Genomic DNA, 112,988 nt, shown 5'->3' with positions numbered 1-112,988 from the left:
CCCGCCGCGTCGTCCTCCCGGCTGCGGTACGCCTCCGCCGACAGCGGGATCGCGGGCTCGTCCTCGGGTTCCGGCCCGCCCGCACAGCCCGACAGGACGCCGCAGCAGGTGGCCGCGACGCAGGCGAGTGCGACGAACGCTCGGGAGGACGTCAGAATCGGCCGCCCCCGCTGATCCGGCCCGAACTGCTGGGCCCGCCGAACGAACGGGGACCGCTGCTGCCGCGGCCGCCGCCGGAGCCGCGGCTACCCCAGTTGCCGCCGCCGCTGAATCCGCCGCGCAGGATGCTGTCGATCAGGATGCCGCCGAGGATGGCGCCGGTGGCATTCCCGCCGCCACCACCGGGTCCGGGCCGCTGGCGGGACTCCCAGCGGCTCACGTCGTTCTGCGCCAGGCGCAGCGCGTCGGCGGCCAGGCCCGCGGCGGCCTGGGCGTGCTGAAGCGCGCGAGAGGCGTCGGTGGTGCGCAACTGCTGCGCCCCCGCCAGGTGCCGCTGCGCCTCCGTCAGCCGGGTCCGTGCCTCCGCTCCCACCGCGCCGCGGCGGGTGCCGATGAAGTCCGACGCCGCCGTGACCTGCGACTGCGCCGCCACGAGGTCCTGCTCGAGACGCTGCTGCGCACGCTCGGCCTGCTGCCGCGACTCCTGCGCCTCGGCGAGCACGGCGTCGAGTTCCGCGTCGGCCTTCACGATCTGGGTGAAGCTGCCGAGCGGGTCGGTGTCCGCGGCCGTCCGGGCCGAAGCCAGCGCGGCCTCGGCTGCAGTGCGCGCCGCCGCGAGCCGGTCGCCACCCTGCTCGGTGAACTGGGCCGCGGCCGCGATTCCCGCCTCCACGTCGGTGATCGCGGCAGGCAGCGTGGCGATGGCGTGCCGGATGTCCTCCGCGGCGTGATCGACGGCGTCGAGCAGGATCCGGGCCTGTTCGAGGGCCCCCTCGGCGCTGCGGATGGCCGGCACCGCCGGTCCCTGCTTCCCGGGTGGCAGGGCGACGGCGTCCCGGCCCTCGGCCACGGTCTTCTCGGCGTACGCGAGCCGTTCCTCGGCCATCGTCACGTTGTGGGCGACGGAAGCGAGTGCGGCGGCCGGGAATTCGGTCTGCAGGGTCGCGAGGGTCTGGGTGGATTCGGGGATGCGCACGGTCAGCGCCACCATGTCGCGGGTGAGTGCGTCGAGCCGGTCGGGGGCGTTGATCAGCAGGTCCCGCAAACCGTCGAACTCCTGGACCTTCTCGTTGAGTTCGCGGTCGGCGCGCCCGCACGAGGTGATGATGTCGATGAGCATCTCCCGCCTCTGCTGCGGGGTCTCGGGGATCGCGTCGTCGAGTCGCTGCCGCACGGTGAACGCCGCCGCGAGGGTGGACTGCGCCGTGTCGAACGCCGCCGTGAACGCGGCGGTGGCCTGCTCGCCGAATTCGCCGCGGGCCAGTTCGAGTTCCTCCTGGCTCGTGCGCAGCGCGTCGTCCGTCTCGACCAACACCTCCTTGGCGCGCTCGTCGAGGGTGTCCAGCGGCAGCGCCGTCAGCGCGGCCGGGTCCTCGGGGCTGATGCTGCGCGCCGCCTCGACGCCCGCCCGGGACCGATCGTGCTTCCTCTTCCGCGAATACAGGACGATCCCGCCCGCGCCCACGACGACCACGCCGCCGCCGATCAGCAGCGTGCGCACCGACATTCCTCCGCCCGGACTCATCGCGTCACCGAGCCCACCCGCCGCGGCGATCGCGCCGCCGGCCCAGTCCTCCTCGCGCAGGGCGGGTTCCACCGCGTCCACCCGGATCGACTCGGCTTCGTCGCTGGTGATCTCGGACAGACCGTCCGGTGCGATGAGGGCGTACTCACGATCGACCGTCGCGACCGCGAGCAGCGCGTCGCGATCGCCGAGCGAGGACGCCTGCGCCGTCTGATCCGCCCACGGGCCGGCGCCGAGACCGTTGAAGTCGGCAACGTAGACCACCCACAACCGCACCTTGTGCTCGTCGTAGAGCTGATCGATCGCGGCCTGGACGTCGCTCTGCTGGTCCGCGTCCAGCACCCCGACGGTGTCCGTGATCTGGCCGGGCAGACGGAACGGTGCATCGGCCGACGCGAGAGCGGGGGAGAACAGGATCGCCACGAGCGTCAGGAGCGCGGAGACGGCGCCGAGGGCGGCGAACCGCCGGGCGCCGGGGAAGGGGATTCGGGGGTGGGACGACGGCGTCTGCTCGAGGCGCGGTGCGAGTGGCATGGCAGCAAATCTATCGGGTGTGGCGAGTCGTCATGGGGACAGTTCGGCGACAGCTGGCAGAATCAGGGAGTGAATTCTGCACCGAGCCGTGAACGCCACGACCTCCCGCGCCGTCCTGCGCGCCTGGGGTTCGCAGGCACGCTGGCCCGGTGGACCCGCCGGATCGTCGCCGGCGTCGTTCTCCTCGCGGCGGCCCTGGTGCTCGGAACCGCGGTCCGGGTGTGGCAGGTCGCTCGGATCGACGACACGTCGACGGCCGACGCGATCGTGGTGCTCGGCGCCGCCCAGTACTCGGGAACCCCGTCGTCGGTGTTCGAGGCCAGGCTCGAGCAGGCGTACAAGCTGTACGAGCGCGGGGTGGCCCCGGAGGTCATCACGGTCGGCGGCAAGCAGGAGGGCGACGAGTACACCGAGGCCGCGTCCGGGAAGAACTATCTGATCTCGCGCGGTGTCCCGGCCGACAGCATCACCGCCGTCGAGGAGGGGTCCGACACCCTGCTCAGCATCGAGGCGGTGAGCGAGGCGATGGGTGCGCAGGGCATCGATTCGGCCGTCCTCGTCAGCGACCCGTGGCATTCGCTGCGGACCCGGACGATGGCCCGCGACGCCGGACTCGAAGCCTGGACGGCGCCCACCCGGCAGGGACCCGCCGTGTTCACCCGGGAATCGCAGTTGCACGGAATCGCCCGGGAGACAGGGGCGTTGATCTGGTATCAGCTCACCCATTTCTCGGCCGACTTCCCCTACACGGCAGGACAGTAGGCGTTTCGATGACACCACACACGACACCCCGCGGCGAGGTGTACTCCGCGCACGACGTCGCCCGGCGGGTCCGCGAGGCACCGAAACGGGCGGGGATCCCGGGCAGCCAGATCGCGGCCGCCCAGCACCGGTCCGTCTTCTCCCGTGACCGCGCGCGCGTCCAGCACTCGGCGGCGCTGCGCAGGCTCGCCGACAAGACCCAGGTGGTGGGCCCCCGGGACGGGGACACCCCGCGGACGCGGTTGACGCACTCGATCGAGGTGGCGCAGATCGGCCGCGGGATCGCCGACGGTCTCGGCTGCGATCCCGATCTGGTCGACCTCGCCGGCCTCGCACACGACATCGGTCACCCGCCGTACGGTCACAACGGCGAGAAGGCCCTGGACGAGGTCGCGGAAAGCTGTGGCGGGTTCGAGGGCAACGCCCAGAACCTGCGCATCCTGACGAACCTCGAACCGAAGGTGCTCTACCCCGACGGACGCAGCGCAGGGCTCAACCTGACCCGGGCGTCGCTGGACGCGGCGATCAAATACCCGTGGACCCGGCCGCGCCCGGGCGCGAAGTTCGGCGCCTACGACGACGACGCCGAGGTGCTTGCGTGGATCCGCGAGGGCGCCCCGGACGGTCACCAGTGTCTCGAGGCGCAGGTCATGGATTGGGCCGACGACGTCGCCTACTCCGTGCACGACGTCGAGGACGGGGTGATCGACGGGCGCATCGACCTGCGTGCGCTGGCCGATCCGGTGGACCAGCGGGCGCTCGCCGAGTTCGGCGCCGCGGAGTTCGTGGGCCTCGACGTCGAGGAACTCGTCGAGGCCGCGAAGCGGCTCAGCCTGCTGCCGGTCGTCGTCGCGGTGGGCAGCTACGACGGCACGCTCACCAGTTCGGTCGCGCTGAAGAACCTCACCAGCGAACTGGTGGGCCGGTTCGCGACCGCCGCGATCATCGGGACCCGCGACGTCCACGGCGACAAGCCGGTCGCCCGGTACGACGCCGACCTGGTGGTCCCGCCGGTGGTCGCTTCGGAGGTGGCGCTGCTCAAGACGTTCGCACTGAACTTCGTGATGTCCGATGCCGGCCACCGGGCGCGGCAGGAACGACAGCGTGACCGCGTGCACCGCGTCGCCGAATGGCTGCTCGCGATCGCACCCGACGGTCTCGACCCGATCCTGGTTCCGGCCTGGAACGCCGCGGCCGACGACCCCGCACGGGTCCGGGTCGTCGTCGACCAGATCGCCTCCTACACCGAGAGCAGGCTCGAACGCGTCGACAAGTCCAGTCTCGGGGCCCAGGCGAGCTGGGGCTGACGAACGCCGAAGTCGGACCAATCCGCCCGCCGCGGTGCTACGAATAGGACTACAGACAGCTCGCACCCAATGGTCAGGGAGACCGGATGAAGTCTGCAGTGCGCAAGATCATCGGTTCGACGTCCGCAGCGCTGGCGGTGGCGGTCGGCGCCGCTGTGCTGGCCCCACCCGCGGCACAGGCCGCGCCGGCGTACCCGTTCGCGGACCCCGACCCGTTCTACGCTGCGCCCGCCGACGTCGGGGCGCGCACCGACGGTGACGTGCTGGCGAGCCGTCCGGTCGCCGCCACCGGTTACCCCACCGCCGACGCCTGGCAGGTCAAGTACAAGTCGACCAACTCCGCAGGCGCGCCCATCGCCGCGGTCACCACGGTGCTGGTGCCCCGCGGCACTCCCGCGAACCGGCCGCTGGTGTCGTATCAGCCGTTCGTCAACGCGCTCGGGCTCGAGTGCGCACCGTCGCATCAGCTGTTCACCGGCGGACTCCAGGAGGCCCCGGCCCTCAACGCCCTGCTCGCGCGGGGCTGGGCGGTCGCAGTGCCCGACCACCTCGGTCCCACCAGCGCGTACGGGGCGGCGAAACTCGGCGGCCGGCTCGTCCTGGACGGCGTCCGCGCCGCGCAGCGGCTCCCCGAGGCAGGTCTCGGCGGCAGTCCGGTCGGGCTCGCCGGCTACTCGGGTGGCGCCATGGCGACCAACTGGGCTGCGGCGCTCGCCCCCACCTACGCCCCGGAACTGAACATCGTGGGCGCCGCCGAGGGCGGCACCCCGGTCAACATCGGCGAACTCGCCGACCGCCTCGGAGGCACCCGCTCGCAGGCGTTCGGCCTCGGATTCGCGGCCGCCATCGGGCTCGAGCGCGAATACCCGACGCGTTCCCCGCTCGGGGACGGCCTCAACGACGAGGGACTCGCCCTGCGCGCGCAGATGAGCAACATGTGCACCGATTCGATCCTCGGCGCCGGGGCGGGCAAATCGCTGCCCGACCTGACCAACGGTCCCGGGATCCTCGCCGATCCGTCCGGCCGCGCGGTGATGGACGAGAACAGCGTCGAACTGTATCCGGGAGTTCCGCGGACCCCGATGTTCGTCTGGCACGGCAGCGCGGACCCCCTCGTCGCCATCGGACCGGTGCAGAACACCGTCGCCCGGTACTGCTCACAGGGTGCGCGGGTGCAGTTCGACGTGATCCCGGGCGCCGACCACGGCACCGCCACCATGCTCGGCGCCGGCCCCGCGTTCAGCTATCTCGGCGACCGATTCGCCGGGATTCCCGCCCCCTCGAACTGCTGATTCCGAGGCGGAATTCCGGGCTTCGGGAGAGCGCCTAGACTGTCGGGCGTGGCTGGCAGAATCCCTGATCGTGACGTTGCGGCCATTCGCGAGCGCACACGGATCGAGGACATCGTGGGGGAGTACGTCTCCCTCAAGCGCGCCGGCGGCGACTCCATGAAGGGGCTGTGCCCGTTCCACGACGAGAAGTCGCCGTCGTTCCACGTGCGCCCCAACCACGGGCACTTCCACTGCTTCGGGTGCGGGGAGGGCGGCGACGTCTACTCGTTCCTCCAGAAGATCGACCACATCAGTTTCGTGGAGGCCGTCGAGCAGTTGGCCGACCGGCTGAACTACTCCATCTCGTACGAGGGTGGCGGCACGTCGGTGCAGCGCGACCGCGGCACCCGCGCCCGGCTGGTCGCGGCGAACGCGGCGGCGCAGGAGTTCTACTCGGCGCGTCTTCGGGAGCCCGACGCGCAGGCGGCCCGCGACTACCTGACGGAACGGAACTTCGACGCCCAGGCCGCGCAGCAGTTCGGGTGCGGGTATGCGCCCGACGGCTGGGACATCCTGACGAAGCATCTGCTGGGCAAGGGTTTCGACGTCAAGGAACTCGAGGCCGCGGGCTTGTCGAAGGCGGGGCGTCGTGGTCACATCGACCGCTTCCACCGGCGGCTGCTCTGGCCGATCCGGAACCTGTCCGGCGACGTCATCGGTTTCGGCGCCCGCAAACTGTTCGACGACGACACCATGCCCGGCAAGTACGTCAACACGCCGGAAACCGTGCTGTACAAGAAGTCTCAGGTGCTGTTCGGGCTCGACCTCGCCAAGCGGGAGATCGCCAAGGGGCACCAGGCCGTGGTGGTCGAGGGATACACCGACGTCATGGCGATGCACCTGGCCGGGGTCAAGACCGCCGTCGCCGCCTGCGGCACCGCGTTCGGTGACGACCACCTCTCGATGCTGCGTCGACTGCTGATGGACGACAGCTATTTTCGCGGTGAGATCATCTACACGTTCGACGGGGACGCCGCAGGCCAGGCCGCGGCGATGAAGGCGTTCGAGGGTGACCAGAAGATGGCCGGGCAGACGTTCGTCGCCGTCGCACCCGACGGCATGGACCCGTGCGAACTGCGGCAGAAGTCCGGTGACGCCGCCGTCCGCGATCTGGTGGCGCGTCGCACCCCGATGTTCGAGTTCGTGGTCAAGTCGATCCTCACCGAGCACGACCTCGAGACCGCGGAGGGCCGGGTCGAGGCGCTGAAGCGCACGGTGCCGGTGGTCGCGCAGATCAAGGAAGCGACGCTGCGCGACAGTTACTCCGTCCAGTTGTCCGGCTGGGTGGGCTGGGACGACATTGCCGCGGTCCGGCAACGGGTGCGGGACGAGGCGCGCAAGGGGGCGTCCACCCGCGGGTCGATGTCCGCGCCGCCCAGGAAGAAGGCGGCCCGGGACGAGAACCAGGACACCCCGCCGTTGCCGGTCGGCCTGTCCCGCCCCCGACCGAACGACCCGACGCTGTGGGCGCAACGCGAGGCGCTCAAGGGTGCGTTGCAGTACCCGGCCATCGCGGGCACCGTGTTCGACTCGCTGCCGGTGGAGACGTTCACGCACCCGACGTACGTCGTGATCCGCGAATCGATGATCGCGGCGGGCGGCGCCAGCGCGGGCCTCGGCGGCGGCGAGTGGGTCGACGCGGTCAGCCGGGGAGTCGAGGACGTCACAGCGGCGTCCCTCGTGTCGGAACTCGCCGTCGAACCGCTGCCCGCCGAGGAGGACACCGTCCCGCGATACATCTCCGGCGTCATCGCACGCCTGCAGGAGGTGTGGGTGGGGGAGCAGGTCGCGGAATTGAAGTCCAAGCTGCAGCGCATCTCGCCGGCGACGGCGTCGGACGAGTTCCACTCGCTGCTCGGCGACCTCGTCGCCCTGGAGCAGTACCGCCGGAGCCTGCTCGATCAGGCGATCGGCGACACCAACCGGGACGGAATGGCCGGCTGAACCGGCCGTCGTCGGCTACTTCTTCTTGAGCTGGTCCTGCGGGACGAGGATGGTCGTGTCCTCGTCGAGCGGCTTCATCGGTTCGAGCTTCGGCTGGGTGTTCAGCGAGTCGGACAGCTTTTGTCGTGACATCTGCAACACCTTCTTCGTGGCCGGACTGGTGGCCACGGCCTTGGTCGCCCGGCTGATCTGTTCGTAGCGTGCACGTCCTGCTCGCGTACCCAGCACGTACCCAGCAGCGATACCGATCAACAACCGCATCATTCCCGCTTCCTCCCGACGCACAACGACCTTCCCCATCCTGCCTGATGCATCGACAGGCAGGCGATTTGGTACTGGGGTGGGGCTATGCGCTACAGTTTCTCTCGCATCGCCGGGAACGGCGAGGCACAGCAGAATAATCCCCTGTAGCTCAATTGGCAGAGCTTCCGACTGTTAATCGGACGGTTGCTGGTTCGAGTCCAGCCGGGGGAGCATCGAAAACCCCGTCCGGTTCATCCGGGCGGGGTTTTCTGCTGCGCGCGGCCAATTCGGATCGGTGCGCGTCCCGGGCGAGTACATTCCCGCTGTATCGGCAGCAAGCGACCGCGGGGTGTGCGATGAGCGAGGACGGCGGCGAAACCGAGCGGACGGGGTCGGTCCGGCGTTTCGGCACCCGCGATGCCCCGCGCTGGTTGCTGCCCTCGATCCTGTACGTCCTGCTGGCCGTCGCCGCCTACCAGTTGTCGGGGTGGCTGTTCGTCAACCTGCGCGGATTCCTGGGGCTGCTGTTCCTCGCGTGGCTGTTCAGCATCACCCTCGAACCGGTCGTCGACTGGCTCGAGCGCCGGGGGCTGCGGCGCGGCCTCGCCACCGGACTCGTGCTGCTGGCACTGTTCGTCTTCGCCATCGCATTCCTGGCGCTCTTCGGGACACTGCTCGCCCAGCAGCTCGCCCAGCTCCTCAAGGCCTTGCCGAGCGCCCTGTCCTCCGTCACCGATTGGTCCAATCGTGTGTTCGACACAGACTTCGCGACCGGAGAGGATCTGATCCGCCTCACCCCCGAGACCGTGCGGGACCTCGCCGAGCGATTCACGCCCGGAGTTCTCGGCGTGCTGTCCTCACTGCTCGGCGTCGTGTTCCAGATGCTGACGCTGCTGCTGTTCGTGTTCTACATGTCCGCGCAGGGACCGGCCCTTCGACGGACCATCTCGAGCTGGTTTCCGGCGCGGCAACAGCGGGTCATCTCGGTGGTCTGGGAGATCTCGGTCGAGAAGGCCGGCGGTTACGTCGTGTCGCGGCTCATCCTCGCCGCCATCAGCTCGGTCGCCACCGGCATCTTCCTCGTGGTGATCGGCGTGCCCTATTGGCTGCCGCTGGCACTGTGGACCGGCATCGTCTCGCAGTTCGTCCCCACGCTGGGCACCTACCTCGCGATCGCCCTCCCCGCGATCATCGCGGCGGCGTCCCAGCCCATGGACGGCGTGTGGGTGATCGTGTTCGGCACCGTTTACCAGCAGATCGAGAACTATGTGCTGCACCCGCGCATCACGTCCGCGACGGTGTCGATCCATCCCGCGGTCGCGTTCGGGTCGGTGATCGTGGGCGCGTCGCTGTTCGGTGCGGTCGGCGCGCTGGTGTCGGTCCCGGTGGTCGCGGCGATCCAGGCCCTCGTCGAAACGTACGGGCGACGATACGAACTCGTCGCCGACGAACCGGCGACGGTCATCTCAGTCGAACAACGCGAACACGCGGGCGACGAAGAACGCCGCGATTCCCAGGATGAGTAGCCCGATCAGGATGAAGGTGAGGACCGGCACCGTCCGGCCCGGCATCGGCTGCGGGTGCGACAACCCCGACGTCTGGCCGGCGTCCGGTGGTGTGTCGCCCGGCTGAACGCCCCCACCCGCGTCGAGGGCCGGTGCATCTTCCGGTTCCGGTCCTGGATGTTCGACGCTCATCGTCCACTCCCTTCCCGTGATCCTCGGCACTGACGGTGACACGCGCGTACCCCGGGAGGCGTATTCGCACACAGGACGACGAGCAGGCGCCGCGATCGGGACGTCGAATCGACCCGTCGACGACGAAAAGCGCTGTCGGGACCGGCTTCGTCCCGGCTGCGCGCCCGCAGCGGTCGCACGGTAACATCGGCAAGCCGCGACAGCGAGTGGTGCGGTGATGGGGCGGTAGCTCAGTCGGTTAGAGCCGTGGACTCATAATCCATTGGTCGCGGGTTCGAGCCCCGCCCGCCCCACCCACTTCCCCGGTCGGTCCGGTCTTCTCGAGTCGGCCCTGATGCGGGCAGTGTGAAGTCCATGGAGCTGGCGCGCGAGGAACGGGAAGAATTCGCCGAACTGCTCGCCGGGCTGTCTCCGCAGCAGTGGGAGTCGCCGAGCCTGTGCGAGCGGTGGCGGGTCCGGGACGTGGTCGCGCACGTGATCAGCTACGACGAACTCGACTTCCGCAGCCTGGCCGCACGGTTTGCGAAGGGCTGGTTCCTGCAGGACCGGGTCAACGAACTCGGGGTCGCCGACCTCACGGACCGCACCCCCGAGCAGCTGCTCGAGTTGATGCGCATTCACGCCGAGCCCAGCGGTCTGCCAGCCGGTTTCGGTGGGAGAATCGCCCTCGTCGACGGCATGATCCATCAACAGGACATCCGGCGGCCCCTTGCGATTCCCCGGACCATCCCGCCGCGGCGGCTGCGCGCGGCGCTCGAGTTCGCGCGGTTCGCTCCGCTGATCCGCGGCGCCTGGCGAGCCCGCGGGGTGAAGCTGGTGGCGACGGATCTCGACTGGTCCTACGGCCGGGGACCGCAGGTGAGTGGAAGCGGGGAAGCGCTGCTGATGGCGATGGCCGGCCGCCGCGACGCACTCGGCGACCTCACCGGTCCCGGCCGGTCGACATTCGCCGCCCACGTCGGCGCCTGACCGAGGGCACGCACGTGCCGCGTCGTTGTTCTCGGTGCCGGAGCGGGGCAGACTGAATGGCATCCGAGGAGGTCATCGTGGACCTGCAGATCGTGGCGATCGACAAGCCCGAAGACATGAACGTGATCGTGGGGCAGTCCCACTTCATCAAGACCGTCGAGGACGTGCACGAGGCGCTGGTGGGAGTGAGTCCGCACCTCCGGTTCGGTATCGCGTTCTGCGAGGCGTCGGGGCCCCGCCTCGTGCGCAACTCCGGCAACGACGACCGTCTCGTCGAACTGGCCACGCGCAACGCCCTCGCTGTCGGCGCGGGCCACTCGTTCTTCGTGTTTCTGGAGGACGGCTATCCGGTGAACGTCCTGAACACGTTGAAACAGGTGCCGGAGGTGTGCGGCATCTTCTGCGCCACCGCCAACCCCGTCGAAATCATCGTGGCCGAGACGGAACTCGGCCGGGGCATCGCCGGCGTGATCGACGGGCGCCCGCCCGCCGGTGTGGAGACGAGTGACGACGTCGCCGACCGCAAGGCGTTGCTGCGGACGATCGGCTACAAACTCTGAGCGAGTGGCATCGCCCGGCGCTCTACGATGACCGGCATGGCGATCACTCCCGACACGAAGAACTGGACCTGGGTCCTCGGCCGGGCCTGCCCGGACTGCGGGTTCGACTCGGCGGCAACCCGGTACGAGGACATTCCCGCTCTGGTCCGGGCGAACGCGGACGCCTGGTCGCCGGTCCTCGCCCGCCCCGACGTGACGGTCCGGCCGGACGAGCAGACGTGGTCGGCCCTCGAATACGCGGCGCACGTTCGCGACGTGTTCCGGATCTTCGACGTCCGCCTCCGGCTCATCCTCGACGAGACAGATCCCCTGTTCCCGAACTGGGACCAGGACGAGACCGCGATCACCGAGCGCTACAACGAGCAGGATCCGGCCGTCGTGGAAGCCGAACTGCGTGCGGCAGGCGCCGCGGTGGCGGACGACTTCGAGGCCGTCGCCCCAGACCTCCGGGCGCGGACCGGGCGGCGGAGCGACGGCGCCTCGTTCACGGTCGAGACCCTCGCCCGGTATTTTGTCCACGACCCGATTCACCATCTCCACGACGTGTCGGGGTAACAGTTTCGGATTCCCGGACCCGATTCGGTAGAACGTGTTCCAATTTGATTGGTTTGTGTCTATCGTCACATCAGCAGATGCGCAGACATGAACGAAGGGTTGGGAGTCACATGAAGACCAAGGGTGCGATCCTGTGGGGCCTGAACGAGCCGTGGTCGGTCGAGGAGATCGAGATCGGCGATCCGGTTGCGGGCGAGGTGCAGATTCGCATGGAAGCCGCCGGAATGTGCCACTCCGACCACCACATCGTCACCGGTTCGATGCCCATGGCGTCCTTCCCGGTGATGGGCGGCCACGAAGGGTCCGGCGTCATCACCAAGCTGGGGCCGGAGGTGAAGGGCCTCGAAGTCGGCGACCACGTGGTGCTCTCCTTCGTTCCCGCCTGTGGACGCTGTCCGGCGTGCTCGGCGGGGCATCAGAATCTCTGCGACCTCGGCATGGGGCTCCTGAGCGGGCTCGCGATCAGCGACGGCACGTTCCGCATCCACGCGCGCGGAGAGAACGTCATCCCCATGTGCCTGCTCGGGACGTTCTCGCCGTACATGGTCGTACACGAGACGTCGGTCGTGAAGATCGACAAGGACATTCCCTTCGACGTCGCCGCCCTCGTCGGCTGCGGCGTACCCACCGGCTGGGGTTCGGCGACGCGGATGGCGGAGGTGAAGCCGGGCGAATCCGTCGTCATCATGGGTGTCGGCGGTGTCGGCATGAGCGCGCTGCAGGGCGCGGTGGCGTCCGGGGCCCGTCAGATCTTCGCCATCGATCCGGTGCCGTGGAAGCGGGAACAGGCGCTGAAGTTCGGGGCCACCCACGCGTTCGAGAGCGCCGCCGCCGCGATCGAGCCGATCATCGCACTCACCAACGGGTTGATGGCGCAGAAGACGATCATCACGGTCGGGGAGATGCGCGGCGAATACGTCGAGGAAGCCCTGCTGCTCACCAGTAAGTTCGGCACGTGCGTCGTCACGGCGATGGGCGCGATGACCGACATGGACGTCAAGCTGAACCTGTTCCTCTTCTCGATGCTGCAGAAGGACCTGAAGGGCACCATCTTCGGCGGCGGCAACGCCCGGGTCGAGATCCCGAACCTGCTCGCCATGTACAAGTCGGGGCAGCTGAACCTCGACGACATGATCACCCGCACCTACAGCCTCGAAGGCGTCAACGACGGGTATCAGGACATGCTCGACGGCAAGAACATTCGCGGCGTCATCCGGTACACCGAAGCCGACTGGTGACGGTCTCGTAGTCTGACCGGGTGCAGAGTCTCGATCAGATCACCCGATGGCCCGTGGACAACGCTGCGGCGGTGGTCCTGTCGCGAGACGAAGGGGTGATCGGCGAGTACGGCGACCAGCAGCGCGTTTTCCCGCTGGCCTCGGTGACCAAACTGCTCTGCGCGTACGCAGTCCTGGTGGCCACCGAGGAGGGGGCCGTCGAACTCGACCAATCCGCAGGCCCGGAGGGTTCGACGGTGCGTCATCTCCTGGCGCACGCGTCGGGCCTCGCCTTCGACGCGAACCGGGTGCAGACGACGCCGGGGCGCAAGCGGATCTACTCGAGCGCCGGCTACGAGGTGCTCGCCGACTTCCTCACCGCGGAGACGTCGATCGAGTTCGCCGACTACGTGGCGGAATCCGTGTTCGCTCCGCTGGCGATGACCGCGTCCGCTCTGGTCGGGCCAGCCGGCCACGGAGCGCAGGCGTCGGCGGGAGACCTCGGCCGCTTCGCCGCCGAACTGTTCCGCCCGGCGCTCATTTCGCCTCAGACGTTCGCAGACGCCACTTCGGTGCAATTCCCCGGACTGGACGGAATTCTGCCCGGATACGGCTCACAGCGTCCCAACGACTGGGGTCTGGGATTCGAGATCCGGTCGGGCAAGAGCCCGCACTGGACCGGCACGGGCAACTCGCCGCAGACGTTCGGACACTTCGGGCAGTCCGGCACGTTCCTCTGGGTCGATCCGGTCGCGGGACTGGCGTGCGTCGCGTTGACGGACCGCGACTTCGGCGACTGGGCCAAGCCCGTGTGGACCGAGCTGAGCGACGGTATCCTCTCGGAACGCCGACGACGATGACACACCGATTGCTCGAATCACTGGCGCAACACACGCATCACAGGGCACACTGGTCAACCGAGCGTGCTGCACACACCGACTGAGGCCGTTGGGGAAGACGTCCCTCGTCGAAGCAGGAGGCTCGAGTGCGCGCATTGAATCAGTTCGCGGACGTGACGGCTGGTGTTGTCTATATCCACTCGTCGCCCGCCGCGTTGTGCCCCCATATCGAATGGGCGCTGACCGCAACCCTCGACTGCCGAGCGAACCTGAAATGGACCTCGCAGCCGGCCTCCAACGGCGTCCTGCGCGCGACCACCAATTGGGTCGGGCCCGTCGGCACCGCCTCGCGGTTGGTCAATGCGCTCCGCGCCTGGCCGATGCTGCGCTTCGAGGTCACCGAGGACGCCAGCGAGGGCGTGGACGGCGAACGGTTCAGTCACGTGCCCGGCATGGGTCTGTGGCACGGATCCACCAGCGCGAACGGCGATGTCGTCGTGGGGGAGATGCGTCTGCGGGCACTGATGGAGGCGGGCGGTGACATCGCCGCCGAACTGGACTACGCCCTCGGAACCGCCTGGGACGAGGCACTCGAGCCGTTCCGCAGCGGCGGCGAAGGCGCCGAGGTCACCTGGCTGCGCCGCGACGTCGGCTGACACCGCTCACGGACGCGAAAAGGCCCCCACCGTCGGACGGTGGGGGCCTTCTCTCGATCAGAGCTCAGATCACAGCGGGATGTTCTTGTGGTCGCCGCGGGTGGAGGGGACTGCCGCGAGGGCGGCGGTGACGACACTGCGCGTCTTGGCCGGGTCGATCTCCTCGTCCACCACACCGATCGCGACGGCACGATCGACGCCGCCGGCGATGCTCTCGTGCTCCACGGCGAGGCGCTCGTGCAGGGCCTCCCGCTCTTCTTCCGGCGCCGCGGCCAGGGCCCGCTTGTGCAGGATGCCCACGGCCGCCTTGGCGCCCATGACTGCGACCTCGGCGTCGGGCCACGCGTAGACGGCGGTGGCGCCGAGAGCACGGGAGTTCATGGCGATGTAGGCGCCGCCGTAGATCTTGCGGGTCACGACCGTCACCCGGGGCACGGTGGCTTCGGCGAACGCGTGGAGCAGCTTGGCTCCGCGGCGCACGACGCCTTCCCATTCCATGCTCACCCCGGGGAGGTATCCGGGAACGTCCACGACCACGACCAGCGGGATGCCGAACGCGTTGCACAGCCGGACGAAGCGAGCCGACTTCTCGGCGCTCTCCGAGTTCAGGCACCCACCCAGGCGGAGTGGGTTGTTGGCGATGACACCGACCGTGCGGCCGCCGAGGCGTCCGAGTCCGGTGACGATGCTGCGGGCGTAATTGCCCTGCAGTTCCTCGAAACTCGACTCGCCCTCGACGTTGTCGAGAAGTTCGTGAACGATCGGGCGGACGTCGTACGCGCGTTTCGCCGACTCGGGCATGAGCGCGCGGAGATCGGTGTCGCCGTGCGCGGCCGCGGCCTGATCGAACTCGCCCTGCTCGCAGAACATGGACACCAGGCGCCGTGCCCGGTGGAGCGCATCACCCTCGTCGTGGGCCGCGATATGCGCCACACCCGACTTCTTGGTGTGCGTGTCGGGGCCGCCGAGCGACACCATGTCGACCTGCTCGCCGGTGACGCTGCGGACCACGTCGGGTCCGGTGACGAACACGCGGGCCTCGGGCGCCATGATGACGACGTCGGTCAACGCGGGACCGTATGCCGCTCCACCGGCCGCGAAGCCGAGGACGACGGAAATCTGTGGGACGCGGCCGGACGCGCGGACCATGGCCTCGAAGACCAGTCCGACGGCGTGCAGAGCCTCGACGCCCTCGGCGAGACGCGCGCCACCCGAGTGCCAGAGCCCGACGATGGGGGCATCTTCCTCGAGGGCGGTATCGATCGCCGTCACGATGTGTTTGCAGCCCTCGACACCCATGGCGCCGCCCATGACGGTGGCATCGGAGCAGTAGGCGATGGTGCGGACGCCGTCGATGTTGCCGGACGCGGCCAGCACACCGGACTTGTCACGCGGGTGGAGCGGGACGACCGTCCCGGCGTCGAACAGCTTCTCCAGACGCGCAAGGGGATCGCGCGGATCGATCGACGCATCGGACTTCGTCGCGGGTGCCAGGATTGTCATCGCGTCCTCCTCTGTAGCGGGCCCCTCGAGGGCTGTCGATGGGTGGAGACCCCTTCAGCGAAGAGGTCTCCACCCGGCGATCTAGCAGGACCGGCTGTCAGGCCCGGCCGAAGGCGAGCGCGACGTTGTGCCCACCGAAACCAAACGAGTTGTTGATCGCGAAATCGATCTCGCCGTAACGGGCTTCGCCCTTGACGACATCCAGGTCGATCTCTGGATCCTGATTCTCGAGATTCAGCGTGGGCGGAATGACTCCGTCACGCAGACTCAGGACCGTGAGCACCGCCTCGAGCGCACCGACGGCGCCGATCGAGTGCCCCAACGCGGACTTCGGTGCGTACACCGCAGCATGGTTGCCGACGGCAGCCTTGATGGCGTTCGCCTCGGCGGTGTCACCGATCGGCGTAGCCGTGGCGTGCGCGTTGATGTGCTGGATGTCCTTCTTCGTCAATCCAGCAGTCTCGATCGCCCTCGTCATGGCCCGCGCAGCGCCCGAACCCGAGGGGTCGGGAGCGACGATGTGGAACCCGTCGGAGGTGATCCCCGCGCCCAGCAGGCGGGCGTGGATGGTGGCACCGCGAGCCTTGGCGTGCTCCTCGGTCTCGAGGACCATCATCGCTCCGGCCTCACCGAACACGAAGCCGTCGCGATCCTTGTCGAACGGCCGTGAAGCCGCCTTCGGATCGTCGTTGCGGGTGCTCAGCGCGCGCATCATCGCGAAACTCGCGATCGGCACGGCGTCGAGGTAACCCTCCACACCACCGGCGACGATGATGTCGGCGTCGCCCATCACCAGCATGCGGTACGCATGGGCGATGGCCTCGGAACCCGAGGAGCAGGCCGACACGGGAGTGATCACTCCGGCGCGCGCCCCCAACTCGAGTCCGACGGTGGCCGACGGACCATTGGGCATCACCATCTGGACGGCGAACGGCGACACCTTGCGGTAGCCACCGGCCTTCATCTTCTCGACGGCGTCGATCAGAGCTTCGCCGCCGCCGAGTCCGGTGCCGATCACGACGCCGAGGCGATCCTTGTCGACCTCCGGGCTGCCGGCGTTCTCCCAGACCTGACGGCCCAGGACGAGCGCCAGCCGCTCGACAAAGCTCATCCGGCGGATCTCGACCCGGGACAGCGACTCGTCGGGCGACACCTTCAGCTTGCCGCCGATCGTCACCGGAAGGTCGTTCTCCGTGACGAACGCTTCCTGGATGGTGTCGATGCCGCTCTCGCCGGCCAACAGGCCTTTCCACGTGGCATCCACGTCACCAGCGATCGACGTCGTAGCCGCGAGGCTGGTGACGACGATGTTGGGGAACTGTCTCCCGTTGGTCGAGGCGGAAGTCACGGCTGAGCTCACTCCTCGTCGTTCTTGGCAGCTTCGAGCTTGGCCTTCACGGCCTCCGCGTCGGCGCCACCTTCTGCTTCGAGCTTCTGGATGTAGTTCACGGCGTCACCGACGGTGCGCAGGCCGGCGAGATCCTCGTCGGGGATCTTCACGCCGTACTTGTCCTCGGTCTGGACGGCGATCTCAACCATGGAGAGGGAGTCGATGTCGAGGTCGTCGACGAAAGACTTTTCGATGGTCACCTCGGACGGCTCAATACCGGTGACCTCCTCGATGATCTCCGCGAGTCCGGCGATGATGTCTTCCTGGGTGGCGGCCACTGAGTGGCTCCCTTCTGATTCGGTGTAGATGTATCTGGAGTTGTGCAGGCACGTCCCCATCGGCCGCGCCTGCGGGCCCTGCACGCACCGAGGTGCGCGCAGCAAACTAGCCGAGTTCTGTCAGTTCGGCTAGCGCGGAGATATCCCCCGGGGTCTTGAGTGCCAGAGTCGGTGTGCCGCGCATTTCACGCTTGGCGATACCGACCAGGGTTCCGGCTGGTGGAAGTTCCGCGATCGTCGAGACCTGAGCGGTCCGCAGGCTTGCGGTACACAGGTCCCAACGCACAGGTCGGGTTACCTGCGCGGCCAGCTTAGTCAGTGCGTCGGCTCCGGATGCGACCGGTGCGCCGTCGGCGTTGGAGAGCAGAGTGCGGGTGGGTTCACCCGGTGTGATCTTGGACGCAGCCTCGGTGACGGCCTCCTGCGCGGGAGCCATGAACCGGGTGTGGAACGCGCCCGCGACGGGCAGCGCACGTACCCGAGCCTTCTCCGGCGGGTTGGCTGCGAGTTCTTCGAGCGCCGTCAGCAGACCTGCCGCGACGATCTGGCCCGCGGCGTTGCGGTTGGCCGGTTCGAGGCCCAGTTCGTCGAGGCGGGCGAGCACCTCGGTCTCGTCGCCGCCGAGGACCGCGGACATCCCGGTCGGTTCGAGTGCGCAGGCCTTGGCCATCTCCGCGCCGCGAACGGCGGCGAGGGCGACGGCGTCGTCGGCGGAGAGGACCCCGGCGACAGCGGCCGCGGCGAGTTCACCGACGGAGTGCCCGGCCGCGATGGTGTCTGCGGGAACCAGGCCACGCGCGTCGAGTTCCTCGAACGCGAGGATTGCGGCGGCCACGACGAGGGGCTGAGTCACCGACGTGTCGGTGATCTCCTCTGCAGTCGCGGTGGTACCGAGGCGGACGAGGTCGAGGCCGGCAGCCTTCGACCACAGTGCGACACGGTCATGAGAACCCGGCAGCTCCAACCAAGGGATGAGCATGCCGGGAGTCTGAGAGCCCTGACCCGGGGCGAGCAACGAAATCACTCTTCAAGAGAACACCGTCAACGGCGTACCGCGAGATGTCGTTGCGGATGAACCTTTGTCAGCGGATTTGTTGGGTTCCCACAAAATTGCACGTGGGGTCCTCGCATCGAATCTGGACAGACGTTCGTTACAGCCCTGCTTCTCCGAATGGGAAGGGTGTGACTGGTGTTAAACGTGATATGGGTTCGTTATGGGAATGTGTCAATCGACCCACGGTGGCGGCCACTCTGAGCACATACGCATCCCGCGGATTCGTCGGATCGCGCCCTGTGACTTCGGCGATTCTCTTGAGTCGATACCGCACAGTATTTGGATGAACAAACAGCTGGCGGGCGCAAGTCTCAACCGCACCTCCACAGTCGAGATAGGCGTCCAGAGTGTCGGTGAGAACACCTCCGGCGGCCGCCAGCGGAGCGACCAGATGGTCGTTGAGAGCGGTGACTGCGGCGTTGTCTCCGAGCAGTGCCCGCTCGGGTAGCAACTCGGCTGCGTGGACGGGCCGGGGAGCGCCCCGCCACCCGGCGACCGCCTGCATCGCCGCGAGAGCCTCGACGGCACTGAAGTGGGCCGCGCCGAGCGTCGGCGTGGTCGGCCCGATGATCACCGGCTCGTCCGAGAACTTGCCGAGCAGGTCGGTCATGAAACTCGAGTGCCCCGACCCCTCCTGCAGCTCGCCGCTGACGACCATCACGAGCCTCGAACCCTGCACGACGGCGAGCGCCGCGCGGCCGTGCCTCTGCGCGATGGTGTGGACGGTGCCGACGACGGAGACCCGTTCGTCCTCGGGCGGTGTGCCGACGATGACGGTGGCGGGAGCGGTGGCGTCCCAGTTCAGGGTCGCCGCCCGCGACAACATGTCGGAGCCGGTGTCGCCGCGGACCACGGCGTCGACCACGAGGGCCTCGAGCCGGGTGTCCCAGGCGCCGCGGGACTCCGCGGCACTCGCATACACGGAGGCGGCGGCGAAACCCAGTTCGCGGCCGTAGCGCAGCACGGCCTCGGTGAGGGCGATCAGCTGCTGGTCGTTGCGGGCGAGCGCCGGGAGCCACTGCTCGAAGAACTCCATCGCCACCCGCACCATGTCCACCGTCTGGCTGAGGGTGAGCCTGCGTGCGAGATCCTGCGGAATCACCTGGAACGCGTCCAGGCTGAACCGGATGTCACTGTCCGGGTTCTTCAGCCATTCGAGGAAGTTGACCACCGCGGTCTGGACCAGCAACTGCACATTGGAACGTTGAGCGGCGTCGAGGTCGTCGAAGAACGGCAGTTGATCCTGCATCGTCGTGACGGCCTCGGTCGAGAGGCGCCCGGAGAACTGTTTGACACGACGCAACAGCGCGTCGGGCAACGGATCCCGGGTTTGTCGTCTGCGGGAGACCAACGGACTCTGCTCGACCATAGTCAAGAACCTACGCGCACCGCCGCCCGTGTTGTCCGACGGACACACGGGCGGCGGTGGGTAAGGATGGCGGCGTTACGCGCTTCCGGTATCCGTGTAGGAGACGGCGGCGGCGCGGACGTCGTCGATGCGGTACTTCGTGGCGGCTTCGACGGCCTTGGAGCGGTCGAGGGTGCCTTCGCCGGCGAGGGCGGACAGGACGGCGACGACGATGGATTCGGCGTCGACGTTGAAGTACCGGCGGGCGGCGGGGCGGGTGTCGGAGAACCCGAACCCGTCGGTGCCGAGGGTGGTGTACGAGCCGGGCACCCACTGGCGGATCTGGTCGGCGACGGCGCGCATCCAATCCGACGCCGCCACGAACGGGCCGGCCGCATCCGACAGGGCCTGGGTGACGTAGGGCAGCGGGGCGTCGGTGCCCGGGTCCCGCAGGGCCTGCTGTTCGCGTTCGATGCCCTCCCGGCGCAGTTCACCCCAGGAGGTGACCGACCACACGTCGGCGGCCACACCCCACTCGTCGGCGAGCAGCTGCTGCGCCCGCAGACCCTCGGGCATGGTGACACCGGAGACCAGGATCTGAGCTTTCGGGCCCGATGCCTGGGACTTCTTGAACAGGTACATGCCCTTGAGGAGGCCGTCGACGTTCAGGTTCTCCGGTTCGGCGGGCTGGGAGTAGGGCTCGTTGTAGAGGGTGATGTAGTAGAAGATGTCCTCGCCACCGAACCCGTCCACACCGTCGGTGCCGCCGTACATCCGGCGCAGCCCGTCCTTGACGATGTGCGCGATCTCGTAGGAGAACGCCGGATCGTAGGCCACCGCCGCCGGGTTGGTCGAGGCCAGCAGCAGCGAGTGCCCGTCGGCGTGCTGGAGCCCTTCCCCGGTCAGGGTGGTGCGGCCGGCGGTGGCACCGAGCACGAAGCCGCGGGCCATCTGATCCGCGGCGGCCCACAGGCCGTCGCCGGTGCGCTGGAACCCGAACATCGAGTAGAAGATGTACAGCGGGATCATCGGCTCACCGTGGGTGGCATAGGAGGTGCCGACCGCGGTGAACGAGGCCGTCGAGCCGGCCTCGTTGATGCCCTCGTGCAGGATCTGCCCGATCTCGGACTCCTTGTACGCCAGCATCAGCTCCGCATCCACCGCGGTGTACAGCTGCCCGTTGCGGTTGTAGATCTTGAGCGAGGGGAACCAGGAGTCCATCCCGAAGGTGCGGGCCTCGTCCGGGATGATCGGCACGATCCGCTTCCCGATCTCCTTGTCCCGCAGCAGCTCCTTCATGATCCGCACCAACGCCATGGTGGTCGCGACCTGCTGCTTCCCGGACCCCTTGCGGACCACGTCGTAGGTGGAGTCCGCGGGCTGCGGCAACGGCGCCGCCCCGGTGCGCCGCTGCGGCAGGAACCCGCCCAGCGCCTTGCGGCGGTCCAGCATGTACTGGATCTCCGGGGCATCGGGGCCGGGGTGGTAGTACGGCGGCATCTTCGGGTCCTTCTCCAACTCGGCGTCGGAGATCGGGATCCGCTGCAGGTCCCGGAAATTCTTCAGATCGTCCAGGGTCAGCTTCTTCATCTGGTGGGTGGCGTTGCGGCCCTCGAAATGCTTGCCCAGGGTGTAGCCCTTGATGGTGTGCGCCAGGATCACCGTCGGCTGACCCTTGTGCGCCATCGCCGCCGCGTAGGCGGCGTAGATCTTGCGGTAGTCGTGGCCGCCGCGTTTGAGGTTCCAGATGTCCTGATCGGACAGGTTCGCCACCAGTTCCTTGGTCCGCGGGTCCCGGCCGAAGAAGTGCTCCCGCACATACCCGCCGTCGTTGGCCTTGTAGGTTTGGTAGTCGCCGTCGGGGGTGACGTTCATCAAATTGACCAGGGCGCCGTCGCGGTCCGCGTGCAGCAGGGCGTCCCACTCGCGGCCCCAGACCACCTTGATCACGTTCCAGCCGGCGCCGCGGAAGAACGACTCCAACTCCTGGATGATCTTGCCGTTGCCGCGGACCGGGCCGTCGAGGCGCTGCAGGTTGCAGTTCACCACGAACGTCAGATTGTCCAGGCCCTCGGTGGCCGCCACGTGCGCGAGACCGCGGGATTCGGGTTCGTCCATCTCGCCGTCACCCAAAAATGCCCACACGTGCTGGTCGGCGGTGTCCTTGATGCCGCGGTCGTGCAGGTAGTGGTTGAACCTCGCCTGGTAGATCGCGTTCATCGGGCCCAGACCCATCGACACCGTCGGGAATTCCCAGAAATCGGGTAGCAGGCGGGGGTGCGGGTACGACGGCAACCCGCCGCCCTGGTCGGTGTGCGAGTGTTCCTGCCGGAACCCGTCCATCCGCTCCGCCGGGATCCGCCCCTCCAAAAACGCGCGGGCGTAGATGCCGGGGGAGGCGTGGCCCTGGATGAAGATCTGATCGCCACCGCCCGGGTGGTCCTTGCCGCGGAAGAAGTGGTTGAACCCCACCTCGTACAGGGCGGCGGAGGAGGCGTAGGTGGAGATGTGGCCACCGACACCCACCCCGGGGCGCTGCGCACGGGTCACCATCACCGCCGCGTTCCACCGGATGAACGCCCGATACCGGCGCTCGACCTCCTCGTCGCCCGGGAACCACGGCTCGTTCTCCGTCGGGATGGTGTTCACATAATCGGTCGACGTCAACGCCGGCAGAGCGACGTGCTTCTCCCCGGCCCGCTCGAGCATCCGCAACATCAGATACCGGGCACGAGTCGGACCGGACCGGTCCAACAAACCATCGAACGATTCCAACCACTCCGTGGTCTCATCCGGATCGATATCCGGCAGATACGACGCAACACCCTCACGGATGACGCGCACGCGTCCCTCGGAACCCGGGGTTGCACTGGGGTTGGAAGGTTGGGCCGCTCCGGCGCCGGGTGTGGCGGAATCCGGTTGAGACGCGGGTCCCTGGATCAGGTCTGACAACGTTGCTCCTCATTGTGGTGGGACGCGCGGTGTGGCGTCCTCTCCATGCGATCGCGGCCTTGTTAGGCCCGATCCATCTCCTTTATGAATATGGCGCGACCCTCATCTTTCCCCATTGCGGCGCGGTCGGCACACCGTGCTCGGGTTACTCTTCGGTAGCGTTTGCGCAGATCCGGGGGCGAATGTTGAATTTATCGATGTCGTCGAAAACATGGGGGAGACGAATGCGCACGTCGTCGCGCCGTTGGGGGCTGCTGAGCGCTGCCGCCGCGGCGATCGTCGGCGTCGGTGTCATCGCCGGATGTGGCGGCGCGATCGAGGGGACCGCGCAGCAGAACGATTCCGAGGCCGCCGAGTACGCCGCCGAAGCGACGTCCTCGTCGGTGGCCGCGTCGTCCTCGCAGAAGGCCGCGGCCGAGCGGGAAGCGCTCGTGGAGCAGTGCACGATGTTCGTCACCCGGGCCGGCGACACGATCGACACCTACAACACGTTCATCGACGCCGCCAACGCCGAAGCCGCGGACACCGGCGCGAAGGCCAGCGCCGCGGCCGCGGCACTCCGGTCGGCCGCGGACGGCGCGAACGCCGCCACAACCGCACTTCCCCCCGACCTGACCGGACTCCTCACCGATTACGCCAACAACTATCGCGAACTCGCGGCGGCCGTCGACGGCGGGCAACGGGGAGACATTCTGAACACTCTCGCGAGCCGAGGAGACGAGCTCAGCGACTCGATTCGGGCAGCCTGCCCCACATCGTGACTCCCGCACCGTAGGCTCGGGCGATGACCACGCATCACTACATTCTCAGAAAAATTCGCGTGGTCGGCTTGCGCGAAAGCGTTCGAGCATGTTCGCTTTCACCTAATTGATCTTCATCCGGCAGGTGTTCGGGTACCCGAGCACCGTCAACAAAAGGAGGACCCCACCGTGGTCGCCGCGGCGGACGCCCAAAACTACGCTCAGAAACTCGGGATCACTGCCGACATGGCGGTACAGGAACTGGGCTGGGACGAGGACACCGACGACGACCTGCGTGCCGCGGTCGAGGACACCATCGGTGGAGAACTGCTGGACGAGGATTCCGACGAGGTCATCGACGTCGTGCTGCTGTGGTGGCGCGACGAAGACGGAGACCTCGTCGACGCCCTCATGGATGCCATCGGGCCCCTGGCCGACGAGGGATTCGTGTGGGTCCTCACCCCCAAAACCGGTCAGCCCGGTCACGTGGAGCCCAGCGAGATCGCCGAGTCCGCACCCACAGCCGGTCTCACCCAGACGTCGGCGGCAAACCTCGGAGACTGGTCGGGAAGCCGTCTGGTTCAGCCGAAGTCGCGTCCCGCGAACAAGCGCTGAACAGTCTCACCTTTCCCGTTCACTCACCGAAGGAATCACGTCATGCCGCTCGAGGTGGGCACCACCGCCCCCGATTTCACCCTCAAGGACCAGAACAACCAGGAGGTGACGCTTTCCGATTACCGCGGAAAGAAGAACGTCCTGCTCGTGTTCTACCCGCTCGCGTTCACCGGAACGTGCCAGGGTGAGCTCTGCAAGGTTCGCGACGAACTGCCGAAGTTCGAGAACGACGAGACGGCGATCCTCGCCCTCTCCGTCGGTGCGTCGCCGACCCACAAGATCTGGTCCGCCGAGCAGGGATACACGTTCCCGCTGCTCGCCGACTTCTGGCCGCACGGCGCGGTCGCGCAGCAGTACGGCGTCTTCAACGACAAGCTGGGCTTCGCGAACCGCGGCACCTTCGTCATCGACAAGGACGGCATCATCCGGTTCGCCGAGATGAACGGGCCCGGAGAGGCCCGTGACCAGGGAGCTTGGGAGAAAGCGCTCGCCACGCTAGAGTCCTGATGCGCATCCGGCGAGGTTCTCGCCGGATGTTCGGGCGTGTAGCTCAGTGGTAGAGCTCTGGTTTTACACACCAGCGGTCGGGGGTTCGAAACCCTCCGCGCCCACCGTCAGGCAAGGCCCCGATCTGCGTCGTGCGCGGGTCGGGGTTTTCTCGTTTCGCCGGTGTCACTCGCCGGTGAGTTCCGCGAGCTGCTCGGCGGCGGTGATGTTTCCGCTGTCGGCGAGGCGCCGGAGTTCGTCTGTGACGCCCCGCTCGCCGGCCGTGCGGGTGCACCGCGCCATTCGATAGCCCTCGAGCCGCTTGACCGCCCCGCCATCGGCGGGAAGCCGTACTGGCTGCGGAGCTTCGACTGGTTTCGCGGAGTTGACCTGTTCAGCGCCCGGGGCTTCGCCGGCAGTGGCATATTCCTGATATGCCCAGGTACAAGGTCACGCTGCGCAACGGCACGTCGAGCGACAGAACCTTCGAATCAGACTTCCAGGCCGTGAACGAGACGCACCGGCCCACCGAGCCCGGGGCGGGCATCGTCAAGATCGATTGCTACGAGGACGGCGGGGGAGTGGCCGGCGTCTGGGCTGCGCCGGCCACGAGCCGCCCCACCTGCTAGCCGGTCAGATGCCGTCTCGCGAGGCCGTCGATCCGCGGCGATCGAGTTCGGCCTCGAATTCAGCGATCCGGCTGGTGACGGTGCGCACCGTTCCGCAGCCGTAATCGTTCGCGATCGACTCGCCGAGCAGTGCTCGCTGCTCGCCGAGAAGCGCGAGCAGTTCGTCGTCGCCGAGCTCCGTCACGTCGCGGGACACCCTTCGATCGTCCCAGGCGCAGTCTGCGATTCCAATGCCTGACAGAAATTCTCACCGGACGCGCCGAACCCCGCCGGGCCACGTGGGTGTGTTGAGTCAGCACCGAAGATGTGAGCAGGGCGGGGCCGTGCGCCGCCCCTGAATGGGGGGAACGAGGCGGCAAATTCCATGGTAGGCGCACGAAAGGGCGCTTGGCGAGATCCTCAGGAGAGTTTCAGGAATCAGACATTCCGACCGGAACGTTTCCGTCGGGCCGAGGCGGCTCCTACCGGTTGCGGGTGCCCGGACCCACCGTGTCGTAGGCCTCCGCGAGGAGCGAGGTCAGGGTGTCGTCGAGTTGATCGTCGGAGGTGATCGTCAACCGGTGCGTGATCACCGTCTTGGTGGTGGGAAACGCCTCGCGCAACTGCGGGTGATGGACGCGCCGGCGCAGGTCGAGCGCGATCTCGAGTCGCGACGAGTAGATGAACGCGGCAGCGAAGACGCGGGCACGCGCCCACGCGATCTCGGTCCGGTGGACGCGCTCGTCCACCTCGCCGCACGCCAGAACGAGGTCACGGAACTGCAGCAGGCGCTCGGTGGCGTCCGGGTCCTTGCCTGCCAGGTACTCGTCGATCGCGGCACTCATGGGACGCTCCTTTACATCGCCTGCAACGTTAGTTGATACAAATAGCGGCGTGCATCGAACCTCCCGTCCCGCCGGCGCGCGCGCCGCAGGCCTGCTTCTCGGCTTCGCCGCAGACCGCGCGTTCGCCGATCCCGCCCGATGGCATCCCGTGGCCGGATTCGGCCGCACGGCAATGGCATTGGAGAAGGCGACATACCGCGACCGCCGGTCGGCCGGAATCGTGCACGTCGCCGTCCTCGTCGGTGGAGCGGCGGGTCTGGGGTCGCCGCGGCCCGGGTGGCGCGGCGCGGGGGATGGGCGGGCGAGACGGCCGCGACCGCCGTCGCGACGTGGGCGGTCCTCGGCGGAACGTCCCTGGGACGGACCGGCTCGAGCATGGCCGCGCACCTGGGGGCAGACGACCTCGCCTCCGCCCGCGCCCTGCTGCCGTCGCTGTGCGGTCGCGACCCCAGCGTGCTCGGCGTCGACGGGCTCACCCGGGCGACACTGGAGTCGGTGGCCGAGAACACGTCCGATTCCGCGGTCGGGGCGTTCCTGTGGGGCGCGGTGGCCGGGATCCCCGGACTGTTCGTCTACCGGGCGTCCAACACCCTGGACGCGATGGTCGGCTACCGCTCGCCGAAGCACCGCAACTTCGGCTGGGCCGCGGCGCGGTGGGACGACCTTCTCAACCTGCTGCCCGCCCGACTGACGGGCGCGCTGTCCGTCGTGGTCGCGCCGACGGTCGGTGGGTCGCCGAAGGAGGCATGGGAGGCGTGGCGGTGCGACGCGTCCCAGCACCCCAGCCCCAATGCCGGTGTCGCGGAGGCCAGCGCCGCGGGCGCTCTCGGGATCTCGCTGGGCGGGCGCACCGAATACGCGCACGGCGTCGAGATGCGACCTGTGCTCGGATCCGGGCCGTCACCCCGGCCCGTCGACCTCGACCGTGCGGTGCGGCTGTCGACCGCGGTGCAGGGTGGTGCGGCGCTGGTGTCAGCGACCCTTGCCGTAGCGATCGGCCAGTTTCGCTTCCGCCGCCGTCCTCGGCGCTGATTCCACCGGCTTGCTCCGCGCGAACGGCTTCTTCCGAGCCACGGGCGCGGGAGCAGGAGCGGCGTCGTCGGCAGCCTTCGCGGACTTCTCCTTGCGGCGTTCGCGCCACTCCGCGCGGATGAAGTAGGCCAGGCCGAGCGGGGCCATGATGCCGAACGCCAGCCACTGCAAGCCGTACGACAGGTACGGGCCCGCGTCGAGTTGCGGGAGCGGAATGGTGCCCAGACCACCCGCCTGATCGGGTTCGAGTTGCACGTACGCATTGACCAGATCCGTGCCGATGAAACCGCCGATCTGGCCTGCGTCGATGTAGTACACCTGCCGCAGCCCGTTCTCGTCGATCGGTTCTTTGCCCGCGATGGTGCCCTCGGACTTGCGGACCCGACCGTCGAGCGTGACCGGCCCGGCAGGCGGCGGATCCACCGGCGGCGCCTCGGTGCCCTGGATCGGGCGCACGTAGCCGCGGTTGACCAGGATCGTGCGACCGTCGGTCAGCTGCAGCGGGGTCAAGACCTCGTACGCGGGCTGCGACTCGATGGACCGCAACCGGACCAGCAGATCACTGTTCTGCACGTACGATCCGGTCGCGGTGACGCGGCGCCACTCGTCGTCCGGATTCGCCGCGGCGCCCGACAGCAGGGTCTCCAGGGGGACGGGCTCGGCGTCGACCGAGTCGGCGATCAGCTGGTTCCGGTGCTCCGTCGACGTGTTCTTGCCGAGCTGCCACGGCGCGAGCACGTAGAAACACATGAAGGCGAATCCGGCGACCACCAAGGCCAACACCAACCAGCCGGGTCGCAACAGAAATCTCAGCCTTCGCACGCCTCCACGGTAGCCGCTCGCAGGTCGGGACCCTGATCGTGGGTTACCGGCTGCGCACCCAGTCGAGCAGCCCGGGCACCGCGGCCTCGATCTGGAGGCGGACCCGCTCGAAGTCCTCGAGGTCCCCGTAGAACGGGTCGGGAACGGACGACGTGTCCGCGTCCGGGTCGAAACTGCGCAGCAGCCGGCGGCGCTCGTCGGGCACGCCCATGTGGGCAAGCTCACGGTCGTGGTTGGCCGCGAGAGCGACCACCAGATCGGCGCCGAGGTGGAACGGCCCGACCTCCGCGGCCGTGTGGCCGGTCGGGTAGCCGTTCAGCTTCAGGGTTTCGTTGGTGCGGATGTCGGCCTCGCGGCCGACGTGCCAGCCGTGGGTCCCGGCGCTGCTCACCATCACCCGATCGTCGAGGGCTTCCCGCCGGAGGTGCTCGGCGAAGATCTTCTCGGCCATGGGGGAGCGGCAGATGTTGCCGGTACACACGAACGTCACGTGCAGCGGGGTGTCAGGCCGCGTCATCGAGCAGCTTCCCGAGGTCGGCGACGGTCTGCGCTGTTGTGTGCGCGCGCTCGGCCTCGGTGGGGAACCCGTAACCCCACTCGACGAACACCGCGGGGATGCCCCAGTGCGCGGCCCCGAGGACGTCGTGGTCGCGGTCGCCGATCATCAGGACGTCGGCGGTGGAGCCCTTGGTGGCGGTGACTCCGAGGTTGTGCAGCGAGTGGGCGATCACGTCGGACTTGGCGCGGCGACTGCCGTCGTCGCTGGCTCCGCCGATGAACTCGAAGTAGTGCGCGAGTTCGAAGTGTTCGAGGATGCGGATCGCGAACCGCTCGGACTTCGATGTGGCGACGGCGAGCCTGCGGCCGCTGTCGCGGGCGGCAACGAGCACCTTCTCGATGCCGTCGAAGACGGCGTTCTCGGCCCATCCCACGCGGTCGTAGCGTTCGAAGTAGGCGGCGATCGCCTGCTGCACGAGGTCTTCGTCCAGTCCCATCGACCGGAACGTGTCGATCATCGGCGGGCCGATGACGGCGTCGATCATCTCGTCGGTCGGTTCCGGCTGACCGATCGTCGCGAGCGCATGGCGGAAGCCGGCGTGAATGCCGGGCGCGGAGTCGGTGAGTGTGCCGTCGAGGTCGAACAGCACGATCGGTGCCGACAGGGCAGTAGGGACGGCGGACGCGGAGGTGGAGAGAGATGTCACCGGACCATTGTCCCTTAGGCTCGACAATCGTGGACATTCGTGCCGGTAGCCGGGAGAGCCTGCGTCACCACGGAGACGTGGATGCGGGGCCCGGACTCCTCGATTTCGCAGTCAACGTGCAGGGCGACGGGCCACCGGACTGGCTGCGCCTCCGCCTCGCCGACGCGCTGGCGCACCTGGGCACGTACCCCACGGTCGCGGCCGATCTCGCGGCCCGGACCGCGGTGGCGTCCCGGCACGGCCGGGACCCCGAGGAGGTGCTGCTGCTCGCCGGGGGCGCCGAGGGGTTCTCGCTGCTCCCGCGGCTCGGGATCCGGGAGGCCGCGCTGATCCACCCGTCGTTCACCGAACCCGAGTGGGCGCTGCGGGAGGCGCAGGTGCCGGTCACGCAGGTGCTGCTCGACGACCCGTACGTCCTCGACTCGGCGACGGTCCCGGAATCCGCCGATCTCGTCGTGATCGGCAACCCGACCAACCCGACGTCGGTGCTGCACCCCGCCGAGGCGATCCTGCGGTTGCGCCGGCCGGGCCGGATCGTCGTCGTCGACGAGGCGTTCATCGACGCGGTCCCGGACGAACGCGAGTCGCTGGCCGGCCGCGCACTGCCCGACGTGCTGGTGCTCCGCAGCCTCACCAAGACGTGGGCGCTGGCCGGACTGCGCTGCGGGTACGCCCTCGGGGCCCCCGAGATCCTCGAACGACTGCAGGTGGGACGTGCGCACTGGCCGGTGGGCAGCCTGCAGGTGGAGGCGATCGCCGCGTGCAGCGAACCGCACGCCGTCGCCGCAGCCCGCGACCACGCCGTCGTGCTGGGTGAGTGGCGCGAAGACATGATCCGGCGGCTGACCGGGATCGGGGTCGCCGTGCACCGCCCTGCGGTCGCGCCGTTCCTGCTGCTCCGCCTGCCGGACGGCGAACTGATGCGCAAGCATCTGCGTGAACGGGGCATCGCCGTGCGGCGCTGCGACACGTTCCCCGGACTCGGACCCGACTTCCTCCGCGTCGCGGTGCGCCCCGCGGAGCAGACCGATGCGCTCGTCGACGCGATGAAGGAGATCCTGTGAACCCGGTGCGTCTCGCCGACGTGATCGCGACCCTGGACGCGGCCTACCCGCCCGCCCTCGCCGAGTCGTGGGACTCCGTCGGACTCGTGTGCGGCGACCCCGACGACACGGTGGCGACGGTGTCGGTCGCGGTCGATCCGACCGCCGCGGTGGTCGACGAGGCGATCGCGGCCGGCGCCGACCTGCTCCTCGTCCACCACCCGCTGCTGCTCCGCGGAGTCGACACCGTCGGCGCCCACACCCCGAAGGGTGCGCTCGTCCACAAGCTGATCAAGGCCGGCTGCGCCCTGTTCACCGCGCATACCAACGCCGATTCCGCAGACCCCGGCGTCTCCGACGCACTGGCGGCGGCGCTCGGGCTGACCGTCACCGGGCCGATCGAGCCGCAACCCACCGAGAACCTCGACAAATGGGTGGTCCTCGTCCCCTCAGGTGACGCCGACACCGTCCGCCGCGCGCTGTTCGACGCCGGCGCCGGACAGATCGGCAACTACCGCGACTGCAGTTGGTCCGTCACCGGGCAGGGCCAGTTCCTCCCGACCGACGGCGCGAATCCGGCACTCGGAGCCGTCGGCGCGCTAGAACGGGTCGAGGAGAGCCGGGTGGAGGTGATCGCGCCACGCGGCCTCCGGCCGAAGGTGCTCGCCGCCATGCGCGCCGCCCACCCGTACGAGGAGGTCGCGTTCGACGTGTTCGAGACGGCGACGTTCCCCGGCCCCCGCGGGCTCGGACGCGTCGGCGAGCTACCCGAACCGCTGTCGCTGCGGGACTTCACCGACCGGGTGGCGGACGCGCTGCCCGCCACCACGTGGGGTGTGCGGGCCGCGGGCGACCCCGAAGCCACGATCCGCACCGTCGCCGTGTGCGGTGGCTCGGGCGACTCGTTCCTCGACGACGTCGCACGCCTCGGCGTGGACGCGTACGTGACCGCGGACCTGCGGCACCACCCCGCCGACGAGCACCTGCGCGCCGGCGGTCCGGCCCTGATCGACGTCGCGCACTGGGCGAGCGAGCAACCGTGGTGCGACCAGGCCAAGGGCGTGCTCGACACCGCGTTCGCGCACACACCGCAGTGGCAGGTGCGGGTGTCCGCGGTGCGCACCGATCCGTGGTCGGTCAGCGCGCCGTCGTCGTAGCGCCGTCCGGCCGAAACCCGTGATGCGCCGGGGTACGGTTGACACCCAGCAATCTGCCGCAGAAGAACCCTTCACAGAAGACAGCAGGAGTTACCACGCGTGAACGTCGAACCACAGGTGCAGTCCAAGCTTCTCGACCTCGCCGGCGTCGATGCGGAGCTGTCGAGGATCGCCCACCGACGCACCGCGCTTCCGGAGCGTCAGGAAGTCGAGCGGCTCGAGGCGGAGCGCGTCACCCGTAAGGACGCGGCCGTGGCCGTGGAGATCATCCTCGACGACCTCGACCGCGACATCCGCAAGCTCGAAGGCGAGGTCGACGCCGTCCGCCAGCGTGAGGACCGCGACCGCACACTGCTCGAGAGCGGAACGGTCGGATCGAAGCAGCTCACCGAACTCGAACACGAACTCGGCAGCCTCGTCCGCCGTCAGGGACTGCTCGAGGACGAATTGCTCGAGGTGATGGAACGGCGTGAGGCGTCGCAGTCCGACCACGACCACGCCGGTGCGCAGCTGTCACAGATCGAGGAAGACCTCATCGACGCGTCCCGCCGCCGCGACGATGCCGTCGCCGACCTGGATGCCGCGGAGCAGCGTTGCACCCGGGACCGCGCGGCACTCGCCGACCAGTTCCCCGCCGACCTGATGACCGTCTACGAGAAGCAGCGCAGCCAGAACGGCGTCGGTGCGGCACTGCTGCAGGCCCGCCGCTGCGGTGCGTGCCGCATCGAACTCGACCGCGGCGAGATTTCCCGCATCACCGGCACCGCACCCGACGTCGTCGTGCGCTGCTCCGAATGCGGCGCGATCCTGGTGCGCACCAAGGAGTCGGGTCTGTGAGTGTCGGTCGCGTCGTCGTCGAGGCCGACGGTGGGTCGCGCGGCAATCCCGGACCCGCGGGCTACGGCACCGTGGTGTTTGCCGCCGCCGACGGCGCCGTCCTCGCCGAGCGCAAGGACAGCCTCGGCACCGTCACGAACAACGTCGCCGAATACCGGGGCCTGATCGCCGGGCTCGAGGCCGCCGCCGAACTCGGTGCGTCCGGGGTGGACGTGCGGATGGACTCCAAGCTGGTGGTCGAGCAGATGTCCGGGCGCTGGAAGGTCAAACACCCGGACATGATTCCGCTGCAGCGCCGGGCGTCGGAACTCGCCCGGCAGTTCGGTTCCGTGACGTACACCTGGATTCCGCGGGCCGAGAACGCGCACGCCGACCGCCTCGCCAACGAGGCCATGGACGGTGCCGCCGGTACCGTTGCCGAACCGGAACCGGCCGCCGCGGCGTCGGACAAGGCCACCCCGGCGGCGCCGGGCTGGATGGACACCACGGGCGCCCCGACCCGGATGCTGCTGCTCCGGCACGGGCAGACCGCGCTGTCCGTCGACCGGCGGTACTCGGGTCGCGGGAACCCGGCGCTCACCGAGATCGGGCAGGCCCAGGCGAACGGCGCGGCCTCCCGCTTCGCGGGCAACGACGGCATCGCGGCAGTGGTGTCGTCCCCGCTGGGGCGCGCGCAGCAGACCGCGGCGGCCGCGGCGAAGGTGCTCGGGCTCCCGGTCACCGTGCACGAGGGCCTCACCGAAACCGACTTCGGCGAGTGGGAGGGCCTCACGTTCAGGGAGGCCGCCGACCGCGACCCCGAACTGCACCGCAAGTGGTTGTCGGACACGTCGGTGCGACCGCCGGCGGGGGAGAGCTTCGACGAGGTCCGGGAGCGGATCGTGAAGGTCCGCGACGACCTCACCGCCTCCTACGGCGGCTCCACCATCCTCGTCGTCACGCACGTGACCCCGATCAAGACGCTGCTGCAACTGGCGCTCGACGCGGGACCGTCGCTGCTGTACCGGCTGCACCTGGATCTGGCGTCGCTGAGCATCGCCGAGTTCTACCCCGACGGCGGCTCGTCCGTCCGCCTGGTCAACGACACCTCCCACCTGTGAGTACTTCTTAACCGCCGGCGGTTAAGAAGTACTCACAGGCCCAGAGGGCAACGACCGCCGCGAACAGGGTCAGCGGCGTGGTCACCAGCGCGAGAATCGTGAAGGTCCGCAGATCCGCGGGCGATCCGGCTCGCGCGGCGACCCGCCGCCACAGCATGATCGCCAGCGACCCCACGTAGGTGAGGTTGGGGCCGAGATTCACCCCGAGCAGCATCGCCAGGACAAGGGCGGTCGGGGGGTGGGGCCCGAGCGCCGCCAGCAGGAGCAGGGTCGCGGGGAGGTTGTTCACCAGATTCGCGGCGACCGCTGCGACGACGGCCATCGTGAGCAGCGCCGCGAACGATGTGTCCGTCGGCAGCCGTGAGCCGATCCAGTCCCCGATCGGGCCGTTCGCGACGCCGGCGACGACGACGCCGAGGACCAGGACGAACGCGCAGAACCACACGTCGACCGCATACAGGATGCGGCCGAAATCGGTGCGGCCGTCGCGGAGTGCGACGACGCCCAGCACGATCGCCCCGGCCGCCGCCACCCACGCAGGCGCGATCCCCACGAAGCCGGATACCGCGAAACCGGCGAGTGTCGCCGCGATGATCGACAGTGCGACGGTCGGTGCGGGTGGATCGCGGGCCGGTTCCGGTTCGGCGTCGGTCTGAACCAGATGGCGCCGGAAGAACATCCGGAACAGGATCAGTTCGACGACGATCGCCACCGCCCAGGGCAGCGCCATGACAACGGTGAAATGCAGGAAAGTCAACCCGGTCGCCGAGAACGCGATGAGGTTGGTGAGATTGGAGACGGGGAGGAGCGTCGACGCAGTGTTCGACAGGTGAGCGCTGGCGTACGAATGCGGTCGCGGATCCATCCGCAACGAGCGGGCCGTCGCGATCACCGCCGGCGTCAACAGCACCACCGTCGCGTCGAGACTCAGCACCGCGGTCGTGAGTGCCGCGGCCCCGAACACGAGCGTCAGCAACCTCTTCGGGTCGCCCCGTGCCCCGCGCCGCAGCCTGGCCGCGATCCAGGTGAACACACCCATCGCGTCCGCGAGGTGCGCGAGGACGAGGATCGCCGCGAGAAACCCGACGGTCGGGGCCATCTCGGTCACTTCGTCCCTGGCCTGCGCCGGCGTCACCAGGCCGGTGGCCAGGACGACGACCGCGGCCGGTGCGGCCGCGACGATCTCGGGTAGCCGGCGAGGCCGGACGACCGCGAAGACGAGGACTGCGGCGACGAGCGCCACTGCCAGAACTGTCACCGACGGGTCACTTCAGGAGCTTGTGGAGGGTGCGCAGGTTCCGGGTAGTGGTGAAGGCCTTGAGTTTGGGAGTGCCGGTGCTCTTGCCGAATTTGCTCTTCAGCGTCATGCCGCGTTCGACCTCCCAGTACAGGACGCCGTTCCCGGCCTGCACGCGTTCGACCTCCGGGTCCAGGTCGTCCCGGATCCGCAGCAGCGTGTCCAGGACCTCGGGGTCGGGAGTCACCAGCACGTACGGATGCCACCCTTCCCGCTCGGGGTCGAACGGGTAGTCCTCGACGATCTTCCGGATCGTGTCGAGGTCGAGGACGAAAACCCAGGCTTCGTAGTGGAAGTCGGCGCTCAGGGCGGATTCGATCTCACTCTTCAGCGCGGGGACGTCGTCGCGGTCGGAATCGAAGAGCACGTTGCCCGAGGCGAGGACGGTCTTCACGTTCTCGAATCCCAGCTCGGCGAAGGTGCTGCGGAGGTCGGCCATCTTGATGTTGATGCCGCCCACGTTGATACCGCGCAGGAGGGCGGCGTATCGGGTCATGCTCAGACCATAGTGCGGCGGCATGACACGTTCGCACGAACTGTAGGCTGATCGGGCGGACGAGTTGGCCGGGCGACCGCGGCACGGGGAACCAGCACATCAGTGCGCAGGCCCCGAGTCGAGGAAAGTCCGGACTCCACAGAGCAGGGCGGTTGTTAACGGCAACCCGAGGTGACTCGCGGGACAGTGCCACAGAAAACAGACCGCCGACGCCACATCCTCCGGGGTGTGGTGTCGGTCAGGGTGAAACGGTGCGGTAAGAGCGCACCAGCACCCCGGGTGACCGGGGTGGCTAGGTAAACCCCGCCCGGAGCAAGGTTGAAGGCCGCATCGGATCCTCCGGGACCCGGTGCGGCTGCGCAGGTGTTCGAGGGCTGCTCGCCCGAGCCTGCGGGTGAACCGCTCGAGGTACCCGGCGACGGTGTGCCCAGATGGATGGTCGCCACCCGGCGCTTCGGCGCCGGGGACAGGATCCGGCTTACACGCCAACTCGTCCGCCTCATTCTTGCGTCTGCGGGATCCGTCGCGTGCGGCTGGACGCCTGGTCACGGCCCTGACTGGCGAGTAACAAACAGACCGGTTAGTGTTTTTCCCGCATCGGCCCGACTGACCCGAATCGGGGTCGATGCCGGGGCCCGTCGTCCACGTCCGTGGACGATGGGGCCCCTCGCCGACTACATCGAGAACGATAGATGTTACTCACCATAGCGGTAACATCTGCCCATGGACTTGCCTCACGACATCGCCGGTTCCGGCCCCACCCTCGTACTAGTGCACGGGGTGGTGCATCGCAGGCAGGCCTGGAACGTCCTCCTCGACCAGCTGACGCCCTATCGGCGGGTGGTCACCGTCGACCTTCCCGGACACGGCGAATCGGCGGCACTCGAAGACGGCGCGGACACGATGGACCAACTGGTCGAGGAACTGAGCGGGTTCGTCCGCTCGGTGACTCCCGCCGGGGAACGGCCACACGTCGCCGGGAACTCGCTCGGCGGCTGGCTCTCGCTCGCCCTCGCGGCCCGCGGCGAGGTCGCCTCGGCCACGGCACTCTCACCGGCAGGCTTCTTCGTCAATCACGCCGATCAGGCCCGCACCATCTACACGTTCCGCGCGCTGCGCGGAGTCACCCGGGCGCTGGGCCCGAACACTCCGAAGGCGTTGCGATACAGGGCCGTCCGCTATCCGTCCCTCGCCGCCTTCTTCGCGCGGCCCAGCCGGGTGCGCTACGAGGACGCCGTGATCGACGCGCAGTCGCTGGCCACGAACGCCCTGGTCGACAAGGGGCTTACGGCCTCGTTCGACCTCCCGCCGGTCGTCGACGCGTCGGTACCGGTCACCGTGGCGTGGGGGCGGCGGGACCTGATTCTGCCGGTCTACCAGGCGCGACGGGTGCGCAGAGTGTTCCCGCAGGCGCGGATTCTGATCCTGCCCGGCATCGGGCACGTCCCGATGACCGACGACCCGAACCTGATCAGCACGATCCTGCTCGGCGGCAGCGCGGCGTGTTCCAGCGACTCCCCGAACTGACCGGCGCTACCGCGCCTCGGTGATAAATCGGCGCTATCGCGCCTCGGCCACGACAACGGCGCCGAAACCGAAGAGGACGGTTCCGGTGATCCGGTCGAGGACTTTCCGTACCGACGGCTTCTCCAGCGTGGTGCGCGCGCGGGTCAGCAGGATGCTGTACGCGCCGAGCCAGACGATCCCGAGTAGCCCGTGCACCAGCACGAGCAGGGCCAGGCTCGGGGCGGTCGGCCAGCCGGGCGGGACGAGTTGCGGGAGCAGGCCGGTGTAGAACACCGCGATCTTGGGGTTCAGGAGGTTGGTCAGGAACCCGGCCCGCCAACTCGACCCCGAAGACGGAACCGGCGCCGGCGCGGTCCGGGCGGCGCGGGGCCGCGTCCGGCTGCGCCAGAGGGTGGAGAGTCCCAGATACACCAGGTACATCCCGCCGACGATCTTCACGACGGTGTACGCCTCCGCGGAGGCGGCGAGCACCGCACCGAGCCCGACGACGGTCAGCGCGCCCCACACCATCAATCCGGCGACGACGCCGAACGTGGCCCGCAGCGCGGCGCTGCGCCCGCCCGACAGTCCGGCGCGGGTCACCACCGCCATGTCCGGACCGGGAATCACGGTCAGAAGCCCGAGCACCGCGAACGCTGTCAACACCACACCGATCATCGGCCCAGTATGTCGGGTGTGGTCAGCGCAGTGAAATCCACACCTGGGACTTGCCGAGCACGGTGTGCCCGTCGAACGTCACCGTCAGGTCGATCCTCGCGGTGCCCGCGGATTCGTCGACCTCCGCGGCCTTCGCGACGACTTCGACCACCGCACCCTGGTCCGGATCCACGATCACCGGCTTGGTGAAGCGCGCGCGGTACCCGGTGACCAGCGCAGGATCGCCGAGCCAGTCGACGACGCACTGCGTCGCCAGTCCCAGCGTGAGCATGCCGTGCGCCAGCACACCGGGCAGGCCCACCGCGTCGGCGACGTCGTCCCGGTAGTGAATGGAGTTGAAGTCACCCGACGCCCCGGCATAGCGGACCAGGGATTCCCGGGTCACGTGATACCGGGCTTTGGCGACGGTGTCGCCGAGCAGGATTCGTCGCGGGGACGTCATTCCTCCCCCCTGACGAACAGCGTCGACGTCATCGTGCTCACGTGATCGCCTGTGGCGTCACGGATCTCGATGTCGGCGACGAGCAGGGTGTGCGGACCGCGCGAGGTCACGTGCGTGACGGTGAGGACGGCGGAGAGTTCGTCGCCCGCGACGACGGGGCGGTGGGACGTGGCGTGCTCGGTGCTGTGCACCAGGTTGACCGGCTCGATTCCCGACGTCGGATCGGCGACCAGTTGCGAGAGTGCGCGTTCCTGCACGATGACGGGAAACGTGGGCGGGGCAACGAGATCGGCGTGACCGGCGGCTCGGGCGATGTCCACGTCGAACGACGTGGGGTTGGTGGCGAAGACGGCGCGGGCGAATTCCCTGATCTTCTCGCGGCCGACGAGGTAGGGCTCGGTCGGTGGGTAGACACGACCCTCGATCTCCGGATTCACTCCCATCACGTCAGCCTAGAGACGTGCGGTCCGCCGGGCAGGGCGAAGCGTCACGAATGTGTTGCGGGCGTGCCTGCCCTGATAACCCGAAACCCCCGCATGCGACGAAACCCCCGCCGGAGGTGTCCGGCGGGGGTTTCGGGGTATCGACTGATCGACAACCGTCAGACGGGATCGACCATCAGCAGTTGGGCCCAGTAGGAGGCGCCTTCGGCACCGAGGTAGGGAAGTAGCTGATCAAAAATGATCGTCGACATGCTCGCTCCATTCTCTGTTCGGGCACTGCGCACGGGAAGAACGAGCCATCGGCACCGCACTGACCGGCGCCGGGGACCGTATCACCGGACAGGACTCCGAGGGTAACAGTCTGGGCGTGATCCACAACCCCACACGTCCCACCGGTGCCACACTGAGGGCATGACTGACGAAGATCACCTCTGGTACTACAACGTCGAGGACGGCACCGTCACGCAGGGGAAGGCGGCGTCGTCGATGACGCGGATGGGCCCGTATCCCGACCGCGCGGCGGCGGAGAAGGCGCTGCAGATCGCGGCGGAACGGAACAAGGCGGCGGACCGGGCCGACGAGGAGTGGAACAACTAACGTTACGGGAAGGGTGTGCGTGAGGTGCCGATGAGTCGTTTCGTTGCGCGCGGAATCGATTTCGGCACCGTGCGCACCGAGTTCCACCTGCCGGACGGGTATCCGCCCGCCGCGCTCGCGCAGGCGCGGACGGCGTCCGACCGGTTCGCGTCCGGACGGCAGGACCGCACCGATCTGGCGTTCGTCACCATCGATCCGCCCGATTCGATGGATCTCGATCAGGCGTTGCACCTCGAGCGGACCGCCGACGGATTCGTCCTGCACTACGCGATCGCGGACGTCGGCGCCGTCGTGGAGCCCGGTGGGGTGCTCGACGTGGAGACCCGCAAACGCGGGCAGACGTTCTACCTCCCGGACGGCAAGGTGCCGCTGCATCCCAAGGAACTCTCGGAGGGATCGGCGAGCCTTCTGCCGGGGGTGGACCGCCCGGCGGTGGTGTGGCGGATCGAACTCGACGAGTCGGCCGAGCCGCTGTCCTGCACCGTGTCGCGGGCGAAGGTGCGGTCCGTGGCCCGACTCGAATACGCCGGTGTGCAGGCCGATGCGGAAGCGGGACGACTGCATCCGTCCATTGCGCCGCTGCCCGAGTTCGGCAGGCTCCGCACGGCGGCGGCGGTGGCGCGCGGCGCGATCGAACTCCGGCTCCCCGAGCAGGAGGTGGTGCCGGACGGCGACAGCTGGCGCGTCGACCTCGCGCCCCGCACCGAGGCCGACGACTGGAACGCCGAGGTCTCGCTGCTGACCGGAATGTGTGCGGCCGCCATGATGCTCGACGCGAAGATCGGGTTGCTCCGCACCCTGCCGCCTGCCGGGCCGGACGCGGTCGGGGCGCTGCGGCGCACGGCGGCGGCACTGGGGGTCGACTGGCCCGAGAGCGTCGGTGTCGGTGCACTCCTGTCGCGGCTCGACCCGAATTCGGCGTCGACGCTCGTGCTGATGACCGAGGCGCCGTCGCTGCTGAGGGGCGCCGATTACGCAGCGTTCGACGGCACCCTGCCGGAACTGACCTCGCACGCCGCCATCGGCGCCCCCTACGCACACGTGACCGCGCCGCTGCGCCGGCTCTCGGACCGGTACTCCACGGAGGTGTGCCTGGCCGTGTCCGCCGGAACGCCGGTGCCGTCCTGGGCGCGGGACGCCCTGGGATCGATGCCCGAGATCATGGGCGGCTCGGATTCCCTCGCGAGCAAGATCGACCGGGCCTGCATCGACCTCACGGAGGCGACCGTGCTCTCCGACCGGGTGGGGGAGACGTTCGACGCGACCGTGCTGAGGTCGCGGAACGGCAAACGCACCGCGGACGTGTTCGTCCCGTCGGTGTCCGTGATGGCCAAATGCGTGGGCGACCCTGCCGAGGGCGAGCAGGTGAAGATCAGGCTCGTCTCCGCGGACGTCGATAAGCGGACCGTCGAATTCGGTTATCCCGCATAGCGCGTCAGGTACGGAACCGGTCCGTCGCCTCGACCAGGTGGTGGACGATGCCCGGCTCCATCGCGGAGTGCCCCGCGTCGTCGACGATCTCGAGCCGGGAACCCGGCCAGGCCCGGTGCAGCGCCCACGCGCTGGTCGCCGGGCACACCACGTCGTAGCGGCCCTGCACGATCACGCCCGGAATGCCGTCGAGCGCGGCGGCGTCCCGCAGCAACTGGCCTTCGTCCAGGAACCCACGGTGGTGGAAGTAGTGGTTCTCGATGCGGGCGAAGGCCAGCGCGAACCGCGGCTGGGACGTCTCCACCACCCGTTCCGGTTTGGGGAGCAGCGAACTCGTCGCGCCCTCCCACGTGGACCACGCGACCGCGGCCCGCGTCGCGACGTCGGCATCGTCGGAGTGCAGGAGCCGGTGATACGCCTCGACGAGATCGCCGCCGCGCTCCGGCTCCGGCACCGGCGCCAGGAATTCCTCCCACAATTCGGGGAACAGGTGCCCGGCACCGCCGTTGTAGTACCAGTCGATCTCGCTGCGGCGCAGCAGGAAGATGCCGCGCAGCACCAGTTCGGTGACCCGGCGGGGATGCTTCTGGGCATAGGCGAGCGCCAGGGTGGAACCCCACGACCCGCCGAAGACCTGCCACCGGTCGATGCCGAGGTGCTCGCGCAGCATCTCGATGTCGCCGAGGAGGCAGCCGGTGGTGTTGACCGACAGATCGGCCCCGTCGGCGACGTGGGGTGTGGAACGCCCGCATCCGCGCTGATCGAGCAGCACGATCCGGTACACCTGCGGGTCGAAGAACTGGCGTTGCGCGGGGTCGGTGCCACCGCCGGGCCCGCCGTGGAGGAATACCACCGGCTTCCCGTCGGGGTTGCCGCTCTGCTCCCAGTACATCTGCTGACCGTCGCCGACGTCGAGGTGCCCGAACTGGTACGGCTCGAGCGGCGGGTACGGAGTGCGCAACTGGCTCACGTCGGCCTCAGAATCCGATCAGGCCGGATGCCAGATCGGGGACCTCCAGCGCGGTGATCGCCTGCTGCCGGATGTCGGGGCAGGCGGCCGTCGTGATGACGTCGATCCGGGCCCGGTCCTGGAGGAAGTCGAGCGCATTGAGGTTGTTCTTCGCGATCCACGTGCCGACCAGGCCGTTCAACCCGGTCTTCCCGATCGTCGGGGTGTAGGTGCGCCAGCTCTGCAACTGACCCTCGAGGTCGGTGCACAACTGGGCGGCCTGGGCCTCGGTGACCCCGCCCGGCACCAGGGCGGTGCCGGGAACCACGGTGGTCGCCGGTGGGGGCGCCGTGGTGCCGGGCGCGGGGGCCGGGCTCTGTCCGGCGCACCCCGTGACCAGCGCCGCGGCCGCCACCGTCCCGGCCGCGGTGACGGCCAGGCGGTGACGACGTCCGAAGCCGTGCACGCGTCGCTGTCCCATGAACATCCCCCTCGAGTGTGTGCCGGCCCGGTGAGTCGAGGACGACCTAGAAGCTGTGCTCTTCCGCCGGAAACGCTCCGGTGCGCACTTCGGCCGCGTATGCGGCGGCCGCGTTGCGCAACTCGTCACCGACGTTACCGAAGCGCTTGACGAACTTCGCCGTCTTGCCGCTGGTGTAGCCGGCCATGTCCTGCCACACGAGGACCTGGGCGTCGCATTCGGCGCCCGCGCCGATGCCCACGGTGGGGATGGTGAGCTTGCGGGTGACCTGGCCCGCGATCTCGGCGGGCACCATCTCCATCACGACGGAGAATGCGCCGGCCTCCTGCACGGCGATCGCGTCGGCGACCAGTTGCTCGGAGGCGTCGCCGCGGCCCTGCACGCGGAAACCGCCGAGCGAGTTGACGCTCTGCGGGGTGAACCCGACGTGGGCCATGACGGGGATGCCCGCCGCGGTGATGGCGGCGATCTGCGGAGCGACGCGCTCGCCGCCCTCGAGCTTGACCGCGTGGGCCAGCCCTTCCTTCATGAACCGGGTCGCGGACGCGAGGGCCTGCTCCGGGGAGCTTTCGTAGCTGCCGAACGGCAGGTCCGCGACGACGAGGGCGTGCGGCGCACCGCGGACGACGCCGCGAACGAGGGGAAGCAGTTCGTCGATCGTGACCGGGACGGTGGTCTCGTATCCGTAGACGACGTTGGCGGCCGAGTCGCCGACGAGCAGGACCGGGATTCCGGCCTCTTCGAAGATGCGGGCGCTGGAGTAGTCGTATGCGGTGAGCATCGACCAGCGTTCGCCCTCGGCCTTCATGGCCTGCAGGTGGTGGATCCGAGTCTTGCGCTTGGGAACGTCGTGCGATGGTGCTGATCCGTAGAGCCGATCTTCTGACGTGCTCGCGGACGACTTGCTATCGGACATCGTTGTCCCTTTCTGGCCTCGAGGCCCTTGACGGGTCCCCGGGTGCGGGTGATGACGCCTACAGTCTGCCACCGGCGGGCGGGGGAGCGAAGGGGTCGCGCGGGTGCAATGGGTCACACCTGCTGTCCGGTCTCTGACCTGCGGGAAGACCCTTCGGCGCGGAAGCCCTGGCACGATCGTCCTATGTCGAAGAGTGCTCGGGTACCGGCCGCGTTCGCGGGGTGCATCGCCGTCGTCCTTGTCGTCGCAGGCTGTGCGGGGGGCGGACAGGGCACCGGTGAGGCCGTCGCCGAACCGTCGGCGGCCGAGGCCGCTCCGGCCGGACCGATCCCAGCCGGGCTCGAGGAGTACTACACGCAGCAGGTGCAGTGGGGCTCGTGCGACGGGTTCAGCACGGACGGGTCCCCGCTCGGGGACACGCTCGACTGCGCCGAGGTGACGGTGCCGAACGACTACGCGAATCCGGGCGGAGCCACCGCGCAGATCGCGGTCTCCCGGTCGAAGGCGACCGGCGACAAGATCGGATCGCTGCTCGTGAACCCGGGCGGCCCCGGGGCGTCGGGTATCGGGCTGGCGTCCGTGGCCGACGGCACGGCCATCGCCGAGCGGTTCGACGTCATCGGTTTCGATCCGCGCGGCATCGGCGCGTCCACCCCGCAGGTGACCTGCCTGACGCCGGCGGAAGCGGACGCGAGGCGCAAGGACGACGACGTCGACATGAGTCCCGCCGGAATCGCGCGGACCGAGGCCGAGAACCGCGACTACGCGGACAAGTGCGCGCAGCGGACCGGTGTGGACGTCCTCGCCCACGTCGGCACGAACGACGTGGTGCGCGACATGGACGTCATCCGGGCGGTGCTCGGCGACGAGAAGCTGAACTACCTCGGCTACTCGTACGGCACCCGGCTCGGCTCCACGTACGCGGAGACTTTCCCCGGCAACGTGCGTGCGATGGTCCTCGACGGCGCCCTCGACCCGGAACAGGACCCGACGCAGGAAGTGATCTTGCAGGCCGCCGGATTCCAGTCCGCGTTCGACGCGTTCGCCGCGGAGTGCATGCAGCAGAAGGACTGCCCGCTCGGCACCGATCCCGCGCGGGCGAACGCGAGGTTCCGGGCGCTCGTCGACCCGCTGATCGGCAAACCCGCCGCGACCACCGACCCGCGCGGCCTCAGCTATACCGACGCGATCACCGGCGTCCAGCAGGCGCTGTACTCGCCGAACCTCTGGGGCCCGCTCCGCGGCGGGCTGGCGAGCCTGCAGACGGGGACGGGTGATTCGCTGCTGATGCTGGCGGACCTGTACGAGGGGCGCGCCGACGACGGCACGTATTCCAACCTCAACGACGCGTTCAATTCCATCCGCTGCATGGACGATCCGCCCGTCACCGATCGTGCGGTCGTCGGGGAGGCAGATGTGCGGTACCGCCAGGCGGCGCCGTTCCTCGACGACGGTCGCGGCACCGGCAACGCGCCGCTGGACGTGTGCGCGTTCTGGCCCGCGCCGAACACGGGCGCGCCGCATACCGTGTCCGCTCCGGGAATCCCGCCGGTCGTCGTCGTGTCGACGACCGAGGACCCGGCGACCCCGTACCAGGCGGGCGTGGATCTGGCGAAGCAGATGAACGGCTCGCTCGTCACGTACCGGGGCACGCAGCACACCGTCGTCCTCGACGGCGAGGCGTGCGTCGACGACGCCGTCACGGACTATCTCGTCGACCTCGCGGCGCCGCCCGCGGACCTGACGTGCTGACCCGCGCCTGTGACGGGATCGCCCGAGGTGCCCGCACGCTGGCCCGATGCGGAATCCGGAACAGTCGAATCAACGAAGTAACACAGATTTAACGAACTTTGCTTACTCTCGCGGACATGGATCGCCAAAAGGAATTCGTGCTTCGCACCCTCGAAGAGCGCGACATTCGGTTCGTCCGATTGTGGTTCACGGACGTTCTCGGATACCTGAAATCGGTGGCGATCGCCCCCGCGGAATTGGAAGGTGCCTTCGAGGAAGGCATCGGCTTCGACGGATCAGCCATCGAGGGCTTCTCCCGGGTGTCCGAGGCGGACACGGTCGCGAAGCCGGACGCCTCCACCTTCCAGGTGCTGCCGTGGAGTTCGAGCAAGGGACATCAGCACTCCGCCCGCATGTTCTGTGACATCGCCATGCCGGACGGTTCGCCGTCCTGGGCGGATTCGCGGCACGTGCTGCGCCGCCAGCTGAACAAGGCCAGCGATCTGGGCTTCAGCTGCTACGTGCACCCAGAGATCGAGTTCTTCCTGCTCGAGAACGGGCCGATCGACGGCACCCCGCCGAAGCCCGCCGACTCCGGCGGCTACTTCGACCAGGCCGTGCACGACTCCGCGCCCAACTTCCGCCGCCACGCCATCGACGCGCTCGAGTCGATGGGCATCTCCGTCGAATTCAGCCACCACGAGGCGGCTCCCGGCCAGCAGGAGATCGACCTGCGGTACGCGGACGCCCTGTCGATGGCCGACAACGTGATGACGTTCCGGTACGTCGTCAAGGAGGTCGCGATCGCCGAGGGCGTGCGCGCGACGTTCATGCCCAAGCCGTTCAGCGATCAGGCCGGCTCGGCGATGCACACCCACATGAGCCTGTTCGAGGGCGACACCAACGCCTTCCACAACCCGGACGATCCGATGCAGCTGTCGGAGACCGGTAAGGCGTTCATCGCCGGCATCCTCGAGCACGCCAACGAGATCAGCGCCGTCACCAACCAGTGGGTGAACTCCTACAAGCGCCTGATCCACGGCGGCGAGGCCCCGACCGCGGCGTCCTGGGGCCCGTCCAACCGGTCGGCGCTGGTCCGCGTCCCGATGTACACGCCGAACAAGGCGTCGTCGCGTCGCGTCGAGATCCGCAGCCCAGATTCGGCCTGCAACCCGTACCTGACGTTCGCCGTTCTTCTCGCCGCAGGTCTGCGCGGAATCGAGAAGGGCTACGAACTGCCTCCCGAGGCCGAGGACGACGTGTGGGCGCTGACGTCGGCCGAGCGCCGCGCCATGGGCTACCGGGAACTGCCCGGCAACCTCGACGGCGCACTGCGCGAGATGGAGAAGTCGGAGTTGGTGGCCGAAGCCCTCGGCGAGCACGTGTTCGACTTCTTCCTGCGCAACAAGCGGCGTGAGTGGGAGGAGTACCGGAGCCACGTGACGCCGTTCGAACTCAAGACGTATCTGGGGTTGTGAGCAAGAGCATGGTGAAGCCTCCGGCAGCGCGTTCTGCCGTTCCCGGTCCGGGTCGTCTGGGTCTCGTCGAGCCGACCGCTCCGTCCGAACTCCGCGAGCTGGGGTGGGTCGGTGAAGACAGCATCGAACTGCTGTGGTCGCTGTCGCGGGCCGCGAACGCCGATCTCGCCCTCCGCACCCTGGTGCGCCTGAAGGAAGGGCTCGGCGAGGGCTGGGCCGAACTCGATGCGGCACTACGCACCGACAAGGGCCTGCGTGGCCGGCTGTTCGGGCTGTTCGGTGCGTCCAGCGCGTTCGGCGACCACCTCGTCGCGGATCCTGCGTCCTGGAAGATCCTCGCCGGCGACGTCCGCCTGCCGTCGAAGGACGAGGCGACCGCCACGATGATGGCCGCGGTCGGCGCCGAACCCGAGGAGGGCGCCCACCCGGACGCTCGCCTGCACCGGGCGAAGGTCACCGGACCCGATGCGATCGCGGCGCTGCGCAAGACGTACCGCGACGAACTGATGCTGCTCGCCGCCGTCGACCTCGCGGCGACCGTCGAGAACGAACCGGTGCTGCCGTACCAGACTGTCGGGCATCAGCTGTCCGATCTGGCCGATGCGGCACTGGACGCCGCCCTCGCGGTTGCCGTCGCAGCCGTGTGCCCGGACGCCCCGTGCCCCGTGCGGCTGGCCGTCATCGCCATGGGCAAGTGCGGTGCCCGCGAACTCAATTACGTCAGCGACGTCGACGTGGTCTTCGTCGCCGAACCCGCCGACTCGATCGCCAGCCGCATCGCCGGCGAGATGATGCGAATCGGGTCGTCGGCCTTCTTCGACGTGGACGCAGCGCTGCGGCCGGAGGGCAAGCGCGGAGAACTCGTCCGCACCCTCGAATCGCACGTCGCGTACTACAAGCGCTGGGCCAAGACCTGGGAGTTCCAGGCCCTGCTCAAGGCCCGCCCGATGATAGGCGACGTTGCGCTCGGACAGCAGTACGCCGACGCCCTCAACCCGATGGTGTGGACCGCCTCGGAGCGTGAGGACTTCGTTCCAGAGGTGCAGGCGATGCGCCGCCGGGTGGAGGAGATGGTTCCGCCGGAACTGCGCGAGCGGGAACTGAAACTGGGTCGCGGCAGCCTGCGCGACGTCGAGTTCGCCGTCCAGCTCCTGCAGCTCGTGCACGGGCGCGCCGACGAGGCGCTGCACGTCCAGAGCACCATCGACGCGCTGACCGCACTCGCCGCCCGCGGCTACGTGGGCCGCGACGACGCCGCGAACCTGGCCGCGTCCTACGAGTTCCTGCGGTTGCTCGAGCACCGGCTGCAGCTGCAGAAGCTGCGCCGCACGCACACCCTGCCGCCCGCCGACGACGAGGAAGCGCTGCGCTGGCTCGCGCGGGCCGCACACATGCGACCCGACGGCAGCAAGGACGCGCTCGGCGTCCTCAACGCGGAGATCAAACGCAACGCGCACCGGGTGCGGCGCCTGCACGCCAAACTGTTCTACCGGCCGCTGCTCGAATCGGTGGCGCGCATCGACAAGGAAGCGCTGCGGCTGAGCCCGGACGCAGCCATCCGTCAGCTGGCGGCGCTGGGCTACACCGCCCCGGAGAACGCGCTCGGCCACCTCACCGCACTCACCAGCGGTGCGTCCCGCAAGGGTCGCATCCAGGCGCTGCTGCTGCCGACCCTGCTCGAATCGCTCGCCGACACACCGGATCCCGATGCGGGCCTGCTCGCGTACCGGCGGCTGTCGGACGCGATGACCGATCAGACCTGGTTCCTCCGGTTGCTGCGCGACGAGGCCTCGGTCGCCGAGCGGCTGATGACGGTGCTCGGATCCTCGGCCTACGTTCCCGATCTGCTGATCAAGGCGCCGGATGTGGTGCGGCTGTTCGCCGATTCACCGGCCGGACCGCGGCTGCTGGAGTCGAAGCCGGAGGACGTCGCCCGCGGCATCCTGACGGCGTCGGCACGACACGAGGACCCGGCCCGCGCGATCGCGGCGGCGCGCTCCCTGCGCCGCTACGAACTGGCCCGCATCGCGTCCGCGGACATCCTGGGCATGCTGGACGTGCCGGGCGTGTGCAAGGCGTTGTCGTCCGTGTGGGCGGCCGTGCTCAACGCCGCCCTCGCCGCCGTCATCAAGGCGAGCGAGAAGGATCTCGGGACGCCCGCTCCCGCGACGTTCACCGTGATCGGGATGGGCCGGCTCGGGGGCGGTGAACTCGGCTACGGTTCGGATGCGGACGTCCTGTTCGTGTGCGAGCCGCGCGAGGGAATCGACGAGACTGTCGCCGTCAAGTGGGCCAACAGCATCGGCGACAAGGTGCGGACCCTGCTCGGAGCGCCGAGCACCGATCCGCCGCTCGAGGTCGACACCGGTCTGCGGCCGGAGGGTCGCAGCGGCCCGATGGTGCGCACGCTGGCGTCCTACGAGGCCTACTACGCGCAGTGGGCGCAGGCCTGGGAGATCCAGGCGCTGCTGCGCGCCCACCACGTGGCCGGTGACGCCGACCTGGGTCTGCGCTTCCTGCACATGATCGACAAGACCCGCTACCCGGAGGGCGGTGTGTCGGACCAGGCAGTCCGCGAGATCCGGCGCATCAAGGCACGCGTCGACTCCGAGCGGCTGCCGCGCGGCGCCGACCCCGCAACCCACACCAAGCTCGGGCGCGGCGGTCTCGCCGACATCGAGTGGACCGTGCAGCTGATCCAGCTCCGGCACGCCCACGAGATCGAATCGCTGCACAACACGTCGACCCTCGAGACACTCGACGCGATCGGTGCCGCCGAGTTGCTCAGCGAGTCCGACGTCGAACTGCTGCGCGACGCGTGGATCACGGCGACGAAGGCACGCAACTGCCTCGTCCTCGTGCGCGGCAAGGCCACCGATCAGCTGCCCGGCTCGGGACGCGTGCTGTCCGCGGTCGCGCAGATCGCCGGCTGGGGCGGCGGCGACGCCGGCGAGTTCCTCGACAACTACCTGCGGGTGACCCGGCGGGCCAAGGCTGTGGTGGAGAGAGTCTTCGGGGAGTGATCGCCACCTGGGGAGTGCGGGCACTGATCGCCCTCGGGTGGCTCGCGGTGCTCGTCGGCGTGTTCGGTGTGGTGCTGAGATTCCTCGACGTCCAGAATCAGCGTCTCCTCGTGCTGGCGTCGGCGGCGCCCTACCTGATGGCGGCCGCCGCGGTCGGGGTGCTGCTGCTGGGAATCACGCGGCACTGGACCGGGTTCGCGGTCGCACTGACGGTGGCCGCGGTGGCCACCCTGTCGCAGGGTCCGCTGTACGTGGCGAATTCGATGCCGGCGTCCGGACCGGAGCTGACGGTGATGCAGGCCAACATCTGGCTCGGCAACGCGGACGCCGACTCCCTCGTCCGGCAGGTCCGGGACCGCGGCGTCGACGTGCTCACCGTCGACGAACTGACCCCGGAGGCCGTCGACCGGTTGGCGGCCGCGGGCATCGAATCGACCCTGCCGTACTCGTTTCTCATGCCCGGCGGCGGCGGTGAGGGAACCGGGATCTGGAGCCGGTACCCGCTGACCGACAAGGTCCACCACTCGGAGTTCGTGCTGTCCGCGCTGTCGGCCAGGGTGGAACTCCCGGACGGCGCGAGCACGGCACTGTACGCGTTCCACCCGGTCCCGCCGTGGCCGTCGGATCCGTCACTGTGGTCACGCGAAATGGACCGCATCAAGGCCATTCTCGACGCCGTCCCCGCCGACTCGGGACCCGTGATCGTCAGCGGCGACTTCAACTCTACCCGCGACCACGTCAAGTACCGCAACCTCGTGACCGGACGCTACCGCGATGCCGCCGACCAGGTCGGTGCCGGAATTCAGAACACGTATCCCGCCGACCGGCAGCCGTTTCCGCCGATGATCGCGATCGATCACATCGTCACGAGCGGGGCGCAGGCGCAGTCCGTGGAATCGGTGGTGCTGACGGGCTCGGATCACCGGGGCCTCGTCGCGAGGATCACCCTCGGCGGCTGACCGTCACGGCAGCGTGACGAATCCCTTCTGCACCAGCCAGTCCCGGGCCACGTCCGCCGGTTCCTCGCCCTCCACGTCGACCCGCCGGTTCAGTTCCGTGATCTCCTCGTTGGTCAGCGCCGCGGAGATCGGGGCCATCACGTCCGCCACCTGCGGGTGCGCCTCGGCGAAATCCTTGCGCATCGTGATCGCCGGGTTGTATTTCGGGAAGAACTGGCGATCGTCCTCCAGCAGCACCAGATCGAGCGCGATGATCCGGCCGTCCGTCGTGAACACCTCACCGAACTTGCACTGCGTTCCGTCCGCGGTGGCCTGATAGATGATGCCGGTCTGCAGGATCTGGCGGTTCGCGCGGGCCGGATCGAAACCGTACTTGGCGGCCATGCCCGGAAACCCGTCCTGGCGGACGTTGAACTCGGTCTCCACGCACGTCGTCGCCGCGGCGGGGTCACGGTTGACCAGGTCCGCGTACTCCGACAGCGTGGTGATCCCGGTTTCCTCGGCGGTCTGCCTGCTCATCGCGAGCGCGTACGTGTTGTTCATCGGGGCCGGATCCACCCACACCATGCCGTTGCGTTCGAGGTCCTGGTCGCGGACGGCCTCGAACTGCGCGGTCGGGTCGGGGATCGGAATCTCGTTGCCGAGGTAGTTGATCCACCCGGTGCCGGTGTACTCGTAGGTGACGTCGATCTGACCGTCCAGCTGGGCGTCCCGCGTGCTGTTGGACCCCTGGATGTTGGTGAGGTCGCGCACGTCGGCGCCTGCGGCGCTGAGCGCGAACTCGATGATGTACCCGAGGGTGACCTGCTCGGTGAAGTCCTTGGACCCGACGGTGATCGGGACGCCCTCGAGTTCGGGCACGGGCTGGATGCTGCCCGGTTCCACCGACAGCGGCAGGGCGCCTCCGGATTCGAGGCCGCAGGACACTGCGAGGACCCCGCAGAACGTCACGGCCGTCGCGGCGATCGCCTTCCGCAGGAGGTTCATCAGCGCAGCCCCTTCGGGCCGAGGAACTCCTCGGCCAGGGCGCCGCACCAATCGACGAGCAGCGCCAGCGCGACCGCGAGCACGGCTCCCACGACCAGAGTCACGTTGTCGCGCAACTTGTATCCGGTGTCGATGAGGATGCCGAGACCGCCTGCGCTGACGAGGAAACTGAGCGTCGCGGTGCCCACCGCGAGGACCAGCGACGTGCGCAGTCCCGCGAGGATGTACGGGACGGCGAGGGGGAACTCGACCTTGCGCAGCACGAGACCGGCCGTCATGCCCTGCCCCCTCCCGGCGTCGATGACCGCGGGATTGACTTCCTGCAGACCGAGGATCGTGTTCCGCAGCACGGGCAGGAGGGAGTAGAACGCGATGGGCAGCACCCCGATCCAGAACCCGGTGGTCCCTGTCGCGAGGAACAGCAGCACGAGCAGTCCGATGGCAGGCGCGGCCTGCCCGATGTTGGCGATCCCGATGAAAACCGGTGCCAGCTTGGTGTACCCGGGCCGGGTGAGCAGGATCCCCAGCGGGACCGCGACGATGACGACGATCACCACCACGACCACGGTGATCAGCACGTGCTGCCACGTCAGGGTCGCGATGTTCGCGGCGTTGAGACTGCCCTTCTGCGTGGCGGTCAGGTCTCGGCTGAACGCCCAGCCGAGGACACCCACCACCAGGAACAGGACGAGGATCGGCTGGACCAGCAAGCGGGCCCGCTCCGAACGCCGGGCGGCCGGAGCGGTGGGCTTCGTGGTGACGGCGGCCGTCATGACGGTGTTCCGCCCTCGCTCGCCCCGTTCTGCTCCGGCTCGCCGCCCTCGTCGTCGTGCGCGTGCTCCTCACGCATCGCGGACAGGTGCGCCACCAGCGTGTCGATCGTGATCAGGCCGCGGAACTCGCCCCGCCGTCCCGTGACGATCGTCGACGCGCTGCTCTCCGCCAGCAGCGCCTCGAGGGCGTCCTGCAGTGTCGACTGGGTGGACACCACCTCGTCGATCGGGTCGCCGACGTCGTGCAGCGAGGTGGCGGAGGCCAGATGGTGCAGCGACACCCAGCGGATCGGCCGGTCCCGCGCGTCCAGGACGATGCCCCACTTGATCTTGCGGGGGGAGATCGCCGTCCGCAGATCGTCCACGGAACCGTCCTCGTATGCAGTCGGGCAATCGAGGAGGTCGACCTCCGCCACCCGGGTGAGCGTCAGCTGCTTCAGCGATGCGTCGGCGCCGATGAACCCGGCCACCGTGTCGTTGGCGGGATGGGCGAGGATCGCCTCCGGGGTGTCGTACTGCATGATGTGCGACTGGTTGCCCAGCACCGCGATGCGATCGCCCAGCTTGACCGCCTCGTTGAAATCGTGCGTCACGAACACGATCGTCTTGCCGAGATCGGACTGCAGCCGCATCAACTCGTCCTGAAGCAGCGCGCGCGTGATCGGGTCGACCGCGCCGAACGGCTCGTCCATCAGCAGCACCGGCGGATCGGCGGCCAGTGCCCGCGCCACCCCCACCCGCTGCTGCTGACCGCCCGACAACTGTCGGGGGTAGCGCTCGCGGTAGAGGTCCGGTTCGAGTCCGACGAGGTCGAGCATCTCGTCGGTGCGGTCGGCGATCTTCTTCTTGTCCCAGCCGATGAGTCCGGGGACGGTGCCGACGTTCTTGGCGATGGTCAGATGCGGGAACAGCCCGGCCTGCTGAATCGAGTAGCCGATGCCGCGCCGCAGCTTGTCGGGGTCGATGGACAGGGCGTCCTTGCCGCCGATCGTGATCTTCCCCGACGTCGGTTCGATGAGCCGGTTGATCATCCGCATCGTGGTGGTCTTCCCGCAGCCGGACGGGCCGACGAGGACCACGATCTCCCCGGCGGGGATGCGCATCGACACGTTGTCGACCGCCGCCTTGTCCTGGCCGGGATAGCTCTTGACGACGTCTTCGAGGACGATGTCCACGCCCGAGACCGTGCTGCCGTTGGTGTGAGGTGTATCGAGATCAGTCACGGATCCCCCTGGAGGTGGTGAGGCGGCCGACGACGGCGAGGACGCCGTCGAGTAGGAGGGCGAGGATCACGATGAGCACCGTCCCCGTGAGGGCCTGCGGTATCGCTGTCGGGCTGCCGACGCGGGACAGTCCCGAGAAGATGAGGTTGCCGAGCCCGGGGCCCTTGGCGTAGGCGGCGATCGCGAGGATGCCCATCAGCATCTGGGTGCTCACCCGCATGCCCGTCAGAATCGACGGCCACGCGAGGGGGAGTTCGATTCTGCTCAGCACCGTCGTGCGGCTCATCCCCACACCGCGGGCGGCGTCGGTGACGGCGGGGTCGACGGACGCGAGTCCGAGGATGGTGTTCCGGATGATCGGCAGCAGCGCGTACAGCACCAGGGCGGTCACGGTGGGGGCCACACCGAGCCCGAGGATCGGGATGAGCAGGCCGAGCAGCGCGAACGACGGGATGGTGAGGATCGTGCCTGCCAGGGCGGTTGCGATCGCGGACCCGGCCGGGCTCCGGTACACCAGGATCCCGATCGCCACCGCGACGATCGTGGCGATGACCACCGACTGCACGACGGCACTGACGTGCAGGAGTGAGTCGGTGAGAAGCTGCTGTTTCCTGGCGGAGACGAAGTCCCACAGTTGCTGCATGTCCAACCGTGCACACCTTTCTCCAGATGTGAAAACAGACCTCGGTCCTTCACAGTGCTATGTACCCGGACATGGCGCAGGTGAATCGGGAAACTCGACTCAGGTGGTGGGGATCATGAACAGCAGGGTGCACACGCCGATGGAGATCGCGAACAGCACGACCATGACGGCGTAGCCCAGGTTCCGTCGCCGGGTGGGTATCGCCGGGTCCATCCACCACCCGAACGCCTTGAACGCGGCGGGAACCGCCCACCACCCGAGGATCTGGGTCGTGACCAGGTTCCCGATGAACAGGGCGACGGCGATCGGCACACCGTGCGCCTCGATGAACGGCGCACTGAAGAAATGACCCCAGATCACGACCAGCGGGTACAGCACCAGCAGCGCCAGAAGGTTGCTGCGGGCGACGGGCACCGGGGGCGGTTCGTCGCCACCCGTACCGCGGAACCAGAAGTCGAAACCGTAGCTCGCTTTGCGGATCCGGAGATTCTTGTTGAACTTCTCACCCTCCTCGAGGAGGGCGGCCCGCTCCGGGGAATCCATCCACGACCCCAGGTTGTCCTCGGTGTCGAAGCTGAGCACGATCGTCCAGTCGTCGGTGATTCCCTGCACCGGCCTCTCGACCTTGTGTCCCCGGAAGCCCCGGAACCCTGCCTCGGTGGCGGAGATCTTCCGCTGCCAGTCCATGAATGCCGACTCGTCCGCGGGGTCGACGTGGCAGGAGATGACGACCGACGTCGCCGACTGCTCCCGGGTCTGCTCACCCGTGAGCAGGTGGACGTCCTCGTTGCCGATGAAGGCGTGCTTGATCTCCGCTACCAGTTCCGTTCGCAGGTCGCTGTCGAGCCAGGCCCGGGCGTCGTCGAGGGTGGTGAACCGCAGCACGTCCACCCAGTCGTCCTGCACGGGCGGCGACGGCGGCACGATTTCCTGGTCGATGAAACCGGGCACCGTCGCGAGGGCGTCCGCCGCGCGTTTCTGCCACTGCGAATATTCGGCGTAGCGGGCGTCGTCGATCCGGCGTTGAAAGATCACCGACACCGGGGATGCGGCGGGGCTGTGCTGGGTCGGGTGCGGCACGTGAGATCACCTCCGGTCGGTTCGTGGTGCGGGCGCCTCGGCGGGGGAACTGTCGGACTGCCGGGCGGATGTGGTGACCAGGAGCAGAATTCCGGCGCCGGCGCCGAGAGCGAGATAGAGCCAGCCGAGCGGTGCCTGGCTGTTCTCCGGCAGCACACCCGCGACGGCCATCGCCGCGCTGACGACGAGATAGCAGGCGGCGGTGACGACGCCGCCGATCAGCCCGAGATTGCGGGTGAACAGCCCGAGCGCCAGCCCGTACATCTGAGGGCAGAGCACGCCGCATCCGGCGAGTGCGAGACACGCGCCGATCGTGATGGCCGGTGCGGTGACGACGGACATCCCGGCCGTGACGGCCAGTACCAGTGCGCCGAGCACGAACACCCACCACGCGCCGAAGGCGAGGCGGCGGGTGCCGACCCGCACGGCGAGTGCGCCGCAGGTGAGTTCGCCGAGAAGGTTGGCGCCGCCCACCACGAGCGCCACCGCGCCGTAGGCGGCGGGGGAGAAGCCGAGAATCTCCTGGTACAGGAAGGGCGCGACGACGCCGAACACCATCTGGGCGGACGCCATCAGTCCGAACACGAGAACGAAGCCCACGAAGATGCGGTGCCGCAGCGCGGCCCGCAGCACCCGCGCCGCCGCCGTCGCGTCGACCGGTGACCGCGACTCCTTCGGCAGCGTCTCCGGCAGTCCCACGACCACGAGGGGAACGGCGAGCGCCGCCAGCAGCGCGATCAACCCGAACACCAGACGCCACGAGATGAACTGCACGAGCACACCGCCCACGGCGGGCGCGAGAACCGGGGCCAGCCCCCACGCGGCCCCGAGGAGACCGGACACGGACGTGAGCTTGGCGCCGCGGTAGCAGTCGGCGGCGATCGCATACGCGAGGACGAGGCACGCACACCCGCCGACACCCTGCACGAATCTCAACCCGAGCAGGACCGTGATGTTCTGCACGAGTGCGCATCCCACACTGGTGACGACGAGGATCGCCAGGCAGGTCAGCAGAGTTCGTTTGCGGCCCACCGCATCCGCGATCAGGCCGACCGGGATGAACGCCAGACTCATGCCCAGCATGTACGCCGTCACCGTGTTCTGCACGACGGCCGCGGACGAGTCCAGATCGGTCACCATCTGCGGCAGCGCCGGGGTGTAGATGTCGAGCGGGATCTGGCTGAGCGGAATCACCAGCAGCAGGATGACCACGACACGGCGCGGCACCGGGACGCCGGTCGGCGTCGTGGGCACTGACATCCCGCACCACCTGCTTCTCGACCCATGGGGATGGAGAACGGAGCAAGTTTCCCGAAAGTCTTCACGTGAACGTTCCGCAACGGTCCGTGCGGTCGGTTCCCTGGATCATACGACTGCGGGCTGCCGCGCCGTGCGGGTTCCGGGTGCGCCCGCAGTAGGGGAGCCCGCGACGCAGAACGAGCCCACCCATGTCACCGGCTGGAATCAGCCGGCGCCACGGATGGGCTCGTCAGGAAGTGCCGGCCCGCATGTCGGCGGGCATCACGACTTACACGTCGTAGTACAGCTGGAACTCGTAGGGGTGCGGGCGCAGGTTGACCGGAGCGATCTCCTGCTCGCGCTTGAGCGAGATCCACGTCTCGATCAGGTCGGACGTGAACACGCCACCCTCGGTGAGGTAGTCGTGGTCCGCCTCGAGGCGGTCGATGACAGCCGACAGGCTGGTGGGAGCCTGCGGGATGTTGCGGGCCTCCTCCGGCGGGAGCTCGTAGAGGTCCTTGTCGACGGGAGCCTGCGGCTCGATCTTGTTCTTGATGCCGTCCAGGCCGGCCATCATCTGCGCCGCGAAGTTCAGGTAGGGGTTACCCGAGGAGTCGGGGGCGCGGAACTCGAGGCGCTTGGCCTTCGGGTTGTTGCCGGTGATCGGGATACGCACGGCCGCCGAGCGGTTGCGCTGGCTGTACACCAGGTTGATGGGGGCTTCGTAGCCCGGCACCAGGCGGTGGTACGAGTTGATCGTCGGGTTGGTGAACGCCAGCAGCGACGGAGCGTGGTGCAGGATGCCGCCGATGTAGTGACGCGCCATGTCGGACAGACCCGCGTAGCCGGCCTCGTCGTGGAACAGCGGCTTGCCGTCCTTCCACAGCGACTGGTGGACGTGCATGCCCGAACCGTTGTCGCCGAACAGCGGCTTCGGCATGAAGGTGGCCGACTTGCCGTGCTGCCAGGCGGTGTTCTTCACGATGTACTTGAACAACTGCAGGTCGTCAGCGGCTGCGAGCAGCGTGTTGAACTTGTAGTTGATCTCCTGCTGGCCGCCGGTGCCCACCTCGTGGTGGCCGCGCTCGAGCTCGAAGCCCGCGTTCTGCAGGTTGGTGGAGATCTCGTCGCGCAGGTCGACGTAGTGGTCGTACGGAGCGACGGGGAAGTATCCACCCTTGGGGCGGACCTTGTAGCCCAGGTTGGGGCTGCCGTCGGCGTTCACGTCGTTGCCGGTGTTCCAGGAACCCGAGATGGAGTCGAGCTCGTAGAACGCGCCGTTGATGCCGGAGTCGTAGCGGACCGAGTCGAAGATGTAGAACTCGGCCTCGGCGCCGAAGAAGGCGGTGTCGGCGATGCCGGTCGACTTCAGGTATTCCTCGGCCTTGCGCGCGACGTTACGCGGGTCGCGGCTGTAGGACTCGCGCGTGAACGGGTCGTGCACGAAGAAGTTGATGTTCAGCGTCTTGGCGGCGCGGAAGGGGTCGATCTGGGCGGTGGCGACGTCGGGGAGGAGCATCATGTCGGACTCGTGGATCGACTGGAAGCCGCGGACGGACGAACCGTCGAACGCGAGGCCGTCCTCGAACACGTCCTGGTTGAACGCGGACGCGGGGATCGAGAAGTGCTGCTGCACGCCCGGCAGGTCGCTGAACCGGATGTCGACGTACTCGACGTTCTCGTCCTTGATGAACTTGATGACCTCTTCGGCCGTGGTGAACGCCACGCTTGTGCTCCTTAAGTCGCTTCAGCCAAGTGGATATTGGCGAAATTCGTCGAGCCGACGGTATGGACTTGGTGTTGCCCGCCGGTCAACCTTTTGTTTCGCCCGTGTTACACGTCGAATCGTCCTGGGCTTTTGTACCGGTTGTGACTGCGCACACAGCCCCAAGCTCCGGTGTGAGGCCCTCGGAGAGACGACGCCTATCCTGGACAGCATGGCACGTATCACCGGTTCTTGGCTCTCCGGACCTTCGGCGGCACTGCCGAACGGCGCCGACGAGACGACGCAGTCCTTCCGGGGCGAGCGCCTCGGGTTGCAGGCGGAAGGACCCGGTTCACTCGCGAGCACGGGACGCCGTCTCGCCGCACTGATGATCGACTGGGTGTCGTCGGCGGGCGTCGCGGCACTGATCATCGGCGACAACTTCTTCGACGGTCCGTTCTCCACGATCACACTGCTGGTCTGGTTCGTCGTCGGTGTCACCACGGTGACGCTGTTCTCCTTCACTCCGGGGCAGTTGTTCCTCGGCATGCAGGTGGCGCGCGTGGACGGCCCCGCCCGCGTCGGCTTCGTGCGGGCCCTGGTGCGTCAGGCGCTGCTCGTGTTCGTCGTGCCCGGCACCATCACGGACATCGACGGTCGCGGCATGCAGGACCGCGCCACCGGCACCGCGCTGATTCGCACGCGCTGACCCCCGAACGTCTTCCGCCCGATGTCGGCTTCGACATCGGGCGGAGTAGGTGTGACGCGGACCAGGTGAAAAGGCGACCGGCTTCTAGCGGCGACGGATGGTGCGCTGCACGCCGCGCATCTTCGCGCCGCCGGGCATCGGACCCTTGGGCAGTGCGGCGCCGCCGCCGCGGCCGCTGAGCGCGGCGAGCCGCGACTCGATGGCGTCCATCCGCTTGGTGTCGATGTTCTTGGGGAGCTTGTTCAGGTGCTTCTGCAGCTGCGACAGCGGGACCTGGCCCTCGTCGTTGCCGATGACGATGTCGTAGATCGGAGTGTCGCCGACGAGGCGCGCCGTCTTCTTCTTCTCCTGGGCCAGGAGCGACTTCACGCGCTGCGGTGATCCCTCGGCGACCAGGATGACGCCGGGGCGTCCGATCACGCGGTGAACGGCGTCGAGCTGGGTGGTGCCCGCGACCGCGCTGGTCACGCGCCAGGAGCCCTGCATGTTGTCGAGCGCCCACGCGGCCGCACCGGCCTGGCCCTCGGCCTTGCCGTACACCGTCTTCTGCACGCGCCGGCCGAAGATGATGAACGCACCGAGAACGCCGAGGAGGAGGCCGATCGGGAGGAGGAACCACTGCAGGCCCCAGATCAGACCGACGAGGAAGAACACCACCGCGAGTCCGACGAGTGTGCCGAGCATGAGCGGCAACAGCAGCTTGTCTTCCTTGCGCTGCATCTGGAACGCCTGCCAGAGCTGGGTTCTGCGTTCCTTCGACGCCTGCCTGCGGGCTGCCTTGGCGGCTGCCTTTGCTTCTTTACTGGGTTTGCCCGCTTTACCGGATTTACTGCCGTTCGCCATGCTTCTCAGGATACGTCCCTGGCCGTGCGCGGTGATGACCCGTCCGGTGTCGATCACCGCGCACGCGCCGCGGTCAGCGGGCGAGGCGCGCCATGAGGGAACTCGCCTCCTGCGAGGCGTCACCGCCTTGGGTGAGATGTGCTTGTCCAGCAGGCAATTCGCGGCCGTGGTGGGCCATCGCCTGCGCGTAGAGGCGGCCGGCGCGGTACGACGAGCGCACGAGCGGTCCGGCCATGACGCCGGCGAATCCGATCTCCTCGGCGGCCTGGGAGTGTTCGACGAACTCTTCGGGCTTGACCCACCGCTCGACGGGGTGGTGCCGGGGGGAGGGGCGCAGGTACTGGGTGATGGTGAGGATGTCGCAGCCGGCGGCGTGCAGGTCGAGCATCGCCTGGTGGACCTCGTCGGGGGTCTCGCCCATGCCGAGGATGAGGTTGGACTTGGTGACCAGTCCGAAGTCGCGGGCGGCGGTGATCACGCCGAGGGAGCGTTCGTAGCGGAACGCGGGGCGGATCCGCTTGAAGATGCGGGGCACGGTCTCGAGGTTGTGGGCGAGGACCTCGGGGCGGGACTCGAAGACCTCGGCGAGCAGGTCCGGCTTGCCGTTGAAGTCGGGGATGAGGTTCTCGACGCCGGTGCCGGGGTTGAGCTGGTGGATCTGGCGGACCGTCTCGGCGTAGAGCCAGGCGCCGCCGTCGGGGAGGTCGTCGCGGGCGACGCCGGTAATGGTGGAGTACCGCAGTCCCATCGCCTGCACGGATTCGGCGACGCGGCGGGGTTCGTCGCGGTCGAGGTCCGTGGGTTTGCCGGTGTCGATCTGGCAGAAGTCGCAGCGGCGGGTGCATTGTTCGCCGCCGATGAGGAAGGTCGCCTCGCGGTCTTCCCAGCATTCGTAGATGTTGGGGCAGCCGGCTTCTTCGCAGACGGTGTGCAAACCCTCGCGTTTGACGAGGCCCTTGAGCTCGGAGTATTCCGGGCCCATCTTTGCCCTCGTCTTGATCCAGTTCGGTTTGCGTTCGATCGGAGTCTCCGCGTTTCGGATCTCGAGGCGGAGCAATTTGCGTCCTTCTGGGGCCACAGTCACGAGAGCGATGCTACGCCCGGCCCGACGCGCACGACGGGCCGGGGAGCGGTCGTCACCCGTACTGAACAGTAGTGAAGGTGGGGGCGGCGGACGTCTTCTCGGCCGCGGCGGAGTCGAACGTGACCCGCTCGATGTCGTGGTCGGACACCGGGAGGGCGCCGTCCAGCGCGGCCACCACAGCGGCGGTGACGGCCGGTGTGACCTCCTCGACCGTGACGTCGCGGCCCAGTTCCCGCGACAGCGACGTCACGCCGGCGTCGCGGATGCCGCACGGGATGATGGCGTCGAAGCCCGTCAGAACGGAATTGCAGTTGAGCGAGAAGCCGTGCAGAGCGACACCGCGCTGCACCCGCACCCCGATCGCCGCGACCTTCCGCTCGGGCAGCCACTGCCCGTTGTCGAGGGAGGCGGGCAGCCACACGCCGGAGCGGCCGTCCACCCGGCCGCAGACGATGCCGAGGTCGGTGCACACGGCGATCAGCGCCTGCTCGAGCCTGCGGACGTAGCGCACGACGTCGACCGGTTCGGCGAGCTTGACGATCGGGTATCCCACCAGCTGTCCCGGACCGTGCCAGGTGATCTTCCCGCCTCGGTCGACGTCGATGACGGGCGTGCCGTCGGTGGGACGGTCCTCCGGTTCGGTCCGGCGTCCCGCGGTGTAGACGGCGGGGTGTTCGAGCAGGAGCAGCGTGTCGGTACCCGCGTTCTCGGCGCGTTCGGCCGCCAGCTCGCGCTGTCGGTCCCAGGCGTCGACGTACCCGATCGTGCCGAGGTGTTCGACGGCGATCGGGGAGGGGCTGAAACGGGCGGATTGTGTCGCGCTGCTCATGCGCTAGAGGTTACGCCGGGGTGGTGGCCGTACCGCCACGAGCCGGGTTCACCGCACGAGGGCGGCGTCGAGCGCTTCCCCGATGGTGTTGTGCCGGAACCGGAATCCCGCGTTCTCGAGCACCGTCGGGATCGCGCGCTGCCCGGCCAGGATGCCCTCCTGCGCGAACTCACCCACCAGCGCGCTGAGTGCGAACCCGGGGACGATCCACGGGGCGGGGCGGTGCATTGTCCGCGCGACCGCGCCGTTGAACTGCGCGTTGGTGACGGGCGCCGGACCGGTGACGTTCACGGGGCCGGCCACGTCGTCGCGGGAGAGCACGAATTTGATCGCATCGACCTCGTCCTCCAACGAGATCCACGACAGGTACTGGCGGCCGTTCCCGAGCCGGCCGCCGAGCCCGAACGAGTACAGCGTCTTCAGCCGGCCGAGCAGGCCGCCGTGGGGGGAGAGGACGATGCCGCTGCGCAGCCGCACCGTCCGGATCGTAGAGTCGTCGGCGGGGGCCGTCGCGGCCTCCCAGTCGCGGCAGGTGTCCGCGAGGAAACCCGTCCCGGACGGCGAGGTCTCGTCGACGACGCGGTCGCCGGTGTCGCCGTAGTAGCCGACGGCGCTCGCATTCACGAACACGGGAACCCCGGCCTCGGCGACGGCCTCGGCCAGGACGTCGGTGGCGGCGATCCGGCTGTCCCGGATCAGTTGCTTGTATGCGCCGGTCCAGCGTTTGTCGCCGATCCCGACGCCGCACAGATTCACGACCGCGTCGGCGTCCGCGAGGATCCCGATGTCGAGCCGGTCCTTCTGCGGATCCCAGCGGGACTCGTCGGGACCCGCCGACGACCGGCGGACCAGACGGACGACGTCGTGACCGTCGCCGCGGAGGGACGAGACGAGAGCGGTGCCAATCAGCCCGGAGGATCCGGCGACGACCACGCGCATGTGCAACAGCCTCCTTCACAGCGCAGGGGCACCATCCCTGCTGGAAATGGTGCCCCTGCGAAATTACATTCGGCTCGAAGTCCGGTGACGGATCAGAGGCCGAGATCGGCCTCGAACGCGCCCTGCTCCAGACGCTGCTTGATCGTGGTCAGGAAGCGGCCGGCGTCGGCACCGTCGACGAGACGGTGATCGTAGGTCAGCGGCAGGTAGCACATCGAGCGGACGCCGATGCTCTCACTGCCGGACTCGTCGGTCACGACCACGGGACGCTTGACGATCGCACCGGTTCCGAGCATCGCGGCCTGCGGGGGCACGAGGATCGGGGTGTCGAACAGGGCGCCCTGGCTGCCGATGTTCGTGATCGTGAACGTGCCACCGGACAGCTCGTCCGGCTTGAGCCCACCGGAGCGGGCGCGCTTGGCGATGTCCGCGATGGCGCGGGCCAGTCCGGCCAGCGACAGGTCGCCGGCGTTGTGGATCACGGGGGACAGCAGGCCCTGGTCGGTGTCGACCGCGATGCCCAGGTGCTCGGCGTCGTAGTAGGTGATCTGCTTGTTCGCCTCGTCGTAGCTGGCGTTGATGTTCGGGTGCGACTTCAGCGCCTCGACGACGGCCTTCGCGAAGAACGGGAGGAACGTGAGCTTGACGCCCTCGCGCTCGAGGAAGGTGTTCTTGGCCTGCGCGCGCAGGGCCGCGATCCTGGTGACGTCGATCTCGAAGGTCTGGGTGAGCTGCGCCGTGCTCTGCAGCGACTCCCGGGTCTTCGTGGCCGTGATCTGGCGAATCCGGTTGGCCTTCTGCGTGGTTCCGCGCAGGTGCGCCAGCTCGGGGCGGACCCCGGCGGAGGCGGCTGCGGGAGCAGCGGCGGCCGGTGCGGCAGCAGGCGCGGCAGCGGCGGCCGGTGCCTTCTTGGCCTCGGCGGCAGCGAGAACATCCTGCTTACGGATGCGGCCACCGACTCCGGTGCCCGTCACCGAGGACAGGTCGACGCCGTTGTCCGCGGCGAGCTTGCGCACCAGCGGGGTGACGTACGGGGTGCTGTCCCCGGACGTGGCCGCGGGAGCGGGTGCAGCGGCGGCGGGAGCCGGCGCGGATGCTGCCGGTGCGGCGGCCGGAGCCGGTGCGCTCTGGGCGGGTGCGGGCTTCGCCGGTTCCGGGGCCGGGGCGGGCTTCGCGGGCTCGGGGGTGGGCTCGGGCTTCGGCGCCGGCTTGGCGGCGGGCGCACCCGAACCGATGACGGCGAGCTGACCGCCGACGGCGACGGTGTCGTCTTCCTCTGCGCTGATCTCGAGGAGGGTGCCTGCGACGGGCGACGGGATCTCCGTGTCGACCTTGTCGGTGGACACCTCGACGAGCGGCTCGTCCACGGCGACTTCGTCGCCGACGGCCTTGAGCCAGCGGGTGACAGTGCCCTCGGTGACGGACTCGCCCAGTTCGGGCATGTTCACCGCGGTGCCCTCGGCGGAACCGCCGGACGCTGCGGGCGCGGGCTCTGCGGCCGGTGCCTCCGCGGCGGGAGCCGGCTCTGCGGCGGGCTCTTCGGCGGCGGGTGCGGGAGCGGAGTCGGAGGCGGGAGCCTCACCGGCGTCGCCGATCACGGCAAGCTCGCCACCGATTTCGACGGTGTCGTCTTCCTGAGCAACGATCTTGCTGAGAACGCCGGCCACGGGAGACGGGATTTCCGTGTCCACCTTGTCCGTGGAGACTTCGAGCAAGGGTTCGTCAACTTCGACCGCGTCTCCTTCCTGCTTGAGCCACCGCGTGACAGTTCCCTCGGTGACACTCTCACCAAGCGCTGGCATCTGGACGGAGAAGGCCATGTCTTTTGACTCCTCGACAGTTGTGTTCGGGTTGTTGAATTTTGTCGACTTGTGGTCGTGAACCATTGTGCTCGAGATGCACGTGTCTTGCGTCTACTTGCAGGTAATTCCGATTCGTCGTCACCCACTCGCTGTGTCGGCGCTCCACATCTTTCCATTGATCCGACGGGCGCGTCCGCCGAGGGGGACCCCCCGGTCACTCCGGTGTGTCGCGACGAAATCCCTACTGGCCGGTAGTTTGCGTTCGCGGCGGAAACCGGATGTTCGCTGGCAAACTTGGAGGACATCGCGGGCACCGCGCCGCGCACGCACTCGAGGAGGCTCGACGTGGGGTTGTTCGACCGTTTCTCGCGGCCTCGGTCCGGCCGATCCCAGGCGTCCCCGGAGGACGCCGCCCATCTCGCGAACTGGACTCGCACGCACCTCGGTGTGGAGGCGTACGTGGAACCTCGGACGACAGTGACCGAAGTCACCGTCGTGCTCGTCGCGGCGGACGGCGAGTGGACCCGGCGCAGGGTGGGCGGCGAACGCGGCGCCCGCAAACTCGGGGAGGATCTCCGCATCCCGGTGTACGACGTCCGCAAGACCGGTTACCCGCAGCGGATGCGCGATCACGACGCACGGCGCCGCATCGAGCGGAAGCGGGAGCGCGAACGCGACCTGTAGGCGGCTCCGCCGCCCGTGCGTGGTTGACGAGTCCACGGACTCGTCAACCACGCACGAGCCCGGAGGGCCTACCCGTGGGCGGCGATGTCCTCGATCACCGAGATCATGGTGCGCACCGGCACGCCGGTGCCGCCGCGGCCGGTGTAACCCCACGGTCCCGACGAGTTGTAGGCCGGTCCGGCGACGTCGATGTGCGCCCACTGGACGCCGTCGGCGACGAACTCCTTCAGGTACAGGGCTGCCGCGAGCATGCCGCCCCAGCGGTGATTCGTGACGTTGGCGAGGTCGGCGATCTTCGAGTCGAGGTCCGAGCGCAGTTCGGCGGGCATCGGCATGGCCCACGCGTTCTCGCCGATCGTCTGGGAGATGGCGGCGACGCGGTCGCGGAACTCGTCGGTGCCCATGACACCGGGGGTCCGGTTGCCCAGTGCCACCATCTGCGCGCCGGTGAGCGTCGCCGTGTCGATCAGGTAATCGGGTTCGTCCTCGCAGGCGCGGACGATGGCGTCGGCGAGGACGAGGCGTCCCTCCGCGTCGGTGTTGATGACCTCCACTGTGGTTCCGCCGTACTGGGTGAGGACGTCGCCGGGGCGCTGCGCGGTGGACGACGGCATGTTCTCGGCCATCGGGACGGTGGCGGTGACGTCGACGGGCAGTCCGAGTTTGGCGGCGAGGACCACGGTCGCGACAACGGCTGCGGCGCCGCCCATGTCGGACGTCATGTTCTCCATGCCTGCGGCGGGCTTGATGGAGATGCCGCCGGTGTCGAAGGTGATGCCCTTGCCGACGAGCGCGACCTTGGGGGCGTTCCGCTTCTTGGCGGCGTAGCTCAGGCGGACCAGTCGCGGCAGCCGGGACGAGCCCTTGCCCACGCCGAGGATGCCGCCGTACCCGTTCTTTTCGAGTGCCTTCTCGTCCAGGACCTCGACCTTCAGCCCGGCGTCGGTGCCGAGTGCCTTTGCGCGGTCGGCGAATTCGGCGGGGAAGAGGTGGCTCGGGGGAGTATTGACGAATTCGCGTGCGGTGGCGACGGCTTCGGCGATCGCCGACGAGCGCGCGAGGGTGTCCTTCGACTCCTTCGCGCGAGGGGACGACACCAGCAACTCGACGCGCGACACGGGCTGTGCGTCCGGACCGGGAGCGGACTTCGCGGACTTGAATTCGGTGAACCGGTACGCGCCGAGCGCGAAACCTTCCGCTGCCGCACCGAGATCGAGCGCGGACAGTGTGGTCGCGACGGTGCCGACACCGCTGAGTGCCCGTGCCGCGGCACCCGCGGACTTCCGGATCTGCTCGGCGCCCAGCTTCTCGGCCGAACCGAGTCCGACGGCGAGCACGCTGTCGACCGGCAGCGTGTCGGGTGCCGGGATGCGGGTGGTCTCCTCGGCCTTGCCGGAGGCGCCCACCGTGACGAGCGTGTCGAGCAGATCGGTCAGCACCGATTCGTCGACGATGCCGTCTCCGAGCGCGATTTCGGGGCCGTCCGGGCTCGACGTCAGTCCGATCACCAACACGTCCACGCGCTTGCCGACGGTGCCGGCCAGTGCGAGTTGTGGTCCGAGGGGTCGGGCTGTGTGAGTGCTCACGGTGTGTCTCCTGCGGCGGTGGGGGCGGGTGGTGTCGGGTGGCCGACGTCGGTCCCGATGGTAGTGCGCCGTCGCCGTCCGCTACCCGGTGCGCGGCTACCCGGAGGTCCGATAGGTTGAGGCGCATGACCGAGGAGCAGTTGTCGCAGGGGCCCGTCCACGCCGTCCACGTCGAACTCGGGGCCACGTTCGCTCCGTTCGGCGGCTGGGAGATGCCCGTGTCGTATGCCGGCACCGTCGCCGAGCACACCGCGGTCCGCGAATCGGTGGGAGTGTTCGACGTCAGTCACCTCGGCAAGGCTCTCGTGCGGGGCAGCGGCGCCGCTGCCTTCGTGAACTCGGCGCTGACGAACGACCTCGACAAGATCGGCCCCGGCAAGGCGCAGTACACGCTGTGCTGCACGCCGTCGGGTGGAGTGATCGACGATCTGATCGCCTATTACGTGGGCCCGGACGAGGTGTTCCTCGTCCCGAATGCCGCCAACACCGCGGACGTGGTCGCGGCGCTGACCGCCGCGGCGCCCGACGGGATCACGGTGGAGGACCAGCACCGGGACTTCGGCGTTATCGCCGTGCAGGGCCCGAAGTCGGTGGAGGTGCTCACCGCGCTCGGCCTGCCCACCGACATCGACTACATGGCCTTCGCGGACGCCACCTGGGACGGCGTTCCCGTCCGTGTCTGCCGCAGCGGGTACACCGGCGAGATCGGGTTCGAACTGCTGCCACGCTGGGACGACAGCGAGAAGCTGTTCCGGGCGGCGGTCGAGCAGGTCCGCGCTCACGGCGGCCAGGTCGCCGGTCTCGGCGCCCGGGACACGTTGCGCACCGAGATGGGGTACCCGCTGCACGGGCACGAGCTGTCGCTGGAGATCTCCCCGCTCGAGGCGCGATGCGGCTGGGCTATCGGCTGGACGAAGCCGAAGTTCTGGGGCAGGGAGACCCTCGCCGACGAGAAGGCGTCCGGCCCGGCCCGCAAGCTGTGGGGCATCAAGGCGCTGGACCGCGGGGTCCTGCGCGCCGGTCAGACCGTGCTTCGCGGCGGCGAGTCGATCGGCGAGACCACGTCGGGCACGTTCTCGCCCACGCTCAAGGTCGGGATCGCGCTGGCGCTGCTCGATTCCGGGTCCGGGGTGTCGGCCGGAGACGAGATCTCCGTGGACGTCCGGGGGCGCTCGCTGCGCGCCGAGGTGGTGTCTCCGCCGTTCGTGGAGATCAACACCAAGTAAGCACCGGTCGCGGACGACCTGTCGGCGGCGGGGCGGCGGAAGGCGTTCGATAAGATCACGGGCATGACAGGTGTCACCGAGTTCGTTCGCGTCCCGCATCCCGCCCCCACCTCCGACGAGGTACGGCGAGAGATACTGGCGGCGCCCGGATTCGGCCGGTACTTCACGGATCACATGGCGTCCATCACCTACTCCACCGAGCTCGGCTGGCACGACGCGAAGGTGGAGCCGTACGGGCCGCTCCAGCTCGACCCCGCCGCGATGGTCCTGCACTACGGACAGGCCATCTTCGAGGGGCTGAAGGCGTACCGGCAGCCCGACGGCGGGATCTCGACGTTCCGTATCGAGGCGAACGCCGAGCGGCTCGCGACGTCGGCTCGCCGGCTCGCGATGCCGGAGCTGCCGGAGGAGTTGTTCGTCAAGTCGATCACCGAACTGCTCGAGCTCGATCACGAGTGGGTGCCCGCGGCCGGCGGTGAGGACGCGCTGTACCTGCGCCCGTTCATGTTCTCCACCGAGGCCGGTCTTGGAGTGCGACCGGCCGACGAGTACCGCTACCTGCTTATCGCCTCGCCCGCGGGTGCGTACTTCCCGCGGGGAGTGAAGCCGGTCAGCGTGTGGCTGTCGACGGAGTACGTCCGGGCCGCACCCGGCGGCACCGGTGCCGCCAAGTTCGCGGGCAACTACGCGGCGTCGCTCCTCGCGCAGGCGCAGGCCGCCGACGAGGGTTGCGACCAGGTGGTGTGGCTCGACGCCATCGAGCGGTCGTACGTGGAGGAGATGGGCGGCATGAACCTCTTCTTCGTGTTCGGCTCCGGATCCGACGCCCGCCTCGTGACGCCGTCCCTGTCCGGTTCGCTGCTGCCGGGCATCACCCGCAATTCGCTGCTGACTCTCGCGATCGACGCCGGTTTCGCGGTCGAGGAGCGGCGGATCAGCACCGACGAATGGCGCACCAAGACGAAGTCCGGCGAGATCACCGAGGTGTTCGCGTGCGGCACGGCGGCCGTCATTACGCCCGTCGGCCGGGTCAAGTCCGCCGAAGGTGAATTCACGATCGCCGACGGCGAGCCCGGCGAGGTCACCATGGCCCTGCGCGACACGCTGACCGGAATTCAGCGGGGAACGTTCGCCGACACCCACGGCTGGATGACCAAACTGCGCTGAGCCGTTTCGGCGGTCGGTCAGAAAGCGAGACCGATCGCCGAGACGGTGACGGTGATCTCGAGCGCGGCTCCGAGCACGTCACCGTTCAGGCCGGCGAATCGCCGGACGCAGTGGGCCACCAGCAGTGTGGTGAGTGTCAGTGCGACCGCGACGACGACCGGTCCCTGCCACCACGGCGCCGTGCACCACGCGGCCGCCGCGACGAGCGGGACGGTCCAGGCGAGACCGGTCCACGGCGACTGGGTCTCGGCGACCAGCGCGCCGAACCCTTCTGTGGAGGATGCGGGGATTCCGCGGCGGCAGGCGTACACGACCGCCACCCGCCCGGCTGCCACCGCCACGGCCACACACGCGAATTGTCCTGCGGCGGCGAGAGATCCGAATGCCAGCCCCTGCGCGCCCAGGCAGATCACCAGGGCGCACACCCCGAACGGGCCCGCGCCGCCGCTGTGCATCACGGCCCGTGCCCGCTCCGGCGGCCCGTAGCAGCCGAGCCCGTCGACGGTGTCGGACAGTCCGTCGACGTGCATGCCGCGGGTGGCGAGGGCGTGGGCCCCGACCGTCACCAGGCCGGCGAGGGCGGGATCGAGACCGGCGGACACGAGCACCCACAGCAGCCCCGCGGCCAGGGCGCCGAGCGCGATCCCGGTCACCGGCGCCGCCCGGATCGCGCGGCGGCCCGCCGCACGGTCGACGGAATCCGGTCCGCGCAGGGGGAGGACCGTCAGCCAGGAGAAGGCGAGCAGCACGCCTGTCACGGTCAGCCCGCGGTGTCGGCGGCGGAGTCGGTCCCGCTGGCGGAGTCGGTTCCGGTGTCGGAGTCGTCTTCGGCGTCGCGGGTGCTGACCCCGGCCTCCGCGAACGTCGCCATCTCCGCGAGAGTTGCGACGGCACCCTGCAGGATCGGCAGCGCGCTGACGGCGCCGGACCCCTCGCCGAGCCGCATGTCGAGTTCGAGGAGCGGGTCGAGTTGCAGATGCTTCAGCGCGATCGTGTGGGCCGGTTCCGTGGAACGGTGGCCGGCCAGCCACCACGCGCGGGCGCCGGGCGCCAATTCCTCCGCCACCATCGCGGCCGCCGTGACGACGACGCCGTCGAGGATCACCGGGGTCTTGCGCGCGGAGGCCTGCGCGAGGAACCCGGCCATCGCGGCGAGGTCGGCGCCCGACACCGTGCGCAGCAGCGCAACCGTGTCCCGGACCACCGGCCGGGCGCGGCGCATCGCGTCGCGGATCGCCGCAGTCTTCCGGATCCAGCCGGCGTCGTCGACCCCGGTACCCCGGCCGACCGCGGCGACCGGTTCGGTGTCCGTCAGCGCGGCGATGAGAACGGTGGCGGGTGTGGTGTTGCCGATTCCCATGTCGCCGGCGATCAACAGGTCTGCGCCGGAATCGATTTCGGAGTCGGCGATCGACCGTCCCGCCTCGATGGCCTGCAGGGTCTCTTCGTGTGTGAGCGCGTCCTCGCGGTCGATCGCACCCGACGAGCGCCGAATCTTGAACGCGGACACCGACGGATCCGTGTCGCCGTCCACCGACAGGTCGACGACGCGCACGCTCGCGCCCGCCCGGTTCGCGAGCGCGTTGACGGCCGCCCCGCCGCCGACGAAGTTGGCGACCATCTGCGCTGTCACTTCGGGCGGATATGCGGAGACACCGGTTCGTGCCACGCCGTGGTCGCCGGCGAACACCACCACCCGTGCCCGTGCGAACGGGGCGGGCGGGCAGACGCCCTGGCAGGCCGCGGCCCAGCACGCCAGCGTCTCCAGACGGCCGAGCGATCCGGCCGGTTTGGTGAGCTGGAGCTGACGGGCCTCGGCCTGCGCGCGAACCCCTTCGTCGGGTGGGGTGACGGGTTCGAACCGACCGGGGTCGGTGCTCACGGACTCGCTGGTCACGCTTGGCCTCTCGCTCGAGTGGAGTCGGCCCCGCACGACGCACGTGCGGGATCGTCTTTCAGGGTCATGGTCAGGCCGGCCACGACGAGGATCACGCGATCGCAGACCTGCGCGAGCCGCGCGTTGAGGGCGCCGATCTCGTCGCGGAACAGGCGACCGGACCGGGTCTCGGGGATGACGCCGAGTCCCACCTCGGGAGTTACCAGCACGAGTGCCCCGCGGTAGTCGCGGACGCTCGCGACGAGGTCGTCCGCGCGAGGGGTGATGGTGCCCCGCGGCGAATCCCAGGCTGCGGTGCCGTCGAGTTCGACGGTGAGCCAGGTGCCGAGATCGTCGACGAGGGTGGCTGCCGCGTCGGTGGGGGAACGCAGTTGATCGGCGAGGTCGCGGCGGTACGCGGTTTCCACGGTGACCCAGCTGTCGGGGCGCCGATCGCGGTGCTCGGCGACCCGGTGCTCCCAGTCGTGGTCGTCGGGATCGCGGTGGCTGGTGGCGACGTAACGCACCAGTCCTACCCCGGCCAGGGCCTGCGTCAGTTCCTCGGCGTGCGCGGATTTACCGGACCGTGCACCACCGAGTACCAGCGTTCGCGAGGGCTGGTGCGGGTGACCCGGGTGGTCCGGGGGAACGGCGGTGGGCACGGAGGGAAACGCTACCAACCCGCCAACGTGGCAGTATTTTGACGAAGAACGTCAATCCAGCCACTGTTGGCGGGAAGTGGACGGGCGGAGAATTTCAGCCATGCCCGAATTCCTCGTCCTCGTCGCACTACTCCTCGTGCTGCAAGCGGCCGTGACATACGCCGGTCGGCACCTGGGTCCACTCCACCCGCGACTGCGGAACAGCTACCGCGACAACTTCTTCCGGCCTGCCGATCCCTTGACGGACCTGTCGCACGACCGCGACGCCGAATTGGGGCGACTGCTCGCCGAGACGCACCGCGCGCCCCACAACTGACCGTCAGATGGCGTCGCCGGGCCGCACCCGCGGCTTGGGGGCCCGCAGCTTGCGGATCTGCGACGCACGCACGAACGCGTACCAGCCGAGCTTGAAACCGCCGTCGGGGGTGTCCGGGAAGCGTTCCCGCACCTGATTGTTGATCTTGCGGCCCAGCCAGACGCCCTCGATGGCCATGAACATCATCATGATGAGCATGGCGAGCGTCACGATCGCCTGCAGTGCCGGGCTGACGAACATCGCCATGATGAGAACCAGCGCCAGCGGCATGAACAGACCGACCAGGTTGCGCCGGGCGTCGACGATGTCCCGGACGTACGCGCGCACGGGGCCCTTGTCGCGGGGGAGGAGGTACTTGTCCTCGCCTGCGAGCATGCGGGTGCGCCGCTCGGCGGCGGTTGCGCGTCGCTCCGCAGCGGCAACCTTGCGCTCTTCCTTGCTGCCGCGGGTGGCCTTCTTACGGGCCCGGGCCTCTTTCGCGGTCAGGGGTGCGGGCGCGACCGGTCCGCGGCGCTTCGACTCTGCGTCACGTCGCTTGGGGGTCGGGCGGCCCTTGCCCGCCTGCTCGACGGACTCCACCTCCTGGGCCGTCGACGACTCGGCGACCTCGGCGTCCCGCTTGTCTGAATTGTCCGAATCACCGCGGCGTAGCAATTTCACCCTTCCAGACTATGGGAAGACGCCGCCGTGTGGAAAACCGCCCTCTCATCGAAATGCCGGGTCGGGCCCGTGGCCATACACTTCGCCGATGCGAGTGTTGATCGCACCGGACTCCTTCGGTGAGACGCTGACCGCCGTCGAGGCGACTGCCGCCATCGCGGCCGGATGGTCGGCGGTGCGCCCGGACGACCAGTTGATCGAGGCCCCGCAGTCCGACGGCGGCCCGGGCTTCGTGGATGTGGTCGCGGCCGCGGGCGGCACCATCCGGACGACGGTGGTCGAAGGGCCCCTCGGCGTCGACGTCCCCGCCCGCTGGCTCCTCGACGGCACTGACGCCTACCTCGAATCCGCCCAGGCCTGCGGACTCGGACTGCTCGACGGACCGCCGACGCCCCGCACCGCCCGCGACGCGCACAGTCGAGGCGTCGGGCAACTCGTGGTGGCGGCCCTCGACGCCGGGGCGCGCAGAATCGTCGTCGGGCTCGGCGGCAGCAGCTGCACCGACGGCGGGCGCGGCCTCGTCGAATCCCTCGCGCAGGGATTCGGCAGCGCGGACGCAGCTGTCGCCCGGCTGCGTGCGGTGGAACTGGTGGCCGCGACCGACGTCGAACACCCGTTGCTGGGCGAACACGGCGCCGCCCGCGTCTTCGGGCCGCAGAAGGGTGCCGATGCCGGCACCGTCGAGTTCCTCGAGGAGCGGAACACCGCGTGGGCCGGGCAACTGCGCCGGGTGACGGCAAGGGACGTCGCGGCGGAGGCCGGCGCCGGAGCCGCGGGTGGCATCGGCGCCGCGCTGCTCGCGCTCGGCGGCACCCGAGAATCCGGCGCCCACGTGGTCGCCCAGCGCACCGGGCAGGACCGGCAACTCGCCTCCGCGCAGCTCGTGATCACCGGCGAAGGTCGGCTCGACCAGCAGTCGCTGCGCGGCAAACTCGTGATCGCGCTCGCCGCCGCGGCCCGCAGGCGGGCCATCGCGACGCTCGTCCTGGCCGGGCAGGTGCTCCTCGACACGGACGATCTCGACCGCGCGGGCATCGACGAGGCGCTGTCCCTGGTGGACCACGCCGGCTCGGTCGAACTCGCGATGTCGGACGCATACGCGCAGCTGAGAGACCTCGCCGCCGCCGCGGCCCGCGGATGGGACGGCGCAGCCGCACGGCAGTAACCCGAAACCCAGACGTCGGATACCATGGACGTGGATCGATCTGCGGACGCTGCCGCAGCGAATGGAACCCGGGAATAAGTCGGGCGCGGAGTACCGTTGAAGCGTTCACGGGTTTGTTACGAACTACAGGGAGAGCCCATGACTGTGCAGAACGAGACCGCCGTCCACGGCGTCAAGATGACCGAAGCCGCGTCCGCCAAGGCGAAGGCGCTGCTCGATCAGGAAGGTCGTGACGACCTCGCACTGCGTATCGCCGTGCAACCCGGCGGCTGCGCAGGACTGCGTTACCAGCTGTTCTTCGACGACCGCAACCTGGACGGCGACCTGATCGTGGACTTCGGTGGCGTCGCCCTCGCGGTGGACCGGATGAGCGCGCCGTACGTCGAGGGTGCCTCGATCGACTTCGTCGACACCATCGAGAAGCAGGGTTTCACGATCGACAACCCCAACGCGACCGGTTCGTGCGCCTGCGGCGACTCCTTCAACTGAGTCCCGGTCCGAAGTACAACTGAATCGACAAGTCTGACGCGGCGCCGACCGGCTGCCGCGTCAGACTTTTTTCGTGCCCGACCTCGCCGTCCCGCGTCCTCGTGCTGCCGACCGAACATGGTGGTACGCCGGGGTACGGTGAGAAATCCCGACCGAACTCATCGAAAGGCATCCGCCCGTGACAATTGCGGTAACCGGTTCCATCGCCACCGACCACCTGATGCGGTTTCCGGGCCGGTTCGCCGAGCAACTGCTCGCCGATCAGCTCAGCCACATCTCGTTGAGCTTCCTGGTCGACGACCTCGTAGTCCGGCGCGGGGGAGTGGGCGGCAACATCGCCTACGCCATGGGCGTCCTCGGTGGTTCCCCGCTGCTGGTCGGGGCTGTCGGAGCCGACTTCGCGGAGTACCGCCAGTGGCTCGAGGGCAACGGTGTCGACTGCACCGCCGTCCGGATCTCGACCACCGCGCACACCGCGCGTTTCGTGTGCACCACGGACGAGGACATGGCGCAGATCGCCTCGTTCTACCCCGGGGCGATGAGTGAGGCCCGCGAGATCCAGCTGTCCGGCATCGCACCGGACGCGGACACACTCGAGCTCGTCCTGATCGGCGCCAACGACCCCGAGGCGATGATCCGCCACACCGAGGAATGCCGCCGGCAGGACATCCCGTTCGCCGCCGACCCGTCGCAGCAACTCGCACGCCTGAACGGCGAGGAGGCGGCGACGCTGATTCGCGGCGCGAAATACCTGTTCACGAACGAGTACGAATGGGGCCTGCTGCAGCAGAAGACCGGACTGTCCGAAGAGGAGATCCGCGCACAGGTCGGTGTCCGCGTCACGACGCTCGGCTCCAAGGGCGTGGAGATCGTCGACGCAGAGGGCAACCGAACCCGGGTCGCCGTCGTCCCCGAGAAGGCCAAGGTCGACCCGACCGGTGTCGGTGACGGATTCCGTGCCGGATTCCTCCTCGCGCACAGCGCAGGCCTCAGCTTCGAGCGCTCCGCGCAGCTGGGGTCGCTGGTGGCCGTGCTGGTGCTGGAGACCACCGGAACCCAGGAATGGTCGTTCGACCGCGACGAGGCTGTCAAGCGCCTCGCGGATGCCTACGGCTCCACCGCCGCGGACGAGATCGCCGCGATTCTGCCGTAAGGCGGCTCCGCCGCCGTGAGTGGTTGACGAGTCCCTGGACTCGTCAACCACTCACGGGCGCGAAGCGCCTAGATCGAGACCGGGTACGCCGGCTCGGCGATTTCCGGCACGATGCGGTTCTCGACGAAGATGCCGTGCCAGACCATGAAGATCAGCACGGTCCACAGGCGACGGCTGTGGTCGGACACGCCGTCCCGGTGGTCGTTCAGCATCTTCGCGATCGCGGCCTTGTCGAGCAGGTGATCGGTGCCCGAGGCCGCGATCTGTTCGTGCGCCCAGTCGAACAGTTCGGTGCCGCGCAGCCAGTGCCGCAACGGCACCGGGAAGCCCAGCTTCGCCCGGTGGAGCACGTGTCCGGGGACGATGCCCTCCAGCGCCTGACGCAGCGCGTACTTGGTGGTGCTCTTGGTGATCTTCTGATCCAGCGGCACCCGCGACGCCACCTCGAAGACCTCCGGATCGAGGAACGGCACCCGCAGTTCGAGCGAATTGGCCATCGTCATCTTGTCGGCCTTGACCAGGATGTCGCCGCGCAACCACGTGAACAGGTCCAGGTGCTGCATCCGGGCCACCGGATCCCACCCCTGCGACTGCGCGTAGATCGGGTCGGTGACGTCACGGTGCGTCCACTCGGGGCGGAAGTCGCGCAGAACGGCGCGCAACTGCGCGTCGTTGAAGCTGCGCGCGTTGCCGTAGTACCGCTCCTCGAGAGTCAGCGAACCGCGATTGAGCAGGCTCTTGCCGCGGGTGCCGTCGGGGATGCGCTCGGACAGCTTGCCGGCGGCCCTGCGCAGCCCCTTGGGCAGGTACTCGAACGGCTTCAGCGAAATCGGCTCGCGGTAGATGGTGTAACCGCCGAACAGTTCGTCGGCGCCCTCACCGGACAGCACGACCTTGACGTGCTTGCGCGCCTCCTTCGCGACGAACCACAGCGGAACGAGCGCGGGGTCGGCGACCGGGTCGTCGAGGTACCACACGATCTCGGGAATGGCGGCGGCGAATTCGGAGGGGCTCACCACCTTCACCACGTGCCGTGCGCCGATGGCCTCGGCGGATTCGGCCGCGACGTCGACCTCGGAGTAGCCCTCACGCTCGAAACCGGTGGTGAACGTGATCAGATTCGGGTTGTGGCGCATCGCGAGCGCCGCGATCGCCGTCGAGTCGATGCCCCCCGACAGGAACGAGCCGACGGTCACGTCGGCGCGCATGTGCTTGGCGACCGAATCCTCGAGCGCCTCCGCGATCTCGCGGTACCGGGCCTGCTCGGTGCCCGCGGCGAACGGACGCACCGGGAACGTCGGTGCGAAATAGCGGGTGATCACGGGTTCTTCACCCGGGCGCACCCGCGCGAAGCACCCGGATTCGAGCCTGCGGATCTGCTTGTGGAGGGTTTCGGGTTCCGGCACGTACTGGAGGACGGTGTAGTGCTCGACTGCACGCGGATCGAGTTCCGTGCCGATGCCGATCAGGCCGGCCAGTTCCAGCAGGCTCTTCTTCTCGCTGCCGAACGCGGTGCCGCCGGTGCCCGTCGCCAGGAACAGCGGTTTGATGCCGAACGGGTCGCGGGCGATGAACAACTCCCGCGTCTCGGTGTCCCAGATCGCGAACGCGAACATGCCGCGCAGGCGGCGGACGGCGTCCTCACCCCAGTAGTGGAACGCGGCGACGATGGCCTCGCTGTCGCCCTCGGTGACGAACTGCGCACCGAACTGCTCGGCGAGCTCGGCCCGCACCTCGAGGTAGTTGTAGATCTCGCCGTTGAACGTCAGCGCGTAGCGTTCCGGATTCTCCGCCGGACCCCACCGCAGCGGCTGGTGGGAGTGTTCGATGTCGATGATCGACAGCCGATTGAACCCGAAGACCAGGTGGTCGTCGTGCCAGGTCCCGTGCTCGTCCGGCCCACGGTGCCGCAGGCAGTGCATCGCCTGGTCGACCTGTGAGACGGCGTTGTCGCTGGTTTCTCCAGAGGTCAGTAGCCCGAGCAGTCCGCACACAGCGTCCGGTACCTCAATTCAGAATCTTGGAAGGCTCCACGAGGTGGAGGGGTCAGGGATCTCTGCCGGAAAGTATGCCGCAGATTGCCGACGCGTCCGGTTCGGGCCGTCGCCGGCACCGCCGTGACCCGAACACCGGCACCGCCGCGACAACGACAGCGACACATCGCCCGACCCGAGGATGGAGAGCCGCCGCCTTTGGTCTACGCTGCGTAGTAATTGGGCCTTCCCATCGGGTGTGCCCTAGTGGAATTTGCGGCGATCAGGAAGGCGTGAACGTGGCGCAAGGTCGGATCCTTCGGCGGGCAGGGTTGGCAGTATCTTTGGGCATTGCTGCCTTGCTGCTGTCGGGTTGTTCAATCGACAACGAGGTGCTTCGTTTCGGGTGGCCTTCGGGCGTAACCCCGCAGGCGCACCGCATGCGTGAACTGTGGACCTGGTCGGTCATCGCCGCCCTCGTCATGGGTGTGCTGGTGTGGGGACTCACCTTCTGGGCGGTGATCTTCCACCGCAAGAAGAAGGACTCACCCGAGTTCCCGCGTCAGACGGCATACAACGTGCCGCTGGAGCTGGCGTACACCGCGGTTCCGTTCGTCATCATCGCCGTGCTGTTCTACTTCACGGTGGTCGTGCAGAACCATGTCCTCGAGAAGAAGGACAACCCCAACGTGGTGGTGGATGTCACTGCGTACCAGTGGAACTGGAAGTTCGGTTACCGCTCCATCGACCTCGGTGAGGGTGGCGGCCTGTACGACGGTGTCGACCAGGAGGCGCAGGCCGCCGTCGAGGCTGCATCGGCGCCCGAGGCGGAGGGTGAGGGTGAGCACGCCCTGCCCGGGCCGATCCACGGCAAGGTCCCCCAGGACCTGTCCTACCTGCACTACGACACGATCGAGACGGTCGGCTCGAGCAACGAGATCCCGATCCTCGTCCTGCCGACCGGCAAGCGGATCCAGTTCGAACTGGCCTCGGCCGATGTCATCCACGCGTTCTGGGTGCCGGAGTTCCTGTTCAAGCGCGACGTGAACCCGAACCCCAAGGAGAACCACTCCGACAACGTCTTCCAGATCAGTGAGATCGAGAAGGAAGGTGCCTTCGTCGGGCGCTGCGCCGAGATGTGCGGCACGTTCCACGCGATGATGAACTTCGAGGTTCGCGCCGTGAGCCCGGACAAGTTCGCGCAGTACATCGAGTTGCGCAAGCCGGCGAGCGAGGGCGGCCGGGATCTGACCACGGCGGAGGCTCTGCAGGCCATCGGCGAGTCCCCTGTCGCGACGTCGACGTCTCCCTTCACCACCGATCGCGGCTACAAGCAGGCGAGCGGTGTCGAAGGTAACTGAACCTGCTGCTGATACCTCACTGACCAAGGACAAGTGCTGATATGAAGATCGAAGCCAAGCTCTTCGAGATCCTGACGGTATTCTTCATTCTCGTCGCGATCGTCTACGGCGTCTTCACCGCCGTTTCACGAACCGGTATCGAGTGGGCGGGTCTGACGGGCATCTGCCTGTCGGCGGGACTGACGCTGATCATCGGAACGTATTTCCGGTTCGTCGCCCGTCGCCTCGACACCCGTCCCGAGGACTACGAGGACGCGGAGATCGCCGACGGCGCAGGCGACCTGGGGTTCTTCAGCCCCGGTAGCTACTGGCCGATCCTGCTCGCCGCCGCGGCCGCGTTCGTCGCAGTCTCGATGGCGTTCTTCCAGCCGTGGATGCTGGTGGTCGCCGTGGTTGCCGTGCTGGCCGCCGCTGCGGGTCTCGTCTTCGAGTACTACGTCGGACCCGAAAAGCACTAGTCCACACACTGTTGTGACGGCGGAGGCGCCGAATCCCTCTGGGGGTTCGGCGCCTCCGCCGTTCGTCGTCAGCGTTCGCGGTTCGGGACCGCCGCCGCGGCGAGGAGCGCGGTGGCCTGTTCGGACGCGAGTCGCACCGCATCGGGGAACACCTGCAACCCGTGCGCGACCAGGGCGCCCTCGTGGAGCAGCATGACGGTGCGCGCGAGTGTCTCCGGATCGCGCACCGACGCGTCCCGGCACACGCCGGTGAACAGGTCGAGCATCCACCGCTTCTGGCCGATGATGATCGCGTACGCCGGATGTGACGGGTCGCTGATCTCCGCGTGCGCGTTGACCATGCTGCACCCTTTCGCGCTGTTCTCCGCTGTCCAATCCCGGGATGCGTCGAAGATCGCCGTCAGGCGCCGTTCGGGCGAGTCGCCGACGGCGTCGAGACGGCCGGCGAGTAACGCTCGCCACCGTTCGTCCCGGTCGGCGAGGTACTCGACCACGATCTGTTCCTTCGACCCGAAACGGTCGTAGAGCGTCTTCTTCGCGACGCCGGCCTCGGCGGCGATGAGATCGACGCCGACCGCGTGGATTCCCCGCTCGTAGAACAGCCGACCCGCCGCGGCCAGCGCCCGTCGCGCGCCCGGTGTCAGCGTGACGCGCTGCGGTGACGGCACAGAATCCATGACAGAAGTATACAGATCGGTGTACTTTCGGGAAGTAAACCGATCTGTTTACTTGGGTGGTGGTCATTCGTGAACGCGTTGTTCACCGTGATGTTCGTCCTGTGCTGGAGTTCCGGTTTCATCGGGGCCAAACTCGGCGCCGGGAACGCGGACGCGCTCACGGTGCTCACCTGGCGGTTCCTTCCATTGGCTGTCGCGCTGGCCGTGGGCGCGGTCCTGTTCCACCGCGCCCGCTGGCGGGAAGTCGGATTCCGTGCGCTCCGCCGTGGTGTGGTGGTGGGCGCGCTGTCGCAGACCGGGTATCTGCTGACCGTCTACCAGGCGATCGGACTCGGCGTCTCGACCGGCACCACCGCACTGATCGACGGCACCCAGCCCCTGGTCGTCGCCGTGCTGGCAGGCCCACTGCTCGGTCAGTACGTCGCGGCCAGGCAGTGGTGGGGGCTGCTGCTCGGACTGACGGGTGTCGTGATCGTCACTGCCGGCGACGCCACCGCGGCCTCCGGCGTGCCGTGGTGGGCATACCTCGTGCCGTTCGCCGGAATGCTGTCGCTGGTGGCCGCGACATTCGTGGAGAGCCGTTCACCGGACGACACCGATCCCGCCGTGGCTCTCACGGTGCACTGTGCGACCAGCGCCGTGCTGTTCACCGCCCTCGCCGCGTGCGCCGGAAAGCTGTCGCCGTCGGCGACGGCACCGTTCTGGTGGTCGGTGGCGTGGCTGATCGTCCTGTCCACCGTCGGCGGCTACGGCCTGTACTGGCTCGTGCTGCGCCGGAGCGGAATCACCCGGGTCAATGCCCTGATGTTCCTGATGGCACCCGTGACGGCGATCTGGGGGGCCGTGATGTTCGGCGAACCGTTCGGGGGCCTTACCGCCCTCGGACTTCTCCTCGGCCTCGGGGCGGTCGTGCTCGTGTTCCGTGCGCCGCCGCGGGGGAGAGGAGCGCGCACGGTCCGGACAGACGAACAGAGCCCCGAACCGGAAGTGGTTCGGGGCTCTGCTCGGTTGCGGAGGTGAGGCTAGTGCGCCTCGCCGTTGCCGGACGATCCGTTGCCGGAGGTCGGCGAACCGTTGCCGTGGGCACGGTCCTGGTACTCCCGCAGCATCGTGAGCTGCTCGTGCTCGCCGTGGTGCAGGGCGTGCTCGAGGGCCAGGCTCTCCTCGACCGGGTCGGCCGTGACGAGGCTGCCGGAACCGGGCTTGCCGGCGGAACCGAGCTTGTTCATCTTCTTCGGGACCGTCGCACCCTGGTACTCGAGCGGGATCGGGTGACCGTGGTCGTCGACCGGGCCGAGCGGCTGGTGGATCTCGATGTACTGACCGTTCGGCATCCGCTTGATGATGCCGGTCTCGATGCCGTGCTCGAGGACCTCACGGTCGCTGCGCTGGAGACCCAGGCAGAACCGGTAGGCGACGAAGAAGGCGATCGGAGGCAGCAACACCATGCCGATACGGCCGATCCACGTCATCGCGTTCAGCGAGATGCTCAGGTGGTACGCGATGATGTCGTTGATGCAGGAGATCGTCAGGACGGCGTAGAACGCGATCGCCATCGCACCGATCGCGGTACGCACCGGAACGTCGCGCGGACGCTGCAGCAGGTTGTGGTGAGCATCGTCCTTGGTCAGACGCTTCTCGATCCACGGGTAGGCGATCAGGACCGTGAACACCAGACCCATGATCAACGCGACGGCGAACACCGACGGGATGGTGTAGCGGTCGAACAGGTAGATGTCCCATGCCGGCCACAGACGGGCCAGGCCGTCCGTCCACATCATGTAGATGTCGGGCTGCGAACCCGCCGACACCTGCGCCGGGTTGTACGGGCCGATGGTCCAGACCGGGTTGATCTGCAGCACGCCACCCATGACGGCGAGAACGCCGAACGTGATCGCGAAGAACGCACCCGACTTCACCGCGAACACCGGGAGGATCCGGACGCCGACGACGTTGGTCTCCGTGCGGCCGGGGCCGGGGAACTGAGTGTGCTTCTGGTACCAGACGAGCGCGAGGTGACCGGCGATCAGGGCGAGGATGATGCCCGGGAACAGCAGGACGTGCGCGACGTACAGGCGGGGGATGATCAGGTCGCCGGGGAAGTCGCCGCCGAAGATCAGCCAGTGCATCCAGGTGCCTGCGATCGGGATGCTCAACGTGATGCCGGAGAACGCGGCGCGCAGGCCGGTGCCGGACAGCAGGTCGTCGGGGATGGTGTAGCCGAAGAATCCCTCGAACATCGCCAGGATCAGCAGCAAGCAGCCGATGACCCAGTTGGCCTCACGCGGACGCCGGAAGGCGCCGGTGAAGAAGATGCGCAGCAGGTGCACGACGATCGACGCCGCGAACATCAGCGCAGCCCAGTGGTGGATCTGACGGACGAACAGGCCGCCGCGGACCTCGAACGAAATGTTCAGCGTGGTCTCGTACGCGCGGGACATCGTGACGCCGCGCAGGGGCTCGTACGCACCGTTGTAGACGACGTGCGCCATCGACGGGTCGAAGAACAGGGTCAGGTAGACACCGGAGATCAGCAGGATGACGAAGCTGTACAGCGCGATCTCGCCGAGCAGGAACGACCAGTGGGTGGGGAAGACCTTGTTGATCTGCCGCCGCATTCCCGCTGCGAGGTGGTAGCGCGAGTCCATCGCTTCCGCCTGGCCTGTGGCCATCGCGCTCAGTTTAGACGGTTTGTTGTCGGTCACGGTCGACGCTCCCAAAATGCCGGGCCGAGAGCTTCGATGTAGTCACCTGTTGTGACTAGGAAACCCTCTTCGTTCACTGTAATAGGCAACTGCGGAAGTGCACGAGCGGCCGGACCGAAAATCGGCTTTCCGTAGGTCAGCGCATCGAACTGCGACTGGTGGCACGGGCAGAGGATTCGGTTGGTCTGCTGCTCGTACAGGGAGGTGGGGCAGCCGAGGTGGGTGCAGATCTTCGAGAAGGCGAAGTAGTCGCCGTAGTTGAAGCTCTCCTGGCCCTTGCGCTTGGTGACGTTTGCCGCGTCCTCCGTGCGGAGGCGGATGAGCATGGTCGCGTTACGGATGCCGCGCAGCGCCTCGAGCAGCGCGTCGTGATCGCCGCGATCGGACTCGCGGAAGGGGAACACCGTCTCCATGGCGCCGGCGTCCAGGTCTTCCGGGCGAACCAGGACGACGTCCTCGGGACGACCGGTGTCGCGGCGCAGGTAGATGGTCTCGCCCTCGTAGCGGGGGGTCCACCCCGACACCCACAGCGGGGAGTCGTCGCGCTTGGCCCACGGGTTCTTGATCAGACCACCGAGGGGCATGACGGACATGATGCCGAGGGCACCGCCGCCGAAGATCAGGGTGCGCTTGAGGAGCTTGCGGCGTCCCAGCGTCGACGTGTCGAACGAGTCGCCGAGTTCCGCGACGATCGTCTTGCGATCGACCTCGGACGATCCACCGTCGTGGCGGTCCTGGATGGACACCTCTTCGGGGATGAACTTCTTGGTGAACTGCACCGCGCCGACACCGAGGCCGAGGATGGCCAGACCCATGGTGAGGCCGATCAGCGGCGTGTACAGGCTGTACGCCGAGTAGTGCTCCTCGCCGGAGCCCGCGTACTCCCAGGGCCAGAAGAGGTAGATCGCGATGAACGCGATCGCGGAGATGCCGGAGAGTGCGAACCAGAACGCGACCGACCGCTCGGCGCGCTTCTCGGCCTTCGTTCCCGGAACCGCCCAGCGGTTGCGGCGGAACGCGACATCGACGTGGTCGAGGTTCGTGCCGAGCTCGACCAGTTCGTCGCGGCTCAGGTTCTCGAGTTCTGCATCCGTGTACTTCTTTGGCGTGGCGCCGCCCGGCTGGCCAGCGTCGCTCATGACCTTGCTCCGATCCACAGTGCTGCACCGACGACAGCGATGATTCCGACGACCCACATGGCCAAGCCCTCGGAGGCGGGACCGATGCCGCCGAGTCCGTAGCCACCGGGCTGCTTCGTCTCGCCCGACGACTTGATGTAGGCGATGATGTCCTTCTTCTCCTCGAGGGTCAGCTGACGATCCGAGAACTTGGGCATGTTCTGCGGACCGGTGACCATCGCGGTGTAGATCTGCTGCTCGTTGGCCGGGTCGAGGACCGGCGCGTACTTACCGGACGACAGCGCACCGCCGCGCCCGGTGAAGTTGTGGCAGGACGCGCAGTTGAGACGGAACAGCTCGCTGCCGCGTCCGATGTCGCCGCCGCGCAGCGAAGACTGGGCGACTTCGCCGTTCTCGTCGCGAATGACCGTGGGGCCGCCGCCGTTGGCCTGGACGTACGCGCCGATGGCGTCCGTCTGCTCGGCGTCGAACTTGACGGGCTTGCGCTCGACCTGGGCCTCGTTGCGCGATGCGGGCATACGTCCCGACGACACCTGGAAGTACACGGCGGCCTCGCCGACACCGATCAGGCTGGGGCCGCGGTCCTGCACACCCTGCAGGTTCGCGCCGTGGCACGTGATGCACGAGGTGTCGTACAACTGCTTGCCCTCGCGGATCAGTGCTGCCTGATCATCGGTGGCGGTGGCCACCTGCGGGGTTGGCGTCAACGCGGACGCGAGGAAACCGGCGCTGACCAGTCCCATCATCAGGACCAGGGCGCCCATGGCGCGCCTGCGGAGCTTCCGCTGGCGGCGTGCCTTGGCGGCAGACGCTGTGGTGTCGGATGCGGGAGGGGGGGATGAACTCATCTGTATCCCTTTGGTATGTCGGGACGGACTGGACGTCAGGGGGCTGCCTGGGGCGTTCAGCTGATCAACGGATGAAATAGATCGTGGCAAACAGGGCGATCCACACGATGTCGACGAAGTGCCAGTAGTACGAGACGACGATGGCGGCGGTGGCCTGGGCGGGCGTGAACTTGCTGACCTTGGTGCGGGCGATCAGGAACACGAACGCGATGAGGCCGCCGATCACGTGCATGCCGTGGAAGCCGGTGGTCATGTAGAAGACCGAGCCGTACACGCTGCTCGAGATGGAGGTGCCCTCTTCGATGAGGTGGATGTACTCGTATCCCTGCCCGAGGACGAAGAAGGTGCCCATCGCCAACGTGAGGAGGTACCACCGGCGGAGGCCGAAGACGTCGCCGCGCTCCGCTGCGAAGACACCCATCTGGCAGGTGAACGACGAGGCGATCAGCACCAGCGTCACCGGCACGGCCAGAAACAGGTTCAGCTCGGTCGGCTCCGGCGGCCAGTTTCCATTCGCCTGCGATCGCGCCACGAAATACATGGCGAAGAGCCCTGCGAAGAACATGAGCTCACTTGACAACCACACGATGGTGCCAACGCTGACCATGTTAGGTCGGTTCAGCGAGTGCACGCGTTGGGTGATTGCTGATCCTGAAGTCCCTACTGCGCTCGTCACAGACAGAAGTATGACGCTTCGTCGTAAGAGACGACTACCCGGGTCCACCCTCGGCGCGCCGAGGCGCCCCGCTTGTCCGATTCTCCCTGCTGACAGCCTGGTCGCAGACCGTGAAAGGGTGGAGTCATGCGCTCTGGAGACAACAGTACGGGGTGGCTGCGGCGACTGTTCGGAAGTCGGAAGCAGACCCCTCTCGATCAGGATCGGCCCGACCTCGTGGTCGTCGCCTCGAGCTTCGACGACGTGGAAGCGTGCTCGACCGCGCTCGACCGTGCCGCCGCCGAGGATCCGCGCTGGGACGCCGGCGCGGAAGCAGTACTGCGGCACCACTTGCGGCTGCCTGCGTCCTCGGTGGCCGACGCCGTGTCGATCGCCGCCCAGGACGGCTACCGGCCGCAGCATCCGGACGGGCAGGCGTCTCCGGCCGAGGACGGTGCGACCGTCGAACTCGTGCTGCAGCGGGTCCAGGTCCTCGATGCCCTGCACTGCTCCCAGGAACGGTCGAGGATGGCCGGGCTGGCCCAGCGGCTCGGGGGCTCGGTCGACGGATGGGACGCGACGCAACCGGCGCGCGAGTCCGATCTGCCCGGTGACTAGGCTGCCAGGGATCGGATCCGCCACTAGTACAAGGGGACACGACGATGCAGAGCCCGACTGCTCAGGGGACCAACGACGGTGTGCTGCCTGCACGCACCTGGCCGTCGGTCCTCGGTGCGCTCACCGACGGACGTGACCTCGCGGTGGACGACGCGAAATGGGCGATGGACGAGATCATGTCGGACAACGCCACGTCCGCGCAGATCGCGGCATTCGGCGTCGCCCTCAAGATGAAAGGCGAGACGCCGGAGGAGTTGCGCGGCCTGGCGGACTCGATGCTCGGGCACGCACGCAAGGTCCCCGTCGACGACGACGTCGTCGACATCGTCGGCACCGGTGGTGACCGTTCCAACACGGTGAACATCTCGACGATGGCGTCACTCGTGGTCGCGGCGTCCGGCATCCGCGTCGTCAAGCACGGGAACCGGGCGGCGTCCTCCAAGAGTGGTGGGGCGGACGTTCTCGAGGCGCTCGGCGTCAAGATCAATCTCGGCCCCGACGAGGTGGCCCGCTGCGTGCGGGAGGTCGGCATCGGCTTCTGCTTCGCGCCGGTGTTCCACCCCGCCCTGCGGTTCGCGGGCGCGCCGCGTAAGGAGATCGGCATCCCGACCGTCTTCAACGTGCTCGGACCGCTCACCAACCCGGCTCGTCCGCGGGCCGGCCTCATCGGCTGCGCCTTCCCGGGTCTGATCTCGGTGGTGGCCGGTGTGCTCGCGCAGCGCGGCAATTCGGCGCTGGTGGTGCGCGGCGACGACGGCCTGGACGAGTTGACGACGTCGACCACGTCGACCGTCCACATCGTCGCCGACGGGTCGGTGACCACCCGTCAATTCGACCCCCGCGACATCGGCATCGCGCGGGTGTCGCTCGACGAACTGCGCGGCGGCGACGCCGACGTGAACGCGGCGGTGGCGCGGCGACTTCTCGCGGGTGAGACCGGGCCCGTCCGCGACGCGGTCCTGCTCAACGCCGCGGCGGCGATCGCGGCATTCCGGGGTCTCGGCGGCCGCACTCTCGAGGAGGGACTGTCGGACGGGCTCTCGACGGCGGCGCAGTCCATCGACAGCGGAGCGGCGGCGACGCTGCTCGGCCGGTGGGCCGAACTCACGTCGGGCCTGGCCACCAGCAAGTAGCCGGCGGACCTATTCGCCGATGGAGAAGCCCGCTTCCACGTCGGCGCTGGAGTAGGACTGGAACGCGATGTGCGTCGCCGTCCGCGAGACGCCGTCCACCTTGTTGATTCCCTCGGTGACGACCTCCGCGATCTTCGCGTGGTCCCGGACCCGCACGATCGCGATGAGGTCGACGTCGCCTGCGCAGGAGTAGACCTTGTCGACGCCCTCGATGTCGGCGACGGCCTGAGCGGTCTCCGGGATGCGGTGGGCTTCGGCGTGGATCAGGACGATGGCGTTGATCATGATCGCCAGCCTAAGCGGTGGTCGGCGGAACCCGGTGCGGGTGGTCGGGTCTCGGCGTCCCGTGTCGACGCGCTGCCGGCGCGGGCGAGCGCGCACCACTCGGACCAGGATCCGGCACCCCGTGCGGGCTCACACCACCCCGAGGATGCGCTGACGATCCGGGTGTCGTCCTGGTCGAGCCAGCGCGCGAGCAGTCCGGCCTCCTCGGGGGATGCGCCGCGAAGCGGAGTCGCGTCCGGAACGACGGTTTCGGCGGTGAGGACGAGCGCGTCGACCACCGGCATCGGGTGGATTCCCCGCCGGGCGCAGCCCGCGGACGCGAGACGCCCGGAACGGATCACTGCGAACTCCCAGCCGCCGGTCGCGGCGGGGCGGGCGGCCACGAGCTGATCGAGGGCGGTCAAGGCCGCCAGGCGCTGCATTCTGCGCAATGCGAGGACGACCTCCGCGGTGCGATCCCGCAGCCGCGCGGCGTTCTCGAACAACTCGCCCGCGGCCAGTTCCTCCACCCGTGCGCGCATCCGGTGCAGCGGCGCGTCGTCGGCGCCGCGCAGAAAGAGCCGGAAGAGTTCCGGACCGGGACGGTAGGCGTCCTCCGTGTCGCGGCCGTGGACGGACGCGGGGCAGCGCCCGAGCTCGCGCGGCGGACACTGCGCACCGTGCGCCCGTCCCTTCGGAATCCGGCTCGTGCACGTGCGGAGAATGCAGTACTCGGCGAGGACGTCGGCGACGTCGACGGCGGTCGAGCGGGACCGGAACGGACCGAGTGAATCGGCGGACGGGGTCCGCACCACCGACAGCCGGGGGAAGGCCTCCGCGGTGAGAGTGATCCACCAGCCGCGCTTCGGGTACTTGGACCGCCGGTTGTACGGCGGCGTGTGTGCGGCGAGCAGCCGGAGCTCGCGCACACCCGCCTCGAGAGCGTGCGCGCATTCGACGTGGTCGATCCGGGTGGTCAGCGCGACCATCTCCTTCATCCGGCCGCGCGTCTCGGAGCCGGTGAAGTAATTGCGCACCCGGCGGCGCAGATCCGTCGCCGTGCCGACGTAGAGGACCTCGTCGGACGGTCCGCGGAACAGGTAGACGCCGGGCGAACGGGGGAGGTGACTGGCGAGCGAGCGTTTGGCCCGCTGGTGCGAGGAGACGTCGGGTAGGTAGTCGACGAGCTCGGTGAGACTGTGCACTCCCTGGTTGCCGACCCGGGCGATGAGGGCGTGCAGCACGTCGACGGTGGCGCGGGCGTCGTCGAGGGCCCGGTGGGTCGGGGTGGTCCCGACGTCGAACAGCCGGGCCAGCGACGACAGCTTCACGGACGGCGCCTCGTCGCGGGTGAGGACGCGCCGGGCCAGTTTGACCGTGCAGAGCACGGTGAACTTGGGCCAGGGGGTGTCGGTGGCCGACGCGGCGGCCTTGAGGAAGCCGGTGTCGAAGGGGGCGTTATGGGCGACGAGCACCGCCCCGCGTGCGAACTCGAGGAACGCGGGCAGCACGCGCTCGATGCGCGGCGCGTCGATCACCATCGCGCTGGTGATGCCCGTGATCTCGACGATGTGCGGCGGGATGGACCGTCCCGGGTCGACCAGGGTGGCCATCTCGGCGATCACCTCGCCGCCGCGGATCTTCACCGCACCGATCTCGGTGATGGCGTCCTCGCCCGGTCGCGCTCCGGTGGTCTCGAGGTCGACCACCACGAACGTGGTGTCCCGCAGCGGGGTGTCGAGCTCGTCGAATCTCAGCTGTTCGGGTACGCCGGGGACACTCACGGCTCAGAGCGTATGGACGGGCACCGACAGACCCGCCCGGGGAGCCCGGAGAGACGAGGATCACACTGCCCGTCTGCGGGCTCCGGCGGAGGGTTGGCCGACGGTCGAGCGCGCGACCCGGAACGGCGGTTCCCGGGGCGCGGGGACCGCGGGCTGCGGGTCCGGCGCGCCTGTCGAACAGGGTCCGCGCCACCCCCGTTGAACAGCGGGAATGTGGCGCGAGTCCAGGAAGGGGAGTCGCGGGGCTACGCGAAATCCCCACTCCCGCTGTCGAAAAGCGAACGGAAACATACCGCTTGTTATCCAGTCGTTACCGAATGTGGGTATCGCGCGCCCGCAAACCCCGAAACGGTGCAAACGGACACTTTCCGCGTGTTCCGGTCGACATCGGGGTATTCCATTTCGTAACCTTCCTGAGACCTAGCGGAGTCTCGCAGCCCCAACACCGGGGCAGCATCGCTAGTCACCGCCTAATCGGCCACTCGCGAGAGCGGTCGTACCGGGAACCCAAGTTTCTACTGGGGTGAATCCCGCCGGGACGTCCTCACGCACCGGTGGGTAGGGCTGATCTTCCCAGCCCGAACCCGTCAGCTAACTCGGTCGGCGGATGAATGGAAGAAACGGAGTACCCCTTTCGTGGCGTCACAAGTTTCCAAGCGGAATGTGCGACGAGCAGTCGTCGCCGGCGCGCTCGCAGTCGGAGCGCTCACCGCTACCGCGGCCCCCGCGGCCGCAGACCCCATCACCATCCCCGGTGTCGGAACCTTCGAGATCCCGGGTGTCGTCATCCCGCAGATCCCCGGTGTCCCGAACCTTCCCGCGCCCCCCGCGCCGGGCAGCACCGCAGGTGACAAGGCCGTTCAGGCCGCTCAGACCAAGCTCGGCTCGCCGTACGTCTACGGCGCCGCAGGTCCGAACTCGTTCGACTGCTCCGGCCTGGTGCAGTGGGCGTTCAAGCAGGCCGGACTGAACCTGCCGCGCACCAGCTACGCGCAGGCGGCCGCCGGTACCCCGGTGTCGCAGTCCGATCTCCGCCCCGGCGACGTGATCTCCTTTTACGGCGGCTCGCACTCGGGCATCTACGCCGGCAACGGCAACGTGATCCACGCCTCCACCGAGGGCCAGCCCGTCAAGTTGGCGCCCATCGCGTCCATGCCTTTCGACGGCGCACGCCGCTACTGATCCGACACGAGGCGAGGCATCCACCGAGTCGAGGGCGGGGATGCACGGGGTAGCTTCGCAGGATCTCGCACGACCACCGAGGGTGGGTTCGAATTACAATTCGAACCCACCCTCGATGTCGTTGCGCCCCAGGCAGACAGCGTGTCGTTCGCCAGGCCGGTGGTCCCCGCCACCCCCGTCGTGACATGGGTGGACACAAACGTATGCCATTCCGTAACCTATCCGAGACCTTGCGAAGTCTTGTCGCGCCAACCGGGCGGCAACGCCGGGTCACCACCTCTTCGGCACTCCGCGGTCGCATCGGCCGTGGAAATTCCTGAGCCGCGCATCGGACACCCGACCCGGCTGGTGGAGATCGACGATCGGAGAACCGCATTTCCGTGGCCTCACACAAGATGAAGCGCTCCCTGGGCAGCGTGCTGACAGCCGGAGTGCTGTCGGTGGCGCTCGTGTCGCTGCCCTCGATCCAGGCGGGTGCGGACCCGGTCACCACCAACCCGACCGAGGCGCTGACGAAGCTCGGTGACCTGTCCCGGCAGTCCGAGCAGACGTCGGAGGCCCTCCACAACGCGCAGATCGATCTCGAGGCCAAGCAGTCGGCACAGCGCGATGCGGACGCCCGGCTCGCGGCGGACCAGGGTGTTCTCGACGAGGCCAACGCGCGAGTCGCCGTCTTCCAGCCCGTGGTGAACAAACTCGCCACCGCCAACTACCAGGGCGCCCGGACCAATCGCCTATTCGCCGTGATGGTCAGCGACTCACCGCAGCAACTCCTCGATCAGATGTCCGCGCTGGACGCCATTTCCAACGACACCCGCAACCAGGTCGCGCAATTCCAGTCGGCCACGTCGGACGCCACCAAGGCGGCCGAGGCGTCGAAGCAGTCGGCGGATTCCGCGCGGGCGGCGACCGAACAGGCCAAGGTGGTCAGCGACGATCTGCAGCGCAAGCAGAGCGACCTGCAGGCGCAAATCGCCGACGTGATCAAAGCGTTCGGAGATCTCACCGGCGCCGAACGCGACCAGCTGGCGGGGACGCCCTTCCCGCCCGGCTTCGACCCCAACACGATCCTCGCGCACCTCACCCCCGGCTCGGGCACGAGCGCGCTGCAGGCGGGCATGACCCGCATCGGCGACCCGTACGTGTGGGGCGCCACCGGCCCCGACCAGTTCGACTGCTCCGGGCTCGTCGTCTGGGCGTACAAGCAGATCGGCAAGACGCTCCCGCGGTCCAGTCAGGCTCAGGCCAGCGGCGGCACCCCGGTGTCCCGCGACGAACTCCAGCCCGGCGACGTCGTCCTCTTCTACAACGACGCGTCCCACGTCGGCCTCTACGCAGGAAACGGCAACATTCTCCACGCCTCGACGTTCGGTGTGCCGGTGAAGATCGAGTCGATGGCGAAGTTCCCCTTCTACGGGGCGCGCCGCTACTGACGGCGACCGTCCGGCGACGGCACGCGGGCGTGCTCATACACTCACCGGCGTGCCCGCATCAGACCCGTCTCCCGCAACGGAGCCGACCTCACGCCGTCAGGCGCGCCCGTGGGAGCTCGCCGCGCTGGCCGGACTCGTCCTCGCCGTCGTCGTCGTACTCGCGCTGACCGGGTTCTCTCACGACGAGCGGGGCGCCGACGGGGCGGTCGGCACCGCGCAGGCCGGCTCGGAGTCGCGTGCAGCGGCCGTCCAGGCGCTCCTCGACACGTGGGCGTCGGCCGTGCGGACGAACGACACGGCCCGGCTGTCGGGTCTGATGGATCGGGCGGCGTCGCCGGGCTTCCTCGCCGCCGAGACGCGCCGCGCGAGCAACGTTGCCGGGGTGGAGTTCTCGGACTGGGGTTACGAGATCACCGAGAGTCCCGAGACGGTGGTGCCGTCGAGCCTCGTCGACGCGCTCGGGGCCGACGAGGTGTGGGCGCCGGCCGTGCAACTGCGCTACGCGATCGCGGGGGCGGACGACAGCCCCACCCGCAAACCGGTCGCGCTCGTCGTCGCCCGGCGCGGCGACAGCTGGGCACTCGTCAGCGACAGTGCCACCGTGGACGGCGAGCGGCGGACCTGGCGCGGACCGTGGGACTTCGGAACCGTCGTGTCGCGCCGCGTCGACACCGGCGACGGCCGGACGTCGGTGGTGCTCGGGCATCCCGAGAACGTCGCGATGGTGGACCGGCTGGCGGAGGAACTCCCCGCCGCCGTCGTCAACGCCACCCAGCTGTGGGGTTCGGACTGGGCGGGCCGCGCGCTCGTGTGGGTCGCCGGATCGCAGGACGAGTTCACTGCCCTCGTCGGTCCCGATCACGACGGTTTCGGCATCGCCGCGGTCGCCATCTCGGACGCCGTCGACCCCGACGCCGGCGCGGTCACCGGGCAGCGGATCGTGTTCAGCCCCTCGTCGGCGGAACGGCTCACCGACGTCACCCGGCGGGCGATACTGCGACACGAACTCATCCACGTGGCGGCGCGCGCCGAGACGGTGGACCGCTCACCGATGTGGGTGCTGGAGGGCTACGCCGAGTACGCCGCTTACCGGGGAACCGGTGAGGCCGCACGGCAGATCGCGCCGGCCCTGACCGCGCAGGTGGGCGCGGAGGGTCCGCCGACCGGGTTCCCCGAGAACACCGACTTCTCCGAATCCGGCGAACGCGGCTCCGTGGCCTACGAGACCGCGTGGTCGATCAACGCGTTCGTCGCGGAGCAGTACGGCGAATCGAAGCTGACGGAGCTGTACCGGACACTGGCCGTGGGGGAGTCCGATCCGGACACGGTCGACGCACGACTGTCCGACGTCCTCGGCGTCGACGCCGAGCAGTTGCGGGACCGCTGGACCGACTGGGTGGGCGCTCACCTGGGGTGACCCTGCGTCGGTGACCGCGCGGCCGACCCCCTACGGTGATCACATGCGCCGAACACTGTTGGTGACGAACGATTTTCCGCCACGACCCGGCGGAATTCAGTCGTACCTGCACACCTTCGCCAAGCACCTGCCCGCCGACGACCTGGTCGTCTACGCCCCGCGCTGGCGCGGCGACTCGCACATCAAGTTCGATGCGCGGCAACCGTTTCAGGTCGTCCGGCACCCCACCACCCTGATGGTGCCGACACCGTTCGTCGCGCGCCGCGCCACCAGGCTGCTCGCCGAACACGACTGCACCGGCGTCTGGTTCGGCGCAGCGGCCCCGCTCGCACTGCTGAGTTCGACGCTGCGCCGCGCCGGAGCGGAACGGGTGGTCGCGAGCACCCACGGGCACGAGGTCGGCTGGTCGATGCTCCCCGCCGCCCGCCAGGCCCTCGGTCGGATCGGCGACGACACCGACGTCGTCACGTACGTCAGCCGCTACACCCGCGGCCGATTCGCATCCGCATTCGGCGCCGGTGCGGCACTCGAGCACCTCCCGCCCGGAGTCGACACCGACCTGTTCACCCCGGACAGCGGGGCGCGGTCCGAACTGCGTGCCCGGTACGGGCTGGGTGACCGTCCGACGATCCTGTGCCTGTCCCGGCTCGTGCCGCGCAAGGGTCAGGACATCCTCATCAGGGCGCTCCCGGGCATCCGCGAACACGTCGACGGCGCCGTCCTCGTGATCGTCGGCGGCGGCCCCTACGAGGACCGCCTGCGCTCCCTGGCGCGCTCGGCCGGCGTCGAGGACCACGTCGTGTTCACGGGAACGGTGCCGTCCACGGAGCTGGCGGCGCACCACACGATCGCCGACGTGTTCGCGATGCCCTGCCGCACGCGGGGCGCGGGACTCGACGTCGAGGGCCTCGGCATCGTCTTCCTCGAGGCGTCGGCCTCCGGGGTCCCGGTCATCGCCGGACAGTCCGGCGGCGCCCCGGAAACGGTGCGGCAGAACGAAACCGGGATGGTCGTGGACGGCACGTCGGTGGCCGAGGTCGCGCGATCGGTGATCGCGGTGCTGTCCGATCGCGACCGGGCGGCGGCGATGGGCGCCGCCGGCCGCGACTGGGTCAAGGCGCAGTGGCGATGGGACGTGCTCGCCGCGAAGCTGCAGTCCCTCCTGGCGTGACCGCCCCGTGAGTACTTATTAACCGCGGGCGGTTGACAAGTACTCACGAGCCGCAGGCACTATTTGGCGTAGAGGGCGGCGATGTCGTCGGCGAAGCTGTCGTGCACCACGTTGCGCTTGAGCTTCATCGTCGGCGTGAGCTCCCCGGTTTCCTCCGTGAAGTCGACGGGCAGGACCCGGAACTTCTTGATGGCCTCCGCGTGCGACACGAGCTTGTTGGCCTCGGCGACGGCCTCGTCGATCTCGGCCGTGAGGTCGGCGTCGGCGAGCAGATCCGCGACCGTCGTACCCGCGGGCTTGCCGTTGCGCTCGTTCCACGCGGGCAGTGCGTCGGCGTCGATGGTGATGAGCGCGCCGATGAACGGCTGCTGGTCGCCGACGAGGATGGCCTGGCTGATCAGCGGGTGGGCGCGCAGGTGATCCTCGAGCTGGGCGGGGGAGACGTTCTTGCCGCCCGCTGTGACGATGATCTCCTTCTTGCGGCCGGTGATGGTGATGTAGCCGTCCGCGTCGACCGACCCGAGGTCGCCGGTGTGGAACCAGCCGTTCTCGATCGCGTCGGCGGTCGCGTTCTCGTTGCGCCAGTAGCCACCGAAGACGACCGGCCCCGACAACAGGATCTCGCCGTCCTCGGCGATGCGAACGGAATTGCCTGCGAGGGGTTTGCCGACCGACCCGACCTTCTGCTCGCCGATCGTGTTGACGGCGAACGCCGCGGACGTCTCGGTGAGGCCGTAGCCCTCGTAGATGGTGATGCCGATGCCGCGGAAGAAGTGTCCGAGGCGCGCACCGAGCGGGGCGCCGCCGGAGATCGCCAGCTGGCACTTGCCGCCGAGCGCGGCCCGCAGCTTCGAAAACACCAGCTTGTCGAACAGTGCGTGCTTGGCTTTGAGGACCAGCCCCGGGCCGCCGTTGTCCTGCGCCTCGCTCCACGCGATGGCCGTCTCGGCGGCGGCGTCGAAGATCTTGCCCTTGCCCTCGCCGTGGGCCTTGGCGCGGGCGCTGTTGTATACCTTCTCGAACACCCGCGGCACCGACAGGATGAAGTCGGGACGGAACTCACCGAACGTGGGCACGAGGTTCGGGATGTCGCTGGTGTGTCCGAGTGCGGCGCCGGCGTCGAACGAGGCGATGCTGACGGCACGCGCCAGGACGTGCGCCATCGGCAGGAACATGAGGGTGCTGACGCCGGGCGTCTTCAGGAGGGTGCCGAGGCTGGAATCGAGGATGCCCTTCGACTCGGCGATGAGGTTGGCGTGGGTGAGCTGGCAGCCCTTGGGCCTGCCGGTGGTGCCGGACGTGTAGATGAGGGTGGCCGGATCACTGGACTTCAGCGCGGCGACGCGGGTCCGGACCTCGGAGTCGGGAACGCCGGTGCCCCGTTCGGTCAGTTCCGCGACGACGCCGCGATCATTTTCCGACGCCTCGATCCGGTAGACGCCGCGGAGCGCGGTGGCCTCGGCGGCCACGGACTTGACCGTGGCGGCGTGCGCCGCGTTCTCGACGACGAGGTCGATCGCGGCGGAGTCCTCGAGAATCCAGCGGACCTGCTCGGCGGAGGACGTCTCGTAGATCGGGACGGTGACGCCGCCCGCCGCCCAGATCGCGAAGTCGAGCAGCGGCCACTCGTACCGGGTGGCTGACATCAGGGCCACCCGGTCGCCCTGCTGGACGCCGATGGCGATGAGTCCCTTGGCCACCGCGGTGACCTGCGCGGCGAACTCGGCGGCCGTGACGTCGGCCCACCGTCCGTCGATCTTGCGCTTGTACACGACCAGCGTCGGGTGGGCCGCGGCATGGGCGAACACCGAGTCGACCGCGGACGCGTCCTCCGCGATCGTGAACGACTGTGGCGCGCTGAACTCGGGCACGAAAACCTCCGACACTGAAAATACTGACGAGTAGGATTGCGTTCCCAACTTTAGACCTTCCCCCGCCGGCTCCGCCTCCTGGCCGAACACGGGTGGTCAGAGGCCTGCTCGCGGGGCACCGCGGAACCCATCGGATGGCCATATGTGAAGCTTGTCGCCGTGAGCAGCATTCAGGTCGCAGATCAGACGTTCATCGCGGCCCCACCGCAGCAGGTCGCGGCGGCGATCGCGCAGCCCGCCCGCTGGCGCCGGTGGTGGCCCGATCTCACCCTCGCCGTCCGCGAGGACCGCGCCGAGAAGGGCATCCGCTGGACCGTGGCCGGACCCCTCACCGGGACGATGGAAGTGTGGCTCGAGCCGGTGCTGGACGGAGCGATCGTGCACTACTTCCTCCACGCAGAACCGGCGCGCAGCGAGGCCGCCCCGGATCGGGCCGCCCTCAACCGCCGCCGACGGGTCGAGGGCAAGGTGATGTCTTTCGAGGTGAAGAAGGAACTCGAGGCCGGTCGCGCAGCGGGAGAACCGCCGTCCTGAACCCGTTCCGGCCGTCGCGGCGGGGTCGGCATTGTGTCCGGGCGCCGGAATCGTGTGTGATAGTCGGGCACCACACAGACATACGGAACCGGTAACGGCGTGGCCCCGCGATCGAGAGCGGGTCGGCCAGGCGAAAGGAAGCGTTCACTCCATGCCCGAGAGGACCAAGAGGTCGATCAGTATCGAGGCGCCGCCCGCCCGGGTGATGGATGTGATCGCCGACTTCGACGCATACCCCGCGTGGGTGGCGGCCGCGAAATCCGTCGAGGTCATGGAACCCGGGACGAACGGCCGCGCCGACCGGGTGCGTTTCGTGCTCGACGCGGGCATGGTCAAGGACACGTACGTTCTCCGTTACGACTGGGCGCCCGACGGCAAGTCGGTCAGCTGGGAACTCGAGTCCGGTGAGATCCAGAAGTCGCAGTTCGGTTCGTACGTCCTCGAGGACGAGCCGGACGGCGGCACCACCGTCACGTACGAGCTCACCGTCGACCTCACCATTCCGATGATCGGCCTGTTCAAGCGCAAGGCGGAGAAGGCGATCACCGACACCGCGCTCAAGGAACTCAAGAAGCGGGTGGAAGGCTGAGCAGCGAGGGCCGTGCAGGACCTGCGCGGGTCCAGTTCTTCGTGGGGAAGGGGGGCGTCGGCAAGACGACGCTCGCGGCCGCGACGGCACAGGCGGCGGCCGAGTCCGGCAACCGGACGCTCCTCGTCTCGCTCGACCAGGCGCACTCCCTCGCCGACGTGGTCGGCATCGCCGCTGCCCGCGACGTCGTGTCCGTGACCGACACCCTCGACGTCCTCGAACTCGACACCCTCACGTTGCTCGAGAACAGATTCCGCAGCCTGGCAGCGGTTCTCGCGGCCGCAGGCACGCACGACCACGGAGCCCAGTTGTCGGCGCTCGAACCGGAGGAGCTGACCGGGCTTCCCGGAGTGCAGGACGTGCTCGGGCTGGGCGAGATCGTCCGGTTCGCCACCGAGGGTGACTACGACGCCGTCGTGGTCGACTGCCCGCCCACCGCGGATTGCCTCCGGACATTGGCCGCGCCGGCGATGACTCTGGAGTACCTCGAACGGGTGTGGCCGCAGCACCGCCGGATCGCCGCGTTGCTGGGTTCGGACCCCCGGCTCGTCATGCTGGTGTCGTTGATCGAACAGGTCGTGTCCGCGGTCGGCGAGGTCCGGGAGCTGCTCGCGAACCGCACGAAAACCACTGTGCGACTGGTGACGACACCGGAGCGGGTGGTGCTGACGGAGACCCGGCGCACCGTCGCGGTGGCCGCGCTGTCCGGTCTGCGCATCGACGCGATCCTCGTGAACAATCTTCTGCCGCACTTCGATTCGCCGGCAGGACATGACGATCCCGGTGTGGCATGGTTGATCAGGCGGCGTGCCCTGCAGCAGCGGGTGCTCGCCGAGCTCACCGCCTCCGCGGGCACCACGGTGATCCTCTCGGTCACCCGGTCGGTGACGGAGCCGGTAGGGTGGGCCGATCTCGGCGGTATCGCCCGGGAGTTGTATGCCGACGACACGGACGCGGTTGCGGTGTTGGGGAAGAACCCGCCTGCGGTGCGGGTGGGGCTGGAATCGGGGGCCGGTGTGGATTCTGTGTACACGATGCGGATGTATCTGCCGCTCGTGAACCCGTCGACCCTGACATTGGGTCGAGTGGAGGACGACCTGGTCGTGGGAGCGGAAGGGGTGCGCCGCCGGGTGCGTCTCGCCTCGGTCCTGCGCCGGTGCGTCGTCGCGGGCGCAGAACTCGACGGAAGCGATCTGGTCGTCCGCTTCACGCCCGACCCTCAGGTGTGGCCGGTATGAACGACGACCATGCGCAGTTGCTGGCGGAACTGCGGGCGCTGGCCGAGACCGCCCTGGACCGTCTCGAGCCGATCCTCCAGCGCGCTGCGGCGCCGCACCCCCCGGCGGACGCGGCGGGAGAGCCTGCCGGCACCGGCCAGTGGTCGGGATGCACGTGGTGCCCGGTGTGCGCGCTCGCGGCCCTGATCCGCGGCGAACAGCACGACCTCGTGACCCTGCTCGCCGGCCAGGCGTCCGTGCTCATCGCCGTGCTGCGGCAGATCCTCGACGAGCACACCGATCACGACCCTTCGGGCCCCGGTGCTCCGGAACCGGGTCCGGGCGACGGCGGTTCGAACACTGAACCCGACGGCGGTCCGGCGTTCGAACCGATCACCATCACGTTCAAGCGCTGACGGCGCCTGCCGCAGGCGGGATCGGCGGACTCGTGCACGTCGGCGATCCGGCATGGGCACAATCATCTTCATGAGCACAGGCACGGGCAGCGATCGCACCCCCGCCTCGGCGCTGACCATCGGCATCGACGTGGGTGGAACGAGCATCCGTGCGTCGGTGGTCGACTCGGACGGCGAGGTGCTCGACTCGCTCCAGTCGCCGACCCCGGCGTCGGCGACGGCCCTGGAGAACGGCCTGGACCGGGCGGTGCGGGAACTGTCGGCGCGGCACGACGTCGCCGCGGTGGGGCTGGCGGTCGCCGGGTTCATCACCCCCGACCGCACGACGGTGCGGTTCGCGCCGCACCTGCCGTGGGTCGGGGCGCCCGTCGGCCGGGATCTGGGGGAGCGCCTCGGTCTGCCCGTGATCCTCGAGCACGACGTGAACGCCGCGGCGTGGGCCGAGCACCGGTTCGGTGCGGCCGCCGGCGGCCGGAACGTGGTGATGCTCGCGATCGGCACGGGCATCGGGGCGGCACTCCTCGCGGACGGCCGGCTGTACCGCGGCAGCCACGGCGTCGCACCCGAACTCGGGCACATCCAGGTCGTGCCTGGCGGTCGCGCCTGCGCGTGCGGCAAGCACGGGTGCTGGGAGCGGTACTGCAGCGGGACGGCGCTCGTCGACACCGCGATCGAACGTCTCGCCGCGGATCCGGCAACGTCGACCGTCCTCGCGCGAGAGGTGGCCGTCGATCCCGGGGTGCTGACGGGCAGGCGGATCGCAGGCGCCGCACAGGACGGCGACCCGCTCGCCCTGGAGACGATGCGGGACTTCGCCCGGTGGCTCGGGGTCGGCCTGGCTCTCATCGGTGACGTGTACGACCCGGATCTCGTCGTGATCGCCGGCGGCGTCGCGAGTTCCTCCGCACTGTTCATCGACGAGGCCCGCGAGCACTACGCGGCGCTGACGACGGGCGCCGGGCACCGGCCGCTGGCCCGGATCCGACCGACCCAGCTGGGGGAGGCAGCGGGCATGATCGGGGCGGCCGAACTCGCGCGCGCGGTCCTGCCCGATCGGGTGGGTTGACGCCCGGCCTACCTCTGTAAACCCGCAGAGTGTGATGTTGTGCGGGCCTCCCCGCCGTGTGTAGCGACCCTCACCCACCCGAAGTAGAGTCGAGCCGAACGAAGCTTGGGTTGTGAACGGGAGGGACGCCATGTGGTACTGGCTCTTCAAGTACGTGTTTTTGGGGCCGGTTCTCTGGGGGTTGGGCAGACCGACCGTGGAGGGTACGGAGAACATTCCGGCGGAGGGCGGCGCCATCCTGGCGAGTAACCATCAGGCCGTGCTGGATTCGTTCTTCCTGCCGCTGCGTGTGCCGCGGAGGATCACTTTTCTCGCCAAGAGCGAGTATTTCACCGGGACGGGACTCAAGGGCGCGTTCCAGCGCTGGTTCTTCTCGGTGGTCGGCCAGGTGCCGATCGACCGGACAGGCGCAGACGCCGCGCAGGACGCACTGAACGCCGGACTGCGCGTCCTCTCGCAGGGCAAGCTGCTCGGCATCTACCCGGAGGGCACCCGGTCGCCCGACGGCCGCCTGTACAAGGGCAAGACGGGTCTGGCGCGCATGGCGCTCGAGTCCGGTGTGAAGGTCATCCCGGTCGCGATGATCGGAACGGAGAAGGTCAACCCGATCGGCTCCCGCGTGTGGCGTCCCGCGAAGGTCACCATCCGTGTCGGCGAGCCCATCGACTTCTCGCGGTTCGAGGGGATGGGTGGCAACCGGTTCGTCGAGCGCGCTGTCACCGACGAGGTCATGTACAAGCTGATGAAGCTGTCGGGTCAGGAATACGTCGACATCTACGCGGCCTCGTTGAAGAAGAAGGCCCTCGCCGCGGACGGCTCCGCGCCGGTGGCCGGCGTGGCACCGGCGAGCGATGCGAGCACCGTCACACGACTGCCGGACACCCGGGCGAGCTGACCGCCGCGACCCCTCAGCCGACGGGGACGGTCAGATCGTCGGAGTTCTCCGACCGATCGTCCTCGTCGGGCTGCGTGGTGCGGGTGCGGAACGCGAAGATCGCGACCAGCACCACGGCGAGCCCCCACCACACGTACGACGACGCCAGGAACTGATCCCACAGATTCCAGTGGGTTCCGCTCCAGCGTCCCACCCCGAGCTTCCAGTGCGCGGCGAGCTTGACGACGACGACGCCGACGGCGGCCGTGACCGCGAGGGCGGCACTTCGGCGCCGGTAGGCGAGGATGCCGAGCACGAGGACGACCGGCACCGACCACACCCAGTGATGCGACCAGGACACGGGTGAGACGAGCAGTCCGAGGACGGAGTTGAGTCCCAGCGCGACAGCCGTCTCGCCGGCCCGCAGCGCCCGCGCCATCGCGACGATCACCAGTGCGAGAACCACGACGCTGAGCAGCAGCCAGATCGGGGTCCGCATCCCGTCGCTCAGGCCGAGCCGGGCGAGCACACCGGTGATGCTCTGATTCGCGGGATACGCCGGTGTGCCGATCCGATCGGAATCGAACAGCGTCTGCGTCCAATAGGTGACGGAATCGTTCCACGTCGCGATCGCGCCCACCGCGCTGAACGCGAGGAAGCTGACCGCGGTGACGACGGCGGAGCGAAAGTCCTTGCGCACCAGGAAATACAGGATGAAGACGGCCGGTGTCAGCTTCACCGCCGCCGCGAGACCGATCAGCAGTCCGCGGGGCCACGGCGTCTTCTTCGGCAGGCAGTCCGCCGCGACCAGCAGCATCAGCAGGATGTTGATCTGCCCGTAGTCCAGGGTCGACGAGACGGGTTCGAGGGCCATCGCCACCGCGAGCGCTCCGAGGGCCGTCCACACGAGTGTGCTGCGGGGCGCGATGCCCAGCGAGTCGAGCGTGACGACGAGCACGCCGAACAGGGCGATCAGCGACAACACCGTCACGACGGTCCCGGCCGTCGCCAGCGACACCGTCGACAGCGGACTGAACACCACTGCGGCCAGCGGCGGGTACGTGAACGGCAGGAAGTTGCCCATCTGGGTGGCAGGCATCGACCCGTACAGCGTCGGGCCGTGCAGGAACACCGAACCGCCGAGCCGGTAGACGTCGAGATCGAGCCGGTAGTAGAAGCCGAAGGCCCGTAGTCCGGGGAGTCCGAGCAGGTTGTAGGCGAATCCGACAGTGAGCCCGGCGAGCACGAGGACGCGGATCACGAGACCGCCGACGCGGAGATGCACGGGCACCCGCGGTCGGTCGAGCGGGTCCGCGACAGGGGCGGCGGACTGTCGACCGTCGGAGCGTGCGCTCACCGAGGCCTCCTTCACGAGGTAGGGGTGGATCCGGATGACGCCGACGGGTGAGGCATAGTTTGCGGGCGTGCGTTACTTCTACGACTGCGAGTTCATCGAGGATGGTCGCACGATCGACCTGGTGTCGATCGGGGTGGTCGCGGAGGACGGACGTGAATTCTACGCGGTGTCCACCGAGTTCGATCCCGACCGCGCGGGCAAGTGGGTCCGCAGGAACGTCCTGCCGAAGCTGCCACAGCCGTCGTCGCCCCTCTGGAAGAGTCGCGCCCGCATTCGCGACGACCTCTACGCGTTCCTGATTCCGCGGCCCGGCATCGTCCCCGAACTGTGGGCGTGGGTGGCCGCCTACGACCACGTCGCCCTCTGCCAGCTGTGGGGCGACATGACGGAGCTGCCGCAGACGCTGCCCCGGTACACGCGCGAGCTCCGCCAGTACTGGGAGGAGCACGGCAGCCCGGCGCTCCCACCTGCACCGGGCGACGCTCACGACGCACTCGCCGACGCCCGGCACAACTTGGCGAAGTTCGAGGCAGTTCGGGTGGCGCGGTCACTCCGGTGACCTGACTCGCCATTGCTCCGGTCGAGCGAATATCCTGTATTGGTGAACTGGACTGTCGACGTGCCGATCGACCGCTTGCCCGAACTCCCGCCGCTGCCCACCGAGATGCGTGAGCGCCTCGATGCAGCGCTGGCCAAGCCCGCTGCCCAGCAGCCGCAATGGCCCGAAGGCCAGGCCGCTGCGATGCGGACCGTCCTCGAGAGCGTGCCCCCGATCACGGTGGCCAGCGAGGTCGTGGCCCTGCAGGAGAAGCTGGCCCAGGTCGCGCGCGGCGAGGCGTTCCTGCTCCAGGGCGGTGACTGCGCCGAGACGTTCGCGGACAACACCGAACCGCACATCAAGGGCAACATCCGCACCCTGCTGCAGATGGCCGTCGTCCTGACGTACGGAGCGAGCCTGCCCGTCGTCAAGGTCGCGCGCATCGCCGGTCAGTACGCGAAGCCGCGGTCGTCGAACGTCGACGCCCTGGGCCTGCAGTCGTACCGCGGCGACATGATCAACTCCCTCGTCGCCGACGAGGCCGTGCGCGCCCACGACCCGTCGCGGCTCGTGCGGGCGTATGCGAACGCCAGCGCCGCGATGAACCTGGTCCGCGCGCTCACCGGCGCGGGCATGGCCGACCTGCACAAGGTGCACGACTGGAACCGCGAATTCGTGTCTTCGTCGCCGGCCGGAGCCCGGTACGAGGCTCTCGCCGCAGAGATCGACCGCGGGCTGCAGTTCATGAACGCCTGCGGTGTCACCGATCCCAGCCTGCACCACGCGCAGATCTTCGCCAGCCACGAGGCGCTCGTCCTCGACTACGAGCGCGCCATGCTGCGCCTCGACAACGACGACGACCACGCCAAGCTGTACGACCTGTCCGCCCACTTCCTGTGGATCGGCGACCGCACCCGTCAGCTCGACGGAGCGCACATCGCGTTCGCCGAACTCGTGTCGAACCCGATCGGCCTGAAGATCGGTCCGAGCACCACCCCGGAGATGGCGATCGAATACGTCGAACGTCTCGACCCCACCAACAAGCCGGGCCGGCTCACCCTGATCTCGCGCATGGGCAACAACAAGGTCCGCGACCTGCTGCCGCCCATCATCGAGAAGGTACAGGCCACCGGTCACCAGGTGATCTGGCAGTGCGACCCGATGCACGGCAACACACACGAGGCGTCCACCGGCTACAAGACCCGCCACTTCGACCGCATCGTCGACGAGGTCCAGGGATTCTTCGAGGTCCACAACGGCCTCGGCACCTACCCGGGCGGCATCCACGTCGAACTCACCGGTGAGAACGTCACCGAATGCCTCGGCGGCGCGCAGGACATCTCCGACCTCGACCTGTCGGGTCGCTACGAGACGGCGTGCGACCCCCGCCTCAACACTCAGCAGTCGCTGGAACTGGCATTCCTCGTCGCGGAGATGCTGCGCGGCTGATCGCCCGCACAGAGACCCTCACTGCCCTGCTCCCGCGGGGTCAGGGCAGTGAGACCAGGGTGACCGTGCTCCCGGGTTTCACCAGATCGCCGTTGCCCGGGTTCTGGCCGATGACCAGAGACCTGTCGGTGTCGGTCACCTGACGCACCTTCACGTCGAGTCCGAGACGGCTCAGTTCGTCACGCGCGGATCCGACGGTCCGCCCCAGCATGGACGGCACCCGCACCGCGTTCGACACACTCAACGTCACGCTGGTGCCCGCATTGACAGTGGTGCCCGCCTTCGGGCTGGTGGCGATCGCGTCCCCGGCGGCGACGTTCCGGTCGAAGTCGGTCGTGGTGTCCTGCACGACGATTCCGACCGCCTCGAGTGACGCGCGTGCCTCGGCCTCCGACATGCCTTTCACGTCGGGAACGTCCACCGGCGGTGCGCCTTTGCTGACGATCAGTTTGACCGTGGAACCGGTCGCGAGTTCCGTGCCCGGTGCCGGGTCGAGTGCGGCCACCGCACCGATCGGGACCTTCGCGCTGAACGCCTGACCACCGTCCACCGGGGTGAACGTGCGGTTCCGCAGTTCCTGCTCGATCCCCGCGCGTTCGCCGCCCGCGGGCAGCGGCGGGACCGTCGGCCTGCCCAGGGAGACGAGCAGGGCCACCGTGCCGTCCCGGGAGATCCGCGAACCGCCCGTCGGATCGGTGCCCAGCACCGTGTCGAGCGCCGCGGTGTCCGAATACTGCCCTCGGATCTCCGTCGACAGACCGGCCGCTTCGATCGCCGTCACCGCCGCACCCCGATCGAGGCCGTCGGTGGTCGGGACCGCGGTGAACCGGCCCGAACCCATCCACCAGCCACCGAAACCCACCGCGAGGGCGAGCATCAGGATCACGAGCAGCCACACGATCGTGGTCCGGCGCGACCGCTGCCGTTCGGCGGCGAAGTCGGGGTAGTGGTAGCCGTCGTCTGGTTCGTCGTCCACCGCGAACGGCGGTTCGTCCAGAGGTGGCCGTGGAGTCTGGGCAGTGACGACCCTCGTGTGCTGCACGCCGGGCTGCGCGGGCAGCGGGCTGGGCGGGGACAGCGGCGCGGCGGGCGGGAGGTGCACCGTCGGCGGTGCGACGGGACCCGGCGGCGCGCCCAGCGGCGGGGCGCTCGCGGCGGCCGCGGCGCTCAGGTGCTGCGCGGAGCGTCGCGGAGCGGGCACCCGGTACGCGGGCAGGTCGAGCGCCGCCGCGATGCCGCGCAACGCCGAACCCATCTGCTCGGCGTTGGCGAAGCGGTGCGACGGCTCCCGGTGCGTGGCCTCCGCGACGAGTTCGTCGAACTCGGGCGGGACACCCGCGATGTACGAACCCGGCCGCGGGACGTCCTGGTTGATCCGCTGATAGGCCACGGAGAGCGACGTGTCCCCGGTGAACGGGGTCCGTCCGGTGAGGAGTTCGAACAGCAGGACCCCGGTGGAGTAGACGTCGCTGCGGGTGTCGGCGATCCCCGAGGTCACCTGTTCCGGCGACAGATACGCCGCCGTGCCCAGAATCACACTGTTCGACGTGGTGTTCGACGCGGCGGCGGCCCGCACGAGACCGAAATCGGCGATCTTCACCTCGCCGCCGTCGGAGATCAGGATGTTCTCGGGCTTGATGTCGCGGTGCACGAGACCGGCCCGGTGGGCGACGGCGAGCGCGTCGAGAACCGGCCCTACCACTGCGGCCACCGCGTGCGGCGGCATCGGCCCGCGTTCCCTCAGGAGTTCGCGCAGCGTTCCGCCGTCCACGAGTTCCATCACCAGGAATGCGTGGTCGCGGTCGTGTCCCTGGTCGTACACCGCAACGAGCGAGGGGTGCTTGAGTCGCGCGACCGAGCGGGCCTCGAACTCGAAGCGGGTCACGAACGCCGGATCGGCCGCGAACTGCGGATCCATCACCTTGATGGCCACCGGACGGTCGAGACGCGTGTCGAGCCCCCTGTAGACGGTGGACATGCCGCCACGCGCGATCGTGGCATCCACCCGATAGCGCCGGTCGAGCAGCTCGCCGATCAAACGTTGACCTCCATCGTGCACAGTGTCCGTTCCCCCGTCAGTGCGCGCAGCCCGGCCACGCGCCTCTCAATCGTAGCCAGCGACACCGACCGGTAGCGCCACGCCGGAGCCGACCAGATAACGTTAGGGGAGTGAGTGCCATCCCTTACTGTGACGATGTCCTGGACCCTTCCGTCTCGCTCCTCCAGTTGGTGGACGTTGCGAAGAACCTCGGTGTGGCCGTCACCCGCGTGCAGCAGCTTCTTCGGGATCAGCAGTTGATCGCCGTGCGACGCGACGGCGTCCTCGGTGTCCCCGAACTCTTCTTCGACGAGACCGGCGAGACCGTCAAATGGCTGCCCGGACTCATCGCGGTGCTGCACGACGGCGGATTCAAGGACGAGGAAATCCTGCTGTGGCTGTTCCGTGAGGACGACAGCCTCCCGGGCACGCCCGTCCAGGCCCTGCACGGCGACCTCGCCCGCGAAGTGATCCGCCGCGCTCAGGCCATGGGATTCTGACCGCCGGTCACCGCACCCGGCCGCGGGCGGGCACCGCGAGCCGGGCGAACTGAGGCAGCGCCGTCGCCCACCGGTTCCGCCGCGGAACGGTGGCGCGACGGTCCAGGACCCGGTACCCCCCACGCTCGATCTCGTCGAGAATGCGCGAGTACAGCACGAACGCCGTCCGGATGCCGGGTTGGACGCGTCGATCCAGCATCGCGATTCCCGGTTCCGCGTCGCGGTACACCGACCGGGTGACCGCGATCAGGTGGGCGAGCGCCCGCACGATCCGCTGATCCGTCGCGCCGCGGCGGCGGCTGTGCACGAGAAGTGCGGTGTCGACCCCGAACGCGGCCAGTTCCTCGGCCGGGAGATAGACCCGGCCCCGATCGAGGTCCTCGCCGACGTCGCGGAGGAAATTGGTCAGCTGGAACGCTTCCCCGAGGGCCGCGGCATGCGGTTCGGCGCCGGGCCCGGTGGTGCCGAGGACGGGCAGCATCTGCAAACCGATCACGACGGCCGACCCGTACATGTACGTGCGGAGTTCGGCGAGAGTGCCGTATTCGGCCCGATGTTCCGCGGTACCCGGAACATCCATCCGCATGGAGTTCAGGAACGCGAAGAAGTAGTCGTGGGGGATGGCGAAACCCGCCACGGTGTCGAGGAACGCGGGAAGGACCTGCCGCATCTCCGGCGAGCACGCGGACGCACCGGCGTTCCGGCCGGTGAAGCCGAGTCGCAACACGGTTTCGATCCGGTCGAGTTGGGCGGCGCACTCCCCGGCCGTCCGGCCGGGATCGGCGTCCACCAGGTCGTCGACCGTGCGGGCGAACCCGTAGAGGGCGTGCACGGCGGCCCTCCGACGCTCGGGAAGCAGGCGGGTGGCCAGGTGATAGGTGCGTCCGTGCTCCGCCGTCACCGCGCCGCAGTACCGGTAACTGTCGGCCAGCGCGGTCATCGACCGGTCATTCGAGGCCGGGCGACGCCGCCGCACCAGCGAGGTCGGCGGTGCGCTCTTCCCCGACGGGCCGCGGTGCGCGCAGCCGCAGCGGGTCGACCGTGCGCAGCGACACCGCCGCCACGACCGCGGCGAACGTCGCGAGCACCACGTGCGCCAACGTGTAGAGACCGATCGACCCGTCCGGCTGGAAGACCAGCATCAACCAGGTGGACAACCCGACGAGAATCATCAACGTCCGCGTCGCCAACGCAAAGCCGGCCGCGATGGCGATCGGCCACGAGTAGTACCAGGGCAGCGCGGCCGGCGACAGGATCACGATCGCGACCAGCACGATCAGGATCCCGAGGATCGCATCCCGCTCGGTCTTCCGGTACCGCCACCAGGCCGCCAGCACGATCACGACGAGGGCCACCGCGCAGATCGGGCGGGTGACGGCCAAAACCTCGCCCAGCCGCAGATCCGCGAACCACGAGGTTCCGACCGTCACGAAGTGGGCGAGGATCGTCGGCAGCGACAACCAGTTGATGATCTTGTTCGAACCGGACAGCGCCGTCATCCAGCCGAGTCCGACACCGGCGACGGCGGAGGCGGCGGCGAAGACGAACACGAACACGGCGAATCCTGCGCCCGCGGTCTTCGCGAACGACGCGAGCGGCGACGCGGGTGTCCGCCCCTCGGCCTCGGCCTTCTCCTTCTCGTGCAGCATCCAGATCCACACCATGAAGGGGAGCGCGGCGCCCGCGGTCGCCTTGATCGCGACAGCCACCGCGACGAGCGCGATGCCGGCCAGATGGCGGCGTTCGAGAACGAGTGCGATGCCGGCGATCATCAGGCCGACCATCAGAAGTTCGTTGTGGACACCACCGATGAGGTGGACGAGGACCAGCGGATTGAGCACGGCGAGCCACAGCGCGATGGCCGGACTACCACCGAGGTGCCGCGCGAGATGCGGAACGCCCCAGACCATCAGCGCGAGCCCGGGCAGCATCGTCACGCGCAGCAGCATCGTCCCGGCGATGACGTTGTCGCCGGTGATCGCGGTGATGCCCTGACTGAGCAGCAGGAACAGCGGACCGTACGGCGCGGTGGTGGTCGTCCACACGTTGCTGACGTTGTCGAGAAGGATTCCGGGGTTGACCACCGGACCGACGGCGTAGGGGTCGAACCCGTCACGCAGCAGCGCGCCCTGCGCCAGGTAGGAGTACGCGTCCCGGCTGAACATCGGCACGGCCAGCAGCAGCGGCGCCGTCCACACCGGCACGACCATCCGCAACTGCCGGAGCGTGACGTCGCCCCCGAGCGTGGCGCGGCCCAGCCGCACCCACGCCGTGATCATCGCGACGACACCCACCCAGACGATGACGGTCGACAGGATCTGCCCGTGACCAAACCGGAGCCACGACAGGTGCATCGCCTCGAGCAAGGGGTCCTCGCGGCGGACGCTGCCCGCACCGAACCCGCCGAACGTGATCATCACGGCGCCCACGAAACCGAGAAGTGCGGCGTGCCCCTCCGGGCTGCGGAGGAAGTCGGCCGTGGTCTGGGGCCACGACCGCTGCGGCGTGGTCGTCGCAGCAGCGACGGTCGCCTGCCGGGCAGAGGACGTCATGAGTGCAGATTCCTCCCCCGAGGTGAGTTCGGTTGCGGTCGGTGCGCTCGTCGTCGTGCGCATCGCATGGTCGAGGAACCAGTTTAATTGCTGCCGGCGCCAGTTCTCGCCACGCCTCGCCCTATCCTCCCGCACTTCGTGCTTTCGAGTGCAATTCCGCACTTCGTGCTCCTACCGGCCCGGTGATGCGCGCGGCCGCGAGTTTCCCCGACAGCAGGACGGTCGGAACGCCGACACCCGGGACGGTGCCGGACCCGGCGAGGATGACGTTGTCGAGGCCCCGGACCAGGTTGGGGCGCCGGAACGGACCCGTCTGCCGGAACACGTGCGCCGCGGCGAAGGGACTGCCCGCCGCCATGCCCTTCCCGAGCCAGGTGAGGGGGGTGTCGACGTGGTCGATGGTGAAATGCTCCGCGATCCCGCTGTATCCGCGCTTCTCGAGTTCGCGCAGCAGTTCGTTCACGTACGGGCCGGTCAGCGAGGACCACTCCAGCGGCGCGCTGTGCAGGTTGGGGCACGGAGCCAGCACCGACAGCGGTTCCGAGGCGGTGCCCGCGCGGTCGAGGACGAGGCCCGGATCCGATACGGCGGGCCGGGTGATCAGCAGCGACGGGTCCGTCATCAGTCGTCCGCGGCCCCGGCGCGCCGTGATCTCCGCGAACGTCCGTTTCCACGCGTGACCGAAGTCGATGGTGTGGTGCCGCTGGGTGGCCCACCGCGATGCGATCGCGGTGGGGACGGTCCCGTGCAGGACCACGGCGGACGGCGACACCCGCACCCGGCGGGGCGTCCGGCGGGTCACCGGGCACAGCAGCGCGTCGACGACGGCCGTGTCGGGGGTGAGCACCAGCGCGTCGCAGTCGATGCGCTCACCCGCCGCCGTGACGACGGCGCCGACGCGGTCGCCGGTTCGCTCGAGCGCCGCGACCTCGGTGCCGAACCGGATCTCCCCGCCCGCGGTGGTGAGGGCGTCGGCGAGGGCGAGCGCGATCGAACGCATCCCGCCCCGGGGGAAGTAGACGCCGAGCGAGGTGTCCATGTGGGCGATCGCGCCGTACACCGCGAGTGCGTCGGCGGGGGCGACGCCGGCGTACAGCGCCTGGAACGTGAAGATCCGGCGCAGTCGCGGATCGGTGATGGTCCGGTCGACCCGGGCGCCGAGGCGGCCGAACCCACCCAGCGCGGTGAGCCTCACCAGATCCCGCGCGGCCTCACGGGACGAGACGAGATCCAGCGGCGAATCGAAGTTCGCGTCCATGAAGCGGTGGTACTCGGCGTCGAAGATCCGGCCGAGCCAGCGCCGCAACCGCAGGTACCGGGCCGATTCGTCCGGCCCGCACACCCGGCTGACCTCCGCGGCCATCGCGTCGGGATCGGAGTGGACGTCGAGCGAGGAACCGTCCGCGAACCGCGCGTGATACGCCGGGGACAGCCGTTCCAGGACCAGCGGCGGGCTGGTCGACGTGAAATCCGCGCCGACGGCCGCGAGCGCCTCGCCGACCAGTTCGGGCATCGTGAGGACGGTCGCGCCGTTGTCGATGTCGTAGCCGGGACCGCGGTAGGTGCCGACCCGTCCGCCCGGTGACGACTCCCGTTCGAGGACGGTGACGCGGCGGCCCGATCCGGTGAGGTGCAGGGCGGCCGAGAGACCGGCGAGGCCGGCCCCGACGACCACGACGTGATCGGTGCGGCCGGGAACCGTCCGCAGCGCGCGAGCCACCGCGGACCTCAGTAGTCGCGGCGCGTCGCGGCGACGGCCATCTCGGTGAGCTGCTGCTTCGCCGCGGTGGTCGCGGTGCTCGTCTCCAGCGTGGACAGCGCGGTCGCGACGAGATCCTCGATCTGTTTCTCGACGTCGGCGACCGCGCCGAGCGACGTGATCGTGTTCCGGAGGGTGTCCACGTCCGAATCGGACAGATCGGTGCCGATGCCCTCGCGGAGCAGGGCGGCCGCCGCGGGGTCGCCGGCATCGGCGCGCTGCAGCGACATCGCGAACAGGACGGTGCGCTTGCCCGCCCGCAGGTCGTCGCCCGACGGCTTGCCGGTCACGGCCGGATCCCCGAACACGCCCAGCAGGTCGTCGCGGAGCTGGAAGGCGATACCGATGTCGGTGCCGAATCGGCGGTACGCCGAGACCAGGGTGTCGTCGGCGCCGGCGAGTGCCGCGCCGAGGTGCAGCGGCCGCTCGATGGTGTACGCCGCGGTCTTGTACCGGTTGACCTTCATGGCGGCGTCGATCGACTCGTCCGCCCGGGCCTCGTTGCTGATGTCGAGGAACTGCCCGCCGAGCACCTCGGTGCGCATCGCCGACCACACGGGGGAGATGCGGGCCGACGCGTCCGGGGTGATGCCTGATTCGCGGATCATGTCGTCGGCCCAGGCCAGCGCGAGATCGCCGAGGAGAATCGCGACGCCCTCGCCGAAGTGAGCGGAATCACCGCTCCACCCCCCGGTGCGGTGCTGTTCCGCGAACTCGACGTGGACGGTGGGGAACCCGCGGCGCGTCGTGGAGGCGTCGATGATGTCGTCGTGGACCAGGGCGCAGGCCTGCACCAGTTCCAGCGCGGAGCAGGCGCGGAGCACGGGCCCGGCCTCGGGGCCGCGGGCGTCGCCGCCCGCGCCGAGCCAGCCGGTCCACGCGAAGGCCGGGCGAACCCGCTTGCCTCCGCGCAGGACGAAGTCCTCGAGTGTCGTCACGGCCTCGCGGTAGCCGCCACCCACGGCGTCGACCAGGTCCTGACGGCCGGTGAAGAAGTCGCGCAGCGCATTCTCGACCTCGGCCACGAGGGCGGAGGGGCGCGTTCCAACGGACAGTGTTGCCTCCAGGATCGAAAGTTCGCGTGTGCGCCGAGACCGGCAGCAGGCGTCGACACCACCATAGTGGGCGCTCGTCCGGGCAGCCGGTTGCCCGGATCCCGGGTGCCTGCTGAGACGCAGTGGGTGCATTCCGCCGGGCACTACCTATGCTGGACGGGTGACATTCGATTCCGTCAGGGGGCGGGCCAGCGAAGGCTGGGTGACCCGCACCCCGTCCATCGTCGACCGGATCCGGTCGTCCGGCGACGGTCGGGTGCCCTTTTCCGTCGAGTTCTCGCCGCCGCGGGACGAGGCCGCCGAGGCCCGTCTGTGGCGTGCCGTCCGCGAGTTCGAGCGGATGGGTCCGGCCTTCGTGTCCATGACGTACGGTGCGGGCGGGTCGACGCGCGACCGCACGGTCCGCGTCACCGGCCAGCTCGCCGAGGAGACCACCCTCCTGCCGGTCGCGCACCTCACCGCCGTGTCCCACAGCGTCGACGAACTGCGGTCGATGGTCGGCGCGTACGCCGACCGCGGAATCAGCAACATCCTGGTCCTGCGCGGCGACCCGCCCGGTGACCCGTTGGGCGAATGGGAGAAGCACCCCCAGGGCGTCGAGTACGCCGAGGATCTGGTCCGGCTCGTCCGCGACCTCGGCGACTTCCACGTCGGCGTGGCGTCGTTCCCGGAAGGCCACTACCGCGCGCCGGATCTTGCGCACGACACCCGCTACCTGGTGTCGAAGCTGCGGGCAGGCGCGGAGTACTCGATCACCCAGATGTTCTTCGACGTCGACGACTACCTGCGGCTGCGCGACCGGGTGTCCGCGTACGACGCCGAGCAGGGCGCGAAGCCGATCATCCCCGAGATCATGCCGATCACGTCGCTGGGGTCGGTCCGCCGCATGCTCGAACTGTCGGGGTCGAGTCTGCCGGCGCACCTCGAGAAGCGGCTGGCCACGGCCGCCGGGGACGGTCCGGAGGAGAACCGCGCCGCCGTGCGCGAGATCGGTATCGACCTCGCCACCGAGATGAGTGAACGCCTCATCGCGGAGGGTGCGCCCGGCCTGCACTTCATCACGCTCAACTTCGCGCGCGCCACCAGCGAGGTGCTCGCCCGGCTGGGCGACAAGGTCGGTTCGGGCGTGGCGGATCCGTCCCCGGTCACCCCTGCGCCGGTCAGCTGAGCGTCCGGCCCTTCCACCGGGTGCGCCCGCGCCGATGACTGCGGTGTGACGACACCGTCAGTGCCGTCACCGCGGCCACCGACAGCGGATGCGCGAGCGCGCCGGCCACGTCCGCGGCGGTGAGGCGATCGCCGCGTTCGAGTGCCCGGGCGCACAGCCGGGACGTCGTGGCCGCGAGATACCCCACCGCGCCCCACCGGCGGACGCGTCCCCGTCCCGCCGCGAGGGCCGCCGGCGGCATCAGGTACGCCGCCGTCACGACACCGAGGACCGCCGCGGCGCCGAGACGGGAGCCGAATGCCGTCCACAGCCAGCGGTCGTAGCCTCCCCGCAGCGCGTCGGCGTCCTCGTACATCCGGCAGGACGCCGACCGGCCGGCCACGACCAGTGCGGTCGTCTGCCCGCACCGGCGGAGCAGGCGTGCGATGTCGAGATCCTCGGTCACACTGTCCGCAACGGCGCCGTGACCCCCGACGCCGCGGTACGCGGCGGCGTCGAAGACCATGAACTGCCCGCAGGCCACGGCGGTGGACGGGCGCCGAGACCGGTTGGCCACGCGGACGGGCAGCGTCGCCGCCCACGACCATCCGAGCAGCGGCTGCACCAG

General features: G+C 68.8%; 109 protein-coding genes, 3 tRNA genes, 1 other RNA gene, 1 pseudogene and 1 riboswitch (2 of these 115 only partly in view). Of the genes and pseudogenes, 59 read left to right on the top strand and 55 right to left on the bottom strand.

Translation table 11 applies throughout. The features are described from left to right. A protein-coding gene (locus I1A62_RS12705) for a hypothetical protein (RefSeq protein WP_219461773.1) crosses the window boundary here: on the top strand, nt 1-174 show its 3' portion. The gene continues 48 nt to the left of window position 1, outside the view; 174 of the gene's 222 nt are visible here — the last part of the coding sequence; its start codon lies off the left edge, out of view; its stop codon occupies nt 172-174. On the opposite strand, the gene I1A62_RS12700 is transcribed toward I1A62_RS12705, so the two are convergent. Continuing rightward, a complete protein-coding gene (locus tag I1A62_RS12700) occupies nt 152-2,218 on the bottom strand; it encodes a YgcG family protein (RefSeq protein ID WP_219458823.1) in 2,067 nt (688 codons plus the stop codon). The genes I1A62_RS12705 and I1A62_RS12700 overlap by 23 nt on opposite strands. A 69-nt stretch (nt 2,219-2,287) precedes the next feature. Here I1A62_RS12700 and I1A62_RS12695 point away from each other — a divergent pair, with 69 nt between their 5' ends. The 4 genes from I1A62_RS12695 (at nt 2,288) to dnaG (ending at nt 7,562) form a co-directional block, all read left to right on the top strand. After that, nucleotides 2,288-2,980, top strand: a complete 693-nt coding sequence (locus I1A62_RS12695) for a YdcF family protein (RefSeq protein ID WP_124391284.1) — start codon at nt 2,288-2,290, stop codon at nt 2,978-2,980. Between the two features lie 8 nt (nt 2,981-2,988). Continuing rightward, complete coding sequence (locus I1A62_RS12690) at nt 2,989-4,287, top strand: deoxyguanosinetriphosphate triphosphohydrolase (RefSeq protein ID WP_124391285.1); 1,299 nt, start codon at nt 2,989-2,991, stop codon at nt 4,285-4,287. 86 nt (nt 4,288-4,373) lie between these two features. Further along, complete coding sequence (locus I1A62_RS12685; RefSeq protein ID WP_219458822.1) at nt 4,374-5,579, top strand: lipase family protein; 1,206 nt, start codon at nt 4,374-4,376, stop codon at nt 5,577-5,579. A gap of 48 nt (nt 5,580-5,627) precedes the next feature. Next, on the top strand, nt 5,628-7,562 hold the full coding sequence (gene dnaG / locus I1A62_RS12680) for a DNA primase (protein WP_124391286.1): 1,935 nt from the start codon (nt 5,628-5,630) through the stop codon (nt 7,560-7,562). A 15-nt stretch (nt 7,563-7,577) separates the two neighbouring features. On the opposite strand, the gene I1A62_RS12675 is transcribed toward dnaG, so the two are convergent. Next, entirely contained in the window at nt 7,578-7,826 is a 249-nt protein-coding gene (locus tag I1A62_RS12675) for a hypothetical protein (protein WP_037226505.1), read from the bottom strand. A gap of 137 nt (nt 7,827-7,963) precedes the next feature. Here I1A62_RS12675 and I1A62_RS12670 point away from each other — a divergent pair. Both I1A62_RS12670 and I1A62_RS12665 read left to right on the top strand, forming a co-directional pair. Further along, nucleotides 7,964-8,036 (top strand) — tRNA-Asn (locus I1A62_RS12670). A 125-nt stretch (nt 8,037-8,161) separates the two neighbouring features. Next, nucleotides 8,162-9,331, top strand: a complete 1,170-nt coding sequence (locus I1A62_RS12665; protein ID WP_219458821.1) for an AI-2E family transporter — start codon at nt 8,162-8,164, stop codon at nt 9,329-9,331. On the opposite strand, the gene I1A62_RS12660 is transcribed toward I1A62_RS12665, so the two are convergent. Then, nucleotides 9,272-9,502 carry a DUF6480 family protein gene (locus tag I1A62_RS12660; RefSeq protein WP_124391288.1) on the bottom strand — a complete coding sequence of 77 codons (231 nt, stop codon included), beginning with the start codon at nt 9,500-9,502 and terminating at the stop codon, nt 9,272-9,274. The two genes, I1A62_RS12665 and I1A62_RS12660, sit on opposite strands and share 60 nt — an antisense overlap. A gap of 219 nt (nt 9,503-9,721) precedes the next feature. Here I1A62_RS12660 and I1A62_RS12655 point away from each other — a divergent pair. The 7 genes from I1A62_RS12655 (at nt 9,722) to I1A62_RS12625 (ending at nt 14,298) form a co-directional block, all read left to right on the top strand. Further along, nucleotides 9,722-9,795 (top strand) — tRNA-Ile (locus I1A62_RS12655). A gap of 61 nt (nt 9,796-9,856) precedes the next feature. Further along, nucleotides 9,857-10,471: a maleylpyruvate isomerase family mycothiol-dependent enzyme gene (locus I1A62_RS12650; protein WP_192582199.1), complete on the top strand. Its 615-nt coding sequence runs from the start codon at nt 9,857-9,859 to the stop codon at nt 10,469-10,471. 77 nt (nt 10,472-10,548) lie between these two features. Continuing rightward, nucleotides 10,549-11,031 carry an adenosine-specific kinase gene (locus I1A62_RS12645; protein ID WP_124396583.1) on the top strand — a complete coding sequence of 161 codons (483 nt, stop codon included), beginning with the start codon at nt 10,549-10,551 and terminating at the stop codon, nt 11,029-11,031. A gap of 36 nt (nt 11,032-11,067) precedes the next feature. After that, a complete protein-coding gene (locus I1A62_RS12640; RefSeq protein ID WP_219458820.1) occupies nt 11,068-11,586 on the top strand; it encodes a DinB family protein in 519 nt (172 codons plus the stop codon). Nucleotides 11,587-11,696: 110 nt separating this feature from the next. Then, nucleotides 11,697-12,824, top strand: a complete 1,128-nt coding sequence (locus tag I1A62_RS12635) for an NDMA-dependent alcohol dehydrogenase (protein ID WP_219458819.1) — start codon at nt 11,697-11,699, stop codon at nt 12,822-12,824. Nucleotides 12,825-12,844: 20 nt separating this feature from the next. After that, complete coding sequence (locus I1A62_RS12630) at nt 12,845-13,663, top strand: serine hydrolase (protein ID WP_219458818.1); 819 nt, start codon at nt 12,845-12,847, stop codon at nt 13,661-13,663. 125 nt (nt 13,664-13,788) lie between these two features. Then, nucleotides 13,789-14,298, top strand: coding sequence for a DUF3145 domain-containing protein (locus I1A62_RS12625; RefSeq protein ID WP_012688162.1), 510 nt, complete (start codon nt 13,789-13,791; stop codon nt 14,296-14,298). 69 nt (nt 14,299-14,367) lie between these two features. On the opposite strand, the gene I1A62_RS12620 is transcribed toward I1A62_RS12625, so the two are convergent. The 6 genes from I1A62_RS12620 to aceE form a co-directional block, all read right to left on the bottom strand. Continuing rightward, a complete protein-coding gene (locus I1A62_RS12620; protein ID WP_087559598.1) occupies nt 14,368-15,801 on the bottom strand; it encodes an acyl-CoA carboxylase subunit beta in 1,434 nt (477 codons plus the stop codon). Nucleotides 15,802-15,898: 97 nt separating this feature from the next. Continuing rightward, nucleotides 15,899-17,149 (bottom strand): KasA/KasB family beta-ketoacyl-ACP synthase, encoded by a 1,251-nt coding sequence (locus I1A62_RS12615; protein WP_072946664.1) that lies wholly within the window; start codon nt 17,147-17,149, stop codon nt 15,899-15,901. A gap of 8 nt (nt 17,150-17,157) precedes the next feature. Continuing rightward, complete coding sequence (gene acpM, locus I1A62_RS12610) at nt 17,158-17,469, bottom strand: meromycolate extension acyl carrier protein AcpM (protein ID WP_087559600.1); 312 nt, start codon at nt 17,467-17,469, stop codon at nt 17,158-17,160. 106 nt (nt 17,470-17,575) lie between these two features. Continuing rightward, nucleotides 17,576-18,493, bottom strand: a complete 918-nt coding sequence (locus tag I1A62_RS12605) for an ACP S-malonyltransferase (protein ID WP_219458817.1) — start codon at nt 18,491-18,493, stop codon at nt 17,576-17,578. 127 nt (nt 18,494-18,620) lie between these two features. After that, complete coding sequence (locus I1A62_RS12600) at nt 18,621-19,892, bottom strand: CdaR family transcriptional regulator (protein ID WP_012688158.1); 1,272 nt, start codon at nt 19,890-19,892, stop codon at nt 18,621-18,623. 75 nt (nt 19,893-19,967) lie between these two features. Beyond that, nucleotides 19,968-22,823 carry a pyruvate dehydrogenase (acetyl-transferring), homodimeric type gene (gene aceE, locus I1A62_RS12595; protein WP_219458816.1) on the bottom strand — a complete coding sequence of 952 codons (2,856 nt, stop codon included), beginning with the start codon at nt 22,821-22,823 and terminating at the stop codon, nt 19,968-19,970. A 224-nt stretch (nt 22,824-23,047) separates the two neighbouring features. On the opposite strand from aceE, the gene I1A62_RS12590 reads away from it, so the two are divergent. From I1A62_RS12590 to I1A62_RS12570, 5 genes are all read left to right on the top strand, one after another. After that, a complete protein-coding gene (locus I1A62_RS12590; RefSeq protein ID WP_219458815.1) occupies nt 23,048-23,584 on the top strand; it encodes a hypothetical protein in 537 nt (178 codons plus the stop codon). A gap of 168 nt (nt 23,585-23,752) precedes the next feature. Then, nucleotides 23,753-24,178, top strand: a complete 426-nt coding sequence (locus I1A62_RS12585; protein WP_005247829.1) for a DUF3052 domain-containing protein — start codon at nt 23,753-23,755, stop codon at nt 24,176-24,178. Nucleotides 24,179-24,220: 42 nt separating this feature from the next. Beyond that, nucleotides 24,221-24,685 carry a peroxiredoxin gene (locus tag I1A62_RS12580; RefSeq protein WP_124389883.1) on the top strand — a complete coding sequence of 155 codons (465 nt, stop codon included), beginning with the start codon at nt 24,221-24,223 and terminating at the stop codon, nt 24,683-24,685. A gap of 32 nt (nt 24,686-24,717) precedes the next feature. Further along, nucleotides 24,718-24,789: transfer RNA gene (locus tag I1A62_RS12575), tRNA-Val, on the top strand. Between the two features lie 309 nt (nt 24,790-25,098). Beyond that, nucleotides 25,099-25,293 (top strand): hypothetical protein, encoded by a 195-nt coding sequence (locus tag I1A62_RS12570; RefSeq protein WP_219458814.1) that lies wholly within the window; start codon nt 25,099-25,101, stop codon nt 25,291-25,293. Nucleotides 25,294-25,297: 4 nt separating this feature from the next. On the opposite strand, the gene I1A62_RS12565 is transcribed toward I1A62_RS12570, so the two are convergent. Further along, a complete protein-coding gene (locus tag I1A62_RS12565) occupies nt 25,298-25,489 on the bottom strand; it encodes a hypothetical protein (RefSeq protein ID WP_124389885.1) in 192 nt (63 codons plus the stop codon). 265 nt (nt 25,490-25,754) lie between these two features. Then, a complete protein-coding gene (locus I1A62_RS12560; RefSeq protein WP_160099427.1) occupies nt 25,755-26,117 on the bottom strand; it encodes a DUF5655 domain-containing protein in 363 nt (120 codons plus the stop codon). Between the two features lie 49 nt (nt 26,118-26,166). Here I1A62_RS12560 and I1A62_RS12555 point away from each other — a divergent pair. Further along, a pseudogene (locus I1A62_RS12555) lies at nt 26,167-27,149 on the top strand (cobalamin biosynthesis protein). On the opposite strand, the gene I1A62_RS12550 reads toward I1A62_RS12555, so the two are convergent. Genes I1A62_RS12550 through I1A62_RS12540 form a run of 3 tightly spaced genes read right to left on the bottom strand, consistent with a single transcriptional unit; the run spans nt 27,090 to nt 29,176 of the window. Then, nucleotides 27,090-27,971: an SURF1 family protein gene (locus tag I1A62_RS12550; protein ID WP_192581719.1), complete on the bottom strand. Its 882-nt coding sequence runs from the start codon at nt 27,969-27,971 to the stop codon at nt 27,090-27,092. The pseudogene I1A62_RS12555 and the gene I1A62_RS12550 sit on opposite strands and share 60 nt — an antisense overlap. 43 nt (nt 27,972-28,014) lie before the next feature. After that, entirely contained in the window at nt 28,015-28,488 is a 474-nt protein-coding gene (locus I1A62_RS12545) for a low molecular weight protein-tyrosine-phosphatase (RefSeq protein WP_112299508.1), read from the bottom strand. Next, nucleotides 28,475-29,176 (bottom strand): HAD hydrolase-like protein, encoded by a 702-nt coding sequence (locus I1A62_RS12540; RefSeq protein ID WP_219458813.1) that lies wholly within the window; start codon nt 29,174-29,176, stop codon nt 28,475-28,477. The genes I1A62_RS12545 and I1A62_RS12540 overlap by 14 nt, the downstream gene beginning before the upstream one ends. Here I1A62_RS12540 and cobC point away from each other — a divergent pair. From cobC to I1A62_RS12520, 4 genes are all read left to right on the top strand, one after another. Continuing rightward, the gene (gene cobC, locus I1A62_RS12535; protein WP_124389889.1) at nt 29,170-30,240 is read left to right on the top strand and encodes an Rv2231c family pyridoxal phosphate-dependent protein CobC; all 1,071 of its coding nucleotides are present in this window, start codon (nt 29,170-29,172) and stop codon (nt 30,238-30,240) included. The genes I1A62_RS12540 and cobC overlap by 7 nt on opposite strands. Next, nucleotides 30,237-31,376, top strand: coding sequence for a Nif3-like dinuclear metal center hexameric protein (locus I1A62_RS12530; protein WP_124389890.1), 1,140 nt, complete (start codon nt 30,237-30,239; stop codon nt 31,374-31,376). The genes cobC and I1A62_RS12530 overlap by 4 nt, the downstream gene beginning before the upstream one ends. A 99-nt stretch (nt 31,377-31,475) precedes the next feature. Continuing rightward, on the top strand, nt 31,476-32,213 hold the full coding sequence (locus I1A62_RS12525) for a zinc ribbon domain-containing protein (RefSeq protein ID WP_219458812.1): 738 nt from the start codon (nt 31,476-31,478) through the stop codon (nt 32,211-32,213). Further along, a complete protein-coding gene (locus I1A62_RS12520; protein WP_219458811.1) occupies nt 32,210-33,313 on the top strand; it encodes a bifunctional RNase H/acid phosphatase in 1,104 nt (367 codons plus the stop codon). Before I1A62_RS12525 ends, I1A62_RS12520 begins: the two co-directional genes overlap by 4 nt. Nucleotides 33,314-33,320: 7 nt before the next feature. Here the strand turns inward: I1A62_RS12520 and I1A62_RS12515 are convergent, their stop codons facing one another. After that, a complete protein-coding gene (locus I1A62_RS12515; protein WP_124389893.1) occupies nt 33,321-34,571 on the bottom strand; it encodes an SLC13 family permease in 1,251 nt (416 codons plus the stop codon). 7 nt (nt 34,572-34,578) lie between these two features. After that, entirely contained in the window at nt 34,579-35,106 is a 528-nt protein-coding gene (locus tag I1A62_RS12510) for a DUF1697 domain-containing protein (protein ID WP_219458810.1), read from the bottom strand. 60 nt (nt 35,107-35,166) lie between these two features. On the opposite strand from I1A62_RS12510, the gene rnpB reads away from it, so the two are divergent. Together rnpB and I1A62_RS12500 are read left to right on the top strand one after the other, a co-directional pair. Continuing rightward, nucleotides 35,167-35,603: RNase P RNA component class A (rnpB, locus tag I1A62_RS12505), an RNA gene on the top strand. Nucleotides 35,604-35,829: 226 nt separating this feature from the next. Beyond that, the gene (locus I1A62_RS12500; RefSeq protein WP_219458809.1) at nt 35,830-36,633 is read left to right on the top strand and encodes an alpha/beta fold hydrolase; all 804 of its coding nucleotides are present in this window, start codon (nt 35,830-35,832) and stop codon (nt 36,631-36,633) included. A 33-nt stretch (nt 36,634-36,666) separates the two neighbouring features. Here the strand turns inward: I1A62_RS12500 and I1A62_RS12495 are convergent, their stop codons facing one another. From I1A62_RS12495 to I1A62_RS12485, 3 genes are read right to left on the bottom strand one after another with little or no spacing between them, the layout of a single operon-like run. Then, nucleotides 36,667-37,290, bottom strand: coding sequence for a LysE family translocator (locus I1A62_RS12495; RefSeq protein ID WP_219458808.1), 624 nt, complete (start codon nt 37,288-37,290; stop codon nt 36,667-36,669). A gap of 22 nt (nt 37,291-37,312) precedes the next feature. Beyond that, complete coding sequence (locus I1A62_RS12490; RefSeq protein ID WP_124389897.1) at nt 37,313-37,732, bottom strand: MaoC/PaaZ C-terminal domain-containing protein; 420 nt, start codon at nt 37,730-37,732, stop codon at nt 37,313-37,315. Continuing rightward, a complete protein-coding gene (locus I1A62_RS12485) occupies nt 37,729-38,175 on the bottom strand; it encodes a MaoC family dehydratase N-terminal domain-containing protein (protein WP_219458807.1) in 447 nt (148 codons plus the stop codon). Before I1A62_RS12485 ends, I1A62_RS12490 begins: the two co-directional genes overlap by 4 nt. 411 nt (nt 38,176-38,586) lie before the next feature. Here I1A62_RS12485 and I1A62_RS12475 point away from each other — a divergent pair, with 411 nt between their 5' ends. Next, nucleotides 38,587-38,772, top strand: a complete 186-nt coding sequence (locus I1A62_RS12475) for a hypothetical protein (protein ID WP_087562169.1) — start codon at nt 38,587-38,589, stop codon at nt 38,770-38,772. A 30-nt stretch (nt 38,773-38,802) separates the two neighbouring features. Continuing rightward, nucleotides 38,803-40,203, top strand: a complete 1,401-nt coding sequence (locus I1A62_RS12470) for an RNB domain-containing ribonuclease (RefSeq protein ID WP_219458806.1) — start codon at nt 38,803-38,805, stop codon at nt 40,201-40,203. 4 nt (nt 40,204-40,207) lie between these two features. On the opposite strand, the gene pip is transcribed toward I1A62_RS12470, so the two are convergent. The 3 genes from pip to panB are packed head-to-tail and all read right to left on the bottom strand — an operon-like array spanning nt 40,208 to nt 42,549. Beyond that, on the bottom strand, nt 40,208-41,173 hold the full coding sequence (gene pip / locus I1A62_RS12465) for a prolyl aminopeptidase (protein ID WP_219458805.1): 966 nt from the start codon (nt 41,171-41,173) through the stop codon (nt 40,208-40,210). Between the two features lie 7 nt (nt 41,174-41,180). Further along, a complete protein-coding gene (locus I1A62_RS12460) occupies nt 41,181-41,639 on the bottom strand; it encodes a hypothetical protein (RefSeq protein ID WP_219458804.1) in 459 nt (152 codons plus the stop codon). Between the two features lie 40 nt (nt 41,640-41,679). Continuing rightward, entirely contained in the window at nt 41,680-42,549 is an 870-nt protein-coding gene (gene panB / locus I1A62_RS12455; protein ID WP_124389902.1) for a 3-methyl-2-oxobutanoate hydroxymethyltransferase, read from the bottom strand. 183 nt (nt 42,550-42,732) lie between these two features. Between panB and I1A62_RS12450 the strand changes: the two genes are divergently transcribed. The 4 genes from I1A62_RS12450 to I1A62_RS12435 all read left to right on the top strand — a co-directional run bounded on the left by I1A62_RS12450 (nt 42,733) and on the right by I1A62_RS12435 (nt 49,740). Then, nucleotides 42,733-44,301, top strand: a complete 1,569-nt coding sequence (locus tag I1A62_RS12450) for an alpha/beta hydrolase (RefSeq protein ID WP_219458803.1) — start codon at nt 42,733-42,735, stop codon at nt 44,299-44,301. Nucleotides 44,302-44,417: 116 nt separating this feature from the next. Continuing rightward, the gene (glnA, locus tag I1A62_RS12445; RefSeq protein ID WP_005247775.1) at nt 44,418-45,758 is read left to right on the top strand and encodes a type I glutamate--ammonia ligase; all 1,341 of its coding nucleotides are present in this window, start codon (nt 44,418-44,420) and stop codon (nt 45,756-45,758) included. Nucleotides 45,759-45,766: 8 nt separating this feature from the next. After that, the gene (locus tag I1A62_RS12440; RefSeq protein ID WP_124389904.1) at nt 45,767-48,781 is read left to right on the top strand and encodes a bifunctional [glutamine synthetase] adenylyltransferase/[glutamine synthetase]-adenylyl-L-tyrosine phosphorylase; all 3,015 of its coding nucleotides are present in this window, start codon (nt 45,767-45,769) and stop codon (nt 48,779-48,781) included. Beyond that, a complete protein-coding gene (locus I1A62_RS12435) occupies nt 48,778-49,740 on the top strand; it encodes an endonuclease/exonuclease/phosphatase family protein (RefSeq protein ID WP_124389905.1) in 963 nt (320 codons plus the stop codon). The genes I1A62_RS12440 and I1A62_RS12435 overlap by 4 nt, the downstream gene beginning before the upstream one ends. A gap of 3 nt (nt 49,741-49,743) precedes the next feature. On the opposite strand, the gene I1A62_RS12430 is transcribed toward I1A62_RS12435, so the two are convergent. The 7 genes from I1A62_RS12430 to glnA (I1A62_RS12400) form a co-directional block, all read right to left on the bottom strand. Beyond that, nucleotides 49,744-50,727, bottom strand: a complete 984-nt coding sequence (locus tag I1A62_RS12430; protein WP_124389906.1) for a glycine betaine ABC transporter substrate-binding protein — start codon at nt 50,725-50,727, stop codon at nt 49,744-49,746. Next, complete coding sequence (locus I1A62_RS12425) at nt 50,727-51,500, bottom strand: ABC transporter permease (protein ID WP_124389907.1); 774 nt, start codon at nt 51,498-51,500, stop codon at nt 50,727-50,729. Before I1A62_RS12425 ends, I1A62_RS12430 begins: the two co-directional genes overlap by 1 nt. Next, entirely contained in the window at nt 51,497-52,723 is a 1,227-nt protein-coding gene (locus tag I1A62_RS12420) for an ABC transporter ATP-binding protein (protein WP_124389908.1), read from the bottom strand. Before I1A62_RS12420 ends, I1A62_RS12425 begins: the two co-directional genes overlap by 4 nt. After that, nucleotides 52,716-53,366 carry an ABC transporter permease gene (locus I1A62_RS12415; RefSeq protein ID WP_124390035.1) on the bottom strand — a complete coding sequence of 217 codons (651 nt, stop codon included), beginning with the start codon at nt 53,364-53,366 and terminating at the stop codon, nt 52,716-52,718. The genes I1A62_RS12420 and I1A62_RS12415 overlap by 8 nt, the downstream gene beginning before the upstream one ends. Nucleotides 53,367-53,465: 99 nt before the next feature. Next, nucleotides 53,466-54,446 (bottom strand): antibiotic biosynthesis monooxygenase, encoded by a 981-nt coding sequence (locus I1A62_RS12410; protein WP_124389909.1) that lies wholly within the window; start codon nt 54,444-54,446, stop codon nt 53,466-53,468. A gap of 6 nt (nt 54,447-54,452) precedes the next feature. Further along, nucleotides 54,453-55,706, bottom strand: coding sequence for a multidrug effflux MFS transporter (locus I1A62_RS12405; protein ID WP_219458802.1), 1,254 nt, complete (start codon nt 55,704-55,706; stop codon nt 54,453-54,455). A gap of 268 nt (nt 55,707-55,974) precedes the next feature. Continuing rightward, complete coding sequence (glnA, locus tag I1A62_RS12400) at nt 55,975-57,411, bottom strand: type I glutamate--ammonia ligase (RefSeq protein WP_005247755.1); 1,437 nt, start codon at nt 57,409-57,411, stop codon at nt 55,975-55,977. A gap of 211 nt (nt 57,412-57,622) precedes the next feature. Here glnA (I1A62_RS12400) and I1A62_RS12395 point away from each other — a divergent pair, with 211 nt between their 5' ends. Next, complete coding sequence (locus I1A62_RS12395; protein WP_124389911.1) at nt 57,623-58,099, top strand: RDD family protein; 477 nt, start codon at nt 57,623-57,625, stop codon at nt 58,097-58,099. Between the two features lie 84 nt (nt 58,100-58,183). Here the strand turns inward: I1A62_RS12395 and I1A62_RS12390 are convergent, their stop codons facing one another. The 5 genes from I1A62_RS12390 to sucB form a co-directional block, all read right to left on the bottom strand. Beyond that, entirely contained in the window at nt 58,184-58,942 is a 759-nt protein-coding gene (locus tag I1A62_RS12390; protein WP_124389912.1) for a DUF4191 domain-containing protein, read from the bottom strand. Between the two features lie 73 nt (nt 58,943-59,015). Then, nucleotides 59,016-60,026 carry a lipoyl synthase gene (gene lipA, locus I1A62_RS12385; protein WP_124389913.1) on the bottom strand — a complete coding sequence of 337 codons (1,011 nt, stop codon included), beginning with the start codon at nt 60,024-60,026 and terminating at the stop codon, nt 59,016-59,018. A 52-nt stretch (nt 60,027-60,078) separates the two neighbouring features. Then, the gene (gene lipB, locus I1A62_RS12380) at nt 60,079-60,855 is read right to left on the bottom strand and encodes a lipoyl(octanoyl) transferase LipB (protein ID WP_219458801.1); all 777 of its coding nucleotides are present in this window, start codon (nt 60,853-60,855) and stop codon (nt 60,079-60,081) included. Nucleotides 60,856-60,903: 48 nt separating this feature from the next. After that, on the bottom strand, nt 60,904-61,794 hold the full coding sequence (locus I1A62_RS12375) for a TIGR01777 family oxidoreductase (protein ID WP_219458800.1): 891 nt from the start codon (nt 61,792-61,794) through the stop codon (nt 60,904-60,906). Nucleotides 61,795-61,886: 92 nt separating this feature from the next. Next, nucleotides 61,887-63,614 (bottom strand): 2-oxoglutarate dehydrogenase, E2 component, dihydrolipoamide succinyltransferase, encoded by a 1,728-nt coding sequence (gene sucB / locus I1A62_RS12370; protein ID WP_219458799.1) that lies wholly within the window; start codon nt 63,612-63,614, stop codon nt 61,887-61,889. 327 nt (nt 63,615-63,941) lie between these two features. Between sucB and I1A62_RS12365 the strand changes: the two genes are divergently transcribed. Beyond that, the gene (locus I1A62_RS12365; RefSeq protein ID WP_072945480.1) at nt 63,942-64,280 is read left to right on the top strand and encodes an oxidoreductase; all 339 of its coding nucleotides are present in this window, start codon (nt 63,942-63,944) and stop codon (nt 64,278-64,280) included. 68 nt (nt 64,281-64,348) lie between these two features. Here the strand turns inward: I1A62_RS12365 and I1A62_RS12360 are convergent, their stop codons facing one another. Then, nucleotides 64,349-65,866 carry a leucyl aminopeptidase gene (locus tag I1A62_RS12360; protein WP_124389917.1) on the bottom strand — a complete coding sequence of 506 codons (1,518 nt, stop codon included), beginning with the start codon at nt 65,864-65,866 and terminating at the stop codon, nt 64,349-64,351. Between the two features lie 125 nt (nt 65,867-65,991). Between I1A62_RS12360 and gcvT the strand changes: the two genes are divergently transcribed. Both gcvT and I1A62_RS12350 read left to right on the top strand, forming a co-directional pair. Next, nucleotides 65,992-67,092 carry a glycine cleavage system aminomethyltransferase GcvT gene (gene gcvT, locus I1A62_RS12355; protein ID WP_124389918.1) on the top strand — a complete coding sequence of 367 codons (1,101 nt, stop codon included), beginning with the start codon at nt 65,992-65,994 and terminating at the stop codon, nt 67,090-67,092. A gap of 63 nt (nt 67,093-67,155) precedes the next feature. After that, entirely contained in the window at nt 67,156-68,259 is a 1,104-nt protein-coding gene (locus I1A62_RS12350; protein ID WP_072945475.1) for a branched-chain amino acid aminotransferase, read from the top strand. A 17-nt stretch (nt 68,260-68,276) separates the two neighbouring features. On the opposite strand, the gene I1A62_RS12345 is transcribed toward I1A62_RS12350, so the two are convergent. The 3 genes from I1A62_RS12345 to cobU are packed head-to-tail and all read right to left on the bottom strand — an operon-like array spanning nt 68,277 to nt 70,797. Further along, nucleotides 68,277-69,017, bottom strand: a complete 741-nt coding sequence (locus tag I1A62_RS12345) for an adenosylcobinamide-GDP ribazoletransferase (RefSeq protein WP_219458798.1) — start codon at nt 69,015-69,017, stop codon at nt 68,277-68,279. Nucleotides 69,018-69,019: 2 nt separating this feature from the next. Further along, complete coding sequence (gene cobT / locus I1A62_RS12340; protein ID WP_124389920.1) at nt 69,020-70,156, bottom strand: nicotinate-nucleotide--dimethylbenzimidazole phosphoribosyltransferase; 1,137 nt, start codon at nt 70,154-70,156, stop codon at nt 69,020-69,022. Continuing rightward, nucleotides 70,153-70,797 carry a bifunctional adenosylcobinamide kinase/adenosylcobinamide-phosphate guanylyltransferase gene (cobU, locus tag I1A62_RS12335; RefSeq protein WP_124389921.1) on the bottom strand — a complete coding sequence of 215 codons (645 nt, stop codon included), beginning with the start codon at nt 70,795-70,797 and terminating at the stop codon, nt 70,153-70,155. The genes cobT and cobU overlap by 4 nt, the downstream gene beginning before the upstream one ends. A 100-nt stretch (nt 70,798-70,897) precedes the next feature. On the opposite strand from cobU, the gene I1A62_RS12330 reads away from it, so the two are divergent. After that, nucleotides 70,898-71,113, top strand: coding sequence for a hypothetical protein (locus I1A62_RS12330; protein WP_219458797.1), 216 nt, complete (start codon nt 70,898-70,900; stop codon nt 71,111-71,113). 3 nt (nt 71,114-71,116) lie between these two features. Here the strand turns inward: I1A62_RS12330 and I1A62_RS12325 are convergent, their stop codons facing one another. Continuing rightward, a complete protein-coding gene (locus I1A62_RS12325) occupies nt 71,117-71,773 on the bottom strand; it encodes a DUF3043 domain-containing protein (RefSeq protein ID WP_124389923.1) in 657 nt (218 codons plus the stop codon). A gap of 88 nt (nt 71,774-71,861) precedes the next feature. Between I1A62_RS12325 and I1A62_RS12320 the strand changes: the two genes are divergently transcribed. From I1A62_RS12320 to I1A62_RS12310, 3 genes are all read left to right on the top strand, one after another. After that, the gene (locus I1A62_RS12320; protein ID WP_124389924.1) at nt 71,862-72,938 is read left to right on the top strand and encodes a glycerate kinase; all 1,077 of its coding nucleotides are present in this window, start codon (nt 71,862-71,864) and stop codon (nt 72,936-72,938) included. Between the two features lie 138 nt (nt 72,939-73,076). Further along, on the top strand, nt 73,077-73,427 hold the full coding sequence (locus tag I1A62_RS12315) for an iron-sulfur cluster assembly accessory protein (RefSeq protein WP_005247725.1): 351 nt from the start codon (nt 73,077-73,079) through the stop codon (nt 73,425-73,427). A gap of 178 nt (nt 73,428-73,605) precedes the next feature. Continuing rightward, nucleotides 73,606-74,580, top strand: coding sequence for a carbohydrate kinase family protein (locus tag I1A62_RS12310; protein WP_124389925.1), 975 nt, complete (start codon nt 73,606-73,608; stop codon nt 74,578-74,580). Nucleotides 74,581-74,648: 68 nt separating this feature from the next. Here the strand turns inward: I1A62_RS12310 and asnB are convergent, their stop codons facing one another. Then, entirely contained in the window at nt 74,649-76,574 is a 1,926-nt protein-coding gene (gene asnB / locus I1A62_RS12305) for an asparagine synthase (glutamine-hydrolyzing) (protein ID WP_219458796.1), read from the bottom strand. A gap of 272 nt (nt 76,575-76,846) precedes the next feature. Between asnB and I1A62_RS12300 the strand changes: the two genes are divergently transcribed. Further along, nucleotides 76,847-77,914, top strand: a complete 1,068-nt coding sequence (locus I1A62_RS12300; RefSeq protein ID WP_124389927.1) for a cytochrome c oxidase subunit II — start codon at nt 76,847-76,849, stop codon at nt 77,912-77,914. 41 nt (nt 77,915-77,955) lie between these two features. Next, the gene (locus tag I1A62_RS12295; RefSeq protein ID WP_072945453.1) at nt 77,956-78,372 is read left to right on the top strand and encodes a cytochrome c oxidase subunit 4; all 417 of its coding nucleotides are present in this window, start codon (nt 77,956-77,958) and stop codon (nt 78,370-78,372) included. A 68-nt stretch (nt 78,373-78,440) separates the two neighbouring features. Here I1A62_RS12295 and I1A62_RS12290 read toward each other — a convergent pair whose 3' ends face one another. Further along, on the bottom strand, nt 78,441-79,049 hold the full coding sequence (locus I1A62_RS12290) for a TetR/AcrR family transcriptional regulator (protein ID WP_219458795.1): 609 nt from the start codon (nt 79,047-79,049) through the stop codon (nt 78,441-78,443). A gap of 69 nt (nt 79,050-79,118) precedes the next feature. On the opposite strand from I1A62_RS12290, the gene I1A62_RS12285 reads away from it, so the two are divergent. Further along, a complete protein-coding gene (locus tag I1A62_RS12285) occupies nt 79,119-80,069 on the top strand; it encodes a DMT family transporter (protein ID WP_219458794.1) in 951 nt (316 codons plus the stop codon). 2 nt (nt 80,070-80,071) lie between these two features. Here the strand turns inward: I1A62_RS12285 and I1A62_RS12280 are convergent, their stop codons facing one another. The 4 genes from I1A62_RS12280 to I1A62_RS12265 form a co-directional block, all read right to left on the bottom strand. Beyond that, the gene (locus I1A62_RS12280) at nt 80,072-81,721 is read right to left on the bottom strand and encodes a cytochrome bc complex cytochrome b subunit (RefSeq protein ID WP_124389930.1); all 1,650 of its coding nucleotides are present in this window, start codon (nt 81,719-81,721) and stop codon (nt 80,072-80,074) included. A gap of 29 nt (nt 81,722-81,750) precedes the next feature. Next, nucleotides 81,751-82,893, bottom strand: a complete 1,143-nt coding sequence (locus tag I1A62_RS12275; protein WP_124389931.1) for a ubiquinol-cytochrome c reductase iron-sulfur subunit — start codon at nt 82,891-82,893, stop codon at nt 81,751-81,753. Then, the gene (locus I1A62_RS12270; protein WP_192581720.1) at nt 82,890-83,741 is read right to left on the bottom strand and encodes a cytochrome c; all 852 of its coding nucleotides are present in this window, start codon (nt 83,739-83,741) and stop codon (nt 82,890-82,892) included. The genes I1A62_RS12275 and I1A62_RS12270 overlap by 4 nt, the downstream gene beginning before the upstream one ends. 64 nt (nt 83,742-83,805) lie before the next feature. Continuing rightward, nucleotides 83,806-84,417: a heme-copper oxidase subunit III gene (locus I1A62_RS12265; RefSeq protein WP_087556213.1), complete on the bottom strand. Its 612-nt coding sequence runs from the start codon at nt 84,415-84,417 to the stop codon at nt 83,806-83,808. Between the two features lie 126 nt (nt 84,418-84,543). Between I1A62_RS12265 and I1A62_RS12260 the strand changes: the two genes are divergently transcribed. Then, on the top strand, nt 84,544-85,014 hold the full coding sequence (locus I1A62_RS12260) for a hypothetical protein (protein ID WP_124389932.1): 471 nt from the start codon (nt 84,544-84,546) through the stop codon (nt 85,012-85,014). Nucleotides 85,015-85,058: 44 nt separating this feature from the next. Next, nucleotides 85,059-86,147 (top strand): anthranilate phosphoribosyltransferase, encoded by a 1,089-nt coding sequence (gene trpD / locus I1A62_RS12255; RefSeq protein ID WP_219458793.1) that lies wholly within the window; start codon nt 85,059-85,061, stop codon nt 86,145-86,147. A gap of 9 nt (nt 86,148-86,156) precedes the next feature. Here the strand turns inward: trpD and I1A62_RS12250 are convergent, their stop codons facing one another. Beyond that, complete coding sequence (locus I1A62_RS12250) at nt 86,157-86,432, bottom strand: Lrp/AsnC family transcriptional regulator (RefSeq protein WP_005247708.1); 276 nt, start codon at nt 86,430-86,432, stop codon at nt 86,157-86,159. Continuing rightward, complete coding sequence (locus I1A62_RS12245; protein WP_219458792.1) at nt 86,429-88,195, bottom strand: DEDD exonuclease domain-containing protein; 1,767 nt, start codon at nt 88,193-88,195, stop codon at nt 86,429-86,431. The genes I1A62_RS12250 and I1A62_RS12245 overlap by 4 nt, the downstream gene beginning before the upstream one ends. Nucleotides 88,196-88,652: 457 nt before the next feature. Then, nucleotides 88,653-88,817: riboswitch (cyclic di-AMP (ydaO/yuaA leader) on the top strand. Nucleotides 88,818-88,831: 14 nt separating this feature from the next. Here I1A62_RS12245 and I1A62_RS12240 point away from each other — a divergent pair. The 4 genes from I1A62_RS12240 to I1A62_RS12225 all read left to right on the top strand — a co-directional run bounded on the left by I1A62_RS12240 (nt 88,832) and on the right by I1A62_RS12225 (nt 93,398). After that, a complete protein-coding gene (locus tag I1A62_RS12240) occupies nt 88,832-89,377 on the top strand; it encodes an NlpC/P60 family protein (protein WP_012688095.1) in 546 nt (181 codons plus the stop codon). A gap of 380 nt (nt 89,378-89,757) precedes the next feature. After that, nucleotides 89,758-90,810, top strand: a complete 1,053-nt coding sequence (locus tag I1A62_RS12235; protein WP_124389935.1) for a C40 family peptidase — start codon at nt 89,758-89,760, stop codon at nt 90,808-90,810. A gap of 49 nt (nt 90,811-90,859) precedes the next feature. Next, a complete protein-coding gene (locus I1A62_RS12230; protein WP_219458791.1) occupies nt 90,860-92,227 on the top strand; it encodes a peptidase MA family metallohydrolase in 1,368 nt (455 codons plus the stop codon). Nucleotides 92,228-92,270: 43 nt separating this feature from the next. Then, nucleotides 92,271-93,398, top strand: coding sequence for a glycosyltransferase family 4 protein (locus I1A62_RS12225; RefSeq protein WP_219458790.1), 1,128 nt, complete (start codon nt 92,271-92,273; stop codon nt 93,396-93,398). Between the two features lie 59 nt (nt 93,399-93,457). Here the strand turns inward: I1A62_RS12225 and I1A62_RS12220 are convergent, their stop codons facing one another. Then, entirely contained in the window at nt 93,458-95,269 is a 1,812-nt protein-coding gene (locus I1A62_RS12220) for a long-chain fatty acid--CoA ligase (RefSeq protein ID WP_124389938.1), read from the bottom strand. Between the two features lie 159 nt (nt 95,270-95,428). Here I1A62_RS12220 and I1A62_RS12215 point away from each other — a divergent pair, with 159 nt between their 5' ends. The 6 genes from I1A62_RS12215 (at nt 95,429) to I1A62_RS12190 (ending at nt 99,986) form a co-directional block, all read left to right on the top strand. Continuing rightward, nucleotides 95,429-95,803: a polyketide cyclase / dehydrase and lipid transport gene (locus tag I1A62_RS12215; RefSeq protein ID WP_219458789.1), complete on the top strand. Its 375-nt coding sequence runs from the start codon at nt 95,429-95,431 to the stop codon at nt 95,801-95,803. Between the two features lie 151 nt (nt 95,804-95,954). Next, complete coding sequence (locus tag I1A62_RS12210; protein WP_124389940.1) at nt 95,955-96,392, top strand: SRPBCC family protein; 438 nt, start codon at nt 95,955-95,957, stop codon at nt 96,390-96,392. Beyond that, on the top strand, nt 96,389-97,630 hold the full coding sequence (locus tag I1A62_RS12205) for an ArsA family ATPase (protein WP_219461187.1): 1,242 nt from the start codon (nt 96,389-96,391) through the stop codon (nt 97,628-97,630). The genes I1A62_RS12210 and I1A62_RS12205 overlap by 4 nt, the downstream gene beginning before the upstream one ends. Then, nucleotides 97,627-98,025, top strand: a complete 399-nt coding sequence (locus I1A62_RS12200; RefSeq protein ID WP_124389942.1) for a hypothetical protein — start codon at nt 97,627-97,629, stop codon at nt 98,023-98,025. The genes I1A62_RS12205 and I1A62_RS12200 overlap by 4 nt, the downstream gene beginning before the upstream one ends. A gap of 52 nt (nt 98,026-98,077) precedes the next feature. Next, a complete protein-coding gene (locus I1A62_RS12195; protein ID WP_219458788.1) occupies nt 98,078-99,091 on the top strand; it encodes an ROK family protein in 1,014 nt (337 codons plus the stop codon). Between the two features lie 130 nt (nt 99,092-99,221). Continuing rightward, nucleotides 99,222-99,986 carry a 1-acyl-sn-glycerol-3-phosphate acyltransferase gene (locus I1A62_RS12190; RefSeq protein WP_206010817.1) on the top strand — a complete coding sequence of 255 codons (765 nt, stop codon included), beginning with the start codon at nt 99,222-99,224 and terminating at the stop codon, nt 99,984-99,986. Between the two features lie 13 nt (nt 99,987-99,999). On the opposite strand, the gene I1A62_RS12185 is transcribed toward I1A62_RS12190, so the two are convergent. Beyond that, complete coding sequence (locus tag I1A62_RS12185; protein WP_257890793.1) at nt 100,000-101,322, bottom strand: glycosyltransferase 87 family protein; 1,323 nt, start codon at nt 101,320-101,322, stop codon at nt 100,000-100,002. 67 nt (nt 101,323-101,389) lie between these two features. On the opposite strand from I1A62_RS12185, the gene I1A62_RS12180 reads away from it, so the two are divergent. Together I1A62_RS12180 and I1A62_RS12175 are read left to right on the top strand one after the other, a co-directional pair. Continuing rightward, nucleotides 101,390-101,881, top strand: a complete 492-nt coding sequence (locus tag I1A62_RS12180; protein ID WP_124389945.1) for a polyadenylate-specific 3'-exoribonuclease AS — start codon at nt 101,390-101,392, stop codon at nt 101,879-101,881. A 42-nt stretch (nt 101,882-101,923) separates the two neighbouring features. Beyond that, the gene (locus tag I1A62_RS12175; RefSeq protein WP_124389946.1) at nt 101,924-103,309 is read left to right on the top strand and encodes a class II 3-deoxy-7-phosphoheptulonate synthase; all 1,386 of its coding nucleotides are present in this window, start codon (nt 101,924-101,926) and stop codon (nt 103,307-103,309) included. A 40-nt stretch (nt 103,310-103,349) separates the two neighbouring features. Here I1A62_RS12175 and pknB read toward each other — a convergent pair whose 3' ends face one another. Beyond that, nucleotides 103,350-105,368 carry a Stk1 family PASTA domain-containing Ser/Thr kinase gene (gene pknB / locus I1A62_RS12170; protein WP_257890792.1) on the bottom strand — a complete coding sequence of 673 codons (2,019 nt, stop codon included), beginning with the start codon at nt 105,366-105,368 and terminating at the stop codon, nt 103,350-103,352. 110 nt (nt 105,369-105,478) lie between these two features. On the opposite strand from pknB, the gene I1A62_RS12165 reads away from it, so the two are divergent. Beyond that, nucleotides 105,479-105,847 carry an Rv2175c family DNA-binding protein gene (locus I1A62_RS12165; protein WP_087556228.1) on the top strand — a complete coding sequence of 123 codons (369 nt, stop codon included), beginning with the start codon at nt 105,479-105,481 and terminating at the stop codon, nt 105,845-105,847. Nucleotides 105,848-105,854: 7 nt separating this feature from the next. Here I1A62_RS12165 and I1A62_RS12160 read toward each other — a convergent pair whose 3' ends face one another. The 4 genes from I1A62_RS12160 to I1A62_RS12145 all read right to left on the bottom strand — a co-directional run bounded on the left by I1A62_RS12160 (nt 105,855) and on the right by I1A62_RS12145 (nt 111,345). Beyond that, nucleotides 105,855-106,787 (bottom strand): phytoene/squalene synthase family protein, encoded by a 933-nt coding sequence (locus I1A62_RS12160; protein WP_124389949.1) that lies wholly within the window; start codon nt 106,785-106,787, stop codon nt 105,855-105,857. Between the two features lie 7 nt (nt 106,788-106,794). Further along, nucleotides 106,795-108,399, bottom strand: coding sequence for an alpha-(1->6)-mannopyranosyltransferase A (locus I1A62_RS12155; protein WP_219458785.1), 1,605 nt, complete (start codon nt 108,397-108,399; stop codon nt 106,795-106,797). A 121-nt stretch (nt 108,400-108,520) separates the two neighbouring features. Beyond that, nucleotides 108,521-110,119 (bottom strand): phytoene desaturase family protein, encoded by a 1,599-nt coding sequence (crtI, locus tag I1A62_RS12150; RefSeq protein ID WP_124389951.1) that lies wholly within the window; start codon nt 110,117-110,119, stop codon nt 108,521-108,523. An 8-nt stretch (nt 110,120-110,127) separates the two neighbouring features. Next, nucleotides 110,128-111,345: a polyprenyl synthetase family protein gene (locus tag I1A62_RS12145; protein WP_192581722.1), complete on the bottom strand. Its 1,218-nt coding sequence runs from the start codon at nt 111,343-111,345 to the stop codon at nt 110,128-110,130. A gap of 28 nt (nt 111,346-111,373) precedes the next feature. On the opposite strand from I1A62_RS12145, the gene metF reads away from it, so the two are divergent. Continuing rightward, the gene (gene metF, locus I1A62_RS12140; RefSeq protein ID WP_124389952.1) at nt 111,374-112,381 is read left to right on the top strand and encodes a methylenetetrahydrofolate reductase [NAD(P)H]; all 1,008 of its coding nucleotides are present in this window, start codon (nt 111,374-111,376) and stop codon (nt 112,379-112,381) included. On the opposite strand, the gene I1A62_RS12135 is transcribed toward metF, so the two are convergent. Continuing rightward, a protein-coding gene (locus I1A62_RS12135; protein WP_219458784.1) for a glycosyltransferase family 2 protein crosses the window boundary here: on the bottom strand, nt 112,374-112,988 show its 3' portion. Its footprint extends 546 nt past the window's final position; the window shows 615 of its 1,161 coding nt (coding positions 547-1,161); its start codon lies beyond the right edge, outside the window; the stop codon is at nt 112,374-112,376. The genes metF and I1A62_RS12135 overlap by 8 nt on opposite strands.

This window comes from Rhodococcus sp. USK10 (assembly GCF_019378875.1).
GTDB classification, from domain to species: Bacteria; Actinomycetota; Actinomycetes; order Mycobacteriales; family Mycobacteriaceae; genus Rhodococcus_F; species Rhodococcus_F pseudokoreensis.
The sequence above is the reverse complement of the archived record's forward strand: the minus strand, read 5'-3'. Positions and strand labels throughout refer to the sequence as shown.

Bases quoted from the DNA above. Each gene is read 5' to 3' on its own strand.
- I1A62_RS12700 (WP_219458823.1), bottom strand. From the start codon at position 2,218: ATGCCACTCGCACCGCGCCTCGAGCAGACGCCGTCGTCCCACCCCCGA.
- I1A62_RS12690 (WP_124391285.1), top strand. From the start codon at position 2,989: ATGACACCACACACGACACCCCGCGGCGAGGTGTACTCCGCGCACGAC.
- I1A62_RS12685 (WP_219458822.1), top strand. From the start codon at position 4,374: ATGAAGTCTGCAGTGCGCAAGATCATCGGTTCGACGTCCGCAGCGCTG.
- I1A62_RS12675 (WP_037226505.1), bottom strand. From the start codon at position 7,826: ATGATGCGGTTGTTGATCGGTATCGCTGCTGGGTACGTGCTGGGTACG.
- I1A62_RS12665 (WP_219458821.1), top strand. From the start codon at position 8,162: ATGAGCGAGGACGGCGGCGAAACCGAGCGGACGGGGTCGGTCCGGCGT.
- I1A62_RS12660 (WP_124391288.1), bottom strand. From the start codon at position 9,502: ATGAGCGTCGAACATCCAGGACCGGAACCGGAAGATGCACCGGCCCTC.
- I1A62_RS12650 (WP_192582199.1), top strand. From the start codon at position 9,857: ATGGAGCTGGCGCGCGAGGAACGGGAAGAATTCGCCGAACTGCTCGCC.
- I1A62_RS12640 (WP_219458820.1), top strand. From the start codon at position 11,068: ATGGCGATCACTCCCGACACGAAGAACTGGACCTGGGTCCTCGGCCGG.
- I1A62_RS12635 (WP_219458819.1), top strand. From the start codon at position 11,697: ATGAAGACCAAGGGTGCGATCCTGTGGGGCCTGAACGAGCCGTGGTCG.
- I1A62_RS12620 (WP_087559598.1), bottom strand. From the start codon at position 15,801: ATGACAATCCTGGCACCCGCGACGAAGTCCGATGCGTCGATCGATCCG.
- I1A62_RS12600 (WP_012688158.1), bottom strand. From the start codon at position 19,892: ATGGTCGAGCAGAGTCCGTTGGTCTCCCGCAGACGACAAACCCGGGAT.
- I1A62_RS12590 (WP_219458815.1), top strand. From the start codon at position 23,048: ATGCGCACGTCGTCGCGCCGTTGGGGGCTGCTGAGCGCTGCCGCCGCG.
- I1A62_RS12580 (WP_124389883.1), top strand. From the start codon at position 24,221: ATGCCGCTCGAGGTGGGCACCACCGCCCCCGATTTCACCCTCAAGGAC.
- I1A62_RS12570 (WP_219458814.1), top strand. From the start codon at position 25,099: ATGCCCAGGTACAAGGTCACGCTGCGCAACGGCACGTCGAGCGACAGA.
- I1A62_RS12560 (WP_160099427.1), bottom strand. From the start codon at position 26,117: ATGAGTGCCGCGATCGACGAGTACCTGGCAGGCAAGGACCCGGACGCC.
- I1A62_RS12545 (WP_112299508.1), bottom strand. From the start codon at position 28,488: ATGACGCGGCCTGACACCCCGCTGCACGTGACGTTCGTGTGTACCGGC.
- cobC (WP_124389889.1), top strand. From the start codon at position 29,170: ATGTCACCGGACCATTGTCCCTTAGGCTCGACAATCGTGGACATTCGT.
- I1A62_RS12510 (WP_219458810.1), bottom strand. From the start codon at position 35,106: ATGACCCGATACGCCGCCCTCCTGCGCGGTATCAACGTGGGCGGCATC.
- I1A62_RS12500 (WP_219458809.1), top strand. From the start codon at position 35,830: ATGGACTTGCCTCACGACATCGCCGGTTCCGGCCCCACCCTCGTACTA.
- I1A62_RS12495 (WP_219458808.1), bottom strand. From the start codon at position 37,290: ATGATCGGTGTGGTGTTGACAGCGTTCGCGGTGCTCGGGCTTCTGACC.
- I1A62_RS12490 (WP_124389897.1), bottom strand. From the start codon at position 37,732: ATGACGTCCCCGCGACGAATCCTGCTCGGCGACACCGTCGCCAAAGCC.
- I1A62_RS12485 (WP_219458807.1), bottom strand. From the start codon at position 38,175: ATGGGAGTGAATCCGGAGATCGAGGGTCGTGTCTACCCACCGACCGAG.
- I1A62_RS12475 (WP_087562169.1), top strand. From the start codon at position 38,587: ATGACTGACGAAGATCACCTCTGGTACTACAACGTCGAGGACGGCACC.
- I1A62_RS12470 (WP_219458806.1), top strand. From the start codon at position 38,803: ATGAGTCGTTTCGTTGCGCGCGGAATCGATTTCGGCACCGTGCGCACC.
- I1A62_RS12460 (WP_219458804.1), bottom strand. From the start codon at position 41,639: ATGTTCATGGGACAGCGACGCGTGCACGGCTTCGGACGTCGTCACCGC.
- panB (WP_124389902.1), bottom strand. From the start codon at position 42,549: ATGTCCGATAGCAAGTCGTCCGCGAGCACGTCAGAAGATCGGCTCTAC.
- I1A62_RS12450 (WP_219458803.1), top strand. From the start codon at position 42,733: ATGTCGAAGAGTGCTCGGGTACCGGCCGCGTTCGCGGGGTGCATCGCC.
- glnA (WP_005247775.1), top strand. From the start codon at position 44,418: ATGGATCGCCAAAAGGAATTCGTGCTTCGCACCCTCGAAGAGCGCGAC.
- I1A62_RS12440 (WP_124389904.1), top strand. From the start codon at position 45,767: ATGGTGAAGCCTCCGGCAGCGCGTTCTGCCGTTCCCGGTCCGGGTCGT.
- I1A62_RS12430 (WP_124389906.1), bottom strand. From the start codon at position 50,727: ATGAACCTCCTGCGGAAGGCGATCGCCGCGACGGCCGTGACGTTCTGC.
- I1A62_RS12425 (WP_124389907.1), bottom strand. From the start codon at position 51,500: ATGACGGCCGCCGTCACCACGAAGCCCACCGCTCCGGCCGCCCGGCGT.
- I1A62_RS12415 (WP_124390035.1), bottom strand. From the start codon at position 53,366: ATGCAGCAACTGTGGGACTTCGTCTCCGCCAGGAAACAGCAGCTTCTC.
- I1A62_RS12405 (WP_219458802.1), bottom strand. From the start codon at position 55,706: ATGTCAGTGCCCACGACGCCGACCGGCGTCCCGGTGCCGCGCCGTGTC.
- I1A62_RS12395 (WP_124389911.1), top strand. From the start codon at position 57,623: ATGGCACGTATCACCGGTTCTTGGCTCTCCGGACCTTCGGCGGCACTG.
- I1A62_RS12390 (WP_124389912.1), bottom strand. From the start codon at position 58,942: ATGGCGAACGGCAGTAAATCCGGTAAAGCGGGCAAACCCAGTAAAGAA.
- lipB (WP_219458801.1), bottom strand. From the start codon at position 60,855: ATGAGCAGCGCGACACAATCCGCCCGTTTCAGCCCCTCCCCGATCGCC.
- I1A62_RS12375 (WP_219458800.1), bottom strand. From the start codon at position 61,794: ATGCGCGTGGTCGTCGCCGGATCCTCCGGGCTGATTGGCACCGCTCTC.
- sucB (WP_219458799.1), bottom strand. From the start codon at position 63,614: ATGGCCTTCTCCGTCCAGATGCCAGCGCTTGGTGAGAGTGTCACCGAG.
- gcvT (WP_124389918.1), top strand. From the start codon at position 65,992: ATGACCGAGGAGCAGTTGTCGCAGGGGCCCGTCCACGCCGTCCACGTC.
- I1A62_RS12350 (WP_072945475.1), top strand. From the start codon at position 67,156: ATGACAGGTGTCACCGAGTTCGTTCGCGTCCCGCATCCCGCCCCCACC.
- I1A62_RS12330 (WP_219458797.1), top strand. From the start codon at position 70,898: ATGCCCGAATTCCTCGTCCTCGTCGCACTACTCCTCGTGCTGCAAGCG.
- I1A62_RS12320 (WP_124389924.1), top strand. From the start codon at position 71,862: ATGCGAGTGTTGATCGCACCGGACTCCTTCGGTGAGACGCTGACCGCC.
- I1A62_RS12315 (WP_005247725.1), top strand. From the start codon at position 73,077: ATGACTGTGCAGAACGAGACCGCCGTCCACGGCGTCAAGATGACCGAA.
- I1A62_RS12295 (WP_072945453.1), top strand. From the start codon at position 77,956: ATGAAGATCGAAGCCAAGCTCTTCGAGATCCTGACGGTATTCTTCATT.
- I1A62_RS12290 (WP_219458795.1), bottom strand. From the start codon at position 79,049: ATGGATTCTGTGCCGTCACCGCAGCGCGTCACGCTGACACCGGGCGCG.
- I1A62_RS12280 (WP_124389930.1), bottom strand. From the start codon at position 81,721: ATGGCCACAGGCCAGGCGGAAGCGATGGACTCGCGCTACCACCTCGCA.
- I1A62_RS12275 (WP_124389931.1), bottom strand. From the start codon at position 82,893: ATGAGCGACGCTGGCCAGCCGGGCGGCGCCACGCCAAAGAAGTACACG.
- I1A62_RS12270 (WP_192581720.1), bottom strand. From the start codon at position 83,741: ATGAGTTCATCCCCCCCTCCCGCATCCGACACCACAGCGTCTGCCGCC.
- I1A62_RS12260 (WP_124389932.1), top strand. From the start codon at position 84,544: ATGCGCTCTGGAGACAACAGTACGGGGTGGCTGCGGCGACTGTTCGGA.
- trpD (WP_219458793.1), top strand. From the start codon at position 85,059: ATGCAGAGCCCGACTGCTCAGGGGACCAACGACGGTGTGCTGCCTGCA.
- I1A62_RS12250 (WP_005247708.1), bottom strand. From the start codon at position 86,432: ATGATCAACGCCATCGTCCTGATCCACGCCGAAGCCCACCGCATCCCG.
- I1A62_RS12225 (WP_219458790.1), top strand. From the start codon at position 92,271: ATGCGCCGAACACTGTTGGTGACGAACGATTTTCCGCCACGACCCGGC.
- I1A62_RS12210 (WP_124389940.1), top strand. From the start codon at position 95,955: ATGCCCGAGAGGACCAAGAGGTCGATCAGTATCGAGGCGCCGCCCGCC.
- I1A62_RS12200 (WP_124389942.1), top strand. From the start codon at position 97,627: ATGAACGACGACCATGCGCAGTTGCTGGCGGAACTGCGGGCGCTGGCC.
- I1A62_RS12195 (WP_219458788.1), top strand. From the start codon at position 98,078: ATGGGCACAATCATCTTCATGAGCACAGGCACGGGCAGCGATCGCACC.
- I1A62_RS12190 (WP_206010817.1), top strand. From the start codon at position 99,222: ATGTGGTACTGGCTCTTCAAGTACGTGTTTTTGGGGCCGGTTCTCTGG.
- I1A62_RS12160 (WP_124389949.1), bottom strand. From the start codon at position 106,787: ATGACCGCGCTGGCCGACAGTTACCGGTACTGCGGCGCGGTGACGGCG.
- I1A62_RS12155 (WP_219458785.1), bottom strand. From the start codon at position 108,399: ATGACGTCCTCTGCCCGGCAGGCGACCGTCGCTGCTGCGACGACCACG.
- I1A62_RS12145 (WP_192581722.1), bottom strand. From the start codon at position 111,345: ATGCACCCACTGCGTCTCAGCAGGCACCCGGGATCCGGGCAACCGGCT.